Annotated in this window: 81 protein-coding genes, 2 tRNA genes, 1 pseudogene and 1 riboswitch (1 of these 85 cut by a window edge); of the genes and pseudogenes, 37 read left to right on the top strand and 47 right to left on the bottom strand. The window is 59.8% G+C overall.

Annotated elements, in window-relative coordinates; translation table 11 throughout:
* Positions 1-139: 139 nt before the first annotated feature.
* A tRNA-Asp gene (locus ACF8Q6_RS18780) sits at positions 140-216 on the bottom strand.
* A 13-nt stretch (positions 217-229) separates the two neighbouring features.
* A tRNA-Val gene (locus ACF8Q6_RS18775) sits at positions 230-305 on the bottom strand.
* A gap of 217 nt (positions 306-522) precedes the next feature.
* On the opposite strand from ACF8Q6_RS18775, the gene rdgC reads away from it, so the two are divergent.
* Positions 523-1443 (top strand): recombination-associated protein RdgC, encoded by a 921-nt coding sequence (gene rdgC, locus ACF8Q6_RS18770; protein ID WP_003252510.1) that lies wholly within the window; start codon positions 523-525, stop codon positions 1441-1443.
* Between the two features lie 217 nt (positions 1444-1660).
* Positions 1661-1978: a quaternary ammonium compound efflux SMR transporter SugE gene (gene sugE / locus ACF8Q6_RS18765; protein WP_088513583.1), complete on the top strand. Its 318-nt coding sequence runs from the start codon at positions 1661-1663 to the stop codon at positions 1976-1978.
* Between the two features lie 3 nt (positions 1979-1981).
* Here the strand turns inward: sugE and ACF8Q6_RS18760 are convergent, their stop codons facing one another.
* The 4 genes from ACF8Q6_RS18760 to ACF8Q6_RS18745 all read right to left on the bottom strand — a co-directional run bounded on the left by ACF8Q6_RS18760 (position 1982) and on the right by ACF8Q6_RS18745 (position 6975).
* On the bottom strand, positions 1982-3859 hold the full coding sequence (locus tag ACF8Q6_RS18760) for an MFS transporter (protein WP_012053433.1): 1878 nt from the start codon (positions 3857-3859) through the stop codon (positions 1982-1984).
* A 157-nt stretch (positions 3860-4016) separates the two neighbouring features.
* Positions 4017-4850 carry an amidohydrolase family protein gene (locus ACF8Q6_RS18755; protein ID WP_392491646.1) on the bottom strand — a complete coding sequence of 278 codons (834 nt, stop codon included), beginning with the start codon at positions 4848-4850 and terminating at the stop codon, positions 4017-4019.
* A 24-nt stretch (positions 4851-4874) separates the two neighbouring features.
* Positions 4875-6149 (bottom strand): MFS transporter, encoded by a 1275-nt coding sequence (locus tag ACF8Q6_RS18750; RefSeq protein ID WP_392491647.1) that lies wholly within the window; start codon positions 6147-6149, stop codon positions 4875-4877.
* A 94-nt stretch (positions 6150-6243) separates the two neighbouring features.
* Complete coding sequence (locus ACF8Q6_RS18745) at positions 6244-6975, bottom strand: GntR family transcriptional regulator (protein WP_012053436.1); 732 nt, start codon at positions 6973-6975, stop codon at positions 6244-6246.
* A 181-nt stretch (positions 6976-7156) separates the two neighbouring features.
* Between ACF8Q6_RS18745 and ACF8Q6_RS18740 the strand changes: the two genes are divergently transcribed.
* Together ACF8Q6_RS18740 and ACF8Q6_RS18735 are read left to right on the top strand one after the other, a co-directional pair.
* A complete protein-coding gene (locus ACF8Q6_RS18740) occupies positions 7157-8335 on the top strand; it encodes an MFS transporter (protein ID WP_392491649.1) in 1179 nt (392 codons plus the stop codon).
* 126 nt (positions 8336-8461) lie between these two features.
* On the top strand, positions 8462-11941 hold the full coding sequence (locus ACF8Q6_RS18735) for a PAS domain-containing hybrid sensor histidine kinase/response regulator (RefSeq protein ID WP_161774437.1): 3480 nt from the start codon (positions 8462-8464) through the stop codon (positions 11939-11941).
* Here ACF8Q6_RS18735 and rmuC read toward each other — a convergent pair.
* The gene (gene rmuC, locus ACF8Q6_RS18730; RefSeq protein ID WP_161774447.1) at positions 11913-13286 is read right to left on the bottom strand and encodes a DNA recombination protein RmuC; all 1374 of its coding nucleotides are present in this window, start codon (positions 13284-13286) and stop codon (positions 11913-11915) included. The genes ACF8Q6_RS18735 and rmuC overlap by 29 nt on opposite strands.
* A 538-nt stretch (positions 13287-13824) precedes the next feature.
* The gene (locus ACF8Q6_RS18725) at positions 13825-14244 is read right to left on the bottom strand and encodes a tetratricopeptide repeat protein (protein WP_012053440.1); all 420 of its coding nucleotides are present in this window, start codon (positions 14242-14244) and stop codon (positions 13825-13827) included.
* Between the two features lie 950 nt (positions 14245-15194).
* Between ACF8Q6_RS18725 and ACF8Q6_RS18720 the strand changes: the two genes are divergently transcribed.
* The 3 genes from ACF8Q6_RS18720 to ACF8Q6_RS18710 all read left to right on the top strand — a co-directional run bounded on the left by ACF8Q6_RS18720 (position 15195) and on the right by ACF8Q6_RS18710 (position 17564).
* On the top strand, positions 15195-15419 hold the full coding sequence (locus ACF8Q6_RS18720) for a hypothetical protein (RefSeq protein WP_010952743.1): 225 nt from the start codon (positions 15195-15197) through the stop codon (positions 15417-15419).
* 249 nt (positions 15420-15668) lie between these two features.
* Positions 15669-16151, top strand: a complete 483-nt coding sequence (locus ACF8Q6_RS18715) for a hypothetical protein (protein WP_003252489.1) — start codon at positions 15669-15671, stop codon at positions 16149-16151.
* Positions 16152-16298: 147 nt separating this feature from the next.
* Positions 16299-17564, top strand: a complete 1266-nt coding sequence (locus ACF8Q6_RS18710; protein ID WP_010952742.1) for an OmpP1/FadL family transporter — start codon at positions 16299-16301, stop codon at positions 17562-17564.
* Between the two features lie 41 nt (positions 17565-17605).
* Here ACF8Q6_RS18710 and ACF8Q6_RS18705 read toward each other — a convergent pair whose 3' ends face one another.
* Positions 17606-18535 (bottom strand): LysR family transcriptional regulator, encoded by a 930-nt coding sequence (locus ACF8Q6_RS18705; protein ID WP_392489809.1) that lies wholly within the window; start codon positions 18533-18535, stop codon positions 17606-17608.
* 114 nt (positions 18536-18649) lie between these two features.
* On the opposite strand from ACF8Q6_RS18705, the gene ACF8Q6_RS18700 reads away from it, so the two are divergent.
* Positions 18650-18910 (top strand): DUF2798 domain-containing protein, encoded by a 261-nt coding sequence (locus ACF8Q6_RS18700; RefSeq protein WP_003252481.1) that lies wholly within the window; start codon positions 18650-18652, stop codon positions 18908-18910.
* A 144-nt stretch (positions 18911-19054) separates the two neighbouring features.
* On the opposite strand, the gene ACF8Q6_RS18695 is transcribed toward ACF8Q6_RS18700, so the two are convergent.
* The 20 genes from ACF8Q6_RS18695 to ACF8Q6_RS18600 all read right to left on the bottom strand — a co-directional run bounded on the left by ACF8Q6_RS18695 (position 19055) and on the right by ACF8Q6_RS18600 (position 36616).
* A complete protein-coding gene (locus tag ACF8Q6_RS18695) occupies positions 19055-19606 on the bottom strand; it encodes a glutathione peroxidase (protein WP_014592086.1) in 552 nt (183 codons plus the stop codon).
* Positions 19607-19652: 46 nt separating this feature from the next.
* Positions 19653-19775, bottom strand: a complete 123-nt coding sequence (locus ACF8Q6_RS18690) for a hypothetical protein (protein WP_272925915.1) — start codon at positions 19773-19775, stop codon at positions 19653-19655.
* On the bottom strand, positions 19772-20974 hold the full coding sequence (locus ACF8Q6_RS18685; protein WP_202607658.1) for an MFS transporter: 1203 nt from the start codon (positions 20972-20974) through the stop codon (positions 19772-19774). Before ACF8Q6_RS18685 ends, ACF8Q6_RS18690 begins: the two co-directional genes overlap by 4 nt.
* A 63-nt stretch (positions 20975-21037) precedes the next feature.
* Complete coding sequence (locus ACF8Q6_RS18680) at positions 21038-21442, bottom strand: MarR family winged helix-turn-helix transcriptional regulator (protein WP_119713359.1); 405 nt, start codon at positions 21440-21442, stop codon at positions 21038-21040.
* Positions 21443-21504: 62 nt separating this feature from the next.
* Positions 21505-22620, bottom strand: coding sequence for a glycoside hydrolase family 5 protein (locus ACF8Q6_RS18675; protein WP_392491529.1), 1116 nt, complete (start codon positions 22618-22620; stop codon positions 21505-21507).
* 226 nt (positions 22621-22846) lie between these two features.
* Positions 22847-23569: an adenosylcobinamide-GDP ribazoletransferase gene (locus tag ACF8Q6_RS18670; RefSeq protein ID WP_392491528.1), complete on the bottom strand. Its 723-nt coding sequence runs from the start codon at positions 23567-23569 to the stop codon at positions 22847-22849.
* A 1-nt stretch (position 23570) separates the two neighbouring features.
* The gene (locus tag ACF8Q6_RS18665; protein WP_392491527.1) at positions 23571-24137 is read right to left on the bottom strand and encodes a histidine phosphatase family protein; all 567 of its coding nucleotides are present in this window, start codon (positions 24135-24137) and stop codon (positions 23571-23573) included.
* On the bottom strand, positions 24134-25189 hold the full coding sequence (gene cobT, locus ACF8Q6_RS18660; protein WP_392491526.1) for a nicotinate-nucleotide--dimethylbenzimidazole phosphoribosyltransferase: 1056 nt from the start codon (positions 25187-25189) through the stop codon (positions 24134-24136). The genes ACF8Q6_RS18665 and cobT overlap by 4 nt, the downstream gene beginning before the upstream one ends.
* Positions 25186-25707, bottom strand: a complete 522-nt coding sequence (cobU, locus tag ACF8Q6_RS18655) for a bifunctional adenosylcobinamide kinase/adenosylcobinamide-phosphate guanylyltransferase (RefSeq protein WP_003252463.1) — start codon at positions 25705-25707, stop codon at positions 25186-25188. Before cobU ends, cobT begins: the two co-directional genes overlap by 4 nt.
* 1 nt (position 25708) lies before the next feature.
* Entirely contained in the window at positions 25709-27163 is a 1455-nt protein-coding gene (locus ACF8Q6_RS18650; RefSeq protein ID WP_392491525.1) for a cobyric acid synthase, read from the bottom strand.
* Entirely contained in the window at positions 27160-28152 is a 993-nt protein-coding gene (gene cobD, locus ACF8Q6_RS18645; RefSeq protein WP_392491524.1) for a threonine-phosphate decarboxylase CobD, read from the bottom strand. Before cobD ends, ACF8Q6_RS18650 begins: the two co-directional genes overlap by 4 nt.
* A complete protein-coding gene (gene cbiB, locus ACF8Q6_RS18640) occupies positions 28145-29053 on the bottom strand; it encodes an adenosylcobinamide-phosphate synthase CbiB (RefSeq protein WP_392491522.1) in 909 nt (302 codons plus the stop codon). Before cbiB ends, cobD begins: the two co-directional genes overlap by 8 nt.
* On the bottom strand, positions 29050-29700 hold the full coding sequence (bluB, locus tag ACF8Q6_RS18635; RefSeq protein ID WP_003252453.1) for a 5,6-dimethylbenzimidazole synthase: 651 nt from the start codon (positions 29698-29700) through the stop codon (positions 29050-29052). Before bluB ends, cbiB begins: the two co-directional genes overlap by 4 nt.
* Complete coding sequence (locus tag ACF8Q6_RS18630) at positions 29697-30992, bottom strand: cobyrinate a,c-diamide synthase (protein WP_392491520.1); 1296 nt, start codon at positions 30990-30992, stop codon at positions 29697-29699. Before ACF8Q6_RS18630 ends, bluB begins: the two co-directional genes overlap by 4 nt.
* The gene (gene cobO / locus ACF8Q6_RS18625) at positions 30989-31600 is read right to left on the bottom strand and encodes a cob(I)yrinic acid a,c-diamide adenosyltransferase (protein ID WP_014754250.1); all 612 of its coding nucleotides are present in this window, start codon (positions 31598-31600) and stop codon (positions 30989-30991) included. Before cobO ends, ACF8Q6_RS18630 begins: the two co-directional genes overlap by 4 nt.
* A 119-nt stretch (positions 31601-31719) precedes the next feature.
* Positions 31720-31941: riboswitch (cobalamin riboswitch) on the bottom strand.
* Positions 31942-32062: 121 nt separating this feature from the next.
* The gene (locus ACF8Q6_RS18620) at positions 32063-32596 is read right to left on the bottom strand and encodes a C40 family peptidase (RefSeq protein WP_003252446.1); all 534 of its coding nucleotides are present in this window, start codon (positions 32594-32596) and stop codon (positions 32063-32065) included.
* Between the two features lie 138 nt (positions 32597-32734).
* Positions 32735-33373: a C40 family peptidase gene (locus ACF8Q6_RS18615; RefSeq protein ID WP_003252444.1), complete on the bottom strand. Its 639-nt coding sequence runs from the start codon at positions 33371-33373 to the stop codon at positions 32735-32737.
* 127 nt (positions 33374-33500) lie between these two features.
* Complete coding sequence (gene hda / locus ACF8Q6_RS18610) at positions 33501-34208, bottom strand: DnaA regulatory inactivator Hda (RefSeq protein ID WP_003252443.1); 708 nt, start codon at positions 34206-34208, stop codon at positions 33501-33503.
* A 239-nt stretch (positions 34209-34447) separates the two neighbouring features.
* Entirely contained in the window at positions 34448-35521 is a 1074-nt protein-coding gene (locus ACF8Q6_RS18605) for an AI-2E family transporter (RefSeq protein ID WP_020192009.1), read from the bottom strand.
* 12 nt (positions 35522-35533) lie between these two features.
* A complete protein-coding gene (locus ACF8Q6_RS18600; protein WP_392491517.1) occupies positions 35534-36616 on the bottom strand; it encodes a DUF2066 domain-containing protein in 1083 nt (360 codons plus the stop codon).
* A 320-nt stretch (positions 36617-36936) separates the two neighbouring features.
* Between ACF8Q6_RS18600 and purM the strand changes: the two genes are divergently transcribed.
* The 4 genes from purM (at position 36937) to ACF8Q6_RS18580 (ending at position 39750) form a co-directional block, all read left to right on the top strand.
* Positions 36937-37995 (top strand): phosphoribosylformylglycinamidine cyclo-ligase, encoded by a 1059-nt coding sequence (gene purM, locus ACF8Q6_RS18595; RefSeq protein WP_003252437.1) that lies wholly within the window; start codon positions 36937-36939, stop codon positions 37993-37995.
* Complete coding sequence (gene purN, locus ACF8Q6_RS18590) at positions 37995-38648, top strand: phosphoribosylglycinamide formyltransferase (protein WP_392491075.1); 654 nt, start codon at positions 37995-37997, stop codon at positions 38646-38648. Before purM ends, purN begins: the two co-directional genes overlap by 1 nt.
* A gap of 8 nt (positions 38649-38656) precedes the next feature.
* Positions 38657-39367 (top strand): DUF3108 domain-containing protein, encoded by a 711-nt coding sequence (locus ACF8Q6_RS18585; protein WP_014754254.1) that lies wholly within the window; start codon positions 38657-38659, stop codon positions 39365-39367.
* A 200-nt stretch (positions 39368-39567) separates the two neighbouring features.
* Complete coding sequence (locus ACF8Q6_RS18580; protein ID WP_012053456.1) at positions 39568-39750, top strand: hypothetical protein; 183 nt, start codon at positions 39568-39570, stop codon at positions 39748-39750.
* A 99-nt stretch (positions 39751-39849) separates the two neighbouring features.
* Here ACF8Q6_RS18580 and ACF8Q6_RS18575 read toward each other — a convergent pair whose 3' ends face one another.
* The 10 genes from ACF8Q6_RS18575 to ACF8Q6_RS18530 form a co-directional block, all read right to left on the bottom strand.
* Positions 39850-42108 carry a GMC oxidoreductase gene (locus ACF8Q6_RS18575; RefSeq protein WP_392491076.1) on the bottom strand — a complete coding sequence of 753 codons (2259 nt, stop codon included), beginning with the start codon at positions 42106-42108 and terminating at the stop codon, positions 39850-39852.
* Positions 42105-42596, bottom strand: a complete 492-nt coding sequence (locus tag ACF8Q6_RS18570) for a hypothetical protein (RefSeq protein ID WP_003252427.1) — start codon at positions 42594-42596, stop codon at positions 42105-42107. Before ACF8Q6_RS18570 ends, ACF8Q6_RS18575 begins: the two co-directional genes overlap by 4 nt.
* 4 nt (positions 42597-42600) lie before the next feature.
* Complete coding sequence (locus tag ACF8Q6_RS18565; RefSeq protein ID WP_392491077.1) at positions 42601-43941, bottom strand: cytochrome C; 1341 nt, start codon at positions 43939-43941, stop codon at positions 42601-42603.
* Between the two features lie 334 nt (positions 43942-44275).
* Positions 44276-44815: a DUF2058 domain-containing protein gene (locus tag ACF8Q6_RS18560; RefSeq protein ID WP_003252424.1), complete on the bottom strand. Its 540-nt coding sequence runs from the start codon at positions 44813-44815 to the stop codon at positions 44276-44278.
* A gap of 26 nt (positions 44816-44841) precedes the next feature.
* Entirely contained in the window at positions 44842-45675 is an 834-nt protein-coding gene (gene mazG / locus ACF8Q6_RS18555) for a nucleoside triphosphate pyrophosphohydrolase (protein ID WP_392491078.1), read from the bottom strand.
* 124 nt (positions 45676-45799) lie between these two features.
* Positions 45800-48040: a GTP diphosphokinase gene (gene relA / locus ACF8Q6_RS18550; protein ID WP_019436749.1), complete on the bottom strand. Its 2241-nt coding sequence runs from the start codon at positions 48038-48040 to the stop codon at positions 45800-45802.
* Positions 48041-48136: 96 nt separating this feature from the next.
* Positions 48137-49495, bottom strand: coding sequence for a 23S rRNA (uracil(1939)-C(5))-methyltransferase RlmD (rlmD, locus tag ACF8Q6_RS18545; protein ID WP_012053460.1), 1359 nt, complete (start codon positions 49493-49495; stop codon positions 48137-48139).
* Positions 49496-50395 (bottom strand): cysteine synthase CysM, encoded by a 900-nt coding sequence (cysM, locus tag ACF8Q6_RS18540; RefSeq protein ID WP_003252416.1) that lies wholly within the window; start codon positions 50393-50395, stop codon positions 49496-49498.
* A gap of 141 nt (positions 50396-50536) precedes the next feature.
* Entirely contained in the window at positions 50537-51928 is a 1392-nt protein-coding gene (locus ACF8Q6_RS18535) for a histidine kinase sensor domain-containing protein (RefSeq protein ID WP_392499246.1), read from the bottom strand.
* Between the two features lie 3 nt (positions 51929-51931).
* Positions 51932-52651 (bottom strand): response regulator transcription factor, encoded by a 720-nt coding sequence (locus ACF8Q6_RS18530; protein ID WP_392492589.1) that lies wholly within the window; start codon positions 52649-52651, stop codon positions 51932-51934.
* Between the two features lie 193 nt (positions 52652-52844).
* Here ACF8Q6_RS18530 and ACF8Q6_RS18525 point away from each other — a divergent pair, with 193 nt between their 5' ends.
* The 4 genes from ACF8Q6_RS18525 (at position 52845) to ACF8Q6_RS18510 (ending at position 57534) form a co-directional block, all read left to right on the top strand.
* Complete coding sequence (locus ACF8Q6_RS18525; RefSeq protein WP_392492590.1) at positions 52845-55598, top strand: response regulator; 2754 nt, start codon at positions 52845-52847, stop codon at positions 55596-55598.
* Positions 55599-55674: 76 nt separating this feature from the next.
* Positions 55675-56664, top strand: coding sequence for a 2-hydroxyacid dehydrogenase (locus ACF8Q6_RS18520; protein ID WP_392492591.1), 990 nt, complete (start codon positions 55675-55677; stop codon positions 56662-56664).
* Positions 56665-56695: 31 nt separating this feature from the next.
* The gene (locus ACF8Q6_RS18515; protein WP_108191557.1) at positions 56696-57133 is read left to right on the top strand and encodes a hypothetical protein; all 438 of its coding nucleotides are present in this window, start codon (positions 56696-56698) and stop codon (positions 57131-57133) included.
* Positions 57130-57534, top strand: a complete 405-nt coding sequence (locus ACF8Q6_RS18510; RefSeq protein WP_047603354.1) for an META domain-containing protein — start codon at positions 57130-57132, stop codon at positions 57532-57534. Before ACF8Q6_RS18515 ends, ACF8Q6_RS18510 begins: the two co-directional genes overlap by 4 nt.
* A 117-nt stretch (positions 57535-57651) precedes the next feature.
* On the opposite strand, the gene ACF8Q6_RS18505 is transcribed toward ACF8Q6_RS18510, so the two are convergent.
* Entirely contained in the window at positions 57652-58116 is a 465-nt protein-coding gene (locus ACF8Q6_RS18505; protein ID WP_012053466.1) for a peroxiredoxin family protein, read from the bottom strand.
* 85 nt (positions 58117-58201) lie between these two features.
* Here ACF8Q6_RS18505 and arsC point away from each other — a divergent pair, with 85 nt between their 5' ends.
* The 3 genes from arsC to ACF8Q6_RS18490 are packed head-to-tail and all read left to right on the top strand — an operon-like array spanning position 58202 to position 59563.
* Positions 58202-58555 carry an arsenate reductase (glutaredoxin) gene (arsC, locus tag ACF8Q6_RS18500; protein ID WP_004575340.1) on the top strand — a complete coding sequence of 118 codons (354 nt, stop codon included), beginning with the start codon at positions 58202-58204 and terminating at the stop codon, positions 58553-58555.
* On the top strand, positions 58552-59157 hold the full coding sequence (gene wrbA, locus ACF8Q6_RS18495) for an NAD(P)H:quinone oxidoreductase (RefSeq protein ID WP_392492593.1): 606 nt from the start codon (positions 58552-58554) through the stop codon (positions 59155-59157). Before arsC ends, wrbA begins: the two co-directional genes overlap by 4 nt.
* Positions 59150-59563, top strand: coding sequence for a DUF2069 domain-containing protein (locus ACF8Q6_RS18490; RefSeq protein WP_003252389.1), 414 nt, complete (start codon positions 59150-59152; stop codon positions 59561-59563). The genes wrbA and ACF8Q6_RS18490 overlap by 8 nt, the downstream gene beginning before the upstream one ends.
* Before the next feature lie 103 nt (positions 59564-59666).
* Here ACF8Q6_RS18490 and ACF8Q6_RS18485 read toward each other — a convergent pair.
* Positions 59667-59846, bottom strand: a pseudogene (locus ACF8Q6_RS18485) (DNA-3-methyladenine glycosylase I); the annotation flags it as partial.
* Between the two features lie 222 nt (positions 59847-60068).
* Here ACF8Q6_RS18485 and ACF8Q6_RS18480 point away from each other — a divergent pair.
* The 5 genes from ACF8Q6_RS18480 to ACF8Q6_RS18460 are packed head-to-tail and all read left to right on the top strand — an operon-like array spanning position 60069 to position 66215.
* The gene (locus ACF8Q6_RS18480) at positions 60069-61349 is read left to right on the top strand and encodes a metallophosphoesterase (protein WP_392493044.1); all 1281 of its coding nucleotides are present in this window, start codon (positions 60069-60071) and stop codon (positions 61347-61349) included.
* A 24-nt stretch (positions 61350-61373) separates the two neighbouring features.
* Positions 61374-62432, top strand: coding sequence for a GTPase-associated system all-helical protein GASH (locus ACF8Q6_RS18475; RefSeq protein WP_392493045.1), 1059 nt, complete (start codon positions 61374-61376; stop codon positions 62430-62432).
* On the top strand, positions 62429-63373 hold the full coding sequence (locus tag ACF8Q6_RS18470; RefSeq protein ID WP_392493047.1) for a hypothetical protein: 945 nt from the start codon (positions 62429-62431) through the stop codon (positions 63371-63373). The genes ACF8Q6_RS18475 and ACF8Q6_RS18470 overlap by 4 nt, the downstream gene beginning before the upstream one ends.
* Complete coding sequence (locus ACF8Q6_RS18465; RefSeq protein ID WP_392493049.1) at positions 63370-64266, top strand: hypothetical protein; 897 nt, start codon at positions 63370-63372, stop codon at positions 64264-64266. Before ACF8Q6_RS18470 ends, ACF8Q6_RS18465 begins: the two co-directional genes overlap by 4 nt.
* Positions 64263-66215 carry a hypothetical protein gene (locus ACF8Q6_RS18460; protein WP_392493051.1) on the top strand — a complete coding sequence of 651 codons (1953 nt, stop codon included), beginning with the start codon at positions 64263-64265 and terminating at the stop codon, positions 66213-66215. Before ACF8Q6_RS18465 ends, ACF8Q6_RS18460 begins: the two co-directional genes overlap by 4 nt.
* Positions 66216-66416: 201 nt before the next feature.
* Here ACF8Q6_RS18460 and ACF8Q6_RS18455 read toward each other — a convergent pair whose 3' ends face one another.
* Positions 66417-66917 (bottom strand): hypothetical protein, encoded by a 501-nt coding sequence (locus ACF8Q6_RS18455; RefSeq protein WP_392493052.1) that lies wholly within the window; start codon positions 66915-66917, stop codon positions 66417-66419.
* Between the two features lie 123 nt (positions 66918-67040).
* A complete protein-coding gene (locus ACF8Q6_RS18450; RefSeq protein ID WP_392493054.1) occupies positions 67041-67289 on the bottom strand; it encodes a helix-turn-helix domain-containing protein in 249 nt (82 codons plus the stop codon).
* Between the two features lie 501 nt (positions 67290-67790).
* Between ACF8Q6_RS18450 and ACF8Q6_RS18445 the strand changes: the two genes are divergently transcribed.
* The 8 genes from ACF8Q6_RS18445 (at position 67791) to ACF8Q6_RS18410 (ending at position 74531) form a co-directional block, all read left to right on the top strand.
* Complete coding sequence (locus ACF8Q6_RS18445) at positions 67791-67961, top strand: hypothetical protein (RefSeq protein WP_392493055.1); 171 nt, start codon at positions 67791-67793, stop codon at positions 67959-67961.
* The gene (locus ACF8Q6_RS18440; RefSeq protein ID WP_392493057.1) at positions 67958-69349 is read left to right on the top strand and encodes a DEAD/DEAH box helicase; all 1392 of its coding nucleotides are present in this window, start codon (positions 67958-67960) and stop codon (positions 69347-69349) included. Before ACF8Q6_RS18445 ends, ACF8Q6_RS18440 begins: the two co-directional genes overlap by 4 nt.
* A gap of 54 nt (positions 69350-69403) precedes the next feature.
* Entirely contained in the window at positions 69404-69700 is a 297-nt protein-coding gene (locus ACF8Q6_RS18435; protein ID WP_392493058.1) for an antitoxin Xre/MbcA/ParS toxin-binding domain-containing protein, read from the top strand.
* Positions 69701-69958: 258 nt separating this feature from the next.
* The gene (locus ACF8Q6_RS18430) at positions 69959-70597 is read left to right on the top strand and encodes a hypothetical protein (protein ID WP_392493059.1); all 639 of its coding nucleotides are present in this window, start codon (positions 69959-69961) and stop codon (positions 70595-70597) included.
* A gap of 622 nt (positions 70598-71219) precedes the next feature.
* Positions 71220-72002: a hydroxypyruvate isomerase gene (gene hyi / locus ACF8Q6_RS18425; protein WP_392493061.1), complete on the top strand. Its 783-nt coding sequence runs from the start codon at positions 71220-71222 to the stop codon at positions 72000-72002.
* Positions 72003-72052: 50 nt separating this feature from the next.
* Entirely contained in the window at positions 72053-72946 is an 894-nt protein-coding gene (locus ACF8Q6_RS18420; protein WP_392499238.1) for a 2-hydroxy-3-oxopropionate reductase, read from the top strand.
* A gap of 206 nt (positions 72947-73152) precedes the next feature.
* Complete coding sequence (locus tag ACF8Q6_RS18415) at positions 73153-73917, top strand: 2-keto-4-pentenoate hydratase (RefSeq protein WP_392493154.1); 765 nt, start codon at positions 73153-73155, stop codon at positions 73915-73917.
* Positions 73918-73958: 41 nt separating this feature from the next.
* Positions 73959-74531 carry a YbhB/YbcL family Raf kinase inhibitor-like protein gene (locus ACF8Q6_RS18410; RefSeq protein ID WP_392493155.1) on the top strand — a complete coding sequence of 191 codons (573 nt, stop codon included), beginning with the start codon at positions 73959-73961 and terminating at the stop codon, positions 74529-74531.
* Positions 74532-74612: 81 nt separating this feature from the next.
* Here ACF8Q6_RS18410 and ACF8Q6_RS18405 read toward each other — a convergent pair whose 3' ends face one another.
* Positions 74613-75491: a LysR family transcriptional regulator gene (locus ACF8Q6_RS18405; RefSeq protein ID WP_392493157.1), complete on the bottom strand. Its 879-nt coding sequence runs from the start codon at positions 75489-75491 to the stop codon at positions 74613-74615.
* 99 nt (positions 75492-75590) lie between these two features.
* On the opposite strand from ACF8Q6_RS18405, the gene ACF8Q6_RS18400 reads away from it, so the two are divergent.
* The 4 genes from ACF8Q6_RS18400 to ACF8Q6_RS18385 all read left to right on the top strand — a co-directional run bounded on the left by ACF8Q6_RS18400 (position 75591) and on the right by ACF8Q6_RS18385 (position 80111).
* Positions 75591-76760 carry a mandelate racemase/muconate lactonizing enzyme family protein gene (locus tag ACF8Q6_RS18400; RefSeq protein WP_392493159.1) on the top strand — a complete coding sequence of 390 codons (1170 nt, stop codon included), beginning with the start codon at positions 75591-75593 and terminating at the stop codon, positions 76758-76760.
* A gap of 107 nt (positions 76761-76867) precedes the next feature.
* A complete protein-coding gene (gene dctA / locus ACF8Q6_RS18395; RefSeq protein ID WP_392493161.1) occupies positions 76868-78181 on the top strand; it encodes a C4-dicarboxylate transporter DctA in 1314 nt (437 codons plus the stop codon).
* Between the two features lie 64 nt (positions 78182-78245).
* Positions 78246-79118: an oxaloacetate decarboxylase gene (locus tag ACF8Q6_RS18390; RefSeq protein ID WP_392493162.1), complete on the top strand. Its 873-nt coding sequence runs from the start codon at positions 78246-78248 to the stop codon at positions 79116-79118.
* An 18-nt stretch (positions 79119-79136) separates the two neighbouring features.
* Positions 79137-80111 (top strand): 2-hydroxyacid dehydrogenase, encoded by a 975-nt coding sequence (locus ACF8Q6_RS18385; RefSeq protein WP_392493163.1) that lies wholly within the window; start codon positions 79137-79139, stop codon positions 80109-80111.
* Between the two features lie 551 nt (positions 80112-80662).
* Here ACF8Q6_RS18385 and ACF8Q6_RS18380 read toward each other — a convergent pair.
* Complete coding sequence (locus ACF8Q6_RS18380; RefSeq protein WP_392493165.1) at positions 80663-81982, bottom strand: 2-hydroxycarboxylate transporter family protein; 1320 nt, start codon at positions 81980-81982, stop codon at positions 80663-80665.
* A 121-nt stretch (positions 81983-82103) separates the two neighbouring features.
* Between ACF8Q6_RS18380 and ACF8Q6_RS18375 the strand changes: the two genes are divergently transcribed.
* On the top strand, positions 82104-83021 hold the full coding sequence (locus tag ACF8Q6_RS18375; protein WP_392493166.1) for a LysR substrate-binding domain-containing protein: 918 nt from the start codon (positions 82104-82106) through the stop codon (positions 83019-83021).
* A 19-nt stretch (positions 83022-83040) separates the two neighbouring features.
* Here ACF8Q6_RS18375 and ACF8Q6_RS18370 read toward each other — a convergent pair whose 3' ends face one another.
* Together ACF8Q6_RS18370 and leuD are read right to left on the bottom strand one after the other, a co-directional pair.
* A complete protein-coding gene (locus tag ACF8Q6_RS18370; protein WP_392493168.1) occupies positions 83041-83736 on the bottom strand; it encodes an RraA family protein in 696 nt (231 codons plus the stop codon).
* 52 nt (positions 83737-83788) lie between these two features.
* A protein-coding gene (gene leuD, locus ACF8Q6_RS18365) for a 3-isopropylmalate dehydratase small subunit (RefSeq protein WP_392493170.1) crosses the window boundary here: on the bottom strand, positions 83789-84078 show its 3' end. 325 nt of this gene lie beyond the right edge of the window; only the last 290 of its 615 coding nucleotides appear in the window; its start codon lies beyond the right edge, outside the window; its stop codon occupies positions 83789-83791.

Here is an 84078-nt window from a genome sequence, read left to right as displayed (position 1 = left end):
CGACTTGGCGCTCTGGCAAGCACTTATCGAAGTTTTTTCACACTTCGGTCAAACACCAAAAAACAGGCACAAAAAAAGCGACCCTAAGGTCGCTTTCTCTGTTACTTCCGGGTGTTCAGTGGGCCCTGGAAGTGGAATATGGCGCAGCGGACGGGACTCGAACCCGCGACCCCCGGCGTGACAGGCCGGTATTCTAACCGACTGAACTACCGCTGCGCTATACATCGAGTGGTGGGTGATGACGGGATCGAACCGCCGACCCTCTGCTTGTAAGGCAGATGCTCTCCCGGCTGAGCTAATCACCCATGTCTCTCGGTGTGGCGCGCATTCTACGGAGCAGCCCGCACCCTGGCAAGCACTTTTTAAACTTTTTGCAAAAAAAACCTCAGGCCTTTCAAAGACCTAGCGTTATCGGGCGATTCTTTCATGCATAAGCCACTGCTGGCCCTCTGACAGGGCTGGCCTGAATTCACCGCTCGGAGAATAATGCCCCCCTTATGCATTAAGGAGAGATTGCCCCTCATGTGGTTCAAGAACCTGCTGACCTACCGCCTGACCCAGGAAGTTCCGTTCGAGCCTGAAGCGCTGGAAGCCGCCCTGGCCAGCAAGCCGGCCCGCCCCTGCGCCAGCCAGGAGCTGACCACTTATGGTTTCGTCGCGCCGTTCGGCAAAGGCGAAGACGCTCCCCTGGTGCATGTCAGCGGCGAGTACCTGCTGATTGCCGCGCGCAAGGAAGAACGCATCCTGCCAAGCAGCGTGGTCAACGACGCGGTCAAGGAAAAGGTCGAAGAGATCGAGACCGAGCAAATGCGCAAGGTCTATAAAAAGGAACGCGACCAGATCAAGGACGAAATCATCCAGGCGTTCCTGCCGCGTGCGTTCATCCGCCGCTCGATGATTTTCGCTGCCATTGCCCCGCGCCTGGGCGTGATCCTGGTCAACTCGGCCAGCGCCAAGCGCGCCGAAGACCTGCTGTCGACCCTGCGTGAAGTGATGGGTTCGCTGCCCGTGCGCCCGGCCACGGTGAAAATTGCGCCAGTGGCCACCATGACCGACTGGGTCAAATCGCAGCAAGCCGCCGAAGGCTTCTATGTGCTGGACGAGTGCGAACTGCGCGACACCGCCGAAGATGGCGGTATCGTGCGCTGCAAGCGCCAGGACCTGACTGGCGAAGAGATCCAGCTGCACCTGAGCACTGGCAAAGTGGTGACCCAGCTGGCCCTGGCCTGGCAAGACAAGCTGTCGTTCATTCTCGACGACAAGATGGTCATCAAGCGCCTGAAGTTCGAAGAGCTGCTGCAGGAGCAGGCCGAGCAGGACGGTGGCGATGAGGCTGCGCAGCAGTTCGATGCCAGCTTCCAGTTGATGATGATGACCTTTGCCGAATTCCTGCCGGTGCTGTTCGAGGCGCTGGGTGGTGAAGAGATTCCGCAAGGGGTCTAATTGGTATGAAATGCAGGTGCTGGCCTGAATCGTTTTCTGCCAGCACCGGCCTCTTCGCGGGTAAACCCGCGCCTGCAAGTGGTAACCCCTTGCAGACGCGGTCTTGCCCGGAAGGCCGCAGATTGGCACCATGGCACCCACTGTGAGGACGACCTCACGACGCACCGCGTGACCATTCCGGGGACGGCCCCATCATTCAAACGATGGAGACACACTCATGTCCTGGATCATCCTGTTTTTCGCCGGCCTGTTCGAGGTTGGCTGGGCCGTCGGCCTCAAATACACCGACGGTTTCACTCGACCGCTACCCACTGTCCTTACCGTCGGCGCCATGGTCATCAGCCTGGGCCTGCTGGGCCTGGCCATGAAGGAGTTGCCGCTGGGCACCGCCTATGCCATCTGGACCGGCGTAGGCGCAGTCGGTACGGTCATCGCCGGGATCATGCTGTTCGGCGAATCCATGGCCCTGGTGCGGCTGGTCAGTGTGGCGCTGATCGTCTGCGGCCTCATCGGCCTGAAAGTCAGCGCCAGCTAACCCCTATCGCAGAGGGCCGCGCAGGCGGCTGACCTGTTCGCGCAACACTTCAGGCTGCGCCGCCTCCACCGGGACGGCGGCGCCTGCCACGATGGTCACCCGCGACCACAGGCGCTTGAAGAAGCCCTTGGCCGGGTCGCGGCTGAAGAAGCTACCCCACAACCCCTGCAAGGCCAACGGAATCACCGGTACCGGCGTTTCTTCGAGGATGCGGCTGACCCCACCCTTGAAGACATCGATTTCGCCATCGCCCGTCAGCTTGCCTTCCGGGAAAATGCACACCAGCTCGCCATCAGCCAGGTACTCGGCAATCCGCGCGAAGGCCCGCTCGTATGTCGCCTGGTCTTCGTTCCGCCCGGCAATCGGGATGGCACCGGCAGTACGAAACACGAAGTTGAGTACCGGCAGGTTGTAGATCTTGTAGTACATGACAAAGCGGATCGGCCGGCGTATAGCCCCGCCCAGCAGCAACGCATCGACGAACGACACGTGGTTGCACACCAGCAACGCTGCACCTTCGTCGGGGATGCGCTCAAGGTCTCGGTGCTGCACGCGGTACATCGAATGGCTGAGCAGCCAGATCAGGAAGCGCATGGTGAACTCGGGCACGATCCTGAAGATATAGGTGTTGACCGCGATATTGAGCAGCGACACCACCAGGAAAAGCTGCGGGATGCTCAGCTTGGCCACGCCTAGCAGGATGATGGTGAGCACCGCCGACACCACCATGAACAAGGCATTGAGGATGTTGTTGGCCGCGATTACCCTGGCGCGCTCGTCCTCGGCCGTGCGGGCCTGGATCAACGCATACAGCGGCACGATGTAGAAGCCGCCGAACACACCCAGGCCAATGATCGACAGCAAGATCCACCAGGCCTGGCTCATGCCCAGCAGTGCCAGCCAGTCGTGCGGCGCTGCTGCAGCCGGTACATCACCAGAGTGCCACCACCACAGCAGGCCGAACAGGGTCAGGCCGAACGAACCGAACGGCACCAGGCCGATTTCCACCTTGCGTCCACTGAGCCGCTCACACAGCAGCGAGCCCAGGGCAATGCCCACCGAGAACAGGGTCAGCACCAGGGTCACCACGGTGCCGTCACCGTGCAGCCAATCCTTGGCATAGGCCGGGATCTGCGTGAGGTAGATAGCGCCAACAAACCAGAACCACGAGTTGCCGACGATCGAGCGCGACACCGCCGGCGGCTGGCCCAGGCCCATGCGCAAGATCACCCACGACTGCTTGAAGATGTTCCAGTCCAGCGGCATTTGCGGCGAGGCGGCAGCCGCCCGCGGGATCCAGCGGCTGGCGAGGTAGCCGAGTACCGCCGTGCCGACCACGCCACCGGCCACCACTGTTGCGTAGCTGTCGGCCGACATCATCACCCCCGCGCCGATGGTGCCGGCGAGGATGGCGAGGAAGGTGCCGGTTTCCACCAGCCCGTTACCGCCCACCAGCTCTTCCTCGCGCAGGGCCTGCGGCAGGATCGAATACTTCACCGGGCCGAACAGCGCCGAGTGGGTCCCCATACCGAACAGCGCCACCAGCATCAGCCACAGATGGTTGGTGACAAAGCCCAGCGCACCCATCGCCATGATCACGATTTCGGCCAGTTTGATTGCCCGGATCAGCGCATCCTTGGCGAACTTCTCGCCAAACTGCCCGCCCAGGGCCGAAAACAGGAAAAACGGCAGGATGAACAGCAAGGCACACAAGTTGACCCAGATCGATCGGTCACCATCGCCCAGGCTGAGCTTGAACAAAATCGCCAGGATCAGCGACTGCTTGAACAGGTTGTCGTTGAAGGCACCCAGCGACTGAGTGATGAAAAACGGCAGGAAACGCCGCTTGCCGAGCAAGGTGAATTGCGAAGAGTGACTCATCGTCCTTGGTCCTGAGGGCTTTTCAATTGGAGGCTCGCCAAGCGTGCCGGGCCACAAATCTGCATGGGAAATGCGCTGACTGGCAAGCACCGGCTCAGGCATGGCCACGCAAGATTGCGTTCAAGGACCTGCCAGCAGTTGCAGCACTGGCGCTACGTCACTCGAAGCCAAACAACGCCCGCGCGGTATCCACCAACAGTGCCTGGCGCAGCTGCGCTGAACACCCTAAGGCCTCGAACTGTTCGACAGCGGTGCCGAAACTGACCTCCGACTCATGCTGGGTATGCGGCCAGTCACTGCCCCACATCAACCGCTCTGCGCCGTAATGGGCTTCCAGCGCGCACAGCGCCTGACGGGCGAATGCCAGGTTCTCTTCCGGCGAGCCCTGCAGCCTGTAGATGCCGGACACCTTCACCCACACCTTGCCCCCACCGCTCAGGGTCAGCAGTTCGGCAAACCCCGGCTGGCCCAGGCCAAGGCGGGCATCCGGGCGGCCGAAATGGTCAATCACGATGTCCAGCCCGTAAGGCTGCAATGCCCGCACCAGCACTGGAATGTCCGCCACCTGACGGTGCAGTTCCACGTGCCACCCCTGCTCGCCGATGCGCTCCAGCAGGGGCCGCCACTGAGCGCCGGTCAGGTCAGGCATGTCGTGCCCCATGAGGTTGAGGCGTACCCCCCTGACTCCCAACCGGGCCATTTCCGCCAAGGTCGCCGGCTCGACATCCCGCTCCAGCATCACCACCCCGCGCAGCTGCCCCGGCAAGGTCTGCAAGGCGCTGAGCAGGTAGCGGTTGTCCGTACCCAGGAAGCTGGGCTGAACCAGTACGCCATGGCTGCAACCATGGGCCCGCAGTTGGCCCAGGTAGTCGCCCAGCGGCGCATCGTAACTGGGCGCATAACGCCGCTGGCGGGCCAGGCTCAGCCCACGGCTGAACACGTGGGCGTGGCTGTCGATGGCAGTCAGGTGCAAAGCGGGTGCGTCGGGCATGGTTCTCATACAAACACGTTCAGGTTACTTGGCGACGGCAGCGGCCGTTTCCGGCACAGGTGCAGATTCAAGGTTACGGCCACGGGTTTCGGGCAGGCAGAGGGCTGCGATCACCGCAACGCCATACGCGATGCCGGCATCGATGCCGATAGCACTGCCCAGCGACATCGACTCGCTCATGTGCCCGACCAGGAACGGGAACACGGCCGACAGCACGCGACCGAAGTTGTAGCAGAAGCCCACCCCGGCGCCGCGCACGTCAGCCGGGTACAGCTCATTGAAAAACGCACCCAGGCTGGCCGGGATGCCGGCGGCGAAAAAGCCCAGCGGGAAGCCGAGGAACAGCATCTGGGTATTGGTCAGCGGGAAGAACACGTAGGCCTGCACGGTCAGTACACAGCACAGGGCGAACAGCAGGATGTTCTTGCGCCTGCCAATACGGTCGATCAGCAGGCCGCTGACCACGCAGCCGCACCAGAAGGCCAGGATGATCACCGCCAGGTAACCGCCCGAGTTCAGCACCGAAAGGTTGCGCTCTGTCTTGAGGAAGGTCGGCAACCAGGTCATCACCGCGTGGTAGCCACCGTGGGCACCCAGGCCGAGCAAGCCGCCCAGCAGGGTCACACGCAGCAGTTCCGGGCGGAAGATGCCAGCCATCGACTGCAAGAAGCTGGAAGGGATGGCCTTTTCCTTTTGCAGGCGCTGGAAGCTGTCCGGCTCAGGCACGTTGCGGCGTACCCAAATGATCAGCAGCGATGGCAGCAGACCGACGAAGAACATCACCCGCCAGGCAAACTCCTGCGGCACCAGTGAGTAGATCAGCGTAAACAGTGCCACCGCCAGGCCCCACCCCACAGCCCAGGCACTCTGCACCGTGCCCATGACCTTGCCGCGATACTTGGGGTTGATGGTTTCGGCCATCAGCACAGCGCCGGCTGCCCATTCGCCACCAATGCCAAAGCCTTGCATGGCCTTGACGAACAGCAACGGGTAGAAGCCGGTGACGAACGCCGAAAGGAAGGTGAAGAACGAAAACCAGAGAATCATCCATTGCAGGGTGCGCACGCGACCATAGCGGTCGGACAGTGTGCCACCCAGCCAGCCGCCGATTGCCGAGGTCACCAGGGTCAGGCCACTGATCAGGCCGGCATCGCCCTTGGTCAGGGAGAACGCAGCGATCAGCGCGGGGATGGCCAGGCCGAACATCTGCACTTCCAGCGCATCGAGCGACCAGCCGCCGAAACAGGCCCAGAATGTCTTGCGTTCCCGTGAGGTGATCTCGCGATACCAGCTGAACATGATTGTTATCCTTCTATTCGTGGTGTGACGGGCAGGCGAAGCCACTGCGCCGTGGCAGTACGGCGCAGACAGGTAAAAGGGTGAAGCGACCGGTTTAGCGAATGTCGATGCGGTAGCGGAAGTGCTGCGCATGGCCGCGCGAGCGGCGCCATTCCAGAGGTTTGCCGGCGTAGTCGCGGGCCAGGCGCTCGATCACGACCACCGGGCTGTCGGCCGGCAGTTGCAGCAAGCGGCCATGCACCGCGTCGACCGCTTCGGCGGTCAGGGTTTCTTCGGCGTAGGCGACCACCTGACCGCACAGCGCTTCGTAGATCGGGTACAGCAATGGGCCCTTGCTGTTCAAATCCACGTCCAGCAGCGGCTGGAAGGTTTGGCGCGGCAGCCAGATTTCTTCGGCCAGCACCGGCTGGGCGCCGAGCAGACGTGTGCGAATGATGCGGATCACTTCTGCCTCCCCTGCCAGGCCCAATGCCTCGGCCACCGCGGAAGGCGCCGGCAGCGACTCGATGGAGAGAATGCGGCTTTCCGGCACTATGCGCTCGCCATTGGCGGCCTCGAAACGGAAGAAGCGGAACAGCGACGACTGAAACTGTGGGCGGCGAATGAAGGTACCGCGGCCCTGCTGGCGCTCCAGCACGCCTTCGGCCACCAGGACATCGACGGCTTTGCGCACGGTACCGATCGACAGGTCGAACTCGGTGGCCAAGGCTGCTTCGGTGGGGATCGCTTCCCCCGGGCGCCAGCGGTTGTTGGCAATTTGCGCGACCATGTGGTCGCGCAGTTGTTGGTAGCGGGGCAGTCGAGCATCACCGGTCAATGGGTGCATGGGTCTCGCTCTCGTCTTGTTATATAAACATATATATGAATTTTTCGAGAGTATTCCCTGAGCCTAACGGGCTGTCAATCCTCCGCCTGTCGCCCTTTGGTAGGCGAAACGGCCTTGTGTCGTGAGGACCGCATGTGGCTTATGCTTGTGCTCGGCAAACCCGCACAACAAGGACGTGGCAATGCTCGCCGCCATAAAACGCTACCCGCACACCGTTCGCCTGCTGCTCACCACCACCTTCACGCTTACCGTCGCCCGCGCCCTCACCCTGCCCTACCTGGTGGTTTATCTGGCCGACAATTTCCACCTGCCGATCAGCCAGATCGGCCTGCTGATCGGGGGCGCGCTGATCGTCGCCTCGCTGTTGAGTCTGTACGGTGGTCATCTGGTCGACACCTTGAGCAACCACACGCTGGTCAGCGCCAGTACGCTGCTGTTCGCCCTGGCCTTCGTCGGCGCGGTCGCCAGCCGTTCGGCACTGCCGTTCTTCTTCTGTCTGGTGTTGATCAACCTGGCCCTGGCAGTGGTCGATATCGCCGCCAAGGCAGGCTTCTGCGCGTTACTGCCGGTGGATGAGCGGGCCGAGGTATTCGCCATCAAGTACACCCTCAGCAACGTCGGCTACGCCGCCGGCCCGTTGCTGGGCGTGGCCATGCTTGAACTGAACGATCATGTGCCGTTCCTCGCCTCTGCCCTGCTTGGCCTGGCCATGTGCCTGGCTTACTGGCGCCTGGGTGATCGCAGCCTGCAGGCCAGCGCGCCGGACAAGCCTGCGGCCGGCTTCGGCCAAGTGGCGCTGGGGCTGGCGCGGGATCGCCGGCTGGTGTGCTTTACCGTGGGTGGGGTGCTGAGCGCGGTGGTGTTCGGCCAGTTCACCGCCTACCTGTCCCAGTACCTGGTGGTCACCAGCAACCCGGCCGAAGCGGCACGGCTGATCGGCTATCTGGTCACCACCAACGCCGTGACAGTCATTGCCTTGCAGTACCTGATTGGCCGGCGTATCAGCCGCCAGCGCCTGATGCCGTGGCTGTTGGCCGGCATGGGCCTGTTCATCGCCGGCTTGCTGGGTTTTGCGCTGGCAGGTTCGGTACTGGCCTGGTGCCTGGCGATGCTGGTGTTCACGCTGGGCGAAATCATCGTGATCCCGGCCGAGTACATGTTCATCGACCTGATCGCACCGGAGCACTTGCGCGGGGTGTATTACGGCGCGCAGAACCTCTCCAACCTGGGGGCGGCGCTGGGGCCGGTGATGGTGGGGTTTGCACTGGTACACCTGTGGCCGGGGGCAGTCTTCTACCTGCTGGTGTTGTCGGTGATACTGGCAGGGGTGTTCTATGGGTTGGGTACCCGCAGGGGTTGATGTTGCCTGTTCCGGCCTCTTCGTGGGTGAACCCGCTCCTACAACCATCGTCTGCGCTGACGAAGCGGCACTTGCGTGCCAGACTGATTGATCGGGACCGCGTTACCTTTTTGCTTCGGAGTCTTCATGTCGTTGTCCAGCGGGCTGATCGCCGTGGTCGCCCTGGCCTATATGGCCATCATGTTCGCCATCGCCTTCTATGGCGACCGCCGCAGCACGCCATTGCCGCCAAAGCTGCGTGCCTGGGTGTACAGCCTGTCGCTGGCCGTGTACTGCACCAGCTGGACCTTTTTCGGCGCGGTCGGCCAGGCCGCCGAACAGCTTTGGGCATTCCTGCCCATCTACCTGGGCCCGGTACTGCTGCTGATCTTCGCGCCGTGGGTGCTGCAGAAGATGGTGTTGATCAGCAAGCAGCAGAACATCACCTCGATCGCCGACTTCATTGCCGCACGCTACGGCAAGTCGCAGACCCTGGCAGTGGTGGTGGCGCTGATCTGCCTGGTCGGCGTGCTGCCGTATATCGCCTTGCAGCTCAAGGGCATCGTACTGGGCGTGAACCTGTTGATCGGCGCCAACGCCGACGCCACCGGCACCCGCGTGCAGGACACCGCGCTGGTGATATCGCTGGTACTGGCGCTGTTCGCGATCGTCTTCGGTACCCGCAGCCTGGATGTGACCGAGCACCACCGCGGCATGGTCCTGGCGATCGCCTTCGAATCGCTGATCAAGTTGCTGGCGTTCCTTGCCGTGGGCATCTTCATCGTTTTCAACCTGTATGACGGTTTCGACGACCTGTTCAGCCAGGCCCGCCAGTCGATCCACTTGCAGGACTATTGGAAAGAAACCATCAATTGGCCGTCCATGGTGGTGCAAACCGCCGTGGCGATGATGGCAATCATCTGCCTGCCCCGGCAATTCCACGTTACCGTGGTCGAGAACATCGAACCGCAGGACTTGCGCCTGGCGCGCTGGGTATTCCCGATGTACCTGGCACTGGCCGCGCTGTTCGTGGTGCCGATTGCCCTGGCCGGGCAGATGCTGCTGCCCGGCACGGTGATCTCCGACTCGTTCGTCATCAGCCTGCCGCTGGCCGAGGCGCACCCGAGCCTTGCCCTGCTGGCGTTCATCGGCGGTGCCTCGGCGGCCACCGGCATGGTGATCGTCGAGGCCGTGGCGCTGTCGACCATGGTGTCCAACGACATGCTGCTGCCCTGGCTGCTGCGCCGCAACAACGCCGAGCGGCCTTTCGAAGCGTTCCGCCACTGGATGCTTTCGGTACGCCGGGTAACCATCGTGGTGATCCTGCTGCTGGCCTATGTCAGCTACCGCCTGCTGGGTTCCACCGCCAGCCTGGCGACCATCGGCCAGATCGCCTTTGCCGCTGTGACCCAGCTCACCCCGGCCATGCTTGGCGCGCTGTACTGGAAGCAGGCCAACCGTCGCGGCGTGTTCGCCGGCCTGGCCGCTGGCATTTTCCTGTGGTTCTACACCTTGGTGCTGCCGATTGCCGCGCACAGCCTGGGCTGGTCGTTGCAGTTGTTCCCTGGCCTGGCGTGGCTGCACGGCAACCCGCTGAACCTGCCGATCAGTCCACTGACCCAAGGTGTGGTGCTGTCACTGGCGGGCAACTTCACCCTGTTCGCCTGGGTTTCGGTGCTGTCGCGCACACGGGTTTCCGAGCACTGGCAGGCCGGCCGGTTCATTGGCCAGCAGACCAGCGCGCGGCCCAGCAGCAAGCCGCTGCTGGCGGTGCAGATCGACGACCTGCTGACCCTGGCCTCGCGCTTTGTCGGGGAAGAGCGCGCACGGCAGAGCTTCATCCGCTTTGCCTACCGCCAGGGCAAGGGCTTCAACCCGAACCAGAACGCCGATGGCGACTGGATCGAGCACACCGAGCGCCTGCTGGCCGGGGTGCTCGGCACCTCGTCAACCCGCGCGGTGGTCAAGGCGGCCATCGAAGGGCGCGACATGCAACTGGAAGACGTCGTACGTATCGCAGACGAAGCCAGTGAAGTGCTGCAGTTCAACCGCGCCCTGCTGCAAGGCGCCATCGAGAACATCAACCAGGGCATCAGCGTGGTCGACCAGAACCTGCACCTGGTGGCCTGGAACCGCCGCTACCTGGAGCTGTTCAACTACCCGGACGGGCTGATCAGCGTAGGGCGACCGATTGCCGATATCATCCGCTACAACGCCGAGCGCGGCCTGTGCGGCCCCGGCGAAGCGCAAGTGCATGTGGCGCGGCGGCTGCACTGGATGCGTCAGGGCCGCGCGCACTCCTCCGAGCGGCTGTTCCCCAATGGCCGGGTGATCGAGCTGATCGGCAACCCGATGCCGGGCGGCGGCTTTGTCATGAGCTTCACCGACATCACCCCGTTCCGCGAGGCCGAGCAGGCCCTGCGCGATGCCAACGAACGCCTTGAACAACGCGTGGCGGAGCGCACCCACGAACTGTCGCAGTTGAACCAGGCGCTGTCCGAAGCCAAGAGCCAGGCCGAAGCGGTGAGCAAGTCCAAGACCCGCTTCCTGGCCGCCGTCAGCCATGACCTGATGCAACCGTTGAACGCCGCACGGCTTTTCTCTGCCGCCTTGTCGCAACAGGCCGAGGGCATGAACGCAGAGGCCCAGCAGTTGGTACAACACATGGACAGCTCGCTGCGCTCGGCTGAAGAGCTGATCAGCGACCTGCTGGACATCTCGCGCCTGGAAAACGGCAAGATCACCCCGGATGCCAAACCCTTCGCCCTCAACGAGCTGTTCGACACCCTGGGCGCCGAGTTCAAGCTGCTGGCGGCCGAGAAGGGCCTGGAGTTCCGCCTGCGCGGTAGCCGCCTGCGGGTGGACAGCGACATGAAACTGCTACGCCGGGTGCTGCAGAACTTCCTCACCAATGCCCTGCGCTACGGCAAGAGCCCGATCCTGCTAGGCGCGCGCCGACAGGGCGAGCGCCTGTGGCTGGAGGTCTGGGACCGTGGCCCGGGCATTGCTGACGACAAGCTGCAAGTGATCTTTCAGGAGTTCAAGCGCCTGGACAGCCACCAGACCCGTGCCGAGAAGGGGCTAGGCTTGGGCCTGGCCATCGCAGACGGTCTGTGTCGGGTGCTGGGGCATCCGCTGGAAGTGCGCTCATGGCCAGGCAAGGGCACGGTGTTCCGCGTCAGCGTACCGATTGCACACCAGGCCGCCGCGGCGCCAAGCGCGCCCGTGGAACAACAGGGCGGCCAGCCACTGGCCGGGTTGCACGTGCTATGCGTGGACAACGAAGACAGCATCCTGATCGGCATGAACAGCCTGCTGAGCCGCTGGGGTTGCCAGGTATGGACCGCGCGCAACCAGGCCGAATGCGAAGCCCTGCTGGCCAAAGGCATGCGCCCGCACCTGGCATTGGTGGACTACCACCTGGACGACGGCGAGACCGGCACCGGACTGATGGGCTGGCTTCGAGCACGGCTGGGTGAGCCGGTACCCGGTGTAGTGATCAGCGCCGACGGCAGCAAGGAAACCATCGCCCTGGTACATGCATCAGGGCTGGACTACCTGGCCAAACCGGTCAAGCCGGCGGCCTTGCGCGCCCTGCTCAATCGCCATCTGAGCCTGGCTCAGTAACCGCTACGTCGGGCAGCGCCTCGTCGGACAGCGCCCGCTCCAGCAGGTCTGCCGGCAAACTCTTGCTGGCACGGGCGCCCAGTAGCTTAAGCTGCTCGCTGCGGCTGACCAGGTTGCCACGCCCTTCGCACAGCTTGTTGCGCGCGGCGGCATAAGCCTTGTCCACCTGCTGCAAGCGGCTGCCCAGCTCGTCCAGGTCCTGGATGAACAGCACGAACTTGTCGTAGAGCCAGCCGGCACGCTCGGCAATTTCGCGGGCGTTCTGCCCTTGACGCTCCTGCTTCCACAGGCTGTCGATCACCCGCAAGGTCGCCAGCAACGTGGTAGGGCTGACAATCACGATCTGCCGGTCGAAGGCCTCCTGGAACAGGTTCGGCTCGGCCTGCAGGGCCGCCGAAAAGGCCGCCTCGATGGGCACGAACAACAACACGAAATCCAGGCTGTGCAGGCCTTCAAGCCGGCTGTAGTCCTTGCTCGACAGGCCTTTGACGTGGCTGCGCAGCGACTGCACATGCTGCTTGAGCGCAGCTTCGTCATTGCCGGCAACGAACTGCTGGTACGCAGTGAGGCTGACCTTGGCGTCCACCACCACCTGCTTGTCGCCGGGCAGCATGATCAGCACATCCGGCTGGAAACGCTCGCCATCGGCGCTTTTCAGGCTGACCTGGGTCTGGTATTCGCGGCCCTTCTCCAGGCCGGCATGCTCCAGCACACGTTCGAGGATAAGCTCCCCCCAGTTACCCTGGGTCTTCTGGCCCTTCAAGGCCTGGGTAAGGTTGGTGGCTTCGTCGGACAGGCGCAGGTTGAGCTGTTGCAGGCGCTCCAGCTCTTTACCCAGCGAGAAGCGCTCGCGAGCCTCTTGTTGATAGCTTTCCTCCACGCGTTTTTCGAAGGCCTGGATGCGCTCCTTGAGCGGGTCGAGCAACTGGCCAAGGTGCTGCTGGCTGGTCTGGGCGAAGCGCTGCTCGCGCTCGTCGAAGATCTTGGTGGCCATGTCGGCGAACTGGGCGCGCAAGGTGTCACGGGCCTCCTGCAGGTCTTCCAGGCGTTGCTGGTGGCTTTCCTGCTGTTCACGCAGTTCTGCGTCCAGGCGCGCGGTTTGCGCTTCCAGGCGGCGCAGTTCGGCTTCGCGGTTGGCGCGCTCAAGGCTCCAGGCGTGGGCCGCATCACGGGCATTGTCGCGGTCGATCTGCAGCAGCTCCAGCTCACGGCCTTGGGCGGCCAGCTGGGCCTGTTTGACGGCGTTGGCCTCACTGAGGTCGCTGACCTCGTCGCGACTGGCGTCCAGTTGCGCCTGCAGGCCAGCCTGGGCCAGTTGGGCAGCATTGAGGCGCTCTTCGAGCAAGGCCTGCTCACCTTGCCGGGCGCCCTGGCGGCGCTGCACCTGCATGACCCACACCAGGCAGGGTATTGCGCCTGCCACCAAGCCCAGCAGAATGCTGGCCAGATCCACTGTCATGCTTACCCCGAACGCTCTGATGCAAATTGAGTGCAGCTTATCAGCCTGATGGGTGTGTTGCCTGCATCCACCTCTTTGCGGGCAAGCCCGCTGCGCAAGCCTGAAGGCAAAGCCCGCACGGTCGCCCGTAGGAGCGGGTTTACCCGCGAAGAGGCCGGGCCTGCTGGCCAATTTCCACCCGCCGTTCACCGTTGCTGCCGCTACCTTATTCGCGGGTAAACCCGCTCCTACACACGCATCGGGGGTTGAACACAGGCCGCCGTAGGAGCGGGTTTACCCGCGAAAGGGCCGGGCCTGCTGGCCAATTTCCACCCGCCGTTCACCGTTGCTGCCGCTACCGTATTCGCGGGTAAACCCGCGCCTACCACGGCGGTTGACACACATCGGTGATTGCTCGCGAAAGGGCCCGCGCAGGCAAAAAAGCTCAGACAGAAAACCACTGTCGCAACAAGCGCCGCGCTTCCTGCGACCCCTGCCCTGCCGCAAGCTCAAGCCAATAGCGCGCCTGCTCCGGCTCGTTGTGCTGACACAGCCGAGCGTACTCCAGCTGCGCCCGCCGATCCCCTGCGCGGGCAGCCTGACGCAGCAGCTCATGGCCTATACGCCGGTCACGGGCGTTGCCACAATCGCGGCACAGCATCTGCCCCAAGCGGCTCTGCGCCACAACCACACCTTGGCGCGCCGGCTGCTTCAACAAGCGCCCGGCCAGGTGCTTGACCTGAGGGTTGTCGCCCAGACGCGGGCTGTCGAGCAACCACAGGGCCACTTTCAGGGAAAAGCGTTTGGCAGGAGGTGCAGGTGTCGATGCAGCGGGGCTGGAAAGGTGTTTACCGCGAAACTTCATGAGCAACAGGTTTGGTAACTCGAAAGGCGCGCCACTCTACTCTTTTTTTTTCGCCCTGGCCTGTCGATTTCTGAAGGATTTAAAAAAAATTCAATGATCTTTTCTTGACGTTTTCAGGTGGATGACCAACCGGTCTGTTGGAGCATGGCGATTGTCGGACAGTCCATCCCATTGCTGGCACGCCCGTGCTAGAGCAAGCGCTCGGGACAATCCACAGTTCCTGTGGATAACTCGGTGGACAACCCCCTCTCATACCCCTCAAACCCCCGTGAAATGGGGGCTTTGGTCAAACTGACGATTTTTTCACCAGCTAAAAATAGTGTTTTTTTTCATTGACTTAACCACGCAGTCAAGGCATTGGCGAGGCTGCTGGGTGGTGTTGCCAAGCCGTTACAAGCGCTGCCCCGAATGTGAACAAGTGCACCATAAACCTCCATTTGGGTGCACGAAAAGGGCACATCGGACGGCATTTGGGCCATTTGCCCCCTCTTCCCAGCAGCGAGAATTCGCGCCATACTGCACGGCTCACCTGAACAAACGTAGTGCTTGCCAAACATCTTCGCTTCCGGTAAGGTGCCCCTCGTTAGTACCAAGCTGAAAGTCAATTCTGGCCGCAAGCGTCCTTGCAGGCTCGCTCCCCCCAAGAGCGTCCCTGCTGAAACAAGGACCGGCCCATTCAATGATTCCCTCGCCAGCCTTACGCTGCGCAAGCACGAATCACATGACAGATTGATCAGGATCCCACCTCGACGGCCTAGAACCTTGGCCCCGGCGTGCTGCCTGCCTTCCGAAGTACCTACCAGTCAGCCCAAGCGCCTACATTTGATTGCGCCCCCTCTGGCTGCCCTGTTCCAGTCAGGTTCGTTCGTCCCTTAATAAAGGCGTCACTGGAACGTTTCTATCATGCACGGATCATAACCCCCGTGTTTAAAGCAGGAACCTCCAACAATATGCAAACTCATCATCAGATTCAGGCTGCCATTGGCACCCTCTCCCAGGCCTTCTCGCCGTTGAAGTGCCTTATCGTTGCCCCACGCAAGGGCAGCTTCAGCTTTACCTTGGTAGACGAACACGGCGTTGCCTGCCACACCGAACGCCTGTACCACGAGCAGTACAGCCGCCATGAACCGCTGCAGGCGGTGATCGCCCGGACGCGTCAGTCGCTCACCGCGTGACCGGCGAATACCGGGGTATTCAAGCGCTGAATCATCCAATCGCAAGACTGCCTGAACGCTTTTGGCGTAATTGCCTTAGGGCATATAGCCCGGAGCATCAGGCAGTAATCGATTTAAAAACAGCTCTTTACACCACGATTATCACACTACACTTCAACTCGAGCGGTGCTTTCCGCTCCCGGCGGGCCTGATCATTCACCAGCTGCCAAGCTCCAGCGCCCGTCCGGCCCTTACCTGCTCGAGGGTATCATGGGTATTGCGGCGAATGAATTGTGTCAGTATGTGATCCGACCCACCCTGGTCTACCTGAACCGTCACTGCGCCAGCGCCGAAGCCTTGCTACTGGGTATCGCCGCCAGCCAGTCAGCACTCGGCTCAGCCCTGCACGACCGACGCGGGCACGGCCTCTACCGCATCGGCGAACATCGTCACCAGGCACTCTGGGACGAATACCTGGCCCGTGACCCCGACCTCGCCAGCCTGGTCCGCGGCCTGGCCAGCCAGCATGCCTTCCTGGGTGGTCCGCACCTGGAGCTCACCGTCAACCTGCGCTATTCCACTGCCATTGCCTGGATGCTCATCGAAGAGCAGGCCACCCCATTGCCTGCGGCGGACGATCTGCTGGCACTGGCGCGTATCTGGCGACAGATTTTCAACCCCCAGGGTCGTCTGCGCGACTTCACCCATGCCTGGCATGCCTGCATAGATCAGAAATTGCCACAGGCATCTTGAGACGCGTCCTACAAGTAAACCGGAAAAAATGGAATTTTGGTCGGATTGTCCTACAAAACCGCTCTAACTCCTGCGATTGAGCCTATAGCGCAGCGCGTGATTTGTTGGTAGCTTTTCGCCCCGGAGATCCCAAGGAGTTTTCTAATAATGAAAAAAGTAATGCTCAAAACCTCCCTCGGCGTAGCCGTTGCGCTTGCTTCCAGCCAACTGTTCGCCAGCGGCTTCGCGCTCAACGAACAGAGCATCAGCAGCATGGGGACAGGTTTCGCGGGACGTTCTTCCTCTGCCGAAGATGCCAGTACCGTATTCGGCAACCCGGCCGGCATGTCCCGCCTCAAGCGCGAACAATTCACCGTGGGCGGCGCTGCCGTCATCGCCAAAACCGACATATCGGGCCCAGGCAGCAACCTCGGGGGGGAAACCGATGGTGACATGGTGCCTGTCGTTGGCGTACCCATGGGTTACTACGTCAAACCGATCGATGACCACTGGAGCGTCGGTTTCGGTATCTACGTACCGTTCGGCCTGGTAACCGACTACGGCAGCGATGATGCCGCGCGTTACTGGGGCAAGAAGAGCCACGTACAGGTTGTCACCTTCCAGCCGACTGTCAGCTATGCCTTCAACGACAAGGTCTCGATCGGTTTTGGCCCAACCATCAACCGCATCGAAGGCGAACTGGGCTCTAGCCTGATCAACCCGTTCACCCCGGGCCGTAACGACGGCGAAGTGAAGATCAAGGGCGACGATACAGCCGTTGGCTACAACATCGGCATCCTGGTACAGGCCACCGACCGCACCCGCGTAGGCCTTACCTACCACTCGATGGTCGACTACGAGCTCGAGGGCAAGACCCGTGTCAGCACCCCGCTGATCGGGCCATTCAACGGCAACAAGTTTGACGCCAGCCTGAAGATCAAGACGCCAGAATCCGTCGACCTTTCGGTTACCCATGAGCTGGATGACCAGTGGACCCTGTACGCAGGCAGCACCTGGACGCGCTGGAGCCGCCTGGAAAACATCACCGTGCAAAACGATGTCCCGGCGCCACTGGCAGGTTCGGCGTTCCAGACCATCACCGAAGAGCAGAACTGGCATGACACCTGGGCTCACGCCATTGGTGCATCGTACAAGGTCAACAAGGAGTGGGTACTGCGTACCGGCTTCACCGTCGACCAGTCGCCAACCAACAACCACGACCGCTCGCCGCGCATCCCGACTGGCGACCGCCGGATTTTCAGCCTCGGGGCCGGCTGGAGCCCGAACGACGACATGACCATCGACGTCGCGTACTCCTACCTGTGGGAGGAAGACACCAAGGTCAATCAGGTCAGCGCAACCAAAGGCAGCTACCAGGCCAAATACGAGAACAGCGCTCACGGTATCGGTGCATCCCTCACCTACCGCTTCTGATTCCTGTGCGTTACATGAAAACCGCCTTCGTGGCGGTTTTTTCATGCCTGCACTTGCCAGCTGTCGCCCAGGCATTCGCGCAGGTAGTCCATGAATGCGCGCACCTTGGTGGTCATGGCAAAGCGATCGGCCAGGCACAGGTAGATGTCCATGGGCTCGGTCTGGGCGTAAGCCTGGCTGCTGTCGCAGTATTCGAACAGCGGCACCAAGGCCCCCGAGGCCAGGTGCGGCCGCACGATGAACTCGGCCAGACGGGTGATGCCACCATCGTGCAAGGCCATCTGGGTCAGGGCATCGATATCGTCGCTGATCAATACACTGCCGAATTCCGCTTCGAAGCGCAGGCCGTCCCGCATGAAGCCCCAGCGCAAGAAGCGACCATCCACCGGATAGCGAAACACCAGGCAACGGTGCCCTCGCAAGGCCTCGGGCGTGGCAGGTACGCCAGCACTTTGCAGGTAACCGGGTGAGGCACAACAAATGAACGGGATGCGGGCGATGCGCCGGGCCAGCAGCTGGTCTTCGAGCTGCGGGGCAATGCGCAAGCTTACGTCTACGTCTTCACGGGCATGGTTGACCCGACGATCAGTCGTTACCAACTCTATCGAAAGTAAGGGGTAGCGGGCACTGAAAGCAGGTATCAATGGCGCCAGCACATGGCGGCCGAAGGCAGAGGTCGAAGCAATGCACAGCCGCCCCTGAGGCTCGCTGTCGGGTGTTGTCACCGCCTGTTCGGCCAGGGCCAGATCACGCTCGATATGCCTTACACGCTCGTAATACTGGGCGCCAGAGGGTGTCAGGGCCATGCTGCGCGTGGTTCGGCTGAGCAGGCGAACTTGCAGGTGGCTTTCCAGGCGCGCCAGGTTCTGGCTGACGGCTGCCGGACTAAGGCCGAGGATACGGGCGCCAGCGGCGATGCTACCGGCTTCGACCACCTTGATAAAGCAGCGAATGGCATTGAGCAGGTCCATGGGGAGCGCCTGGATTCGTAAGAATTTCTTTATAAAGAACTCAATGCTGCCGGTCTACAGCTGCAGGCGTGCAGGTTGCTAATCTGCGCTTCCACTCAGCTTTCAGGAGTTCGCATGAGCAATCTGCCCCGGTCGCGCAGTCGACGTAAATTGCACCCGGTCGCTACCCCCTACGTTTTCGCGTTCTACATGTCGTCGATCATGGCACTGTTGATGTGCTTCGTGATCACGGCGGCCAATGCCGGGTTTACCCCGGAGTATCTGGGCAATGTGCTCAAGGCCTATCAGCTGGCGATGCCGGTGGCATTTGTGTGTGTGCTGGTGGTCCGGCCGGTGGTGGTGCGGTTGGTGGCGATTACCGTGCATGCACGGTGAAGTCACCCGCAGCCAGCCACTTCCTGGTTTTGATCTTGATCTTCGCGACTTCAGGAAGCCTGCGCTTGGCCTCCTGAAGTCGCAATCTGCGTCGCCTGAACTACCGCGCGTTTAGACGCAAAAGCCGCAGCAAGCACAGCCTGGTTACTGCTGTGAGGCGATGGCCTTTTCGATAGCGGCGCGGAACGCAGGATCATCCGGTTTGGTCAGGCTGGAGAAGTTACCGATCACCTTGCCCTTGCGATCGACAACATACTTGTAGAAATTCCACTTCGGCGCACTGCTCTGGCTGGCCAGCTCCGCAAACAGCGGTATCGCATCCTTGCCCCGCACCGCCTGCGTCTTGGTCATGGTGAAGGTGACGCCGTAGTTGGCATAGCAAACCTTGGCAGTCTTCTCACTGTCGGCGTCTTCCTGCTTGAAGTCATTGGACGGCACGCCGAGCATTTCCAGGCCTTGCTCGTGATACTCCTTGTACGTCGCCTCAAGCCCTTCGAACTGCGGGGCAAAACCGCAGTAACTGGCAGTGTTCACCACCACGAGCGGCTTGCCGGCAAAGCGCTCGCACAGCTCGACCTGCCCCTTGCCGCGCAATTCCGGCAGGCTGCCCTGCAACAACGCAGGGCAATCTGCAGCCCAGCTCGATGTGCTGGCAAGCAGGGCCAGCACCGGCACCGTCAACCAATGTGCACGCATGACTCTTTTCTCCCGCATGACAATCCTTGAGCTTGCAGGGTAGCGCCTAACACACACTCATGCCCAGTTGCATCAGCGCCATCCCACCCTGATGCCAGCCCCACCACACCAGTGCCAGTAGCAACAGGGCGACAATAGCCAACAGGCCGCGTATCAGGTAGCGGTTCATACAGCCTGGGCCTGGAGGCGTGAAACCGGGCGTTCGCGCACCGGCCAGTTAAGGGCAGCGGCCAGCAGGCTGAGCAGGATGGAAATCTGCCAGACCAGGTCGTAGCTACCGGTACGGTCATACACCACCCCACCCAGCCAGCCCCCCAGGAACGCACCCAACTGATGGAACAGGAACACGATACCGCCCAACATGGACAGGTTACGCACCCCGAACACCGTGGCCACGGTGCCATTGGTCAACGGAACCGTGGACAACCACAGCAGCCCCATGGCAATGCCGAACAGGTAAGCACTGAACTCGCTCACCGGCGCCCACAGGAACAGCACGATCACCACCGCACGCAGCAGGTACAACCCGGTCAGCAGGCGCGGCTTGGACATGCGCCCGCCCAACCAGCCAGCAGTGAAGGTACCGACGATGTTGAACAGGCCGACCAGCGCCAGCACTGTCGTACCGGTGGCCGCAGCCAGGTGTTGGTCAACCAGGTAGGCCGGCAGGTGAACGCCAATGAATACGACCTGGAAGCCACAGACAAAAAAGCCCAGCGCCAGCAACCAGAAGCCTGAGTGCGTGCACGCCTCGCGCAGCGCCTGGCCCAGGGTCTGCTCGGCACCGTGACTGGGTAACGGGCGATCGCGCAGCAGGCCGACGAAAGGCACGATGAACGCTACCAAAAGGCCCAGTACCAGCAACGCTGCCGACCAGCCCAGCCACTGAATCAGGCCTTGGGTGCCCGGCAACATGGCGAACTGGCCGAACGACCCGGCGGCGCTGGCGATCCCCATGGCCATGCTGCGCTTTTCGGCCGGCACTGCACGCCCGACCACACCGAGGATGACCGAGAACGACGTGCCGGACAGGCCGATGCCGATCAGCAAGCCCGCACTCAGCGACAACGACCAGGGCGAATCAGCCAAGCCCATCAAGATCAAGCCGGCGGCATAGAGAATACCGCCGATGATGACCACCCGCGCCGCACCAAGCCGGTCGGCCAAGGCGCCAGCGAACGGCTGCGCCAGGCCCCAGATCAGGTTCTGCAGGGCAATGGCGAAGGCAAACACCCCACGCCCCCAGCCAAAATCAGCACTCATCGGTCCCAGAAACAGGCCAAAGCCGTGCCGTACGCCCAGAGACAGCGCCAGTATCAAGGCCGCCCCCACCAACACCCATCCGCTGGTTCGCCACACCGAAGTCATTGTCGTTATCTCCAGCACATCGCAAGGTTTTGCGGGTATATACCCGCTTATAGTCGTATCAATTCAGGCCAGTTGTTCCAGCAGTCGCACCAGTTCATCCCGCTGCCCCACCCCGAGCCGTTCAACCAGTTCTTTCTGGGCCTGCTCCCAGGCTGGGTGGGCAACGTGCAGCAGTTGCTTACCCGCCGCGGTCAACAGCACCACGCGGTTACGCTGGTCGTCGCCATCGCCCAGTGCTACCAGCCCATCCGCCTCCAGCACACGCAGGTTGCGGCCCAGGGTACTGCGCTCGAGCCCCATGGCTTCGGCAAGGGCTGTGATGCTGGGTCGGTCGAGCCGCTGCAGGTGCCGCAGCAGGGAAAACTGGGCGACATTGACCCCGAAGCCGGCTAGGGCTTCGTCGTAATGCCGGCTCACGCCGCGGGCGGCGCGACGCAGGTGGGTACAGATGCATTCACTGGTCAGCATGGATACGTGTATATACCCGCGTACTGAGTGTTGCAAGAAGTTTCACGAAAGAGTGAGAAGCGTCAGTCCGGGTTCAAGCGCCTGCGGATCGGCTCGAACTCAACCGTGGCCTTGCGCACCAAGGGGTCTGGCGCGCCCTGCTCGACCGCCTGCCAGTAGCGCCACGGCACCTTCGCCGTACCCAGTTCGTAGTCCATGCCATCCCAGTTGTCTTCACGGAAGCTATAGAACGCCCAGTGCAACCGGTTGCGATCAAGCACGACGAGTACATCTTCAAGGTACTGCCGACAACCCGGCAGCCTGCGCATGCAGCCAAACTCGCCCACCACCAGACGAGAAAGCGGCAGCCCCATGGCCTCGGCCCATGCCAGCGGCTGGCGCAAGTAGCCTTCAACTCGCCGCCCATCCCACAGCTGTGTCTGCCCGGCAAAAGATACGGGGCCTGGATAGTCAATGGGCTGTTTGCGCGCCATGTTCGGCGCACTGGTTGCGGCATAGGGCTCATACATGTGCACGCTGTACAGCACTCGCGGGTCTTCCATCGGCGCCGGCCAGTAGCCGAACGCGTCTGCGCCTGCATACCAGCCGGCATCGACCATGATCGGCGTATCAGCGTCTTCTTCGCGTATGGCCGCTATCAGTTGCCGGTACAGCAAGGGCAGATCGCGCGCACCGCCCTGTTCTTGCGCATACCACTGCTGCATCTGCCCGAGTTCGGCATGTTCAGCCAGGCCACCCTGTTTCTCCGGTGCTGGCTCATTGATCAGGTTGTAGGCCGCGATGGCCGGATGACTTTTCAGTTCGCGCGCCATATCTCGCCAGAACGCCGCAGCCTGGGACCAGTAGCGTTTGTCTTGCCACAGGCGATCATCGAACTGGCCCTGGTTGTTTTGCGACCAGCGCATACCCGGCAGCGAGAGTGGCGCGATGACCACCTTGAGCCCCGCCTGGTGCGCCCGGTCGAGGGTGGCACGCAGCACAGCCAGGTCGGCGTCGGGCAGGCCTTCATAGGTATCGGCGCTGCCAAGGAGGAAATCTCGTTTCACCGGTTGCCATTTGTCGTACGACAGCCGCACCCATGTGGCGCCGTACCCCCTCAGGGCATCGAAGTAGGCTTGATCGGGTGGCAGCCGGTTGAAGCTGTTGCCGCCGTGGCGTGGGGTGTCCCAGAACGCCATGAGGTCTGCAGCAAAGGCTGGGAGGGTGGACAGGACCAATAGACTGGCAAAGATCCAGTGACGCACGGGAAGCCTACCTGATTGCTGGGGGGAGGCTGAGGATACGCCGACATGGGAGATGCAGGCGCTACCGGACCGTTGCCGGAAGTTACTGGCGCCTCCACACCTATGACGTGCTGCGAAAGCACTGCAAGGCAGCCGCTAAAGGGCCGTCCAGATCAAGCGCTCAAAGCCCCAGGGCCAACCCGAGCACGACGGCCAGCTCCAGCAGCTCCAGCAACGCACCCGCGGTATCACCGGTGGTCCCGCCCAGGCGCCGGCACATCAGATGCCGCAACCAGGCAAACACCGCCAGCGCCAGCAGCACGCTCCATACGCCCAAGAAGAGGCAGAACAGCACACAAACCAGCAACACCCACCCCGCCGCGCGCCGGGGCAAATGTTCGGCCAACGCCTGGCCCAACCCGCCAGGTCGCACATAAGGTGTGCCAAGGAACAGGCCCAACATCGCCGCCCGCCCGATCAACGGCGCCAGCAGCAATTGCGCCCCGATACCCTGCCCGACCAGCACCCACAGTGCGCAAAACTTCAGCAACAACACCAAGACCAGGGTGACCACGGCAATCGGCCCACTGCGCGGGTCTTTCATGATCCGCAAGGTGCGCTCACGGTCGCCGAAACCACCTAGCCAGGCGTCGGCACTGTCCGCCAGGCCATCCAGGTGCAAGGCACCACTGAGCAGTACCCAGAGTATCAGCAGCAAAGCCGCGTGCAACGGCGACGGCGTGCCCTGAAGCAGATGACTGGCCAACCACAGCAGCAAGCCGAACAGCAACCCGACCAGCGGGTAGTACAGCAGCGAACGCCCTACCTCACGCGGTGCCGGCATGCCCGGCAGGCTCACCGGCAGGCTGCTGAGAAATTGCAGGGCAATCCAGAACGGCAACATCTCAGGGCACCTCGACCAGTTGCCCATCGCCACCCGGCACCAGCCGCATCAACGCGCCATGGCCAACCTCGACCTGCAGCAACTGCTCCCTGGGCAAGCCACGGGCACGGGCCAGTAACAGCCGCATCACGCCACCATGGGTCACCAGCAGCACACGCTTGCCGGCATGCTGAAGGCGCAAACGCTCGACAGCCGCCAGCACCCGTTCGGCAAACGCCTCGACCGGCTCGCCATTGGGCGGTGTGAAGGCGTAAGGGTCGGCCCAGAAACGGCCCAGTGCATCGGCCTGGTGCTCCATGATCTGCGCGGCACTTTGGCCCTCCCAATCACCGAAGTGCAGTTCCTGCAGGGCGGGCTCACGCTGCACTGGCAGGTTCAACTGCGCACCCAGCTCATCGGCGAAACGCCCACAGCGTTGCAGCGGCGAGCTGACCAGCACCTGCCATGGGCCGGCGTCGGCCACGGCGCCGCGCATCTGCGCCCAGCCCTTGTCGGTCAAGGCATCATCAAGGCTGCCACGCAGGCCGCCCTGTTCCGTTTCACCATGGCGCAGCAAGTCGAGGATCATGCCGGGCGGTCCGCCACCGCGGCCTCGGCAAAGGTCGCCATCTGCCCATGCAGCGTACAGGCCAGGCGCAACAGCGGCACCGCCAGGGCAGCGCCACTGCCCTCACCCAGGCGCAAGCCCAAGGCCAGCAGGGGTTCGGCCTGCAGTGCAGCAAGCAAGGCCTTGTGCCCGGGCTCAGCGCCCTGATGAGCGAACAACAGCCAGGCCCGACACTGCGGGTTGAGGCGCACTGCCACGAGCGCAGCGACACTGCAGATAAAGCCATCCACCAGCACCGCGACACCCGCCTGCGCACAACCTATGTAGGCACCGACCAACGCCGCGATCTCGAAACCGCCAACACAGCCCAGTACCTGCAACGGGTCTTCAGCACGCAGGCCATGCAGGCGCAGCGCCCTTTCGATGACTTCAGCCTTGTGCTGTACCCCGGCGTTGTCCAGACCGGTGCCAGGGCCGCTCAGCTCCGACGCCGGACACCCCAGCAGAACACTGGCCAAGGCTGCGGCGGCTGTGGTGTTACCAATGCCCATCTCGCCACCGATGAACAGCTGTGCGCCCTGTTCGGCGCCGCGCTGGGCACTGTCGCGACCGGCCTGCAAGGCCGCTTGCAGCTGGTTTTCGGTCATCGCGGGTTGACGGGCAAAGTTGGCAGTACCGGTGCCCAGGCGCAGATGGCGCACGCCGGGCAGTTCCAGCTGCGCGTCAATGGTGCCCAGGTCGACCACGTCCAGGCTGGCCTGCAGCTGCCGCGCCAGCACACTGATCGCCGCGCCCCCGCCGACGAAGTTGCGTAGCATCTGCCCGGTTACCGCCTGCGGATAGGCCGAAATGCCCTCTTCGACCACGCCGTGGTCGCCGGCAAAAATGGTGATGGCGACCTGATCGAGCGTGGGTCGTTCAAGCCCCTGAAGGCCAGCCAGCTGAATCGCCAGCGCTTCAAGTTGGCCGAGCGAGCCAGCAGGTTTGGTCAGTTGCTGCTGACGGGCGCGGGCCTGGTCCATGGCGGCGTTGTCGAGGGGTTGGCAGGCGTCACGCCACCAGGCTTGGGTCATAGTGCAGGTCCTTTGAGGATTAAGGGCAGGCCGGCCACGGTCAGCACGACACGCTGACAGCGTTCGGCCACCGCCTGGTGCAGCCAGCCGGCCAGGTCGACATAGCGCCGGGTCAGCTCGCCCATGGGCACGACGCCCAGGCCGGTTTCGTTACTGACCAGGATAAGGGTGCCAGGTAACTGTTCCAGGCACGCCAGCAGGGCATCACGCTCCTCGGCCAGGCGCTGGTCATCTTCCAGCATCAACAAGTTGGTCAGCCACAGGGTCAGGCAATCCACCAGCAGGCAGCGCCCTTCGGCCGCTTCGGCGCGCAGTACCGCGGCCAGGGCCAAGGGCTCTTCGATCAACCCCCAGTCATCCGGCCGGCGCTGACGATGCAGCAACACGCGTTCGTTCATTTCGCCATCCAGCGGCTGGCTGGTGGCGATGTAGGTCACCGGCAAGCCGCTGGCACTGGCCAACTGTTCGGCCAGGCGGCTTTTGCCAGACCGGGCGCCACCGAGAATCAGGTTACGCATGTCAGGCTACCCCACACAGTTGGCGCAACTGCGCGGTGTCCAGGTGCTTCTCCACCAGATCGGCCAGGCGCTCGATGTCGTGTTCGCGCAACGCTTCGTAGTCGATAGCCTGCACATCCTCCAGCCCGGCCCAGCGCAATAGCGCGGCACACGACTGGCTGCCTTCGAACAGGCCATGCAGGTAGGTGGCGAGGATCTGGCCATCGGCACTGACAGCGCCATCATGGCGGCCATCAGCCAGTTGGACCGCGGGTTGCGCCAGCGCAGGCCCCGTCGTAACGCCAGCATGAATTTCATAACCGGTTACCGTTGCCGCTTCAAGGCTCAGCGTGCCGGCCACATTGCGCAGTTGCTTCTCGGCTTCGAGCACCGTGGCATAGTCGAGCAGGCCGAGCCCCTGGCTCGAGCCTGCGGCCCCCTCCAGCCCCAGCGGGTCATGCACTTCCCGCCCCAGCATCTGCAGGCCACCGCAAATACCGATCAGCTTGCCGCCATAGCGCAGGTGCCGCTCGATGGCCTTGTCCCAACCGCGCTCGCGCAGTTGTGCCAGGTCGCCCCGCACGCTCTTGGAGCCCGGCAAGATGATGAGGTCGGCAGCCGGAATCGGCTGGCCTGGCCCAATGAACTGCAAGTCCACCTGCGGGTGCAGGCGCAGCGGGTCGAAATCGGTGTGGTTACTGATACGCGGCAGCACTGGCACGATCACCTTGAGCACACGCGCGTGCTTGGCGCCTTGACGCACATCGATACCGTCTTCGGCTTCCAGGTGCAGGTCGGTAACGTAAGGCAGGACGCCCAGTACCGGTTTGCCGGTGCGTTGTTCCAGCCAGTCCAGCCCTGGCTGCAGCAGGGCGATATCGCCACGGAAGCGGTTGATGACAAAACCTTTGACTCGCGCCTGTTCAGTGGTCGACAGCAATTCCAGCGTGCCCACCAGATGGGCGAACACACCACCGCGGTTGATGTCGGCCACCAGGATCACCGGGCAGTCCACCGCTTCGGCAAAGCCCATGTTGGCGATATCGCCGGCACGCAGATTGATCTCTGCCGGCGACCCCGCACCCTCGACCATGACCACCGGGTACGCGGCACTCAGGCGTTGATGAGACGCCAGCACCGCTCGCATGGCCGTGGTTTTATAGTCGTGGTAGGCCACTGCATTCATGCTGGTGACCGCCCGACCGTGGATGATGATTTGGGCGCCGGTGTCGCTGTTGGGCTTGAGCAGCACCGGGTTCATGTCGGTGTGCGGTTGTAGCCGGCAGGCCTGGGCCTGCACCGCCTGGGCACGGCCGATTTCCCCGCCATCAGCCGTCACCGCGCTGTTCAGCGCCATGTTCTGTGGCTTGAAGGGCACCACAGCGACGCCCTGGCGCAACAGCCAGCGGCACAACGCGGTCACCAGTGTGCTCTTGCCTGCGTCGGAGGTGGTGCCTTGCACCATGAGGGTGGTCATGCCGTTTCCTTCTGATAAGCCGCCAGGGCCTGGGCCAGGCGCTGTTCGTCCGCCGTGCAGGCAGGCAACCCCAGGCGCACGGCTGCCGGCTGTTCGAACAGCCGTACCAGGATGCCGCGCCGGGCGAGAAATTCATGCAGGCGTGCAGCGTGCTCGCTACGCACGTACTGGAACAGGTCGCAGCCACCACTAGGCGCCAGGCCGGCACTGCGCAACACGTGCGCCAGCCGCTGGCCGGCAGCCGCACAGCGTTCGGCCTGCGCGCGCTGGGCAGTTTGATCGGTCAGGCTGGCCTGGGCCAGCACCCGAGTCGGGCCGTTGACGGTCCAGGGGCCGAGCAGCTCGGCCAGGCGCAGCAGCAAGCTGTGTTCGGCGGCAACGAAGCCCAGGCGCACGCCGGCCAAGCCGAAGAACTTGCCAAACGAGCGCAGCACGATCAGCCCCGGGCGTTCGGCGCAGTCCACCACGCTGTCCGCCGGGGTGTTGTCCATGAATGCTTCGTCGACCAGCAGCCAGCCACCGCGGGCCGCCAGGCGAGCATGCCAAGCCAGCAGGCGTTCGCGCGACACCCGTTGGCCGGTTGGGTTGTTGGGGTTCACCAGCACCAGCACATCGAGCCCGTCGAGCGAAGCCTCAACTTGCGCCTCATCCAGCGCCAGCAGTTGGTGCCCCGCCCGTTGCCAGGCATAAGGGTGTTCGGCATAGCACGGCGTCAGCACGCCTACCCGGGCGGTTGTGCGCAGCAGCGGCAAGGCCTGGATAGCGGCCTGGGAGCCGGCTACCGGCAGCAACTGGCGGGCGCCGTAATACGCGCGCGCGGCGTCCTCCAGGCCGTCCTCGGTTTCCGGCAGGCGGGCCCAGGCGTCGACGGGAATCGGCGGGACAGGAAATGGCCAGGGCGCAATGCCGCTGGACAGGTCGAGCCACTGCTCACGGGCAATACCGTATTGCTGCACCGCGCGTAACAGGCGGCCACCATGTTCAAGCATTGATATAGGCCCCCAGGCAAATCATCAGCAGCCACAGCCACACGCCGCGCTGCACCAGCTGCCAGCCGCGCTCGATGGCATCGGCATCGGCCACTGGCCCCTCGCCCAGACGCGGCCGCTCATGCAGTTCGCCGTGGTACACCGCCGGGCCACCAAGCTCGACGCCCAGCGCGCCGGCGCCGGCAGCCATCACCGGCCCGGCGTTGGGGCTGTCCCACAGCGGGCCCTGTTTGCGCCAGCAGGCCAGGGCCAGACGGGTCTTGCCCAACAGGGCATAAGTCAGGGCCACCAGCCTTGCAGGTATATAGTTGAGCACATCGTCGATGCGCGCCGCGCACCAGCCAAAGCGCTCGAAACGTTCGTTACGGTAGCCCCACATGGCATCCAGCGTGTTGCTCAGGCGGTACAGCACCACCCCGGGCGCACCGGCCACCACAAACCAGAACAACGCAGCGAACACTGCGTCGCTGCCGTTCTCCAGCACCGACTCGGTCGCCGCTCGCGCCACCGCGGGCTCGTCCAGCTCGCGCGTTTCGCGGCTGACCAGGTAGCCAACCCGCCGCCGCGCCTCCGCCAGGTCGCCCTGGCGCAGGGCGTTGGCCACCGGCAACACATGCTCGCCCAGGCTGCGCAGCCCCACGGCGCAGTAAAGCGCCAGCACATCAACCAGCCAGCCGATATACGGCAGCCACGAAAGGAGCAGCGCCACCAGGGTCAGCGGCACCACCGCCAGAAACCACGCGCTCACGCCATGGCTGCGCCAGCCGCGCCCACCCGCATTCAGGCGGCGCTCCAGGTTGCCGGCCATGTTGCCGAACGCCACCAAGGGGTGGCGGCGCTGTGGTTCGCCCAGCAAAGCATCCAGGGCCACCCCGGCCACGGTCAGCAAGGCCACGCTCATTGACGCTCTCCCCATTGGTTTTCGTAAAGCATTTCACTCAGGGGCCGCTCTTCGGCCCAGCTTTCCTGCACCAACATCGGCACCGGATAGAACGCGGCGACCGGCCCAAGGCACAGTACCGCCACCGGCTTGGCCCCGGCGGGCATGCCCAGCAGCGCGGCCAACGCCTGCGGGTCGAACAGCGACACCCAGCCCATGCCCAGCCCTTCGCCACGCGCGGCCAGCCACAGGTTCTGGATGGCACAGGCCAGCGAGGCCAGGTCCATCTCCGGCAGGGTGCGGCGGCCGAAGATGTGTGGCTCGCGGTTGTCCATCAAGGCCGCTACCAGCAGCTCGGCACAATCGTTTATGCCCTCCACCTTCAATTTCATGAAGGCATCGGATCGCTCGCCCAACGCCTCGGCCGTGCGTACCCGCTCCGCCTCCACCAAGGCCTGGATGCGCCCGCGCAGGTCACGCTGGGTGATGCGGATAAAGCGCCACGGCTGCATAAGCCCGACACTGGGCGCCTGATGCGCGGCCGCCAGCAAGCGGCCAAGCAGTTCGGGCGCCACCTGGCCACCCGCAAAATGGCGCATGTCGCGGCGCTCGCCGATGGCCCGGTAAATGGCGGCGCGCTCGGCGTCGCTATAGGCGTGATCATTCATGGTCGCAACAGCGCCGCCGCCGCATCCGGGCAGGAAGGGAAATAGAAGTGCACGTAAGAGGCCGTCAGCCGGCCCAGACGATAAACCGCCTCGTTGCCACGCCCGCCGTTGGGGCTCAGGCCCCGGGCAATCGGTTCCAGCGCAGTGCTGGTCAGCGAATGGTGATAGGTGTGACCGCGCAAGGTCCCCTCCGGCAGTTCCACCGCCTGCAGCGCCAGGGCGGCCAGGCGCTTCTGCATGGTCGCCTCACCCGGCAGCAGGCCGAGCAGTTCGGCACGTTCACCGGCCACGTCAGTCAGGGCATCAAGCAGGTACAGCATGCCGCCGCACTCGGCTAGCAATGGCTTGCCCTGCGCGTGGTGGGCGCGGATCGCCTCGCACATCGGTGCGTTGGCGGCCAGCGCATGGTGATGCAGCTCAGGATAACCACCCGGCAGATACAGGCTGTCTACCGCCGGCAGTTCGTGGTCGTGCAGCGGCGAGAAGAACACCAGCTGGGCACCCAGGTTGCGCAACAGGTCGAGGTTAGCGCCATAGATGAAGGCGAACGCCTCGTCCCGCGCAACGCCTATGCGCACACCGGCCAGCGAGGCAACGCAGGCTTCCGGTTCCGGCTCGGCAAAGCTGACTGGCGGCGGCAACGCCGCATCGCAACTGGCGCCCAGCGCTTCGGCGGCAGCGTCCAGGCGGGTGTCCAGGTCATTCAGCTCGCTGGCCTGCACCAGGCCGAGGTGGCGGCTGGGCAGCTCGATGCCGCGTTCGCGGGACAAGCCGCCATACCAGCGCAAGCCTTCGGTCAGGCTGCCTTCGAGCAGTTGCGCATGACGCAGGCTGCCTACCCGATTGGCCAGCACGCCGGCGAACGGCAGATCGGCCTGGTACCGCGCCAGGCCCAGGGCCAGGGCACCGAAGGTCTGGGCCATGGCTGTGCCATCGATCACCGCCAGCACCGGCACGCCAAAGTGGCGCGCCAGGTCGGCGCTTGACGGGGTGCCGTCGAACAGCCCCATCACCCCTTCGATGAGGATCAGGTCAGCCTCGCCAGCAGCTTCCCACAGCAGACGACGGCTTTCTTCGGCACCGATCATCCACAGGTCCAGCTGATACACCGGCGCGCCACTGGCCCGTTCGAGAATCATCGGGTCAAGAAAGTCGGGCCCGCATTTGAACACCCGCACCTTGCGCCCGAGGTTGCGGTGCAGGCGGGCCAGCGCAGCAGTGACGGTAGTCTTGCCCTGGCCTGAGGCGGGTGCCGCGATCAACACGGCGGGGCAGTGGCGCGATCGACTCACAGTTCGACGCCCTTCTGTGCGCGGATACCGGCCTGGAAGGCGTGCTTGAGCATGCCCATTTCGGTCACGGTGTCGGCCAGTTCGATCATCTCAGGCTTCGCAGCGCGGCCAGTGACAATCACATGCTGCATGGGCGGGCGGGCCTGAATGTCGGACAGTACCTGGTCCAGGTCGAGGTAGCCATGTTTGAGGGCGATGTTGAGCTCGTCCAGCACCACGAACTGTACACCTGGGTCCTGCAGCAACTGGCGCGATACCGCCCAAGCGGCTTGCGCAGCGGCGATGTCACGCTGGCGGTCCTGGGTTTCCCAGGTAAAGCCCTCGCCCATAACGTGGTAGCGCACCTGTTCAGGGAAGCGACGGAAGAACAGCTCCTCGCCGGTGCTGTTGCGGCCCTTGATGAACTGCACCACACCGCATTGCATGCCGTGGCCCAAGGCGCGCGCGAGCATGCCGAAGGCCGAACTGCTCTTGCCCTTCCCATTGCCGGTCAGCACCAGCAGCAGGCCGCATTCGTTAGGGGAATTGGCGATGCGTTCGTCGATGACCGCCTTCTTGCGCTGCATGCGCGCCAGGTGGCGTTCGTCGCGTTCGGTGGATTCGCTCATCAGGGTTCTCCGCTGGCTGGCACCACGGCAATGCGCGGCGACAGGTAATAGGCAGGCAAACGGAGAACGCGCAGAGGCCATGGCTGGGCGCCACGGTGCACCGCGCATCACCCTCCGTGATGCCGTTGGCAGTATCAGGCCGGTCTCCGGGCTTGTGAGTGGGCCTTGGCCCTGGCCTGCGCGCCTTCCCGGATGCTGGCATCCAGTGGCCCTGCGCGGCCTTTTACTCATCCACCGTTGCGGGGGCAGCGCCGGAATCGCGCCATGCTGGCGCCCACCGGCTTCCCAGTTTCACCCTGCCCAGTCGGGGCTGGCAGGGCACCTGAAACACGCGGCGAAGGTTAGAGGGTTGCACCGGGAGCGTCAATCGAAGCGGGTGGTCCGGCGGGTGAGCGAAACACCTTGAACCCAGGCAGCCGGTACCGGCCCCGAGCTCGAGGGGCCGCTAAACAGGCATGAATATCAAGGGTTCTGTGCCAGATGCCCTTGCGGAATCACCCGCTTGGCCTGCAGGTAGGCCTTGGCCCAGTAGCTGTTCGACAGGTAGTCCAGGCGCACGGTGCCACCGGTGGAAGGTGCATGCACGAAGCGCCCGTCCCCGACATAGATGCCGGCATGGCTGACCTGCGAGCCCCCACTGGTGGCGAAGAACACCAGGTCACCAGACTGCAGCGAACTGACATCCACCGTCGGTGCGCGCATGACAATCATCTCGCGCGTCGAGCGCGGCAGGCTGATGCCAGCAGCATCACGGTACACATACTTGATCAGGCCGCTGCAGTCGAAGCCGGAGTCCGGCGTATTGCCGCCCCAACGATAGGGCGTGCCAACCAGACCAATGGCGCGGATCAGCACGTCATCGGCAATCGGTGAAGGACTGGGCTGGCTATAGGTCACCTGCGGCTGTACCACAGGGGCCGGCGCAGGCGCACGGCTGGAACATGCAGCCAGCAAGGCTGCCAAGGAGAAAAATGCGAAGCGCGCCATCTTTACCATGGCCAGAACATCCTGTCTGAGACCGCTGCGCTGCAGCCGAAAAGAGTTGAGAATTTAGATTAGACGCTTTCTGTAAATGCGCACGGCGGTGAGCTTTTTTTAAGCATCACCGCCGCGGCAGGGTACATCATTTTGATATCAGTTGCGCGCGATGTTGGTCGGCGCCATGGCCAAGGCTCGCTTGGCTTCAATGAAGGTCTTGCTCCAGTAACGATCACCGAGGCTGTCGATGCGCACACCACCACTGCGGCGGCTGCTGGAGTGGATGAACTGGTTGTCACCCAGGTAGATCCCGGCATGGCTTACCCGACCACGGCCATTGGTGCTGAAGAACAGCAGGTCACCTGGCTTGAGCTTATTGCGGGCCACTTTCGGGGCATCGACGTTGATCATTTCACGCGTGGAGCGCGGCAGCGTCATGCCCGCCTCTTCGCGGAACAGGTAACCGATGAAGCCACTGCAGTCGAAGCCGGACTTTTCCGAGGTACCACCGAAGCGGTAGCGGGTGCCGATCAACGACATGCCGCGCTCGAGAATGCTGTCAGCCAGAACCGGCAATTGGTAAGGCTTGCTGCCGGAGAAAGACGCCAGGTCATCTTCGGTGGCCAGCTCTTCCGGCTCGCCGAACACCGACGAAGAAGAGGCTTTGGCGTTGATTGCCGATTGTGCAGTGATCGGCGTGTGATCCTGAGGCTGAGATACCGGGCCTTGGGCCGCGCAGCCAAAAAGCAGGGTCACGAGTGCGAGTGGCACGAGGGGTGCGAAGCGCTTCAGCATGGGCACGACCGTGTCTGTAATCCTTTAGAAGGGTGAAACTATGCCCTCTATCATGGCCATTTGCAAATTTTATCGAAAAAGATGTGACTTTTTTGTTTTACCGCTCTGGCCCAGGGTTTTCAGGGGGTTACCAGCCGAGGGTTTCCTTGAGAAACGGAATGGTGAGCTTGCGTTGTGCCTGCAGCGACGCCTGATCGAGGCGCTCGAGCAAGTCGAACAACGCGCTCATGCTCCGCGCGCCGCGGGTGAGGATGAAATGGCCGACTTCGTCGGTCAGGTGCAGGCCACGGCGCGAAGCTCGCAGCTGCAAGGCGCGCAGCTTGTCTTCGTCGGACAGGCCGCGCATCTGGAACACCAGGGCCAGGGTCAACCGCGACTTCAGGTCCGGCAGCTTGATCGGCAGCTCACGCGGTGATGCCGAGGCTGCCAGCAGCAAGCGTCGGCCGCTATCGCGCAAACGGTTGAACAGGTGGAACATGGCCTCTTCCCAATCAGCCTTGCCGGCGATCACGTGCAGATCGTCGATGCACACCAGTTCGTACTGGGCCAGGTAGTCGAGCAGTTCGACGCCACGATCGAGCAATTGCGCCAGCGGCAGGTAGACAGCAGGCTCGCCACGTTGCTGGAAGCGATGGGTGGCGGCCTGCAGCAGGTGGGAACGGCCAACACCCTGCTTGCCCCACAGGTAGATAAGGCTCTCGGTCCAGCCGGCGTCGGCTTCGCATAGCCGCTCGACGTAACCCAATGCCGCAGCATTGGCGCCCGGATAGTAGTTGATGAAGGTGGCGTCATCGCGCAGGCGCACACCCAGGGGCAACTGGATCGGTGGTTTCATGCTCGCGGGCGGTCGACGGGACCGCTGGGGGCCTTTGGTGAACAATCTGCAAAGTCTATACCCGCAACGCGGGGCGCACAATCTCGACTGCAGATAGGGCAAGCAAAATCAACAAGTTGCGCTGCACAAGCGAACGACGGATGCAGGACAAACCGTGCTCAGCGCCCGCGAGATCGGGCGCCGCGAGGCGGCGCTCAATTTCGCGGGCGCGAAACAGCTCAAGACGAAACACGGGGTGTTCAAAGCTCCGGGTCGATGTTCCCGGCGTACATATCCGATTCCTTGTACAGGGCATGCACATGCCGCAGCAGCACCATGATCACCGCCGCCACCGGCAGCGCCAGCAGCACACCGGTGAAGCCGAACAGTTCACCCCCGGCGAGGATGGCAAAGATCACCGCAACCGGGTGCAGGCCGATGCGATCGCCCACCAGCAGGGGGGTCAGCACCATACCCTCCAACGCCTGCCCAACCATGAACACCGCAACGATGCCCAGCATCGGATACAGGTCGCCACCGAACTGGAACAGGCCAGCTACCAGCGCGGCACCAATGCCAATGATGAAGCCCATGTACGGCACGATGGCCGCAAGGCCTGCAAGCATGCCGATCAGCAGACCGAGTTCAAGCCCCACCAGCATCAGGCCGGCTGAATAGATGACGCCCAGGGCCAGCATCACCATCAGTTGCCCGCGCACGAATGCCCCCAGCACTTCATGGCATTCACCTGCCAGGCCCATCACTTGCGGCTCACGCTGGCGCGGCAGCAGGCCGCGCAGCTTGCCCATCATCAAGTCCCAATCGCGCAGCAGATAGAAGCCCACTACCGGAATCAGCACCATGTTGGCCAGCCAGGCCACCAACGCCAGGCTTGAGGCGGTGGCCTGGGACAGCAGCATGCCGACGATATCGGTGGTCTGCCCCATGTGCGCGCCGATGGCGGCCTTGATCTTGTCGAACTTCCAGAAACCATCGGCCAGGCCAAGGCGGCCCTGTACCCACGGCAGCGCGACATGCTCAAGCCAGTCGAGCATCTGCGGCGCCAGCTCGTACAGGCGCACCAACTGCTTGGCCAGCATCGGCACAAGCACCAGCAACAACGCCAACAGCAACAGGGTGAACAGGCCGAACACCACCACCACACCCCAGGTACGCGAAAGCCCCAGGCGCTCGAGACGATCGACCAGCGGGTCGGCCAGGTAGGCCAGCATGATGCCGACCAGGAACGGCGTAAGAATATTGTGCAGGCTATAAAGCAGCACAGCGATCAGCAGTGCAGCGCCCAGCCAGATCCAGCGACGCATGTCAGTCACGGTAAGCGCCCCTTACCAGCGAAAACGCAAGCCGTCGAACGGCTTGGGTGCTGGCTGCGCAGGCGCGGGCTGCGCGGCTGCGGCATCCACTGCCGGTGCTGGCGTGGCCGGTGCTGGCGTGGCCGGTGCTGGCGGTGCCTGCTCGACCGGCACTTCCTGCAGCTTGGCCAGGCCAAGCTGGGCACGCAGCTGTTCACGATTGCCCGTAACCCCGTAGGTCAGGGTAGTGCCTTCAGCCGCCTGCAAGCGTGGGCCATAGGGCTCCAGCACGCGGGCCAGTTCGGCATAGCGCTGCAGGTTCATGCCCTGCACTTGCACCTGCAATTGGCTGCTGGCACCCGGCCGGGTAACGTAGCGCGGCGCCAGGCGGCTGCTTACCGCCATCATCACCGCGTCAGCCAAGGCGGCCTGGTCGGCGCCCTCGGCAGTGCCCTGCTCACGCTGGTCGCCCAGCCACAGCTGCCACTTGCCCTGCCACTTGCCGTCGGCTTCCTGGGCATGTACCGCCAGCAAAGCATCGGCGCCGTAGCGCTCGGAAGCGTCGCGCAGCGGCGCCGGATCGTTGCCTTCGATCTGCTTGGCATTGGCGACCAGCTGCTCCTGCAAGTCGGCCAGCGGCAAGCGCAACGGCAGACCACGGTGCTGGGCGGCGCGGCGCAGGGGTTGGGCACTGGCCTGGCCATCACCGACCAGGTTGCTGCCCTCAACGGTGTCGTTCAACCACCACCCCAGTATCGAGGGCCGGTTACTGCCCCACAAAGCCAGGCCAGCCTTGCGCAAAGCCCGCTCGGTGCTACCGGGGTCGAACTCGACCACGACCGACTCGGGCGGGCCGGCTTCGCTGCCCACCTGGTTGATGATCTGCTGTGGGTCCTTGCGCAGCTCGGCCAATGCAGGGCTCTGCACAGCCTTTGGGTCACCGGTCAGACGCTGCACCAACGTGTCCAGGGCTTTGACTGTGGCTGCGGTACGGGCTTCGGCGCCCGGCCCGGTGACCGGCTCGCGCACCTGATAAAGGCCGGAGACATTTTCAGCCTGGGCCGTGGCCGAGATCAGGGCCAGGCAACCGGCTGCCAGAATATTGAACAAACGCATGGAGGATTCCTGTCCAGTCGAGCTTCAAGCCGTAAGCTTCAAGCTGCAAGAAAAAGCAGGCCGAGCGCCAGGCTGCATTGTCGTGCAGCCGCAAGCTCGTTGCTTGCAGCTTATACACATGCAACCGCATCAACCACCCTCGAGCTTTTTTCAACAATTACCGCCCTGCCCGTCGGCCTGAGGATGGCCGCTGCCCGGCAACCCTGATAAAATCGCGCGCCTTCACAGACCACTGACGTTTCAGACCGCCGCCGCTTATCAGCCGGCCTTGGCCGTCATGGTCGTTTTTAAGAATCCCTCCCTCCTAAAGGCCTGGATCAATGAGCAAGCAACCCTCCCTGAGCTACAAGGACGCCGGTGTAGACATCGACGCCGGCGAAGCACTGGTCGAACGCATCAAGGGCGTGGCAAAACGCACCGCACGCCCTGAAGTCATGGGTGGCCTGGGCGGCTTCGGCGCCCTCTGCGAGATCCCGGCCGGCTACAAACAGCCGGTGCTGGTCTCCGGCACCGACGGCGTCGGCACCAAGTTGCGCCTGGCGCTGAACCTGAACAAGCACGACAGCATCGGCCAGGACCTGGTCGCCATGTGCGTCAACGACCTGGTCGTCTGCGGCGCCGAGCCGCTGTTCTTCCTCGACTACTACGCCACTGGCAAGCTGAACGTTGACGTGGCCGCCACCGTGGTCACCGGCATCGGCGCCGGTTGCGAACTGGCCGGCTGCTCGCTGGTCGGTGGTGAAACCGCCGAAATGCCTGGCATGTACGAAGGCGAAGACTACGACCTGGCCGGTTTCTGCGTAGGCGTGGTGGAAAAGGCCGAAATCATCGACGGCTCCAAGGTTGCCACCGGTGATGCGCTGATCGCCCTGCCGTCCTCGGGCCCGCACTCCAACGGCTACTCGCTGATCCGCAAGATCCTCGAAGTGTCGGCTACCGATATCGAGAACACCCAGCTGGACGGCAAGCCGCTGACCGACCTGCTGATGGCGCCGACCCGCATCTACGTCAAACCGCTGCTGCAGCTGATCAAGAACACCGGCGCCGTCAAGGCCATGGCCCACATCACCGGCGGCGGCCTGCTGGACAACATCCCGCGCGTACTGCCGAAAAACGCCCAGGCCGTGGTTGACGTGGCCAGCTGGCAGCGCCCGGCAGTGTTCGACTTCCTGCAGGAAAAAGGCAACGTCGACGAGCACGAAATGCACCGCGTACTGAACTGCGGCGTGGGCATGGTCATCTGCGTGGCCCAGGACCAGGTCGAAGCCGCCCTGAACGAACTGCGCGCCGCCGGTGAGCAACCGTGGGTAATCGGCCACATCGCCGAAGCCGCCGAAGGCGCTGCCCAGGTCGAGCTGCAGAACCTCAAGGCACACTGATGCCGAGCAAGACCTGCAATGTAGTGGTACTGCTGTCGGGCTCCGGCAGCAACCTGCAAGCCCTGATCGACAGCTGCCAAGGGCAGGACAGCCCGGTGCATATCCGCGCGGTGGTTTCCAACCGCGCCGATGCCTACGGCCTGCAACGCGCCGCAGCGGCCGGCATCGACAGCGTCGTGCTCGACCACACCCAGTTCGACGGCCGTGAAGCCTTCGATGCCGCCCTGATGGCGCGCATCGACGGCTTTGCCCCGGACCTGGTGGTGCTGGCCGGTTTCATGCGCATCCTCAGTGGCGACTTCGTGCGCCACTATCAGGGCCGCCTGCTCAACATCCACCCGTCGCTGCTGCCCAAGTACAAGGGCCTGCATACGCATCGCCGGGCATTGGAAGCTGGCGACGCCGAGCATGGCTGCAGCGTACACTTCGTGACTGAGGAACTCGATGGCGGCCCACTGGTCGTACAGGCTGTGGTACCGGTGGCGTCTGATGACACCGTCGAAAGCCTGGCACAGCGGGTACACCATCAGGAACACCTGATCTACCCACTGGCGGTGCGCTGGTTCGCTGAAGGGCGCTTGCGTCTCGGCGAACACGGTGCATTACTGGACGGCCAGCCACTGGCAGCCAGCGGTCACTTGATTCGATCCTAGGAGAATTTATGCGTCGCGCCCTGCTCTTGGCTCTCGCCGTGCTCGCCCTGCCCCTCCAGGCAGCTGATCTGAAGCCCTTCTCGGCCAGCTACACCGCCGACTGGAAGCAACTGCCCATGAGCGGCACCGCCGAGCGCAGCCTGGTCAAAAATGCCAACGGTACCTGGGACCTTAACTTCAAGGCTTCCATGATGATCGCCAGCTTGACCGAGCAAAGCACCCTGCGCCTGGACAACGACACCCTGCTGCCACAGAAGTACCACTTCGAGCGTGGCGGCCTGGGCAAGGCCAAGAAGGTCGACCTGAACTTCGACTGGAGCACCAAGAAGATCACCGGCAGCGACCGTGGCGATGCCGTCAGCCTGCCACTGAACCGCGGCGTACTGGACAAGTCCTCCTACCAGTTGGCCCTGCAGCACGACGTGGCCGCAGGCAAGAAGAGCATGACCTACCAGGTGGTGGACGGCGACGAGATCGACACCTACGACTTCCGCGTACTGGGCACCGAAAAGGTCACCACCAAGACCGGCCAGGTCGATGCCGTGAAGGTCGAGCGCGTGCGCGATCCAAGCCAGAGCAAGCGCATCACCGAGCTGTGGTTCGCCAAGAACTGGGACTACCTGCTGGTGCAACTGCGCCAGGTGGAGACCGATGGCAAGGAGTACGTGATCGTGCTGCAGGATGGCACGGTCGATGGCAAGCCGGTGAAGGGCAACTGATCGCGTCCTGCCTGCAACACCTGAAGCCCCGCCCTGTGCGGGGCTTTTCTTTGCTGCGAAAAAGCCCACCCAGGCAGCATCCCTTTGAGCTTCATGAAACTTGTTTCATGCCTGTTTTACTTACTTAGTCTGCTAACAAACTCTATAAAGAAGACGTGCGACACACTGTCGCAGCCATCTTGAAGAAGTGGAGTTTACCGATGACTGTCCAAGTAACCGAACGCGACGAATCGAGAATGTCCCACGAAGGCCTGGCCGCTGGCGTGCGGATCTGGGATGTGTACCAACAAGGTCAACTGGTGGGCATGTTCCATAACGAACACGAAGCACACCAATACCGCGTAGAGCTTGAAGACCTGGAAAACCAGCGCACTACGCAATGACCCTGCCCATTGCGGCGAACCCCTGACTCACCAGGGCTGAGTAGCAACCCCACAATACTGCGGCATTGCCGGAGCATTGTGGGGTTGCCATGTCAGGGCCTACACCGCCCCGAAACGCACCTCTACCGAAAGGCTGCCCAGGTTATCGCTCAGGCCAGCCCCGTAACGCCCGTCCAGGTCGTCATTGATGCACAACTGCAGCTCACCTTGCTGGCCACGCGGCAATTGCACCTGGTTGCCGACCAGGAACGGCACACCGCTGTTGCCGATACGCCCGATCAACGCCCCTTCCGGCTGACCAGGCAAGGCATAGCCGGGCTTGGCGATCAACCTTGGGTTACCTGCCGCGCCAACCATGCCGGTGGCCGGGTTCGCCGTCCACTGCCCGCCCGTACATACCGCCAACTGCCAGCTCTGCCCATTGACCTGCATGCCCGTGCCCTGCCATGCCTGGTTGGCCTGCACCTGCACGGTGCGTTTGAGCAGGTCGCTGGCCACCACGTCGGCGGCCTGGAACGTCAACGCAGTGATGGTCAAGGTCGGGTTGGCAGTGCCGGTAGTGGGGAACACGCCGTCGCCGACCAGGAACAGGTTGGGGTGGTCCCAGCTGCGCTGGTCCTTGTCCACCACCGACCTGGTACGGTCCGAGCCCATGCGGTAGGTGCCCATCAGGTGGCCAGCACCGTAGAACGCGTAGTTCTGGCCGTCGTACTCGAACACCGTTTGCGAGCCGGGCTCGAGCTTAGGGTTCAGGTCGGTCAGCTCGGTGGCGCCCATCAGCTCGGTGATGATGTGCGTGGCGGCCAGGCGCGCCTGCTTGAAACCCTCCTTGGTGTAGTCGGACAGTTCGTAGGTGATCTGTGGCCGAGGCAGGCCCAGGCCGTCGGTGAACTCCGTGCTCCTCTCCACCCGGCACAGCGCTTTGTCGGGGTCTTTTTCCACCTGCTCGACCAAGAAGCCCAGACGGAACTGGCGGGTCAGTACGCTGTTGAGCTGCTGCACCAGCGCCTGGCCGGACAACGCCAGCTTGTTGGGGTTAGCGCCGCCGTGGTTGGTGCCGTCGATGAAATCGCAGACCGAGGTGTAGGGGTCATTCACCGACCAGTTCCAGCCCTCGTTGCCGATTTCGATACGCCAGGCGGCACGCTGGCTGCGGAACGGGCCATCGCGCATGTCCTCGATCCCCGAGGTGGACAACGGCCCACGGAACGGGAACAGCGGCTTGCCTTCGGGCATCAGGCCCCAGGCCAGGTACACCGGGTGGTCAGCCAACGCCTGGCCGACCTGGCCGCTGCTGTTGGCGACCCCTTTAGGGCTGTTCGGGCCGATGGAGTTGAGCAGCAGCTTCGGTGTTTCGATCGCATGGGCGGCGATCACGTAGCGTTTGCCCTGGGCCGTGCCGTTCTGGCGCGTACCATTGTTCTGGTACTGGATGAAATCGATGCCCGTGACCCCATTGGCATCGACCTGCACCTGGCTCGCCACGGTCTGGTAGAGGATGCGCACGTTGCCGGTATCCAGTGCCTTGGCCATGGTCACGGTGGCGTCGTACTTGGCCTGGATCGGGCAGATCGGCGTGCAGCTGGTGTTGCCAGCGCACACCCGGCGGCCGTTGTCATTCTGCGAGTTGCGCCCGGCCGGGGTCTGCCGGACGTTGAGGGTGACACCTGGGTACGGCTTGCCGTCGGGCCCCTTCTCCGGGCTCTGGTACACGGTGCCCGTGACGTGCTTGCCCAGACCCTGGTCGACCAGCGACGGCGGGATGCCATGCATGCTGTATTTGTAGCCCTGCGGGAAGGTCACGCCCAGGTAAGTCTGCGAGGCGACATCGGCGGACACGCCCATCTCTTCCTCGGCGCGGCAGTAGGCAGTCTGCAGGTCGTCGTAACTGATCGGCCAGTCGACCCCGACGTTGTACGCAGTGCGCATGCGAAAGTCGTTGGGCAACAGGCGCAGGGCCGTGCCCATCCAGTGCCACATGGTGCCGCCGCCTACCCGCTCGTAGGTGCTGGCGAACAGGTGCGGCCCCTTCTGCACCAGGTAGCTTTTCTGCGCCTTGTTCGGGTCTTGGCTACCCGCGGTGATCAGGTCCTGGATGGTCGCCCGTGGCGCGAACTGCGTGGCCGGGGTCTGCTCGCTCTGCTCAGGTGGGTACGGCGACTCGGGCGCCTTGAGCACCGCGGTGTAGAAGCGCTCCAGGTACTCGCTGCGATTGGGCGGAATGGCCGGGCCCGATTCGAGCACCAGCACTTTCAACCCGGCCAGGCCCAACTGGTAGGCCATGACACTGCCGGCCATGCCGGCGCCCACCACGATCACATCGGCAGTTTCGATGTTCTGGGTTTGTACATTGCTCATGGCTGCTGCCCTTCCTTGGCGTCGACACCGGTGAATTGCTTGAGGGTCGGTGGCTGCTCCCCCCAATATCCGAAGTGGAACTGGCTGTAGCCCATGGGGTGAGATTGGGCGATCTTCCACGCCCAGCTTTCCTTGTAGGCCTGGTCGGAGACTACCCGCGTGTCACCCGTGCGGGCGTTGCCCAGGTCGTAGGGTTGATACCAACTGCCGAGCAGCCACAGCTTCATGATCGAGCGGGCGCCCTGGGCGATTTGCGGGTTCGCGTTAGCGAGCACGGCACTGGCGATTTGCGCGGGCGGCTGGCTCTGGATGCTGGCGTACAGCTCCAGCAGGCTGCTGAACGCCTCAAGGCCCATGCCTTGCTGGGCGGTGGCGAAGAACACCGGCGGCAGGTTGATCGGGTCGACGGAAGGCGCCAGCAGCTTGGCCGACAGGCCAGTGAGTACGGCGGACAGGCCGATGAAGTTTTGCAGGTTCTGGTCGCTCATGGCATCACTCCTTGGCGCCGGTGGATTGGGCACGTTCAAGCAGGAAAGTGAAATCGGCGAAGCTGGTGCGTGGCGACTGGGTCACGCGGGTGGTCGCGTTGTTGTGGCACTCCATGCAGCTGGACGAGGCCTGCGGGGTGGTGCCCTGGTTGTAGGTCTCCAGGGTGGCGTTGGCCAGGAAGTTCGGCGCAGGCGTACCTAGCGGGTTGGTCGGCGACGGCACCTGGCAGTCATCGGCCGGGTCGGTGGGCCACTGGGTGCTGATCAGGTGGTAGTTGGCCCACACCGTGCCCTTGAGCGCGCCTTGCCACTGCGCGTTGAGCTGTTGGGTGGCGGCGGTGATGGGAATTTCACGCACGATCTGCGAGGGGATGGCCTTCTTCGACGGGTCCCACGGTGGCGCGGGCGGCTCGTTCACCGGGCGGTCGCTGGCCTGGGCGTCGTAGAACAGGTAGGGCCCTTTGCGCTCGTTCACTGGCGTGGTCTTTTCCGGCACGTTGCGCACGTGCTCGAACGTCGACCATACCCACTGCGGTGCGCCCTCGGTCTTGTGCACGATGTGCAGGCCTACCAGCCCGACCTTCTGCGCATTGCACGATTCGGGGATCACTGCCCCCTTGTTCGGGTCGGCGTTGCCGGGGGTGTAGACCAGCGCGTCGACGGCGTGGAACTCCTGCGGGTTGTCGCTGCCATCGAGCACTTTCCAGGCCGACTTGACCATGATCGCACCGACCTGCTGGGCCTTTTGCGAACCGCAGGCGAAAGCGATGCGGTTGTCGGCCTTGCTCAGGAACGCTTGCTGGCCCTCCTTGCTGTACAGGCCATTGTTGACGATGTCATCAAACATCGGCTGGTTGACCATGATGGCGTTGCGCGTGTAGGTGCCGCTTTGGTCAACCAGCGGGCCGGTCTTGAACGGCTGGATGAACTCATCGAGCACGCCGGCGACCTTGCCCATCTGTTGCAGCACCGGCAAGTCACCCTTGCCTTGGCAGGCCGCGGGCACTGGCGCCTGCTGGTCCCAGGCGACGGGCTTCTGACCCTTGGGCAGGAAGATCTCGTAGCTTTCTTTCCACGATTCCCACACCGTCTTGCCGGGCGCGCCGATCTTCGCCGAGGTGTTGGCACTGCCGTCGGCGTTGGCGGGCCAGTTCAGGGCGACGAAGGTTTGCCACGACAGCACGTCGAAATCGTGTTGCAGGTTGTCCAGGGTGAAGGGGGGATTGGCGGTGACATCGAAGGGAATCGCAGGTGACAGCACCGGCGGACTGGCCGCATCGGCCATGGCGAACGCACTGGTGAAGCTCGCACCCAGGCACGCCAACCGTTTCAGGGTTATTTTCATTGTCGTCTCCTCAGCAGATAAAGCGTCGGGACGACGAGGCGTAGTGGCCCTTCCTGGACCGAATGTTCAGCGCTATCCCTGACGCTAAGCTGGAGGCTAGCCGTTGTGCCGGAACCCTAGGAAATGTCCGACGAACGGAGGGAACCAAGACGATAGTGCAAGTGACTAACCGCGCCGGTTCAGTGAGCGGCGAACCCTTTCGGGTAAAGCCAGCGCCCTCTTGAGAACGCGCGTGTCACGATGGCCGCGGGAGCGACCGTGTGCAGCGAAAGGGCCGCAGAGCGGCCCTGCGATCTTGAATAACCGCATTAACGCCAAGGCGAGGTTTTCGTGTTTACCACATCAGATCATCAGGGATCTTGTAAGCCGCGTACGGGTCGTCTTCGTCCGTTTCCTCGACATGGCTGTTGAGCAGCAGAATACGGCCAGGGTCGCGCTCCTGGATCTTCAGGGCGGCCTCACGGGGGATAACCTCGTAACCACCGGCATGGGCTACCACGGCCAGCGCGCCGTTGCTCAGCTTGGTACGCATCAGGGCGTTGACGGCAATGCGCTTGACCTTCTTGTCGTCGACGAAGTTGTAGTAATCCTCGGTGCTCAGCTTGGGCAGGCGAGTGGCCTCGATCAGTTGCTTGACCTGCGCGGCACGGGCCTTCTGCTCGGCCTTTTCCTGCTGCTGGCGGTTCAGTTCCTGGTCACGCCGGGCTTTTTCAGCCATGGCTTCCTTGGCCATGCGCTGCTGGCTGTCGTCGACTTCGACCTGGCCTTTGTGCTCCATGCGCTTCTGTTTCTTTTCAGCTTTGTTGGTCTGCGAGACCTGTTTCTGGTTGACCAGACCGGCTTTGAGCAATTGGTCGCGAAGGGAAAGGCTCATGAATATTCACTCACTTATGCAACAGCTCAGCCGCAGCTGGGCAGGTTCTTTTCCTGACGTTTGGCTTCCCCCCAAAGGGCATCCAGCTCGTCAAGGTCACAATCTTCAATGGGGCGGCCACTGTCGCGCAATGCCTGTTCGATAAAACGGAAACGTCGTTCGAACTTGCGATTGGCGCGGCGCAGCGCATGCTCTGGGTCTTGCTTGAGGTGGCGGGCCAGGTTGACCGCAGCAAACAGCAAGTCGCCGACTTCATCTTCCAGCGCATCGGCGTCGCCGTCGGCCATGGCCTGCAGCACTTCATCCAGCTCTTCGCGGACCTTGTCCAGCACCGGCAACGCCGCCGGCCAGTCGAAACCGACCGTGGCCGCACGTTTTTGCAGTTTGGCTGCCCGCGACAGCGCCGGCAAGGTTGCCGGCACGTCATCAAGCAGCGACAGCTGTTCGGGCTGGCTCTTCTCCGCGCGCTCTTCGGCCTTGATTTCTTCCCAGCGCGACTTGACCTGGGCTTCGTTCAGGCTGGGCGTGTCCACCGGCGCGTACAGCTCGCCAGTGGGGAATACGTGCGGGTGGCGGCGGATGAGTTTGCGGGTGATGCTGTCAACCACGCCATCGAACTCGAAACGCCCTTCTTCGCGGGCCAGCTGGCTGTAGTAGACCACCTGGAACAGCAAGTCGCCCAGCTCGCCTTGCAAGTGCTCGAAATCACCACGCTCAATGGTGTCAGCGACCTCGTAGGCCTCTTCGATAGTGTGCGGGACGATGCTGGCGTAGTTCTGCTTCAGGTCCCACGGGCAGCCGTACTGCGGGTCGCGCAGGCGGGCCATGAGGTGCAGCAGGTCGTCAAGGGTGTAGGTCATACAGGCAGGTCCTTCGGTGGTGGCTTCTTCGCGGGCTTGCCCGCTCCCACAGGTACGGTGCAGATTTCGAAACCTGCATCCATCCTGTGGGAGCGGGCAAGCCCGCGAAGCTGGCGCCCCGGTCTCAAGGGGTACGATTACGCCGCGTCTCGATGATGTTCGGCAACTGCGAGATCCGCCCCAGCAGGCGCCCCAGCGCGTCCAGGCCTGGAATCTCGATGGTCAGCGACATCAGCGCGGTGTTGTCTTCCTTGTTTGAACGGGTGTTCACCGCCAGCACGTTGATCTTCTCGTTCAGCAGCACCTGCGACACATCGCGCAGCAGGCCCGGGCGGTCGTAGGCACGGATGACGATGTCGACCGGGTAGGTCTGCACCGGGATCGGCCCCCAGCTCACCTGGATCATGCGCTCTGGCTCCTTGCCCGCCAGCTGCAGTACCGAGGCGCAGTCCTGGCGATGAATGCTCACGCCACGGCCCTGGGTGATGTAACCGACAATGGCATCGCCCGGTAGCGGCTGGCAGCAGCCGGCCATCTGTGTCAGCAGGTTGCCGACACCCTGGATCTGAATGTCGCCACGCTTGCCGGTACGCGGCCCGGTAGGCTTGCGCGGCACCAGTTCGATCTGTTCGATACGCTCAGGCTCCAGCAACTGCTGGGCAGCGTTGACCAGATGAGCCAGGCGCAGGTCGCCAGCACCGAGCGCGGCAAACATGTCCTCGGCGGTCTTGACGTTGGTCTTCTCGGCCAGGCGTTCGAAATCAACCTGCGGCAGGCCCAGACGACTGAGCTCGCGCTCAAGCAAGGTCTTGCCGGCAGCAACGTTCTGGTCGCGGGCCTGCAATTTGAACCAGTGGACGATCTTGGCCCGCGCCCGCGAGGTGGTCACGTAGCCCAGGTTGGAGTTCAACCAGTCACGGCTGGGGTTGCCGTGCTTGCTGGTGATGATCTCCACCTGCTCGCCAGTCTGCAGGCTGTAGTTCAGCGGCACGATACGGCCGTTGATCTTCGCGCCGCGGCAGTTGTGGCCGATCTCGGTGTGCACGCGGTAGGCAAAGTCCAGTGGCGTGGCGCCTTTGGGCAGGTCGATGGCGTGGCCGTCGGGGGTGAACACATAAACCCGGTCAGGCTCGATGTCGACCCGCAACTGCTCGGCCAGGCCACCGATGTCGCCCAGCTCTTCGTGCCATTCCAGCACCTGGCGCAACCAGGAAATCTTTTCTTCGTAGTGGTTGGAGCTGGGCTTGACGTCGGTGCCCTTGTAGCGCCAGTGGGCGCATACCCCAAGTTCGGCCTCTTCATGCATGCCGTGGGTGCGGATCTGCACCTCCAGCACCTTGCCCTCGGGGCCGATTACCGCAGTGTGCAACGAGCGGTAGCCGTTCTCCTTGGGGTTGGCAATGTAGTCGTCGAACTCCTTGGGAATATGCCGCCACAAGGTGTGCACGATGCCCAGCGCGGTGTAGCAGTCGCGGATTTCCGGCACCAGCACGCGCACCGCACGCACGTCGTAGATCTGGCTGAACTCCAGGCCTTTGCGCTGCATCTTGCGCCAGATCGAATAGATATGTTTCGCCCGACCGCTGATGTCGGCATTTACGCCAGTGGCGAGCAACTCGTTCTGCAACTGGTTCATCACGTCGCTGATGAAGCGCTCGCGGTCCAGCCGCCGCTCATGCAACAGCTTGGCGATCTGCTTGTACTGGTCGGGCTCCAGGTAGCGGAAGGACAGGTCTTCCAGCTCCCACTTGATGTGACCGATACCCAGGCGGTGCGCGAGCGGCGCGTAGATGTCGAACACTTCACGCGCGACACGCAGGCGTTTCTCGTCATCGGCGGACTTGACCGCCCGGATTGCGCACGTGCGTTCGGCCAGCTTGATCAGCGCCACGCGCACGTCGTCGACCATGGCCACCAGCATCTTGCGCAGGTTCTCGACCTGCGCCTGCGAGCCCAGCACCAGCGACTGTCGTGGGCTGAGGCTGGCACTGATGGCGGCCATGCGCAGCACGCCGTCGATCAGCTTGGACACCACCGGGCCAAACCGCTGGCTGACCTCGGCGAGGGTGACCTTGCCCTCGCGCACCGAGCGGTAGATGACCGCAGCCACCAGAGAGTCCTGGTCGAGCTTGAGGTCAGCAAGAATTTCGGCGATTTCCAGGCCTGCCTGGAAGCTGGACGTACCATCCGCCCAGGAATGCTTGGCCGGGTTGCCCTTTTTCTCTACCTCAAGAGCAAACTCGCAGGCTTCTTTCAGCGCTGCGCGATCCAGTGCCGAATCGACGCTTACCACATGGTCCAACCATGCTTCGAGATTGATACTGCCGTCGGTGTTGACCGGCTGGTGCACTCTCACCTGTACCATCTTTGTTTTACCTTTCCATGCAGCACACCATACGGGTGTGCTGGCGATCACCGTGCGGCCGCCCTTCCGTGGCAACCGCACCAAGGGGCCAGTCAGCTAGCCCGCTTCGAATAACGCCATGGCCTCGACATGCGCCGTCTGAGGAAACATGTCGAGAATCCCGGCCCTTTTTAACCGGTACCCCTGGCCGACCAGCACTTGGGCGTCTCTCGCCAGCGTGGCCGGGTTGCACGATACGTAGACCAGCCTGCTGGCCTTGAGGCGGGCGATGCCTTGCACCACCTCGAAAGCACCGTCGCGCGGTGGATCCAAGAGTACCGCAGAAAAGCCCTCGGCGGCCCATCCGGTGCCTGCCAAAGGCTGCGATAAATCGGCCTGAAAAAACCGTGCGTTATGCACATTGTTGTTCCGGGCATTGGCCGCGGCCCGATCGACCATGGCCTGTACACCTTCCACTGCCACCACCTCCCGCGCCTGGCGGGCCAGCGGCAGGGCAAAGTTGCCCAGACCGCAGAACAAGTCCAGCACACGCTCGTCGGCTTGTGGCGCGAGCCAGGCCAAAGCCTGCTCGATCATCGCCGTATTGACCTGGGCATTCACCTGCACGAAATCGCCCGGGCGCCAGGCCAGCTCCAGCTGCCAAGGTGCCAGGGCAAAGCCCAACTGCGCCGCTGGGTCCACGGGCGCCGGCTCACCTTCGCCCTGCAGCCATAGCTGGGCGTTGGCCTGCTCGCAGAACGCTTGCAACCTGGCCTGGTCCTCAGCCGGCAACGGCGCAACGTGGCGCACCAGAACCGCCTCGGCGGTGCCACTGAACAGCTCTACATGGCCCAGCGCCTGCGGCTTGCTCAACGAACGCAGCACCGTCGGCAAGTGGCGCAAAATGGACTGCAAGGGTTGTACCAGCACTGCACAATCGTCGATGGCAATGATGTCCTGGCTGGCTTCGGCGCGGAAGCCCACCTCCAGCTGACGCGCCTTGACGTCCCAGCGCACGGCCACACGGGCGCGGCGCCGGTAGCCGAATTCCGGCCCGCTCAGGGGGGCAGCCCACGCTTCGGGTTGCACGCCGGCCACCCGCTGCAACTGCTCGGCGAGGGTGCGCTGCTTCAGCGCCAGTTGCGCTTCGTGCGGCAGGTGCTGCAGGTTGCAGCCACCGCAGCGGTCGTAGTAGCGACATGGCGCCTCACGGCGCTCGGGCGCCGCCTGCAGCAACCGCTCCAGGCGTGCCTCGACCACTTTGCCACGGGCGTTGAGCACCCGCGCCTCCACGGCCTCACCGGCCAAGGCGCCACTGACGAACCAGGTACGCCCGTCGAGGAAGGCAATGCCACGGCCGTCACCGGCCAGGCGCTCGATGTCCAGGCGCTGCTTCTTGCCCACTGGGACCTGGGGGGTGCGATTGCCGCCGGCCGGCTGGAAGCGCAGGCCGCTGTTGCTTTTTTTCTTGGACATTTAGCGTGGATCAAACAGGCCAGTGGACAGATAACGGTCGCCGCGGTCGCAAATGATCGCAACCATGACCGCATTTTCCACTTCGCGGGACAGGCGCAACATGGCCGCAACCGCACCACCAGAAGACACGCCGCAGAAAATGCCCTCTTCACGCGCAAGGCGACGGGTGGTGTCCTCGGCTTCCTGCTGCGACATGTCGACCACGCGGTCGACGCGGGTGGCATCGAAGATTTTCGGCAGGTATTCCTCGGGCCAGCGGCGAATGCCCGGAATAGCCGAGCCCTCCATCGGTTGCAGGCCGATGATCTGCACCGCGGGGTTCTGTTCCTTGAGGTACTGCGAGCAGCCCATGATGGTACCGGTGGTCCCCATGGAGCTGACGAAATGGGTAATGGTGCCCTGGGTCTGCTGCCAGATCTCCGGGCCGGTGCTGTTGTAGTGGGCGATCGGGTTGTCGCCGTTGGCGAACTGGTCGAGCACCAGGCCACGGCCTTCGGCCTGCAGCTTCTCGGCCAGGTCACGGGCGCCTTCCATCCCCTCCTCCTTGGTCACCAGGATCAGCTCGGCGCCATAGGCCGTCATGGCGGCCTTGCGCTCGGCGGTGGAGTTGTCAGGCATGATCAGGATCATCTTGTAGCCCTTGATCGCCGCCGCCATCGCCAGGGCGATGCCGGTGTTGCCGGAGGTGGCTTCGATCAGGGTATCGCCTGGCTTGATCTGGCCGCGCAGTTCGGCGCGAGCGATCATCGACAGTGCCGGGCGGTCTTTCACCGAGCCGGCAGGATTGTTACCTTCGAGCTTGAGCAGGAGGGTATTGCTGGTTTCGCCAGCGATGCGCTGCAGGCGAACCAGTGGCGTATTGCCGACGCAATCGGCGATGGTTGGGTACTGCACGGTCATGGCGTATTTCGCAATCCGGACGGCGGGGGTGCCTATCATACCGGCAAACCCTTCGCGGCCATATCACGCAATCTGTAGTGCATATAGCTACAAGCTATAACGGTGCGGCATGTGCTGGCCTCTTCGCGGGTAAACCCGCTCCTACAGGGATTCGCTAGCCTGCAGGAGCGGGTTTACCCGCGAAGCGGCCGGCACATGCAACGGCAACCTCATCCACAAACGCAACCCGCGTTTGCCATTCTGCGCCCACAAGGTGCCGCCCTGGCGCTGGATGGCACTGCGGGCGATGCTCAGCCCCAGGCCGAAGCCACCATCCCCGGGCCGCGAACCGTCCAACCGCGAGAATGGCGCGAAAATCCGTTCCAGGTCTTCTTCAGCGACACCGCCACCCTCATCCTCAAGCCACAACCACCAATAGTTACCCTCACGCTGCCCACCCAACCGCACCACCCCCTCGGCCGGCGAGTGGCGAATGGCATTGCGCAACATGTTCTCCAGCGCCTGGGCCAGGTGGTTGAGGTTGCCCTGCACCCAGCAGTCGGCCGGTACTTCGCAGCGCAGTTGCGCAGGCGACCAGCCGCTCTCGTAGCTGGCATTTTCGGCCAGCAACTCCCACAAGGCGTGGACCTCGATCGGCTCAAGGTTCATCGGCGCACGCTCGGCGTCCTGCCAGGCCAGTTGCAGGGTGTCTTCGACCAGTTGCTGCATGCAGTCCACTTCACGGATCAGGCGATCACGCAGACGCTGCAGGTCGGTTTCACCATCGCAGGCCACCCGCAGCCGGCTCAGCGGCGTGCGCATTTCGTGGGACAGGTCGCGCAGCAACTGCTGCTGCATGGCCACCGTGCCTTGCAGCCGCTCGGCCATCTGGTCAAAGGCACGCGCCAGTTCGCCCAATTCGTCATGCCGGGCGATGGTGCGCGAGTCCAGGCGGGCCGACAGCTGATCGGCCCGCCAGGCATTGGCCTGCTCGCGAAGTTGGTTCAGCGGCACGATCAGCATGCGGTACAGGCCTACACACAACAGCAAGGTGAACAGCCCCGGGATGATGCCGTTGGTGACAATGCGCCACAGCAAGCGGTGCTGGCCCGGATTGAAGCGCTGCGGCAGTTCGATCACCAGCATGCCCTGCTCCGGCGCCCCCGGGAACGGTATGCGCACCCACGGCTGGTCGACGCTGCGCCGACTCATCGGCCAATCGACACCGCGCAGGCGTGTCAGACGCTGCATGATCTGTGGGTTGAGCGTGGCGTTGTCGAGCGGGCGCAGGTTGATGTCGAGCACGCCGACCCAGCCCCGTTCGCGCTGATGCATGGCCGCCACCCACTGGTCCAGCCCTTCCCGCCCGCCGCTGCGCCAGGCCTGCTCAGCTTCGGCGGCATAACCCCGCAAGGTCTGCCGTGCCGGCTCCGAGAGGAAGGCATTCTGGGTTTCCATGTGCCGGCCCCAGGTATAACTGAGGCCGATCATCAGCAGGCAGAAGCCCACCAGCAAGATGGCCAGCTTCCAGAACAGCGAATGGCGGTCGAGCATGGTTCACTCCGCCTCGCTGGCACTGAGCACGTAACCCTTGCCCCACACGGTGCGGATCTGCCGTTCGTGAAAACCGATACCCTTGAGCTTGCGACGGATCTGGCTGACGTGCATGTCCAGGCTGCGGTCATGCCGTGAATAGCCGCGCTGCAACACATGCTGGTACAGGAACGGCTTGCTGAGGACTTCGTCGAGGTTGCGGTTGAGGATATCCAGCAGGCGGTATTCGCTGGGGGTCAGGCCTGCCAGGCGGCTATTCAGGCGCACGTCACACAGCCCCTCGTCGAACTGCAACTCGCCGCAGCCGGCTTGCTCCAGCGGGCCCTGATGCCGCCGCTCCAGGGCCACGCGGCGCAGAATCGCCTCGATGCGCACCTGCAACTCGGCCATGCTGAATGGCTTGGGCAGGTAATCGTCGGCGCCGCGCTGAAAGCCGCTGATACGATCCGCCTCGGCCCCCAGCGCCGACATCATGATCACCGGTGTAGCGCTGTGCCTGCGCAACTGCGCCAAGGCGTCCAGCCCATCAAGCCCGGGCAGCAGGATGTCCATGAGCACAACATCGAAAGCCTGGCGGCCCGCCGTTTCCAGGCCCTCCAGGCCATTGCGGCACCAGGTGACCTGGCAGCCGCCACGCTGCAGCTCTTCCTGCAGATAGGCGCCAAGCACCGGGTCGTCCTCGATGGCAAGGATGTTGGTGTTGTAAATAGATACAGGATTCATTGGCAACTGCCATGCATTCTCAATTACGCGATTATTGAGCATTCGCCACCTGCCAGGCAACCGCACTGCGACCAATGCCCCGGCAACGGCGCATAACACGTACTAAAGAGATGCAATGGTGCGGCAGGCGGAGTAACTTCGCGGCTTGGCCGTTACCACTTGACGGCATCCAGGCACATCAGAGGAGGCAAGTGTGCTCGATCGCTTGGGAATCCGCAGCCGGGTACTGCTGCTGGCACTGCTACCGGCCGGCTTGATGGCCCTGGTGCTGGGTAGCTATTTCACCTGGCTGCAACAGAACGACCTGCGCACCCAGCTGCTGCAGCGCGGCAAGATGATCGCCGAACAACTGGCGCCCCTGGCCGCACCCGCCATGGCCCGGCTTGCGCCTGCGCAACTGGAGAGAGTTGCCGCACAAACCCTGGAGCAGGCCGATGTGCGCGCAGTGGCGTTTCTGGCCCCGGACCGCACGCGCCTGGCCCACGCCGGCCCGAGCATGCTCAACCTGCCGCCCAGCGGCGGTACCGGCACCCAACTCCTGCAGCGCAGTGGCAACGACGCCACCCGCTACCTGATGCCCGTGTTCGGCCACCACCGCGACCTGGCCACCGACGCCGTGCCGGCCGAAGCCGAGCGCCTGCTGGGCTGGGTAGAGATCGAGCTGTCGCACGACGGCACGCTGCTGCGCGGCTACCGCAACCTGTTTACCAGCCTGTTGCTGATCCTCGCCTGCCTGGCACTCAGCGGCCTGTTGGCGCTGCGCATGAGCCGCACCATCAACGACCCTATCGAACGCATCAAGCACGCGGTCAATCAGCTCAAGGACGGCCACCTCGAAGAACGCCTGCCGACCATGGGCAGCCATGAACTGGACGAACTGGCCCACGGCATCAACCGCATGGCCGAAACCCTGCAAAACGCCCACGAAGAACTGCAACACAGCATCGACCAGGCCACCGAAGACGTGCGCCAGAACCTGGAAACCATCGAAATCCAGAACATCGAGCTGGACATGGCGCGCAAAGAGGCACTTGAGGCCAGCCGCATCAAGTCGGAGTTCCTGGCCAACATGAGCCACGAAATCCGCACCCCGCTCAATGGCATCCTCGGCTTTACCCACCTGCTGCAAAAAAGCGAGATGACACCGCGCCAGCTCGATTACCTGAACACCATCGAGAAGTCTGCTGACAACCTGCTGGGCATCATCAACGAGATCCTCGATTTCTCCAAGATCGAAGCCGGCAAGCTGGTGCTCGACAGCATACCGTTCAACCTGCGGGACCTGATCCAGGACACCCTGACCATCCTCGCTCCGGCCGCCCACGCCAAGCAGCTGGAATTGCTGAGCCTGATCTACCGCGACACGCCTGCTTCGCTGGTGGGCGACCCGTTGCGGCTCAAGCAGATCCTCACCAACCTGGTCAGCAACGCCATCAAGTTCACCCGCGAAGGCACCATCGTCGTACGCGCCATGCTGGAAGACGAGCACGAAGACTGCGCGCAGTTGCGCATCAGCGTGCAGGACACCGGCATCGGCCTGTCACCCCAGGATGTGCGCACACTGTTCCAGGCCTTCAGCCAGGCTGACAACTCACTGGCTCGCCAGCCCGGTGGCACCGGACTGGGGCTGGTGATTTCCAAGCGCCTGATCGAACAGATGGGCGGCGAGATCGGTGTCGACAGTACCCCGGGCGAAGGTTCGCAGTTCTGGATCAGCCTCAACCTGCCCAAGGCTCATGACGATGCCGAAGCGCTGCCACCGCAGCCATTGCTGGGCCGCCGTGCCGCCATTGTCGATGGCCACGAACTGGCGCGCCAGGCACTGGAGCACCAGCTGGAAGACTGCGGCCTCAGCGTGAGCCTGTTCGCCTCCTACGACCAGTTGCTGCAGGGGGTGCAGGCCGCCAGCCAGGCCGGCCTGCCCTTCGAGTTCGCGGTGCTAGGGGCCAACCTGGGTAACCTGTCGCCCGAGCAACTGGGCCATTATCATCAGCAGCTCGAGCGTTACCACTGCCAATGCGTGGTGCTATGCCCGACCACCGAGCAGGCGCTGTACCACCCTTACCTGCCCAACGGCCACGGCCAGTTGCTGTCCAAGCCGACCTGCACCCGCAAGCTGCGGCGCCTCTTGCTGGAGCTGGTACAACCTCGCCGTCCGCTGGCCGAGGTGAGCAACGCCAACGGCCAGCGACGACCGAAAATACTCTGCGTCGACGACAATGCCGCCAACCTGCTGCTGGTAAAAACCCTGCTCGAAGACTTGGGTGCCGAGGTACTGGCCGTCAACAATGGCTATGCGGCGGTACAGGCCGTGCAGGAGGAGTTGTTCGACCTGGTGCTGATGGATGTGCAGATGCCCGGCATGGACGGCCGCGCCTGTACTGAACAGATCCGCCTGTGGGAAAACACCCAGAGTGGCAACCCGCTGCCGATCGTCGCCCTCACTGCCCATGCCATGGCCAACGAAAAGCGCGCGTTATTGCACAGCGGCATGGACGACTACCTGACCAAACCCATCAGCGAACGGCAACTGGCCCAGGTGGTGATGAAGTGGACCGGCCTGAGCCTGGGCACACCGCAGCAGGCGCAGGCCGAGCTACTGACCAATGGCGACGAACTGAAGGTACTCGACCCCGAAGAGGGCCTGCGCCTGGCCGCTGGCAAGGCAGATCTGGCGGCTGACATGCTGAGCATGCTGCTGGCCTCCCTGGATACGGACCGCGAAGCCATACGCGCCGCCCGCGCAGCCGATGACCGCAATGGCCTGATCGAGCAAGTACACCGCCTGAACGGCGCCTCACGCTATTGTGGCGTACCGCAGTTACGGGCAGCGTGCCAACGCAGCGAGACCTTGCTGAAGCAGGACAATCCGCAGGCGCAGCAGGCCCTGGATGAACTAGACAGCGCGATCAGCCGCCTGGCGGCACAGGCCAGATTGAGCGCTTGAGTGGCTCTGGACCACGCTGGGTATGCCTTGACAGGCAGCGCCCCACCCAAGACATGCATTGCAAAGGAGTTCCACCATGCGCGCCCTGTTGTTCAGCAGCCAGCACTACGATCAGGAAAGCTTCACCAAGGCTGCCAGCGGCACCCCCTTGGAGCTGCATTTCCAGCCCGCCCGCCTGACCCTCGACACCGCCGCCCTGGCAGAGGGCTTTGAGGTGGTCTGCGCCTTCATCAATGACGAACTCGACGCGCCGGTGCTGCAGCGCCTGGCCGCTGCGGGCACGCGGTTGATCGCCCTGCGCTCGGCCGGCTACAACCACGTCGACCTGGCCGCAGCCCAGCGCTTGGGCCTGGCCGTGGTGCGGGTGCCGGCCTACTCGCCACACGCCGTTGCCGAGCACGCCGTGGCGCTCATCCTGGCACTCAACCGGCGCCTGCATCGGGCCTACAACCGCACCCGCGAAGGTGACTTCACCCTGCACGGGCTGACCGGCTTCGACCTGCACGGCAAAACCGTCGGGGTGGTCGGTACCGGCCAGATCGGGGCCGCCTTCGCTCGCATCATGGCCGGTTTCGGCTGCCAGCTGCTGGCGTACGACCCCTACCCCAACCCAGAGCTGCTGGCCCTTGGCGCCCGCTACATGCCCCTGCCCGAGCTGTTGCGCGAAGCCCGCATCATCAGCCTGCACTGCCCGCTGACCGAACACACTCGCCACCTGATCAACGCGCAAAGCCTGGCCCAGTTGCAGCCCGGCGCCATGCTGATCAACACCGGTCGCGGTGCGCTGGTCGACACCCCGGCGCTGATTGACGCACTGAAAAGCGGCCAGCTTGGCTACCTGGGCCTGGACGTCTACGAGGAAGAAGCCCAACTGTTCTTCGAAGACCGCTCCGACCTGCCCTTGCAAGACGATGTGCTGGCTCGGCTGCTGACCTTCCCCAACGTGATCATCACCGCCCACCAGGCTTTCCTCACCCGCGAGGCGCTGGATGCCATTGCCGCGACCACACTGGACAACATCAACCGCTGGGCGGCAGGCAATCCACAGAACCTGGTGATGGGTTAATGCTAGGATACGCGGCATTTCTGGAGGACCCATGGTCGAACACGATTTTCGCTACACCCTTTTCAACCCGCAACACACCCTGATCGAGTGCCGCGCTTTGGTGCCGGGCCGCTACCAGGTCACGGGCAACGGCGGTTCGATGCAAAAAGGCGACAGCCTGCTGGTCACGCTCAAGGGCAGCAAGGATTTGTCCATGCGCCTGACCGTGGAAAGCGTGCGCCACCTGATCAACCCACGCGGCCAGTGGGTTGCCGTGGCGAGCGGCCCGGTGTTCAACGAGCTGGAAATCCTCACCTGGCAGGTCGAGTGTGATCGCTGCGATGCGGTGCTGGGCTTCGAGTTCGCAGTAGACGCCAAGCTCGGCAAGGCAGCTCGTCAACCGGCTGCCAGCGCCCGTATCGCAGCGCTGGGCTGGGCCAGCCGTGGCGAAAAACACCTGTGCCCGCGTTGCCAGGAGAGCGCCGAGTGAAGAATCTGCTGACCGGCGTGCTGATTGCAACCGGCCTGCTCGGCTGCGCCACGCAACCTTCCCGGCTGCAGCAGGAACGCAGCTACGTGCTGGAGTGGATTGGCGAACGACCACTGATCGACTACAGCCACCTGACCTTGACCCTGGCCAGCGACGGCCGTGCCTATGGCAACGGCGGCTGCAACCACTGGTTTGCGCCTTACACGCTCGATGGCGAGCACCTGAGCTTCGGCAAGGTCGGCAAGACCCGCAAGCTGTGCGCACCCGCGCTGATGGAACAGGAAAAACGCTTCCTGCAGGCGCTGGAAACGGTAGAGCGTTGGGATGTGTCACCGGTGGAGCAGATGCGCTTCTGGCCGGCCGAAGGCAAGCCGCTGCGCTTCTGGCCTGAGGAAGGCTGAGGATTGCCGTGGCCGCTTTGCGACCCTTCGCGGGCGCGCCCGCTCCCACAGTTTGGATTGTCCCCCCAGTGAGAGCGGGCATGTCCGCGAAGGGCCGCGAAAGCGGCCCCGCCGGCATCAGGCGCCTTTCAGGGCCTTGATCTTGGCCTGCAACCCTTCCAGGGTCTGCTCGCCCATCAACTGCTCACGCACCTTGCCCTTGTCGTCGATGATGTAGGTCACCGGCAAGGCCTCGCTGCGCGGCAGGTCATAGCGCTCGGCCGGGTCCTGGGCAAGCACGGTGAAACCGATACCCAGGGTTTCGGCAGCCTGCTTCAGGTCCGGCCCCTGCAAACCGTCGAAGTTCACCCCCACCACCTTGATGCCCTCAGCCGCCCATTGCTTGGCCGCCGCATTCAGTTCCGGGATTTCGGTACGGCACGGTCCGCACCATTCAGCCCAGTAGTTGAGCACCAGCCAGTGCCCTTCGATCTGTTCGGCCTTAACCGTATTACCGTGTTGGTCCACGCCGTAATCGGCACCGCAACCACCGAGCAACAGGCTCGCGGTGATGGCCAGTACTGCTGCCAGACGCCTTGCCATGGGTCAATCCTTCTCGAGTTTTAAAGCAAATTGGTCAGTCGCTGCGGTTAGAATAGCCGCCACACCCAGCTGGATGCGACCCGACATGACTGATCTCACGCTCTATCATAACCCGCGCTGCTCGAAATCCCGCGGCGCCCTGGAACTGCTCGAGGCCCGCGGCTTGGCCCCGACCATCGTGCGCTACCTGGAAACCCCGCCCGACGCGGTCACCCTCAAGGCCCTGCTCGGCAAGCTGGGGATCGCCCCGCGCCAATTGCTGCGCAGCGGCGAGGACGAATACAAAACGCTGAACCTGGCCGACCCGGCACTGACCGACGCGCAACTGATCGAGGCCATGGCCCAGCACCCCAAGCTGATCGAGCGGCCGATCCTGGTTGCCGGTGACAAGGCCGTGGTCGGTCGCCCGCCGGAAAAAGTGCTGGAGATCCTGCCGTGAGCGCGCCCTACATCCTGGTGCTGTATTACAGCCGCCATGGCGCGACCAGCGAAATGGCCCGGCACATCGCCCGCGGTATCGAGCTGGCCGGCATGGAGGCACGCCTGCGTACGGTGCCGGCGATTTCCACCGAATGCGAAGCGGTGGCCCCGGATATTCCGTCCAGTGGCGCGCTGTACGCCACCCTTGACGACCTGCGCCACTGCGCTGGCCTGGTACTGGGCAGCCCGACCCGGTTCGGCAACATGGCAGCGCCACTCAAGTATTTCCTCGATGGCACCAGCAGCCTTTGGCTAGGTGGTGAGCTGGTCGGCAAGCCGGCTGGCGTGTTCACCTCCACCTCCAGCCTGCACGGCGGCCAGGAAACCACCCTGCTGTCGATGATGCTGCCGCTGATGCACCACGGCATGTTGGTGATGGGCCTGCCCTACAGCGAGTCGGCACTGCTCGAGACCCGTGGCGGCGGCACGCCTTATGGCGCCAGCCACCACGCAGGCGCCGATGGCAAGCGCGAACTCGACCCGCACGAAATCGCCCTGTGCCGTGCCCTGGGCCAACGCCTGGCGACCACGGCCAAGGCCCTGGAGGCGGCGCGTGGCTAGAAAGCCCAAGGCATTGCCGCCGGTCCAATGGCTGGTACCACGCCTGCGCCTGACGCGGGCATTGAGCCTGGCATGCTTCTTCGGCCTGATCGCCCTGCTGGTGGTGAACAACCTGTGGTTCGCCAACCTGCATGGGGCCCGGGTCGAGGTGATCCTGGCGATCGAACTGGTGCCGTTGCTGTTGCTGTTGCCCGGCATGCTGAAAGGCAGCGCCCGGGCGCATGCCTGGACCTGCTTCGTGGTGAATATCTATTTCATCAAGGGCGTGCTGGCAGCGTTCGACCCGTCGCGGGCGGTATTCGGCTGGCTTGAAGTGCTGGTGAGCCTGGGGCTGTTCATTGCCGGGCTACTGTACGTGCGCTGGAAGTTCCAGCATGAGCGGCGCATGGCGGGCGAAGGCAGTTAGACTTTTCGCGGGCACGCCCGCTCCCACAGGTACTGCACAGGCCTTAAGTGCGGTGCGATTCCTGTGGGAGCGGGCGTGCCCGCGAATGGGAGCACCACAAAACTCAATGGTTGACGGTATGCGCCAGCATCACCGACAACTGGCACAGCGGCCGCCCGCTCTCTGCATGCCACTGGTTGAACGCCTGCTGCACCAGAGCCAGGTCGCGCTGGCTGGTGGGCTGCTTGTCGATCACCTTCTGCGCAATCAACGCCGCTGCCATGTCATCGGTCGGGATGAACGTGGTCCAGGTTATCCGATGAGGACATTGTTGAGTCTAAAATTGTCAACATTGCTCCATTTTCGAACGCGCAAGCTGCCAGTAACGATGATACTCCGACCGAGTCATTTCTCGCCAAGCTGATGCTCTGCATGAGGTGAGTCACCGTAGTCGAAAGAAACAGGATTTCGGGATTCTCAGCGCAGTAAGGATTCGCTAGCATACGGAAAACCAAGGAGTGGCCTTATGCTATTGCTTCATCTTTCCGATATCCATTTCAGGAAATCTGAAATCGGTACAGCCCAAGATCCAAATTTCCATCTGCGCAACGAACTACTAAGAGATGTAGGCCAGCAACGCGTTAAACTCGGCGCAGTTGATGCCATTATCATCTCTGGAGATATCGCATTCGCCGCCGCACCTGAGGAGTATGAATATGCTACAGGTTGGCTTACCAGGCTATGCGATGTAGCCGGCTGCGATATGAAGTCGATATTTGTCGTCCCTGGGAACCATGATGTCTTACGCACCTATGCCGACCAGAATTTGGTTCAGCTTCTTCACAACCAAATCAAAAATTCTCAAGATCCACTTGACCAAATATCAAAGCAGCTCACGAATCGCGACGAGGCCAGACTACTATATGGTGGCTTAGACAACTACAATCAGTTCGCAGGGCAATTTTTCTGTAACTTACTACCACCTGACCGAACTCGAACAAGTCGTGACCTTACCCTTAACGACGGCTCAATATTACGGCTTTGGGGACTGAATACTGCCTTGGTATCCAGCAGCCAGGATAGGCAGAGAGATATGTTCGTCGATAGTGCTAGCTTTCAGATCACTCGCGAACCAGGCGTTACCAATCTCGTAATGGCCCACCACCATCTGACATGGCTTCGACAAGACCGCGAATTGGAGGACCACCTAAATGATGTGGCGCCTATACAAATATTCGGCCATGTGCACACCAATCGAATCGACCTGCACCGAGACCATATACGCCTAACTGCAAGCGCTACGCAACCTGAGCGTGGCGAAACCGCATGGGAACCTGGGTACAATTTTATCCGCGTGTCTGTTAATGGTGAAAATACATCTAGAGAACTTCGCATCAAAGCGCATGTTAGAGTATGGCAAACAGCGCCTGGGGGGTTCATTGCAAAGAGAGATCGAGGTGACTCAGATACCTTTGAGTTGACTATCCCCTTAGAAAACTGGTGTGCACCGACCCAACCTAGGCCACTAACAACCGTTGCACATTCCTCATTGGCTTCTTCAATGACAGATGGAGCGACTCCCTCGGAAGAGGATCAACCGGCCCTCACCACCATGCGTGATGTTGCGCTGCGTTTTTACAGGCTTTCGTTTAGTAAAAAATCTGAAATCGCGGGAAGACTTCAACTTCTCGAATCCGAAGACATGTCACTTCCAGACCACGAGCGCTTTCGGCAAGTGATCATTAGAGCTCACGAGCGTGGGCAGCTAGAGCTTCTTAAGCATGCAGTGATTGAATCAGAAAGATAAACAACAGGGAAAGAAATGACTAATATGACATTCGCTGACCGCTACGCTTCTGCTGGGCTAGCTCCCAACCCGACTCTAATTGCATCTCGCCAAGAGCCAGCCAAACGAATTGTAGACAACATCACAAACGATCAAATATTTGGATTGGTCGGGAGGTACTATGGAATACATGATTTCGATTTCTCTTGGTTTAGAGATGAATTTCAAAAAAATGATCAGAGCTTCAGCTTAATCAATAATGAGAACGAGACAGTTCTCCTGTCCGCTCTAGTACTGAGTGATTTAGTGGAGGCCGAGAAGCCTGTAGCCATACTCGCCTTGATATCTGGTGCTGCGGCAGGCCTGCGCGGCCCGGTAGACTATGACTGGCTCCTTCAACTTGCGAAACAAAAGCGCATAAATCTTTCGGTCGAAGATAGAAAGCCGGTGGATTTTGAAGCAAAAGTCAATAGCACGCACACATTAAAGCTCAAAGAAGAGGTTGCAGCCTTACCTGAAAATGATTGGGCAAACTTGATTGCAATCCTCGGAAAAATCCGCACGGAAAGCCAACAATCAATGTCTAACATGTCGACTCAAGCGACTAAAGCCATAGTAGCGCTCAAAGACGAAAATGAGTACCTGAGAGAAGAGTCTCAGATGCTTTGGTGGATATTCGGTGGCTATAGCTCGTCACTGAAAAGAAGCTTCAGCACACTAAGTCCTCATCAGGCCGCAGTCGCAAGCTCCATTGACCTCGGCACACTAACAACCTCTTATTATGGACCAGTTGCAGCCTCAGCAATGTTAGAGCGAGTGCTGAGTCTATCGAAACGTCCAAAGGGTGCTCAGACCACTGAGCTCAGTAAAGTACTCGACAGTTTCTCTAAAAACGACTTGCAACAACTAAATATAAATCACTCTAAACTGCCAGCTCGCATCGCACCAATCGCAACAGCGATTGAGCTAGCACGGACTTTAGGTGTTGGTGCATGGGGCAACCTGTTCCAAGAAAAAACAGGCTTGAGCGCTACACTGACGCTTGAGCCACTCGAGCTTGCTGAACAGATCTACTGCGAGCACTTACTGGGGCAATTCCTGTGACTGAGCCATTAGACGACATAGATGAATTAGACGAAGATCTAGACGTATTTGAACAGTCTCCGGAAGAGGTTTCCCAGAGCCTCAATCCTTTACGCGAACTGCCCCAGGCCGCTTTACTGTCTGTGGACGACGCAGATGCGTTACTACGCTGGCGGCGCGCATCTATTGTAGCAATTATTGGTGAGAGAAACGGTGGCAAAACCACATTAGTCTCAGAGATCTATGCGCAATTCCTCAAGGGCCGATTTGCAGATTTGATGTTTTCTCACAGCCTCAGCTTAATGGGCTTTGAAGAAAAGAGCTTTCAATCCAGATCCGAGTCAGGCCTTGAGACTCCGGACACACCAAGAACATCAGCTCAAGAAGGCCTTAGCTTCTTCCATCTACAGGTTGCGGACCTCCTCTCCAATCTAAAAAAGCATGACCTGCTTATTTCCGAGCGTGCCGGAGAAATCTACAAAGACATTCGTGATAAGCCGGAGCTAGCTTCGGATTTACTGGAAATTACCAAGTGCCAAATTATTGTCCTGATAATTGATGGCGAGCGGGCATGCAATCCACGTGAGCGAGCTGAGGTTTTTGCGTCAATCCGAAATATCGCAAGGGCGCTTATCGAATCGGAGTGCATTCAAGTAGAAGCCCGCATACAACTGGTAACAACAAAATTTGACTTATTACAGGGAGACAGCAACCCAAAAGCACTTGAGGCACTCGTCGATTTTGAAGAAAGCATCCGAAAGATAATAGATAATAGATACCACCTTTCAACACACCACGTGGCTGCAAGGGATCCGAAGCGGCGGATGAATCCTGCACACGGTGTTGCGGAGTTGCTTAGATCTTGGCTACAGCCTAAAGTGATGGCTTCTGGTACCAGACTGAAGATTCCAGCTCTAGTAAGCGAGTTCGACAAATTAGCACTCAGAAGGACCTCGAATTGAACGCCAATTTCGTCATCATGGGTCTCCCTGCCTCTGGTAAAACTACCTTCCTGGCAGCTCTATGGCACCTTATCGAGTCTCAGGAAACAGACTGCCGTCTGACCATGGATGGCTACAGAGGTGACTTGGTCTATCTGAGGCTAATTTCCACAGCATGGCGTACATTTAAGGAAGTACCTCGTACATCGCAGGTCGGCAACACTGATGTCACTATTTACTTAAAAGACCGCGAAAGTGGTGCGCGCGGAACTGCCATGTTTCCAGACTTAGCAGGCGAGACCTTTGAACTTCAGGTAGAAGAGCGAAAATGTCGCCCTGAATTCATCGAGCAAGCCACTGCCGATGACGGTGTTCTTTTCTTTGTGACGGCCAATCTTAAAGAGGATGGCCTAACAATTAATGAGCTAAATTCTAGGATGCCAGAAACGGATGCTGATGCTGATGCTGATGCTGACCATGCCGATAAAGCTCAGCCAGCAGCGACTCAAACAATTAAACACCCTGAGTGGGAACCAAAATATGCTCCCGCACAAGTCAAAATAGTTCAGCTCTTGAGTGACTTCATCAGGCCGCCCTTTACATATCGGCGCAGGCGCCTAGCGCTGATGATTTCAGCTTGGGATCTCGCTAGAGATCAGCATTTGACTCCGGAAAACTGGCTAGCAACAAATATGCCGCTAGTTGATCAATTTTTGAGATCAAATCCCGAGTTGTTCGAGCATAGAGTGTACGGACTATCGGCGCAGGGCGTTAAGCTTGATGATGATGCCGCTGTAGACAAAATTTCATATATTACACCTAGTAAACGGATTCAGATTGTTGGTCCAGACATTGAGGCCAACGAACATGACTTGACTAGCCCTTTAGTCTGGCTAATGTCGGCGGCAGTATGATAATAGATCAAGCTTTGTTTGGTTATGATGGTGGACACAGGCTGCTAGCCAGTTCCTTACCCCTAGGACCTGATGCCCCACTCCTAACAGAGCTAAGCGACGTAGCTCCTGGTACGATCTTTGGCAATGGCGATGGGTATTGGACAGGCTTACCTCTTCCTTCTTTAAAGAGATACGCACTATTACGCACTTGGCCCGCACCAGAGATGTCGAGACCTGGGTGTGTTTGGACTCATGCATTGCTGCTTGACCCTAAAATCCTTGAGCTTTTCGAAGACTTATCTGACTTGCAGAGTTTGGCCAGCCGACCGAAAAACATTCTTGACACAGAGCGATACAAGCATGCAATTGAGATGTCGCCGAACAATCAACGAGCGCAGCACAGTCAACCTAACAGCGAGATAATTGCAGACTTAATATTTAAGATTTACGCCCAGAAAGAAGCAGTCATAAAAACTACTGCACCGGGAGAATTAGTCTCACCATTATTTTCTGTCTGGTCGCAACAGTGGCCGCGACTGCGGCGAAATTTTAAATTCCAAACCGCCTTGACTAGAGGCACTGCTGGCACCAACTCTATCCGGATGGATATAACCACCTCATTAGCCTCTTCAGCTGAAAGATTATCTGCAGCCCCTACACTGCAGACCTGGGTGCGCGCTGCACAGCAAGATATAGTTGATAGCCGCGACAGAGAATTACGATCTTTCCTCCGAAAATACGGAGCTGACGTAAAAAAACAAAAGGCATCGTTCAGGCCTCTAGTTGAGATAAAATTACTTGACAAGAAGCAAGAAGAGGACACGACTAACAGGATTCTGCTAATACTCGCAAAAGCTTTTCCGTCAGCAGAGGATGCCAAAAAGCTTAAAGAAGATTTAGTAAATGGCGATCTAATTCCAAGTGCGCAACCCGGGCTAATACTTAGCTTACTATCAGATGATCCAACTTGTATTCTGCCCACACTGAATGCAACAGGCCTAATTCGCATTGCCAACCTTGACCCTAGAAGCTCGGTTGAAATGATTAAGATAGCCGAACTAGCTATAACATCGAATACTCCTACCAGCTTAGCAATCCAGGACTTGCTAATAAATGATATCCCCACATCGTCTCAAGCCTGGATCATTGAGAACTCATCGGGTAGCATTGTAAGGTTCTTCTGCAAATACAAACCGAGCCTTGTGACAGAGCGGGCCATCAACCACCTGAGCGATGAAGATTTAATTTACGTTCTTCCACTTATTGCCACCAGCTCAAACTCCTTGACAGAACTTATGGGGGCGCTGCTTTCTCGCGAGAGCAAAGAACTTATTATCACTTTATTTGCTCTTGCCCCACAAGCAACTGCTATCGCAGTCCTTAGAAAGGCATCTGAGTTTGGCATCACACGTATCAGCATTTGGATGGCTGAATTGCTCAAGCGCAATTATCTCTTGCTGGATGAAAATGTTCTCGAGGCGGCATCAACTCCAGACGTAATCCTTGAATGCATTAACGCGTTGGACTGGCTTTCGCCTGAAGTGCTGAAGGCCGGATGTACTCCATGGATAAGCGCTATAGCTGCATTAAACCCAAACCTGCCAAGTAAAAAAGAGGAGGCAATCGCCGCATTTTTTACAGCTCTCGCCTTACACACAGGGCACAACTCAGGACTAAGCGTTATTGAGCGTTTTTTTGATACTTTGCACTCAAGAATAATTGACTCCGATCTTAGCCAAAAGACAATAGATTTTCTTCTGCCACACTTAGCAAGCGTCAGCTTTTTCAAAGGCTGGGACCTTGGTTTAAGATTGAGGCTGAGCATCGTCGATGCGTACGTAAGGTATAATTGGCCGCGAAACAGTTTTTTGAATCTGAGCCACAAAAAGAAAACAAGAATTATGCTTGCCGAAGCAGCATCAGAGACTGCTGAGGGCGATTATTACGCAGACGAGTCACTGCTATAGACTACTCGAAGCGAGCAGGATGAGTTGCACTTTGCGTATGCCTCGTGCAACTCAATTCTAGCTGAGCGCCTACTCAGCGGACTTTCTGCTTCTCATCCTTTCCGCCAATACAGCTTTAGACAGGCAAGATTCAGCAGTGGCACCTGGAAGTAAAATAACAATAATTTTATTGCAACGCGCGCTCTCTGCCTGATACAAGAATTATTTGCTCACACGCTGCCACACCCAGTGCCCACTTGCAACCAAGCTGGTTCGATGTGAATGCCCGATATAAAGACCTTCAAGATTGCTGGCATCTCTTATCTTGAGTTGCAAGGTCCCAAAATACGCGTGATTATCATCTCGATCATACCACTCACCCGTAATATACGAATTCTTAACCACGCCAAATACACAGTAATTTCTACCCTTCGCATCAAATTCTGCATATACATAACGACCGAACTGTTTTATATGCGTATAGCTATGTCGATCCACAACCTCGGTAAAGTTTGGACTACCTGGCGCCTCCCACACTTGTTCCCACTTGCCCGTTAGTTTAGGTGGCCTATCCCTAAAAAAACCTCGAACTGGCAACCAGTGAAAATACTTCACAAAATAATGCGACAAACTGAAATCGAGTAACGTTTTAATGCAAAGCACGGCGCCAGGCGCTATTAGCCCCGTCGCTATAACATTCCAATCAATAGCAAGAGAAATCATTTCTGTCTTAAACCAGCTCAATAGATACGAACAAAAACCAGAGCTAACATGCTCTAGATCGAGGAAAGCGGTTGTTAATAAATTGAGTTGACGAGCAGTTAATGCTGCTCGCGGTAGCGTAAGCTAGAGGAAGGTGGTTGGATCAGTGAGCTTCCGCGAAAGCTCAGGCAGAAGGATTTGTGGCCGGCAATTCAGATTTTCTGCCAAACGGTAAAGCTTCTCTACAGTGAGATTTACCTCACCTCTCTCAATCCTACCTATGTAACTGCGATCCATCCCACAGGCCAGTGCCAGAGCGTCTTGGGACAACCCAATCAACAATCTCTGCTCTCGGATATTTTGTCCCAGAGAGCTTGCTATCTCCTGCCGCATAACCGCCTCGTCGTACACAAGGCGAAACTATCGGTCGTTTACTGATCTTCGCGCTACGGATTATAATCCGCATTTTGTGCCGTTTTACTCATCCTGGGTGCTTGTATGAAACCCGTGACATTTAAGCTAGACAGGTGCCTTTACGCCCTGCTCCAGGAAGGAGATCTACAACGCTTCACAATCCGACAGCTTCGAGATGCATATGCGAGCCAAAGCGGCTGTGCAGGGCTCTCTGCGGCCGAGCTATGGCGATACGTTTACGACCAGGTAACACGATTAAGGCGCGTGGGCTGGGTCCGACTGGATGCTGAGAAGCGCCGTCGCGGCCAGGTCTATTGTGTAGACACAGTCCCAGACTCATTGAACCTTGAACTGGTGGATGGCCATGGCGGCCCCACAGAACCTACCTTGACGGAGCAGAGGGACGAGCATTCAGCTGAATCATCCACCTCAAAGCCAGTGTTACGGCTCGAGGAGCTAGCGAAGGAGATACGTCTAGACATGCTCAGCTCCGTTGGAGAAGCGGAGCGTTATAAGCAGCTAATAGCCGAAATGCCTCAGCTCAAGGCTCAGGTGGAGGATGACTATCTGGCTGCTAGAGATAGATCCTCACGCTTACTCGGTCACTTACGCGCAGTAGAAAAGACGTTGAAATTATTGGTAAAAGCATGACAAAGCTCCGTACATGGCAACGCCAATGCATTGATGCGGCCCTTCACACCTACAAGGCTTCACCGCACTTCTTCTGCCAAGCCACGCCAGGTGCTGGCAAAAGTCGAATGGCAGCAGAGCTTGCTAGGCGATTGATCTCACTAGATGCAATTGATTTCGTGCTTTGCTTTGGTCCGTCCTGCCAAATAGTTACGGGACTAGCCAATACTTTCTCCAAGGTTTTGGGTAGACCCTTTGATGGCCGCATAGGAGCGAGTGGAACTGCAATTACATATCAGGCTATGGAGCACCAAAGCGATTCATTTTGGCAGCTTTTAGATGACTTCAGGGTATTTGCCGTCTTTGACGAAATTCATCATTGCTCCGGAAGTGAACAGTATCTTGGCAACTCTTGGGGGCAGACAATTCTTCAACGCATTCAAGACCGCGCTGCATACACGCTGGCACTTTCAGGCACACCCTGGCGATCAGATGAACATGCCATCGCTTTAGCTCGGTATTCGAGCCCAGAAGGGCGGCTAATCTGCGACTACCTATACGGAATAAAAGAATCCATCAATGATGGCGTATGCCGTTCGCCAAGGATTGCGCTCATGGAAGTGAAAGGTATTCGAGTAGAGACTATTACTGAGAGACAGTCATCAACCTCTGAGTACTCCAGCATTGCAGAAATCTTGAGCGATTCACCTATAACGTTCGAAGACCTCGTTTCTCATGATGAAGTAGTAAAAGAAGTTCTTCACCTTGGATGCAGCCGACTACACAGCCTTATTCCAGATGACCCGCATGCTGGCGGCCTCATCATTGCATCAAGCATAAATCATGCTTATCAAGTCGCAGCGGCACTTAGAAACATGGGTGAAGAATGTCGTGTGGTGACGAATCGCACACCAGATGCCCAATTAGTCATCGATGAGTTTCGTAGAGGGGCCGGCCGCTGGATCGTTGCAGTTGGTATGATTAGTGAGGGCACAGACATACCAAGACTACGAGTCTGCTGCTATCTCAGCCGAATTAGAACTGAGCTCCATTATCGACAGGTGCTCGGTCGCGTACTACGACGCACAGGTGCTTTAGATGATAACGCCTGGCTATACGTCCTGGCTGAGCCATCACTGCTGAATTTCTCATACCGGATTGCTTCGGATCTACCTGATGACCATGCCGTAATTGACTTAATTGCGCCTTTCAATACGAACACAATTGAGCCAACGACTATAGATAATCCTTGTAGGCTAATTCATGGCACAGCTGACGAGAGCACTGCCATTCACATCTTGAAAGCCGAGCCTGGCGAGTTATTAAGCAGTTCTGACTTCGAACGTTATCGTTCCCACCGTATCGAACTAACATCTAGCCTCAGAACTGAAGTGTTATCAATTTACTGATCAGTTTCCTAACGTCCAAGATAATCACCAAGTCTCCCTCTGCATGTCGCTCGGATGCAGAATCAAACCTTCACAGGAGAGTTGAGATTGATACCTAATGAATTAACACAGTGCATTTCAAGGCCAACCGGGTGCTGGAGTACCTCTCATCATTGCTTTTTAGCAAGGTTCGACAGCGTCCTAGGCCAAGCTCGCCAGGTACTGGGTAGCGCAGCGCTTGCGGACTCATGGATGATTAAGCCCGCCTTCGGATTAAGGTATGTCTCTCCCTGTAGCTTGCTAAATGATCAGCCAGGGCTCTCAGTGGTCACTGATCTCCTGCTCAGAATCGAATATGGGGTTTACACATAACTCTCCTGGCTACCCCCCCTCATCAAGCAATAGCTGACTCCAAAAGAGCTAAAGGCTGTGCCGCAGCGTCCTGAGCCCCTTGCTTTGAGGCTGGTCAGCCTTAGCAATTTCAGCCCCGCGCCCCGCCCGAGCACCACCCAGCTGGTGAAAATGGATGCTGCCAGCCCCGCAAGGCGGGCTCGCGTCGACAGGAAAACTACTGTATAAGTAGCCAGGTTGACATTCAACAAAAACCAACCAAACCCTGAAGGAGCACCAATGCCGTCCACGCACCTCAAGTCGGTCCCCCTCGTATTGGGCGTGATGATTGTCCTTTTTGCGATCTCGTTTGATAGCCAGGCGAATTTCGCCGGGTTTCAGGTCATGGACGGACCTGGTTGGTTCATTGGCCCGCGCGCCGTGGCTCACATGATTGGATTCATCGGTTTGATCATGTGCTTTTGGTTTTTCTTCATTTCGTTCGCAGAAAAGACGACCCTTCGAATGAACCTTGCGCTGGGTAGCCTGTTGCCCATCATCGGTTTGGCTTATTTTTGGGGGCCTGAATTTCTCCAGGAAAAGATCGGAAATCTGCATGCACTGTTGGCGCTGCAGATGACTCCTATCTATCTTGCAGCCTGTTGTTGGGTTTACATGATGAAGAAGCTCACCCCTCGCCTGATTAGTCCGAAGGGTGCGCTTGTTACAGCTATGTGTGGGGGTGTTGGTGTCTCTCTTTACTGGGAGCTGCTCCAACAGCGGTTCATCAATGTTTACGGAGATGCACCCAGAGACTATATCCAATTTGGACAAATTCTCTGCGACTTGACTGGAATTGCCATTGGTTTTGCATTGGTAGCCCTGATCGTGAATCAACTCAACAAACGACATCACCAGCCACATCCGCTTCCCGCCTGATAGTTTTCGAATGCCCACATGCAGGGGACCGCTACTTGATCATCAGCGGTCCCCCTGCTGCCCCTAAAAAGGGAGCCCTAACGTACCCACTGATTTGTCAAAGAGCAGTACTTCGCCAAGTAGCTCAGAGCAAAAATCTGATAGCGATACACCGTGCCGTTTTAGTCCATGCGTAGGCAAAACGCGATGGCCACATTCTTGCGAATACGCAGCAGCAGATCTTTGACAGGCTATTTACTCGCAATCTGCTGCCGCTTGATAGTGACCGGGGGCATGCTCTCGGTCGACTGGAAACTCCTTTAATGAGATATCGCGGCGGTGCTGACGTATGTTCGCAATAGCTGCAGCCGCGCAGCCACGGCAGTACCCAAAAGCACGTTGGCAGAGCCAGAAAAGCATTAGCGGACTAAAGTCAGCTTCAGAGGCAGCACTGACACCGATAGCAATACGGTGAGATAAATACACAAATCGTGAAGGCTCCGATCACACCTACTCGATTGTTCCGCAAATACATACGCTTAAGCTACATAGGCGAACGCTGAAACGCGCACTATGGACAGAGAGCACGCGAGTGCAAAGCAAAACCCCCGCTCAAAAACGTTCATATTTAGTAAGGAAACCTATGCCTCGCTTCGCTGCCAATCTGTCCATGCTGTTCACCGAGCAGGACTTTCTGTTCCGCTTCAAGGCCGCTGCCGATGCCGGATTCACTGGGGTCGAGTACCTTTTCCCGTATGACTACGATCCGGCGTCCATTCGCCAGCAGCTTGATGAGCACCGCCTGACCCAAGTGATGTTCAACCTGCCTGCGGGTGATTGGTCGAAAGGTGACCGCGGTATCACCTGCCACCCCGACCGCGTCGAGGAATTCCGCGCTGGTGTCGACAAGGCCATCGAATACGCCAAGTTGCTGGGCAACACCCAGGTCAACGCCCTGGCCGGCATCAGACCGCAAGGCCCGGACTGCGCCACCGTGCGCAAAACCTTCGTGGACAACCTGCGCTACGCCGCCAAGAAGCTCAAGGCCGCCGGTATCCGCCTAGTCATGGAAATGATCAACACCCGCGACATTCCGGGTTTCTACCTGAACACCACCAAACAGGCCCTAGAAATCCAGGCCGAAGTGGGCAGCGACAACCTGTTCCTGCAGTACGACATCTACCACATGCAGATTATGGAGGGTGACCTGGCGCGCACACTGGAAACCAGCCTGCGATTGATCAACCACATCCAGCTAGCCGACAACCCGGGCCGCAACGAACCCGGCACCGGCGAGATCAACTACTGCTTCCTGTTCGAGCACTTGGACCGTATCGGCTACCAGGGTTGGGTGGGCGCGGAGTACAAGCCCAAGACTACTACCGAAGCAGGCTTGGGCTGGCTGAAAACCCATAACGCAATCTGAATCACCAAGCTCCACGGGGCTGCGAACAAAAATAAAAGAGGTAAATTCTCATGGCTAAAATCGGTTTCATCGGCACCGGCATCATGGGCAAGCCCATGGTCCAGAACCTGCAAAAAGCAGGTCACAGCCTGTTTGTCTCCAGCCACCACAAACCTGCACCGACCGACCTCATCGCCGCGGGCGTCATGGCGTTGTGCACCCCGAAAGAGGTAGCCCAGGAAGCCGAGTTCATCATTGTCATGCTCCCGGACACCCCACAAGTCGAGGACGTGCTGTTCAGCGCCAACGGCATTGCCGAAGGAGTCGGTCCGAACAAGGTGGTGATCGACATGAGCTCGATCTCCCCTACCGCCACCAAAGCCTTCGCCGCGAAGATCAAGGCCACTGGCGCTGCCTACCTGGACGCCCCGGTGTCCGGCGGTGAAGTCGGTGCCAAGGCCGCGACCCTGAGCATCATGGTCGGTGGCTGCCCGAAAGCTTTCGAGCGCGCCCTGCCATTGTTCGAAGCCATGGGTAAGAATATCACCCGCGTGGGTGACAACGGCGACGGCCAGACCGCCAAGGTGGCCAACCAGATCATCGTTGCCCTGAACATCCAGGCCGTTGCCGAAGCCCTGCTGTTCGCCGCCAAGAACGGCGCCGACCCCGCCAAGGTACGTGAAGCGCTGATGGGCGGCTTTGCTTCGTCGAAAATCCTCGAAGTGCACGCCGAGCGCATGATCAAAGGCACCTTTGACCCAGGCTTCCGCATCAACCTGCACCAGAAAGACCTGAACCTGGCCCTGCAAGGCGCCAAGGAACTGGGCATCAACCTGCCCAACACCTCCAATGCCCAGCAAGTGTTCAACACTTGCCAGGCCCTGGGTGGCGGCAACTGGGACCACTCCGCGCTGATCAAAGGCCTGGAGCATATGGCCAACTACTCGATTCGCAATAACTCATGATGACAGTGTCCGACTACCGCGCAGCCGCTACTCTCCCATCGGCAATTTACAATCTACCGGCTGATTAACACTTCGTGATGCGCTGCACCACGAAGCGTGAACAATGAGCGGCTTGTCATATGCCATGATAGACCGCTCAACTTGTTTCAGCCCGCAATGGCTGTGACCTCTGCAAACACGTCAGTATTGCTGAAAGAGGAACGGAAATGGAGCTACCCCCACACATCTTGTCTTTTGCAAAGACTATTGTGGAAGCTGACAAGTGTCATGGCCAAATTTCAGAATTGGATACTGCCATAGTCCCTTCTAATGCGAAGGAAGCCTACCAAGCTCAGCAAGAAATTCTGCGCTTGCGCCAAGTTTCAGCCGCCGGCTGGAAAGTAGGCGCACGATCTCCCACTGCGGCGATCCAGGGCTCCCCGTTACCCCGTGATCGAGTTTTTCCATCGGGAAGCAGTCTCACCAAAAGTGACTATCCGATTATTGGCGTCGAACTGGAAATTGCGTTTCGCCTAAAAGGTTCATTCACACCCAGGAACGAGCCTTATAGCGATGCCGAAGTAATTTTGGCGATTGGGGAAATGGCAGCGACAATCGAAATCGTATCAAGTCGATTCGCGACGTGGCCGGACACACCTGCCCTAGCCAAACTAGCAGACCTGATGAACCATGGAGCACTAGTAACCGGACAGTTCGTACCGTACTCAAGTGACATTGATTTCATTAACCCATCGCTCTCTTTTACTTTTAATGGAATAAGCATCAGTCCACAAACCGGCGAGAACCCCGCTGGCGACCCACGTCGATTATTGACTTGGCTGGTGAACCACCATACTACCCAAGGCATTACCTTGCCGCAGGGGCTTGTAATAACCACAGGCTCTTATACAGGCCTTCACATGGTGACGGAAGCCGGCAGCTTAGTCGGTGAAATCAAGGGGCTGCCCGCCCTCTCTGTTTCATTAGACTAATTAGCAACCAAGAACCTGCTCACAACCGATAAGGATCCGATGTGAAAAAACTCACTCACTGCCGCATTGTGCCCAAATATATTTTCAATGCTGGATTATTGGCGGTTTGCCTTTCCGCCAGTACAGCCTATGCCGTAAAGTTCTCCATTCAAAGTGACTCATTCAAAGACGGCCAGAAGATTCCAGTACGCTATGCTGGAACCGAACAGCAATGTGGAGGCGGTTCAGGCATATCGCCACACGTCCGCTGGAGCAACCTTCCTACGGGAACGGCCTCGCTCGCCATCTTTCTGACCGATCCTGATGGCCAAAAGGGTACTGGCACCTCCCACTGGGTTGTCTACAACATCCCTCCCACCATCGATCAGCTTAACGAAGGCCTAGAGGGCCAGCAGGAAGGCTCTTACACGGTGGGCGTCAATACCATGGGTCACACAGCCTATCGTGGGCTCTGCGCACAACCACAAGAAAATCCTCACCATTACACTTTGACCGTTGTCGCGACCACGATTCCTCCAGGAGAGCTTCCTGCTGGACTTAACCGAGAGGCTCTTTTGGAAAAGCTCAAAGGGCGAAGCTTACTTGGTCAGTCGATCGTAGGGCTTTATCGTTAACAGCCGTGATTGATCGGAGGCGAAGTGATGGGTTTGGCTCACCCTGCCTGCAGCGAGCCAAACCCAAGCAATACTCGAAGTTTACTGGGAGGTGAGACCACTCCAGAAAGATTCAGCGGATCGATTCATCGGTGCTGCGGGGCGCGTCAGATTTATATCCAGCGGTATGTCCCAACTTTCATCTAGTGCCCTAACAAGGCGACCATCAACGACTTCCTGCTCCGTCAGACTGCGAGGCAGCCATGCGATGCCTTTACCTTCCAATGTCATGGACATCAGCACGGCGGCCAGATGACTACTAAACAACGGATTTAGGTGCAGAAACTCATCTTTCCCCTGCAAACGGTGCCTGATGATACGACCTAAACCTGATTCTTCAGTGTAAGCCAGATAAGGGATGGAACCCTGTTCGCCATCAAAGGTTAGCGCAGGGCTGGCGAGAGGAATAAGAATATCATCGCCCACCTTTTTACTAATGTACTGATTATGCGGCAGTAGCGGTGGTACTTCTGGATGCCGATGGCATAGCAAAAACTGAACATGCCCATGCACCAACATTTGCTCGCAACTTGCCATGCTATCGGAATGTAACCGTACAGCCTCAATTGGTGCGCCTCGTTCTGCTCGCCGGATCCACCGAGGGAAGAAAGTAAATGAAAGCGAGTGGGTGGCAGCAAACTGTAGGACTTTTGCCGCTTTACCGGAAAATTCTTGAGCTTCCGATCGTATTCGATAAATTCTGCTGATCTCATCCAGTACACTTGGCAGGATCAGTTTTCCAGCATCCGTGAGGGGCGCGCCTTGTGGTGTACGCGTAAAAAGTTCCACACCTATCCAACTTTCAAACGACCGTATTCGGCGACTGAATGCAGGTTGCGTGACGTGGCGTGCTTCGGCAGCTCGAACAAAGCTTCCGTTCTCTGCCAACGCGACAAAATCTTCTAGCCAGACAAGTTCCATGGGCAATGCCGTTTCAGCATGGGGTGCTGCATTAATAGCATTGGGCGGCATCGAAGACCAGGCTTAATTTGGAGTCTCCAACAACAAGAGGAGCGCATCATGCGTATCGTCGACATCCGCGAAAAGACCGTTTCCATTGCCTCGCCAATCGCCAACGCGTACATCGATTTCTCGAAAATGACCTGCTCGGTTGTAGCAGTCGTCACCGATGTGATCCGCGATGGTAAACCAGTGATCGGCTACGGCTTCAACTCCAACGGTCGCTATGGTCAAGGCGCGCTGATGCGTGATCGCTTCCTGGCTCGCATCACCGAAGCCGACCCAGAGTCGCTGATCGACAAGGAACATAACAACCTGGACCCGTTCGCCATCTGGAAAACCCTGATGACCAACGAAAAACCGGGTGGTCACGGCGAGCGTTCGGTCGCAGTCGGTACCATCGACATGGCCGTCTGGGACGCTGTAGCAAAAATCGAAGGCAAGCCACTGTATCGCCTCCTGGCTGACCGCTACCGTGGCGGCAAGGCTGACGACAAAGTTTGGGTTTATGCCGCCGGTGGTTACTACTATCCGGGCAAGGACGACACCAAACTGCAGGATGAAATGCGTGGCTACCTGGACCGCGGCTATGACGTCGTCAAGATGAAGATCGGTGCAGCTCCGCTGGCTGATGACATCCGCCGCATCGAAGCTGTGATCAAGGTGGTAGGTGATGGTCGCCGCCTGGCCGTTGACGCTAACGGCCGCTTCGATCAGCAAACCGCTATTGCCTACGCCGAAGCCCTGAAACCTTACAACCTGTTCTGGTATGAAGAGGCAGGCGATCCATTGGACTATGCCCTGCAAGCAGAGCTGGCCAACCACTATGAGCTGCCGATGGCCACCGGTGAGAACCTGTTCTCTCACCAAGATGCTCGTAACCTGCTGCGCCATGGCGGCATGCGCTCCGACCGTGACTATGTTCAGTTTGACTGCGCTCTGTCGTACGGTCTGGTCGAATACATGCGCACATTGAAAGTCATGGAAGAAATGGGCTGGTCGTCTCGCCGCGTCGTGCCTCACGGCGGCCACCAGATGTCGCTGAACATCGCAGCCGGCCTGCACCTCGGCGGTAACGAATCTTATCCTGACGTGTTCCAGCCGTTCGGTGGCTTCGCCGATGGCATCCGCGTTGAAAATGGTTACGTCGGTCTCCCGGATATTCCAGGTGTCGGCTTCGAGGCCAAATCGGAGCTTTACAAAGTCATGCGTGAATTGGGCGAAGGCTGATCACTGCCAACGGCTGTCTTGACTCCTTCAGGACAGCCGGAACACAAGCGTCGCGTGAGCGGCGCTTGACCACACAGCCGATCACAAAAATAAAATGAGGTGCGCTCGTGGAAACGTCCAAAACCCGCTGGTACAGCCAGCTATATGTCCAGGTACTGATTGGCATCGTGATCGGTGGTCTGATCGGCTATCTGGAGCCTAACATCGGCGCGAAACTGCAGCCCTTTGCCGATGGCTTCATCAAACTCATCAAAATGCTGCTGGCCCCCATCATCTTCGGTACCGTCGTAGTCGGTATTGCTAAAATGGGCGACATCAAAGAAGTGGGACGCATTGGTGTCAAAGCGTTAATCTACTTTGAAATCCTCTCAACGATTGCCTTGGTCATCGGCCTGGTAGTCGTCAACGTCGTGAAGCCAGGCGTCGGCATGAACATCAACGCCGGCACCCTCGACGGAAGCGCCATTGGCAAATACAGCCAGGCTGCGGCAGAACAAGGTGGGACGGTCGACTTTCTGCTGAACATCATCCCCAGCACCTTCATTGACGCCTTTGCCAAAGGCTCCATGCTTCAAGTAATCCTGCTCTCGGTGTTGATGGGTGTTGCCCTTGTTCAAATGGGTCCGACCAGCAAGCCGTTGATCAATATGATCGATCTCTTCCTGCATGGGCTGTTCAAGATCGTTGCTATGGTCATGCGCCTCGCTCCCCTGGGTGCCGGTGCTGGTATGGCGTTCACGATTGGTAAGTATGGTGTAGGTACCTTACTGTCCCTTGGGCAGCTGCTCATCGCCCTGTACATCACTACCCTGGTCTTCATTGTCGTGATTCTGGGAGCAGTGGCCCGCTGGTCAGGGCTGCCGCTGATGCAGTTCCTGCGCTACTTCAAAGACGAGATCCTCGTTACCTTGGGTACGTGCTCCACCGAAGCGGTGCTGCCGAGGATGATGGCCAAACTCGAGAAATTGGGTTGCAAGAAATCCGTGGTAGGTATGGTGTTGCCTACAGGCTATACCTTCAATGCCGACGGTACGTGCATCTATCTCACCATGGCCGCAATCTTCGTTGCGCAAGCCACCAATACGCCGCTGTCTGTTATGGATCAGATGATCCTGCTAGGCGTACTGCTGCTTACCTCTAAAGGATCGGCGGGTGTCGCGGGGGCCGGCTTCATCACTTTGGCAGCCACGCTCACCACCATTCATACCATTCCGCTGGTAGGACTGGTGCTCCTCCTGGGCATTGACCGCTTCCTTAACGAAGCTCGCGCGGTGACCAATCTGATTGGTAACGGCATAGGCACCATCGCCATCGCCAAATGGGACAATGCATTTGATGTCGAGACAGCCAAGCGTGAAATCGCCAGTTTGAAGAGCGACAAACCGGAGCAAAAATCGGAACCCTACGCCATTCAAAAATAAGCAACATCAAATGCCAGCTTCGCGTTTAGCACGCGAGCTGGCATTTTGCTTTGGGAGCATTCATATGAACGAACGATCTCATCTGGAACTTCGAAACGCGTTTCGTGCTCTCCTGCAGGGAACGTCATGTAAATTTGCCGCCTCAGTATTCGACCCTCTCTCTGTACGCATGGCCGCCGATATCGGCTTCGAAACAGCCATTCTAGGCGGCTCAGTTGCTTCACTTCAGGTTCTCGGCGCACCGGACATCACCCTGATTACGCTGGATGAATTTACCGAGCAAGCCTCCAGGTTGGGCCGGGCTAGCCAAATCCCGATCATTGCCGATGCCGACCACGGTTATGGAAATGCCCTGAACGTGATGCGGACGGTCAGTGAACTGCAAAAAGCCGGCGTAGCTGCGCTCACCCTAGAAGATACTCATCTGCCGGCAAGTTATAATCACGCTTCCACCCAACTTATCAGTCTTGATGAGGCTGCGAGTAAAATCTACGCCGCGAGAGTGGCTCGCTCTGATGAGACGCTAAGTATCATTGCCCGTACCCATGTCGGCGCTACGACATTGAGTGATTCAATCGCCCGAACAACGGCCTATCAGAAAGCCGGCGCAGATGCTATTTGCCTGGTCGGAGTGAAAAATTTCGAACATCTTGCGCAATTAACATCCCATCTCAGGGTGCCAATCATGCTGATTAATTATGCTAACCCAGAATTGGCTGATCCTGATCGACTAGCAGCAGCCAATGTTCGAATAGTCGTCAACGGGCATAGACCGTATTTTGCAGCAGTGCAGGCGACCTACGAGGCGCTATGCGCAGAGCGACAAAGCGTATTTCCAACATTGACAGCCGCGCAGCTGATTGCAAAATACTCTCTTTCAGACAATTACCAACAACTCACTAAAACCTATCTTCAACCCGGAAAAAGCCTCAACTAACCTCAAGGTCATGTTTTGATGAAAAAAACGATCGTTGCATTTAGTCGCGTTCACCCCAGCCTGCTTGCACCCTATGCTGACCGTTACAACATCGTGATACTCGACGCAAAAAAAGGAGACCTTGACGCGCAATTCCGTACCGCGTTGCCGGGTGCTCACGGTTTGATTGGCGGCAATCGCAAACTGGGGGAACGAGAACTTGAAGGCGCTGAGAATTTGGAAATTATTTCCAGCATTTCGGTGGGTTATGATAATTACGATCTAGCACATCTCAACCGCCGCGGCATCATGTTGACCAATACACCTGATGTATTGAATGAGACAACGGCAGACCTCGCCTTTGCGCTAATTTTCGCAACGGCCAGGCGCATCCCTGAGCTGGACGCGTGGACGAAGTCTGGGGCTTGGCAGAAAACAATCGACGAGTCGGCGTTTGGTTGTGATGTTCATGGCAAGACACTCGGCATCATAGGCCTGGGCAAGATCGGCGCAGCCATTGCACGCAGGGGACGCTTAGGTTTTGGCATGACCATTCTATACTCCGGAAGTACACGCAAACCCGACCTGGAAGCAGAGCTCGGAGCGCAATGGGTTCCCCAAGACCAGTTGCTGAAGGAGGCTGACTTTGTTTGTCCTATGGTTCCGCTAACTCCCGAAACACGTAACCTCATCAGTGAAGAAGAACTGTCTCTGATGAAGCCTGAGGCCATCTTGATCAACGTGTCACGCGGCCCCATTGTTGACGAGAAGGCGTTGGTCAACGCTTTGGCTAACAGGCGCATCCGCGGTGCGGGTTTGGATGTATATGTGAAAGAGCCGCTTTCAGAGTCGCCGCTTTTCAAACTCGCCAATGTAGTGACCGTTCCTCATATAGGCTCTGCCACAATTCAGACTCGCCAGGCCATGGCGCAGCGCGCGCTGCAAAACTTATTGTCCGGGCTTGAGGGGCAAACGCCCAGGGATCTTGTTAACCCAGAAGTCTTGCAACACTGATCCTTACTGAACACTTTAAACAAGTTTGCCCATGCCATCGATTTGACATGGTTAGAAATTTCGCAATGGGGCTGACTATCGGTCCAGCCCCAGTGCTCTGCACCCGCACCACCATTCCCTCCAGCATATTCCCTCTCCCACTTAGGTATTGATGCAGCTTTACCACTTGGCCACCTCATATTCACACGCATTATTTAGGCTGTCTCCACACGTAGCTAACGCAACAATAGCGCATGCAGATTCCTCCCAGAAATTTTTGGGTAGAACAAGTAGATCTCTAGGCTATCTGGGGTAAGAGCTCAGCGAGGTTCACGCTGAAGGTAGTTTGAGAAATTAGCTGTGGAAGCAGTTCAATGATTACTCGGTTTCGCTAGTAACCACTGCATTCTGATGCGATAGATTTAGCCATTTACTCAATGGCTAGAACGCTCTTGTACTATGTAAAGAAACAAAAAAAGCCCCCGTTTCGCATTCCCCCAAGAGCGTGGCAAAAGGGAATGCGATAGGGGGCTAAGCTACAATTAATCTAAGCTGGCGACCAACCAGCCCGATTAATGCCAGATACCCATCAGTACAGTCGCGGCTATTACAGTAGCCGCCCCGCCGATCCGGGTTGAAATCTGAGCAAACGGCATCAGTGCCATGCGATTACAAGCGGAAAGAATCGCGACATCACCGGTACCACCCAGCCCGCTGTGGCAACTGGTCACGATGGCAGATTCAATAGGGTACATCTTGAGCAGGTTACCGACCAGGAAGCCAGCCAATGCCATGGCGACGACAACCGAAACACAGACCATGACGTAACCGACGGAAAAGACACTTGCCACGCTTTCCAGGGGCACATAAAGCATACCCAGACCGATCATGGTAGGCCAGATGAAGACGGTGGAAACCAGTTTATAGAATCGTTTGCTGCCCTTTTCTAAACGGTCTGGCAACACACGAAGATATTTGAAAAGCACTGCAACGACAATCATCATTACGGGACCTGGAATATGCACCAGCTTTTCCAGCAAGCCGCCCAGCACGAAGAATGCGCAGATCAGCAACACCCCAGCGCCCATGTAACGGAAATCGATTTCTTTGTCCTCGATCTCCTCAACATTGAATTTATCGTTCTCTTCCTTTGCGCGGATCAACATACCTTCACCATTGAGGTGCGGTTTTCTGACGGCCAGCCGAGCAAGAACACCTGCGCAGATGATAGCAACGATATTTCCCACAACCGCAGCAGGAACCAGCTGCGCTACAAACTGTTCGGGTGAACCACCGAGGATATGGGCATAAGCCAAAGATAGCGGCAAAATACCTTCACCGATGCCCCCGCCAATGATAGGGACGATAATGTAAAACAGCGTGTGATGCGCGGTGTAGCCAAAACTGATACCGACCAGAATTCCTGCTGCAATTGCAGCGACCGTGCCTGCCAACAATGGCACGAACATCCTGACCATCCCCTGAACTAAAATAGTCCGGTTCATTCCAAGAATGCTGCCCACGACCAGGCTTGCGATGACAAAGTAAAGGAAGTTGGCGTCTTTCATCAGCATTTTGGTAGCGTCGATTGTAGTACTACCAAAAAACCCATGAAACACAAGCACGGAAGGCAGCAGCAGACACAAGATGGCGCCTCCGCCAATATCTCTCAGAATGGGCAAGCGTTGGCCAATTTGTCCCAAGAACATGCCAAGCGTCATGATGACAGCCAAGCCACCAATCATGGTTTTGGGTAGCAGCCCGAAATGCGCGGAGCAGAAAACGATTATTGATATCCCGAGGAAATATGGAAATGGAATAACACCAATTTCATATTCCAAAAGCGCATTGAAGCGGCTTTTTTTGGAGGAGGCAAGGGTGAGCGAAGTCATTGACTGGTCCTCAATTATTTTTGTGTGAGGAAAATAAAATCTGCCTAAATCACGGAAGCTAAAGGCTAGGTACATGCTATCCTTTACCCACCCGTAGAAAAACACGCCATCTATGTACGCTATGAACACGAATCATGAAGAAGCGCCACTCCCCGAAGACTTGCGGGTGTTCCTGACGGTCATTCGAAAATCAAGCTTCGCGGCTGCTGCTGTGGAGCTCCAGCAGTCACCTGCCTATATCAGCAAGCGCATCAAAATTCTCGAACAGACGTTGGGTACTAAATTGATCCATCGGTCGACGCGGCGCATAGCCCTCACAGATACCGGTGTCCGGGCTGAGCAATGGGCTACTAGGATTTTGAATGACATCGATGATTTCATGGGTGACCTGAGCCAGGTGCGTAAAGCGCCACGGGGCCTGCTGCATATATGTAGCAGTTTCGGATTTGGCAGAAATTACGTCGCGCCGGCGATCGCAGAATTGGCAATAGAGTATCCGGATCTGGAAGTGCGGGTCGATGTGTTTGACCGAGTAGTAGACATCGTCGCAGAAGGCTTCGACCTGGAGATCCGCGTCGGCGATGATATTCCGGGTCAGCACATCAGTCGTCAACTAGTGGCCAATCGCCGAGTCATATGTGCGACACCCGAATATTTGGAAAAAAGAGGCACACCTGAGACGTTGGAGGATCTGGCAGAACATGACTGCTTGGTGCTAAAGGAGAGGAATAACAGTTTCGGCGTTTGGCAACTGCGAAATGGCAATAAAGAAGTTACCGTCCGAGTCAACGGTCGACTGTCCTCCAATAATGGTGAAATAGTATTGCAGTGGGCACTCAAACACCAAGGGCTGTTGTTGCGATCTATGTGGGACGTCAAACCCTTACTGGAGCAAGGACGTTTGGTGCAAGTGCTTCATGACTATAGTCAGAGCGCGAATGTGTGGGCGGTTTATCCGACCAGGCTGGGGGAGTCAGGCAAGCTTCGAGCTTGTGTCGAGTTTCTCGAGGACTGGTTCAGCCGTCTGAAAGCGGACTGAACCGGTCTTTTGGTCACAACTAAATGGGGCAACCTTTGCTTCGCAGGATTTCGTCAAATCGAGCAGGGTCAAGCTCACCCGAGGCTACTGCTTTGAGGATGCCCGCCTCACGATCTAGTAGCTCGGTGCATCGTGCATGAACTATAGATAATTCATCCCTCCGCACCGCAACGACACCATCCGCATCACCGACGATGAGATCACCCGGACTTACCAGCATCCCCGCGCAAGCGATAGGGATGTTGATCTCGCCACCACCGTCAGTGCTTGGACCACGATGAACAAAACCAAGGGCATAAACAGGCAGTTCACCATCGAGCCATTCTTCACGATCCCGGATGGCACCATTGATCACGACACCGGCAATACCCGCCTTGATGGCCATGGCCCGCATGATGCCACCAATCACAGCCCGACTCAGATCCGCGCTTCCATCGATTACCAGCACATCGCCCGGCCGCGCCATCTGGATAGCCTTTAACACCAGCAGATTATCACCAGGTCGTACCCGAACGGTGAGCGCTGTACCACATAGATGGCGCAGACCGTGATAGGGCTTCAGGCCGAGGCCACCAGTGTTTCGTCCCAGGCTGTCACTGACAATGGCTGAAGGCATTCCTTCGAACGCTTCATGCCATTGATCGCACAAGGATGGAGCACAAGGATTAATCAAGTAGCCCGCAGGCCAATCGCCGTGGTTGGATACATTCAACATCGCAATACTCCTGAGCGAGGAGCGAGCCCCCCGCCCATCAATCCGCTATCGATCAAACCAACCAGGGGTTGCTTTCAAGATGGCGCGCTTCGAATGCGCGGATTTCATCGCTGCGCTGAAGCGTTGTACCAATGGCGTCGAGCCCCAACATCAGTGCTTGCTTACGCAGCGCATCGATCTTGAACTCGATTGCTCTGCCGTCGACCAGAAGGATGTGCTGGGTCTCAAGGTCGATCGCAATGCAGGAGCTACCTCGCTCGCTCACTACCTGGCCCAATTCCTTCAGTTCGGCGGGTTCTAGCTGAATGGTCAGTACACCATTGCGCTGGCAGTTGTCATAAA

Origin of the sequence: Pseudomonas sp. GLN_2 (assembly GCF_043106005.1) — a bacterium.
GTDB classification, from domain to species: Bacteria; Pseudomonadota; Gammaproteobacteria; order Pseudomonadales; family Pseudomonadaceae; genus Aquipseudomonas; species Aquipseudomonas alloputida.
Note: the sequence above shows the minus strand (reverse complement) of the source record. Positions and strands in the feature narration are given on the sequence as shown.

Excerpts from the sequence above, each read along its gene's own strand:
- ACF8Q6_RS18520 (WP_392492591.1), top strand. The coding sequence starts at position 55,675 with ATGCGCGCCCTGTTGTTCAGCAGCCAGCACTACGATCAGGAAAGCTTC.
- cobO (WP_014754250.1), bottom strand. The coding sequence starts at position 31,600 with ATGAGCGAATCCACCGAACGCGACGAACGCCACCTGGCGCGCATGCAG.
- ACF8Q6_RS18400 (WP_392493159.1), top strand. The coding sequence starts at position 75,591 with ATGCGTATCGTCGACATCCGCGAAAAGACCGTTTCCATTGCCTCGCCA.
- ACF8Q6_RS18385 (WP_392493163.1), top strand. The coding sequence starts at position 79,137 with ATGAAAAAAACGATCGTTGCATTTAGTCGCGTTCACCCCAGCCTGCTT.
- ACF8Q6_RS18650 (WP_392491525.1), bottom strand. The coding sequence starts at position 27,163 with ATGACCACCCTCATGGTGCAAGGCACCACCTCCGACGCAGGCAAGAGC.
- ACF8Q6_RS18450 (WP_392493054.1), bottom strand. The coding sequence starts at position 67,289 with ATGCGGCAGGAGATAGCAAGCTCTCTGGGACAAAATATCCGAGAGCAG.
- cobD (WP_392491524.1), bottom strand. The coding sequence starts at position 28,152 with ATGCTTGAACATGGTGGCCGCCTGTTACGCGCGGTGCAGCAATACGGT.
- ACF8Q6_RS18440 (WP_392493057.1), top strand. The coding sequence starts at position 67,958 with ATGACAAAGCTCCGTACATGGCAACGCCAATGCATTGATGCGGCCCTT.
- ACF8Q6_RS18460 (WP_392493051.1), top strand. The coding sequence starts at position 64,263 with ATGATAATAGATCAAGCTTTGTTTGGTTATGATGGTGGACACAGGCTG.
- ACF8Q6_RS18560 (WP_003252424.1), bottom strand. The coding sequence starts at position 44,815 with ATGAGCCTTTCCCTTCGCGACCAATTGCTCAAAGCCGGTCTGGTCAAC.
- ACF8Q6_RS18740 (WP_392491649.1), top strand. The coding sequence starts at position 7,157 with ATGCTCGCCGCCATAAAACGCTACCCGCACACCGTTCGCCTGCTGCTC.
- ACF8Q6_RS18665 (WP_392491527.1), bottom strand. The coding sequence starts at position 24,137 with ATGATCCTCGACTTGCTGCGCCATGGTGAAACGGAACAGGGCGGCCTG.
- ACF8Q6_RS18615 (WP_003252444.1), bottom strand. The coding sequence starts at position 33,373 with ATGCTGAAGCGCTTCGCACCCCTCGTGCCACTCGCACTCGTGACCCTG.
- hda (WP_003252443.1), bottom strand. The coding sequence starts at position 34,208 with ATGAAACCACCGATCCAGTTGCCCCTGGGTGTGCGCCTGCGCGATGAC.
- purN (WP_392491075.1), top strand. The coding sequence starts at position 37,995 with ATGCCGAGCAAGACCTGCAATGTAGTGGTACTGCTGTCGGGCTCCGGC.
- ACF8Q6_RS18435 (WP_392493058.1), top strand. The coding sequence starts at position 69,404 with ATGCAGAATCAAACCTTCACAGGAGAGTTGAGATTGATACCTAATGAA.
- ACF8Q6_RS18760 (WP_012053433.1), bottom strand. The coding sequence starts at position 3,859 with ATGAGTCACTCTTCGCAATTCACCTTGCTCGGCAAGCGGCGTTTCCTG.
- relA (WP_019436749.1), bottom strand. The coding sequence starts at position 48,040 with ATGGTACAGGTGAGAGTGCACCAGCCGGTCAACACCGACGGCAGTATC.
- ACF8Q6_RS18710 (WP_010952742.1), top strand. The coding sequence starts at position 16,299 with ATGAAAAAAGTAATGCTCAAAACCTCCCTCGGCGTAGCCGTTGCGCTT.
- ACF8Q6_RS18725 (WP_012053440.1), bottom strand. The coding sequence starts at position 14,244 with ATGAAGTTTCGCGGTAAACACCTTTCCAGCCCCGCTGCATCGACACCT.
- hyi (WP_392493061.1), top strand. The coding sequence starts at position 71,220 with ATGCCTCGCTTCGCTGCCAATCTGTCCATGCTGTTCACCGAGCAGGAC.
- ACF8Q6_RS18580 (WP_012053456.1), top strand. The coding sequence starts at position 39,568 with ATGACTGTCCAAGTAACCGAACGCGACGAATCGAGAATGTCCCACGAA.
- mazG (WP_392491078.1), bottom strand. The coding sequence starts at position 45,675 with ATGACCTACACCCTTGACGACCTGCTGCACCTCATGGCCCGCCTGCGC.
- ACF8Q6_RS18755 (WP_392491646.1), bottom strand. The coding sequence starts at position 4,850 with ATGCCCGACGCACCCGCTTTGCACCTGACTGCCATCGACAGCCACGCC.
- ACF8Q6_RS18750 (WP_392491647.1), bottom strand. The coding sequence starts at position 6,149 with ATGTTCAGCTGGTATCGCGAGATCACCTCACGGGAACGCAAGACATTC.
- cysM (WP_003252416.1), bottom strand. The coding sequence starts at position 50,395 with ATGACCGTGCAGTACCCAACCATCGCCGATTGCGTCGGCAATACGCCA.
- ACF8Q6_RS18675 (WP_392491529.1), bottom strand. The coding sequence starts at position 22,620 with ATGGCGTTCTGGGACACCCCACGCCACGGCGGCAACAGCTTCAACCGG.
- ACF8Q6_RS18700 (WP_003252481.1), top strand. The coding sequence starts at position 18,650 with ATGAGCAATCTGCCCCGGTCGCGCAGTCGACGTAAATTGCACCCGGTC.
- ACF8Q6_RS18480 (WP_392493044.1), top strand. The coding sequence starts at position 60,069 with ATGCTATTGCTTCATCTTTCCGATATCCATTTCAGGAAATCTGAAATC.
- ACF8Q6_RS18515 (WP_108191557.1), top strand. The coding sequence starts at position 56,696 with ATGGTCGAACACGATTTTCGCTACACCCTTTTCAACCCGCAACACACC.
- ACF8Q6_RS18375 (WP_392493166.1), top strand. The coding sequence starts at position 82,104 with ATGAACACGAATCATGAAGAAGCGCCACTCCCCGAAGACTTGCGGGTG.
- ACF8Q6_RS18535 (WP_392499246.1), bottom strand. The coding sequence starts at position 51,928 with ATGCTCGACCGCCATTCGCTGTTCTGGAAGCTGGCCATCTTGCTGGTG.
- ACF8Q6_RS18420 (WP_392499238.1), top strand. The coding sequence starts at position 72,053 with ATGGCTAAAATCGGTTTCATCGGCACCGGCATCATGGGCAAGCCCATG.
- ACF8Q6_RS18585 (WP_014754254.1), top strand. The coding sequence starts at position 38,657 with ATGCGTCGCGCCCTGCTCTTGGCTCTCGCCGTGCTCGCCCTGCCCCTC.
- ACF8Q6_RS18430 (WP_392493059.1), top strand. The coding sequence starts at position 69,959 with ATGCCGTCCACGCACCTCAAGTCGGTCCCCCTCGTATTGGGCGTGATG.
- ACF8Q6_RS18720 (WP_010952743.1), top strand. The coding sequence starts at position 15,195 with ATGCAAACTCATCATCAGATTCAGGCTGCCATTGGCACCCTCTCCCAG.
- ACF8Q6_RS18735 (WP_161774437.1), top strand. The coding sequence starts at position 8,462 with ATGTCGTTGTCCAGCGGGCTGATCGCCGTGGTCGCCCTGGCCTATATG.
- ACF8Q6_RS18715 (WP_003252489.1), top strand. The coding sequence starts at position 15,669 with ATGGGTATTGCGGCGAATGAATTGTGTCAGTATGTGATCCGACCCACC.
- ACF8Q6_RS18695 (WP_014592086.1), bottom strand. The coding sequence starts at position 19,606 with ATGCGTGCACATTGGTTGACGGTGCCGGTGCTGGCCCTGCTTGCCAGC.
- ACF8Q6_RS18370 (WP_392493168.1), bottom strand. The coding sequence starts at position 83,736 with ATGTTGAATGTATCCAACCACGGCGATTGGCCTGCGGGCTACTTGATT.
- ACF8Q6_RS18680 (WP_119713359.1), bottom strand. The coding sequence starts at position 21,442 with ATGCTGACCAGTGAATGCATCTGTACCCACCTGCGTCGCGCCGCCCGC.
- ACF8Q6_RS18415 (WP_392493154.1), top strand. The coding sequence starts at position 73,153 with ATGGAGCTACCCCCACACATCTTGTCTTTTGCAAAGACTATTGTGGAA.
- ACF8Q6_RS18405 (WP_392493157.1), bottom strand. The coding sequence starts at position 75,491 with ATGGAACTTGTCTGGCTAGAAGATTTTGTCGCGTTGGCAGAGAACGGA.
- ACF8Q6_RS18600 (WP_392491517.1), bottom strand. The coding sequence starts at position 36,616 with ATGCGTTTGTTCAATATTCTGGCAGCCGGTTGCCTGGCCCTGATCTCG.
- rdgC (WP_003252510.1), top strand. The coding sequence starts at position 523 with ATGTGGTTCAAGAACCTGCTGACCTACCGCCTGACCCAGGAAGTTCCG.
- sugE (WP_088513583.1), top strand. The coding sequence starts at position 1,661 with ATGTCCTGGATCATCCTGTTTTTCGCCGGCCTGTTCGAGGTTGGCTGG.
- ACF8Q6_RS18745 (WP_012053436.1), bottom strand. The coding sequence starts at position 6,975 with ATGCACCCATTGACCGGTGATGCTCGACTGCCCCGCTACCAACAACTG.
- arsC (WP_004575340.1), top strand. The coding sequence starts at position 58,202 with ATGACTGATCTCACGCTCTATCATAACCCGCGCTGCTCGAAATCCCGC.
- purM (WP_003252437.1), top strand. The coding sequence starts at position 36,937 with ATGAGCAAGCAACCCTCCCTGAGCTACAAGGACGCCGGTGTAGACATC.
- ACF8Q6_RS18620 (WP_003252446.1), bottom strand. The coding sequence starts at position 32,596 with ATGGTAAAGATGGCGCGCTTCGCATTTTTCTCCTTGGCAGCCTTGCTG.
- rlmD (WP_012053460.1), bottom strand. The coding sequence starts at position 49,495 with ATGTCCAAGAAAAAAAGCAACAGCGGCCTGCGCTTCCAGCCGGCCGGC.
- ACF8Q6_RS18380 (WP_392493165.1), bottom strand. The coding sequence starts at position 81,982 with ATGACTTCGCTCACCCTTGCCTCCTCCAAAAAAAGCCGCTTCAATGCG.
- ACF8Q6_RS18505 (WP_012053466.1), bottom strand. The coding sequence starts at position 58,116 with ATGGCAAGGCGTCTGGCAGCAGTACTGGCCATCACCGCGAGCCTGTTG.
- ACF8Q6_RS18475 (WP_392493045.1), top strand. The coding sequence starts at position 61,374 with ATGACATTCGCTGACCGCTACGCTTCTGCTGGGCTAGCTCCCAACCCG.
- ACF8Q6_RS18570 (WP_003252427.1), bottom strand. The coding sequence starts at position 42,596 with ATGAGCGACCAGAACCTGCAAAACTTCATCGGCCTGTCCGCCGTACTC.
- ACF8Q6_RS18670 (WP_392491528.1), bottom strand. The coding sequence starts at position 23,569 with ATGTTGCCGTTCTGGATTGCCCTGCAATTTCTCAGCAGCCTGCCGGTG.
- cobU (WP_003252463.1), bottom strand. The coding sequence starts at position 25,707 with ATGCGTAACCTGATTCTCGGTGGCGCCCGGTCTGGCAAAAGCCGCCTG.
- ACF8Q6_RS18390 (WP_392493162.1), top strand. The coding sequence starts at position 78,246 with ATGAACGAACGATCTCATCTGGAACTTCGAAACGCGTTTCGTGCTCTC.
- ACF8Q6_RS18575 (WP_392491076.1), bottom strand. The coding sequence starts at position 42,108 with ATGAGCAATGTACAAACCCAGAACATCGAAACTGCCGATGTGATCGTG.
- ACF8Q6_RS18690 (WP_272925915.1), bottom strand. The coding sequence starts at position 19,775 with ATGAACCGCTACCTGATACGCGGCCTGTTGGCTATTGTCGCCCTGTTG.
- ACF8Q6_RS18685 (WP_202607658.1), bottom strand. The coding sequence starts at position 20,974 with ATGACTTCGGTGTGGCGAACCAGCGGATGGGTGTTGGTGGGGGCGGCC.
- cbiB (WP_392491522.1), bottom strand. The coding sequence starts at position 29,053 with ATGAGCGTGGCCTTGCTGACCGTGGCCGGGGTGGCCCTGGATGCTTTG.
- bluB (WP_003252453.1), bottom strand. The coding sequence starts at position 29,700 with ATGAATGATCACGCCTATAGCGACGCCGAGCGCGCCGCCATTTACCGG.
- ACF8Q6_RS18530 (WP_392492589.1), bottom strand. The coding sequence starts at position 52,651 with ATGAATCCTGTATCTATTTACAACACCAACATCCTTGCCATCGAGGAC.
- cobT (WP_392491526.1), bottom strand. The coding sequence starts at position 25,189 with ATGACCCAAGCCTGGTGGCGTGACGCCTGCCAACCCCTCGACAACGCC.
- ACF8Q6_RS18705 (WP_392489809.1), bottom strand. The coding sequence starts at position 18,535 with ATGGACCTGCTCAATGCCATTCGCTGCTTTATCAAGGTGGTCGAAGCC.
- ACF8Q6_RS18455 (WP_392493052.1), bottom strand. The coding sequence starts at position 66,917 with ATGATTTCTCTTGCTATTGATTGGAATGTTATAGCGACGGGGCTAATA.
- ACF8Q6_RS18445 (WP_392493055.1), top strand. The coding sequence starts at position 67,791 with ATGCTCAGCTCCGTTGGAGAAGCGGAGCGTTATAAGCAGCTAATAGCC.
- ACF8Q6_RS18565 (WP_392491077.1), bottom strand. The coding sequence starts at position 43,941 with ATGAAAATAACCCTGAAACGGTTGGCGTGCCTGGGTGCGAGCTTCACC.